Annotated in this window: 139 protein-coding genes, 1 other RNA gene and 11 pseudogenes (2 of these 151 cut by a window edge); 57 read left to right on the forward strand and 94 right to left on the reverse strand. The window is 38.0% G+C overall.

Going from position 1 to position 111200, the window contains the following annotated elements; genetic code table 11:
- Positions 1-711: pseudogene (gene xerD, locus ACWYN3_RS09310) on the forward strand (site-specific tyrosine recombinase XerD) (it extends 191 nt beyond the left edge of the window).
- A 21-nt stretch (positions 712-732) separates the two neighbouring features.
- On the opposite strand, the gene prmC reads toward xerD, so the two are convergent.
- Positions 733-1575 carry a peptide chain release factor N(5)-glutamine methyltransferase gene (gene prmC / locus ACWYN3_RS09315; protein WP_456220901.1) on the reverse strand — a complete coding sequence of 281 codons (843 nt, stop codon included), beginning with the start codon at positions 1573-1575 and terminating at the stop codon, positions 733-735.
- An 83-nt stretch (positions 1576-1658) separates the two neighbouring features.
- On the opposite strand from prmC, the gene ribD reads away from it, so the two are divergent.
- The 7 genes from ribD to ACWYN3_RS09350 all read left to right on the forward strand — a co-directional run bounded on the left by ribD (position 1659) and on the right by ACWYN3_RS09350 (position 6712).
- Positions 1659-2261, forward strand: a complete 603-nt coding sequence (gene ribD, locus ACWYN3_RS09320; protein ID WP_456220902.1) for a bifunctional diaminohydroxyphosphoribosylaminopyrimidine deaminase/5-amino-6-(5-phosphoribosylamino)uracil reductase RibD — start codon at positions 1659-1661, stop codon at positions 2259-2261.
- The gene (locus ACWYN3_RS09325; protein WP_456222943.1) at positions 2207-2680 is read left to right on the forward strand and encodes a RibD family protein; all 474 of its coding nucleotides are present in this window, start codon (positions 2207-2209) and stop codon (positions 2678-2680) included. Before ribD ends, ACWYN3_RS09325 begins: the two co-directional genes overlap by 55 nt.
- Before the next feature lie 17 nt (positions 2681-2697).
- Positions 2698-3582, forward strand: a complete 885-nt coding sequence (locus ACWYN3_RS09330) for an EamA/RhaT family transporter (RefSeq protein WP_456220903.1) — start codon at positions 2698-2700, stop codon at positions 3580-3582.
- Positions 3572-4201: an IMPACT family protein gene (locus ACWYN3_RS09335; RefSeq protein WP_456220904.1), complete on the forward strand. Its 630-nt coding sequence runs from the start codon at positions 3572-3574 to the stop codon at positions 4199-4201. Before ACWYN3_RS09330 ends, ACWYN3_RS09335 begins: the two co-directional genes overlap by 11 nt.
- A 21-nt stretch (positions 4202-4222) precedes the next feature.
- The gene (locus tag ACWYN3_RS09340; RefSeq protein ID WP_456220905.1) at positions 4223-5098 is read left to right on the forward strand and encodes a nucleoside phosphorylase; all 876 of its coding nucleotides are present in this window, start codon (positions 4223-4225) and stop codon (positions 5096-5098) included.
- A gap of 86 nt (positions 5099-5184) precedes the next feature.
- Positions 5185-6339: a multidrug effflux MFS transporter gene (locus ACWYN3_RS09345; protein ID WP_456220906.1), complete on the forward strand. Its 1155-nt coding sequence runs from the start codon at positions 5185-5187 to the stop codon at positions 6337-6339.
- A 52-nt stretch (positions 6340-6391) separates the two neighbouring features.
- Positions 6392-6712 carry a hypothetical protein gene (locus tag ACWYN3_RS09350; RefSeq protein ID WP_456220907.1) on the forward strand — a complete coding sequence of 107 codons (321 nt, stop codon included), beginning with the start codon at positions 6392-6394 and terminating at the stop codon, positions 6710-6712.
- A gap of 66 nt (positions 6713-6778) precedes the next feature.
- On the opposite strand, the gene ACWYN3_RS09355 is transcribed toward ACWYN3_RS09350, so the two are convergent.
- Entirely contained in the window at positions 6779-7045 is a 267-nt protein-coding gene (locus ACWYN3_RS09355; protein WP_456220908.1) for a hypothetical protein, read from the reverse strand.
- Between the two features lie 139 nt (positions 7046-7184).
- On the reverse strand, positions 7185-8042 hold the full coding sequence (locus ACWYN3_RS09360; protein WP_456220909.1) for a sigma-70 family RNA polymerase sigma factor: 858 nt from the start codon (positions 8040-8042) through the stop codon (positions 7185-7187).
- Positions 8043-8264: 222 nt separating this feature from the next.
- On the opposite strand from ACWYN3_RS09360, the gene ACWYN3_RS09365 reads away from it, so the two are divergent.
- Positions 8265-8726 (forward strand): Lrp/AsnC family transcriptional regulator, encoded by a 462-nt coding sequence (locus ACWYN3_RS09365; protein WP_456220910.1) that lies wholly within the window; start codon positions 8265-8267, stop codon positions 8724-8726.
- Between the two features lie 170 nt (positions 8727-8896).
- Positions 8897-9772: pseudogene (locus tag ACWYN3_RS09370) on the forward strand (lysophospholipid acyltransferase family protein).
- On the opposite strand, the pseudogene ACWYN3_RS09375 reads toward ACWYN3_RS09370, so the two are convergent.
- The 8 genes and pseudogenes from ACWYN3_RS09375 to ACWYN3_RS09410 form a co-directional block, all read right to left on the reverse strand.
- A pseudogene (locus ACWYN3_RS09375) lies at positions 9762-10648 on the reverse strand (malate:quinone oxidoreductase). The pseudogenes ACWYN3_RS09370 and ACWYN3_RS09375 overlap by 11 nt on opposite strands.
- 13 nt (positions 10649-10661) lie before the next feature.
- Positions 10662-11267 (reverse strand): malate:quinone oxidoreductase, encoded by a 606-nt coding sequence (locus ACWYN3_RS09380; protein ID WP_456220911.1) that lies wholly within the window; start codon positions 11265-11267, stop codon positions 10662-10664.
- 301 nt (positions 11268-11568) lie between these two features.
- Positions 11569-12648, reverse strand: a complete 1080-nt coding sequence (locus ACWYN3_RS09385; RefSeq protein ID WP_456220912.1) for a glutamate-5-semialdehyde dehydrogenase — start codon at positions 12646-12648, stop codon at positions 11569-11571.
- 112 nt (positions 12649-12760) lie between these two features.
- Positions 12761-13837 (reverse strand): glutamate 5-kinase, encoded by a 1077-nt coding sequence (gene proB, locus ACWYN3_RS09390; RefSeq protein WP_456220913.1) that lies wholly within the window; start codon positions 13835-13837, stop codon positions 12761-12763.
- Positions 13838-13903: 66 nt separating this feature from the next.
- Positions 13904-14695 carry an MGH1-like glycoside hydrolase domain-containing protein gene (locus ACWYN3_RS09395; RefSeq protein ID WP_456220914.1) on the reverse strand — a complete coding sequence of 264 codons (792 nt, stop codon included), beginning with the start codon at positions 14693-14695 and terminating at the stop codon, positions 13904-13906.
- Complete coding sequence (locus ACWYN3_RS09400) at positions 14667-15593, reverse strand: MGH1-like glycoside hydrolase domain-containing protein (RefSeq protein ID WP_456220915.1); 927 nt, start codon at positions 15591-15593, stop codon at positions 14667-14669. The genes ACWYN3_RS09395 and ACWYN3_RS09400 overlap by 29 nt, the downstream gene beginning before the upstream one ends.
- A 67-nt stretch (positions 15594-15660) precedes the next feature.
- Positions 15661-16536, reverse strand: a complete 876-nt coding sequence (locus ACWYN3_RS09405; protein ID WP_456220916.1) for a hypothetical protein — start codon at positions 16534-16536, stop codon at positions 15661-15663.
- Positions 16537-16588: 52 nt separating this feature from the next.
- Positions 16589-16936, reverse strand: coding sequence for a hypothetical protein (locus ACWYN3_RS09410; protein WP_456220917.1), 348 nt, complete (start codon positions 16934-16936; stop codon positions 16589-16591).
- Positions 16937-17229: 293 nt separating this feature from the next.
- On the opposite strand from ACWYN3_RS09410, the gene ACWYN3_RS09415 reads away from it, so the two are divergent.
- Both ACWYN3_RS09415 and ACWYN3_RS09420 read left to right on the forward strand, forming a co-directional pair.
- A complete protein-coding gene (locus ACWYN3_RS09415; protein ID WP_456220918.1) occupies positions 17230-17538 on the forward strand; it encodes a DoxX family protein in 309 nt (102 codons plus the stop codon).
- Positions 17539-17760: 222 nt separating this feature from the next.
- A complete protein-coding gene (locus ACWYN3_RS09420; RefSeq protein ID WP_456220919.1) occupies positions 17761-18174 on the forward strand; it encodes a YtxH domain-containing protein in 414 nt (137 codons plus the stop codon).
- Here ACWYN3_RS09420 and ACWYN3_RS09425 read toward each other — a convergent pair.
- From ACWYN3_RS09425 to ACWYN3_RS09455, 7 genes are all read right to left on the reverse strand, one after another.
- A complete protein-coding gene (locus ACWYN3_RS09425) occupies positions 18128-18547 on the reverse strand; it encodes a hypothetical protein (RefSeq protein ID WP_456220920.1) in 420 nt (139 codons plus the stop codon). The two genes, ACWYN3_RS09420 and ACWYN3_RS09425, sit on opposite strands and share 47 nt — an antisense overlap.
- Positions 18547-19263, reverse strand: a complete 717-nt coding sequence (locus ACWYN3_RS09430; protein ID WP_456220921.1) for a pirin family protein — start codon at positions 19261-19263, stop codon at positions 18547-18549. Before ACWYN3_RS09430 ends, ACWYN3_RS09425 begins: the two co-directional genes overlap by 1 nt.
- Positions 19264-19348: 85 nt before the next feature.
- Complete coding sequence (locus tag ACWYN3_RS09435) at positions 19349-19651, reverse strand: hypothetical protein (protein ID WP_456220922.1); 303 nt, start codon at positions 19649-19651, stop codon at positions 19349-19351.
- A complete protein-coding gene (locus ACWYN3_RS09440; protein WP_456220923.1) occupies positions 19648-21225 on the reverse strand; it encodes a TonB-dependent receptor plug domain-containing protein in 1578 nt (525 codons plus the stop codon). The genes ACWYN3_RS09435 and ACWYN3_RS09440 overlap by 4 nt, the downstream gene beginning before the upstream one ends.
- Positions 21226-21291: 66 nt before the next feature.
- Positions 21292-21921, reverse strand: a complete 630-nt coding sequence (locus ACWYN3_RS09445) for a phosphatase PAP2 family protein (protein WP_456220924.1) — start codon at positions 21919-21921, stop codon at positions 21292-21294.
- 3 nt (positions 21922-21924) lie between these two features.
- Positions 21925-22572: a DsbA family oxidoreductase gene (locus ACWYN3_RS09450; RefSeq protein WP_456220925.1), complete on the reverse strand. Its 648-nt coding sequence runs from the start codon at positions 22570-22572 to the stop codon at positions 21925-21927.
- A 348-nt stretch (positions 22573-22920) separates the two neighbouring features.
- The gene (locus tag ACWYN3_RS09455; RefSeq protein ID WP_456220926.1) at positions 22921-23940 is read right to left on the reverse strand and encodes an aldose epimerase family protein; all 1020 of its coding nucleotides are present in this window, start codon (positions 23938-23940) and stop codon (positions 22921-22923) included.
- Between the two features lie 149 nt (positions 23941-24089).
- Between ACWYN3_RS09455 and ACWYN3_RS09460 the strand changes: the two genes are divergently transcribed.
- The 3 genes and pseudogenes from ACWYN3_RS09460 (at position 24090) to ACWYN3_RS09470 (ending at position 25788) form a co-directional block, all read left to right on the forward strand.
- Complete coding sequence (locus tag ACWYN3_RS09460) at positions 24090-24704, forward strand: galactokinase (RefSeq protein WP_456220927.1); 615 nt, start codon at positions 24090-24092, stop codon at positions 24702-24704.
- Positions 24705-24808: 104 nt separating this feature from the next.
- Complete coding sequence (locus tag ACWYN3_RS09465; protein ID WP_456220928.1) at positions 24809-25243, forward strand: hypothetical protein; 435 nt, start codon at positions 24809-24811, stop codon at positions 25241-25243.
- Between the two features lie 15 nt (positions 25244-25258).
- Positions 25259-25788: pseudogene (locus ACWYN3_RS09470) on the forward strand (RNA methyltransferase).
- Positions 25789-25810: 22 nt separating this feature from the next.
- On the opposite strand, the gene ACWYN3_RS09475 reads toward ACWYN3_RS09470, so the two are convergent.
- The 8 genes and pseudogenes from ACWYN3_RS09475 to ACWYN3_RS09510 all read right to left on the reverse strand — a co-directional run.
- Positions 25811-26335 carry a hypothetical protein gene (locus tag ACWYN3_RS09475; RefSeq protein ID WP_456220929.1) on the reverse strand — a complete coding sequence of 175 codons (525 nt, stop codon included), beginning with the start codon at positions 26333-26335 and terminating at the stop codon, positions 25811-25813.
- 161 nt (positions 26336-26496) lie between these two features.
- Positions 26497-27962 (reverse strand): annotated as a pseudogene (locus ACWYN3_RS09480) (glutamate synthase subunit beta).
- Between the two features lie 2 nt (positions 27963-27964).
- Positions 27965-28660 carry a GltB/FmdC/FwdC-like GXGXG domain-containing protein gene (locus tag ACWYN3_RS09485; protein ID WP_456220930.1) on the reverse strand — a complete coding sequence of 232 codons (696 nt, stop codon included), beginning with the start codon at positions 28658-28660 and terminating at the stop codon, positions 27965-27967.
- A gap of 25 nt (positions 28661-28685) precedes the next feature.
- A complete protein-coding gene (locus ACWYN3_RS09490) occupies positions 28686-29207 on the reverse strand; it encodes a glutamate synthase-related protein (RefSeq protein ID WP_456220931.1) in 522 nt (173 codons plus the stop codon).
- Complete coding sequence (locus ACWYN3_RS09495; protein ID WP_456220932.1) at positions 29191-29652, reverse strand: glutamate synthase-related protein; 462 nt, start codon at positions 29650-29652, stop codon at positions 29191-29193. Before ACWYN3_RS09495 ends, ACWYN3_RS09490 begins: the two co-directional genes overlap by 17 nt.
- The gene (locus ACWYN3_RS09500) at positions 29649-31073 is read right to left on the reverse strand and encodes a glutamate synthase central domain-containing protein (protein ID WP_456220933.1); all 1425 of its coding nucleotides are present in this window, start codon (positions 31071-31073) and stop codon (positions 29649-29651) included. Before ACWYN3_RS09500 ends, ACWYN3_RS09495 begins: the two co-directional genes overlap by 4 nt.
- Before the next feature lie 104 nt (positions 31074-31177).
- Complete coding sequence (locus tag ACWYN3_RS09505; protein WP_456220934.1) at positions 31178-31717, reverse strand: hypothetical protein; 540 nt, start codon at positions 31715-31717, stop codon at positions 31178-31180.
- 34 nt (positions 31718-31751) lie between these two features.
- Positions 31752-32477 (reverse strand): annotated as a pseudogene (locus tag ACWYN3_RS09510) (glutamate synthase subunit alpha); the annotation flags it as partial.
- Positions 32478-32921: 444 nt separating this feature from the next.
- Between ACWYN3_RS09510 and ffs the strand changes: the two are divergent.
- An RNA gene (gene ffs, locus ACWYN3_RS09515) (signal recognition particle sRNA small type) lies at positions 32922-33021 on the forward strand.
- A 101-nt stretch (positions 33022-33122) separates the two neighbouring features.
- Positions 33123-33790, forward strand: a pseudogene (gene fsa / locus ACWYN3_RS09520) (fructose-6-phosphate aldolase).
- Between the two features lie 90 nt (positions 33791-33880).
- On the opposite strand, the gene ACWYN3_RS09525 reads toward fsa, so the two are convergent.
- Complete coding sequence (locus ACWYN3_RS09525) at positions 33881-34762, reverse strand: AraC family transcriptional regulator (RefSeq protein WP_456220935.1); 882 nt, start codon at positions 34760-34762, stop codon at positions 33881-33883.
- An 87-nt stretch (positions 34763-34849) separates the two neighbouring features.
- On the opposite strand from ACWYN3_RS09525, the gene ACWYN3_RS09530 reads away from it, so the two are divergent.
- Complete coding sequence (locus tag ACWYN3_RS09530) at positions 34850-35731, forward strand: oxidoreductase (RefSeq protein ID WP_456220936.1); 882 nt, start codon at positions 34850-34852, stop codon at positions 35729-35731.
- Entirely contained in the window at positions 35731-35937 is a 207-nt protein-coding gene (locus tag ACWYN3_RS09535) for an oxidoreductase (RefSeq protein WP_456222944.1), read from the forward strand. The genes ACWYN3_RS09530 and ACWYN3_RS09535 overlap by 1 nt, the downstream gene beginning before the upstream one ends.
- A gap of 72 nt (positions 35938-36009) precedes the next feature.
- Here the strand turns inward: ACWYN3_RS09535 and ACWYN3_RS09540 are convergent, their stop codons facing one another.
- Together ACWYN3_RS09540 and ACWYN3_RS09545 are read right to left on the reverse strand one after the other, a co-directional pair.
- Positions 36010-36204, reverse strand: coding sequence for an HAD hydrolase-like protein (locus ACWYN3_RS09540; protein WP_456220937.1), 195 nt, complete (start codon positions 36202-36204; stop codon positions 36010-36012).
- Positions 36132-36512, reverse strand: a complete 381-nt coding sequence (locus tag ACWYN3_RS09545) for an HAD-IIIA family hydrolase (RefSeq protein ID WP_456220938.1) — start codon at positions 36510-36512, stop codon at positions 36132-36134. Before ACWYN3_RS09545 ends, ACWYN3_RS09540 begins: the two co-directional genes overlap by 73 nt.
- A gap of 731 nt (positions 36513-37243) precedes the next feature.
- Here ACWYN3_RS09545 and ACWYN3_RS09550 point away from each other — a divergent pair.
- Together ACWYN3_RS09550 and ACWYN3_RS09555 are read left to right on the forward strand one after the other, a co-directional pair.
- Positions 37244-38560, forward strand: a complete 1317-nt coding sequence (locus tag ACWYN3_RS09550) for an MATE family efflux transporter (RefSeq protein WP_456220939.1) — start codon at positions 37244-37246, stop codon at positions 38558-38560.
- Positions 38561-38767: 207 nt separating this feature from the next.
- Positions 38768-39148, forward strand: coding sequence for a hypothetical protein (locus tag ACWYN3_RS09555; RefSeq protein WP_456220940.1), 381 nt, complete (start codon positions 38768-38770; stop codon positions 39146-39148).
- A gap of 173 nt (positions 39149-39321) precedes the next feature.
- Here ACWYN3_RS09555 and ACWYN3_RS09560 read toward each other — a convergent pair whose 3' ends face one another.
- From ACWYN3_RS09560 to ACWYN3_RS09570, 3 genes are read right to left on the reverse strand one after another with little or no spacing between them, the layout of a single operon-like run.
- Positions 39322-39705: a hypothetical protein gene (locus ACWYN3_RS09560; RefSeq protein ID WP_456220941.1), complete on the reverse strand. Its 384-nt coding sequence runs from the start codon at positions 39703-39705 to the stop codon at positions 39322-39324.
- The gene (locus ACWYN3_RS09565) at positions 39665-40039 is read right to left on the reverse strand and encodes a hypothetical protein (RefSeq protein WP_456220942.1); all 375 of its coding nucleotides are present in this window, start codon (positions 40037-40039) and stop codon (positions 39665-39667) included. The genes ACWYN3_RS09560 and ACWYN3_RS09565 overlap by 41 nt, the downstream gene beginning before the upstream one ends.
- Positions 40026-40892, reverse strand: coding sequence for a hypothetical protein (locus ACWYN3_RS09570; protein WP_456220943.1), 867 nt, complete (start codon positions 40890-40892; stop codon positions 40026-40028). Before ACWYN3_RS09570 ends, ACWYN3_RS09565 begins: the two co-directional genes overlap by 14 nt.
- 326 nt (positions 40893-41218) lie before the next feature.
- Between ACWYN3_RS09570 and ACWYN3_RS09575 the strand changes: the two genes are divergently transcribed.
- From ACWYN3_RS09575 to ACWYN3_RS09600, 6 genes and pseudogenes are all read left to right on the forward strand, one after another.
- The gene (locus ACWYN3_RS09575) at positions 41219-41521 is read left to right on the forward strand and encodes an anthrone oxygenase family protein (RefSeq protein WP_456220944.1); all 303 of its coding nucleotides are present in this window, start codon (positions 41219-41221) and stop codon (positions 41519-41521) included.
- Between the two features lie 415 nt (positions 41522-41936).
- Entirely contained in the window at positions 41937-42233 is a 297-nt protein-coding gene (locus ACWYN3_RS09580) for a WGR domain-containing protein (RefSeq protein ID WP_456220945.1), read from the forward strand.
- Positions 42234-42258: 25 nt separating this feature from the next.
- Positions 42259-42717 (forward strand): annotated as a pseudogene (locus tag ACWYN3_RS09585) (DUF4240 domain-containing protein); the annotation flags it as partial.
- A gap of 273 nt (positions 42718-42990) precedes the next feature.
- Positions 42991-43209 carry a hypothetical protein gene (locus ACWYN3_RS09590; RefSeq protein ID WP_456220946.1) on the forward strand — a complete coding sequence of 73 codons (219 nt, stop codon included), beginning with the start codon at positions 42991-42993 and terminating at the stop codon, positions 43207-43209.
- Between the two features lie 55 nt (positions 43210-43264).
- A complete protein-coding gene (locus tag ACWYN3_RS09595) occupies positions 43265-43726 on the forward strand; it encodes a hypothetical protein (protein WP_456220947.1) in 462 nt (153 codons plus the stop codon).
- A 558-nt stretch (positions 43727-44284) separates the two neighbouring features.
- Positions 44285-44614, forward strand: coding sequence for a hypothetical protein (locus ACWYN3_RS09600; protein WP_456220948.1), 330 nt, complete (start codon positions 44285-44287; stop codon positions 44612-44614).
- Here the strand turns inward: ACWYN3_RS09600 and ACWYN3_RS09605 are convergent, their stop codons facing one another.
- Positions 44615-45904 (reverse strand): hypothetical protein, encoded by a 1290-nt coding sequence (locus ACWYN3_RS09605; protein WP_456220949.1) that lies wholly within the window; start codon positions 45902-45904, stop codon positions 44615-44617.
- A gap of 246 nt (positions 45905-46150) precedes the next feature.
- On the opposite strand from ACWYN3_RS09605, the gene ACWYN3_RS09610 reads away from it, so the two are divergent.
- Positions 46151-47350: a metallophosphoesterase gene (locus ACWYN3_RS09610; protein ID WP_456220950.1), complete on the forward strand. Its 1200-nt coding sequence runs from the start codon at positions 46151-46153 to the stop codon at positions 47348-47350.
- Positions 47351-47415: 65 nt separating this feature from the next.
- Here the strand turns inward: ACWYN3_RS09610 and ACWYN3_RS09615 are convergent, their stop codons facing one another.
- The 4 genes from ACWYN3_RS09615 to ACWYN3_RS09630 all read right to left on the reverse strand — a co-directional run bounded on the left by ACWYN3_RS09615 (position 47416) and on the right by ACWYN3_RS09630 (position 51225).
- The gene (locus ACWYN3_RS09615) at positions 47416-47760 is read right to left on the reverse strand and encodes a hypothetical protein (RefSeq protein ID WP_456220951.1); all 345 of its coding nucleotides are present in this window, start codon (positions 47758-47760) and stop codon (positions 47416-47418) included.
- A 61-nt stretch (positions 47761-47821) separates the two neighbouring features.
- Complete coding sequence (locus ACWYN3_RS09620; protein ID WP_456220952.1) at positions 47822-48220, reverse strand: hypothetical protein; 399 nt, start codon at positions 48218-48220, stop codon at positions 47822-47824.
- The gene (locus tag ACWYN3_RS09625) at positions 48213-50243 is read right to left on the reverse strand and encodes a glycosyltransferase (RefSeq protein ID WP_456220953.1); all 2031 of its coding nucleotides are present in this window, start codon (positions 50241-50243) and stop codon (positions 48213-48215) included. The genes ACWYN3_RS09620 and ACWYN3_RS09625 overlap by 8 nt, the downstream gene beginning before the upstream one ends.
- Entirely contained in the window at positions 50215-51225 is a 1011-nt protein-coding gene (locus ACWYN3_RS09630) for a glycosyl hydrolase family 18 protein (protein WP_456220954.1), read from the reverse strand. Before ACWYN3_RS09630 ends, ACWYN3_RS09625 begins: the two co-directional genes overlap by 29 nt.
- Positions 51226-51448: 223 nt before the next feature.
- Here ACWYN3_RS09630 and dinB point away from each other — a divergent pair.
- Positions 51449-52499 (forward strand): annotated as a pseudogene (gene dinB / locus ACWYN3_RS09635) (DNA polymerase IV).
- A gap of 14 nt (positions 52500-52513) precedes the next feature.
- On the forward strand, positions 52514-53092 hold the full coding sequence (locus ACWYN3_RS09640) for a pentapeptide repeat-containing protein (protein ID WP_456220955.1): 579 nt from the start codon (positions 52514-52516) through the stop codon (positions 53090-53092).
- Between the two features lie 104 nt (positions 53093-53196).
- Here ACWYN3_RS09640 and ACWYN3_RS09645 read toward each other — a convergent pair whose 3' ends face one another.
- The 17 genes and pseudogenes from ACWYN3_RS09645 to ACWYN3_RS09725 form a co-directional block, all read right to left on the reverse strand.
- Positions 53197-54189, reverse strand: a complete 993-nt coding sequence (locus ACWYN3_RS09645; RefSeq protein WP_456220956.1) for an esterase-like activity of phytase family protein — start codon at positions 54187-54189, stop codon at positions 53197-53199.
- A gap of 258 nt (positions 54190-54447) precedes the next feature.
- Positions 54448-55239 (reverse strand): M12 family metallopeptidase, encoded by a 792-nt coding sequence (locus ACWYN3_RS09650; RefSeq protein ID WP_456220957.1) that lies wholly within the window; start codon positions 55237-55239, stop codon positions 54448-54450.
- Between the two features lie 385 nt (positions 55240-55624).
- A complete protein-coding gene (locus tag ACWYN3_RS09655; RefSeq protein ID WP_456220958.1) occupies positions 55625-57091 on the reverse strand; it encodes an IS1182 family transposase in 1467 nt (488 codons plus the stop codon).
- Between the two features lie 149 nt (positions 57092-57240).
- A pseudogene (locus ACWYN3_RS09660) lies at positions 57241-57744 on the reverse strand (M12 family metallopeptidase); the annotation flags it as partial.
- An 18-nt stretch (positions 57745-57762) separates the two neighbouring features.
- Positions 57763-58038, reverse strand: coding sequence for a hypothetical protein (locus ACWYN3_RS09665; RefSeq protein ID WP_456220959.1), 276 nt, complete (start codon positions 58036-58038; stop codon positions 57763-57765).
- A gap of 66 nt (positions 58039-58104) precedes the next feature.
- On the reverse strand, positions 58105-59253 hold the full coding sequence (locus ACWYN3_RS09670; RefSeq protein ID WP_456220960.1) for a cytochrome-c peroxidase: 1149 nt from the start codon (positions 59251-59253) through the stop codon (positions 58105-58107).
- Positions 59247-59756 carry a hypothetical protein gene (locus tag ACWYN3_RS09675; RefSeq protein ID WP_456220961.1) on the reverse strand — a complete coding sequence of 170 codons (510 nt, stop codon included), beginning with the start codon at positions 59754-59756 and terminating at the stop codon, positions 59247-59249. Before ACWYN3_RS09675 ends, ACWYN3_RS09670 begins: the two co-directional genes overlap by 7 nt.
- Positions 59756-59971: a hypothetical protein gene (locus ACWYN3_RS09680; protein WP_456220962.1), complete on the reverse strand. Its 216-nt coding sequence runs from the start codon at positions 59969-59971 to the stop codon at positions 59756-59758. Before ACWYN3_RS09680 ends, ACWYN3_RS09675 begins: the two co-directional genes overlap by 1 nt.
- On the reverse strand, positions 59958-60140 hold the full coding sequence (locus ACWYN3_RS09685; RefSeq protein ID WP_456220963.1) for a hypothetical protein: 183 nt from the start codon (positions 60138-60140) through the stop codon (positions 59958-59960). Before ACWYN3_RS09685 ends, ACWYN3_RS09680 begins: the two co-directional genes overlap by 14 nt.
- 111 nt (positions 60141-60251) lie before the next feature.
- On the reverse strand, positions 60252-61310 hold the full coding sequence (locus ACWYN3_RS09690; RefSeq protein WP_456220964.1) for a purple acid phosphatase family protein: 1059 nt from the start codon (positions 61308-61310) through the stop codon (positions 60252-60254).
- A gap of 42 nt (positions 61311-61352) precedes the next feature.
- Positions 61353-61730 carry a phytase gene (locus ACWYN3_RS09695; protein ID WP_456220965.1) on the reverse strand — a complete coding sequence of 126 codons (378 nt, stop codon included), beginning with the start codon at positions 61728-61730 and terminating at the stop codon, positions 61353-61355.
- Between the two features lie 10 nt (positions 61731-61740).
- On the reverse strand, positions 61741-62358 hold the full coding sequence (locus ACWYN3_RS09700; RefSeq protein WP_456220966.1) for a phytase: 618 nt from the start codon (positions 62356-62358) through the stop codon (positions 61741-61743).
- 118 nt (positions 62359-62476) lie between these two features.
- Positions 62477-63739: a right-handed parallel beta-helix repeat-containing protein gene (locus tag ACWYN3_RS09705; RefSeq protein ID WP_456220967.1), complete on the reverse strand. Its 1263-nt coding sequence runs from the start codon at positions 63737-63739 to the stop codon at positions 62477-62479.
- A 26-nt stretch (positions 63740-63765) separates the two neighbouring features.
- Positions 63766-64059 (reverse strand): hypothetical protein, encoded by a 294-nt coding sequence (locus ACWYN3_RS09710; protein WP_456220968.1) that lies wholly within the window; start codon positions 64057-64059, stop codon positions 63766-63768.
- 209 nt (positions 64060-64268) lie between these two features.
- Positions 64269-66530 carry a TonB-dependent receptor domain-containing protein gene (locus tag ACWYN3_RS09715; RefSeq protein ID WP_456220969.1) on the reverse strand — a complete coding sequence of 754 codons (2262 nt, stop codon included), beginning with the start codon at positions 66528-66530 and terminating at the stop codon, positions 64269-64271.
- A gap of 265 nt (positions 66531-66795) precedes the next feature.
- Positions 66796-67695, reverse strand: a complete 900-nt coding sequence (locus ACWYN3_RS09720; RefSeq protein ID WP_456220970.1) for a helix-turn-helix transcriptional regulator — start codon at positions 67693-67695, stop codon at positions 66796-66798.
- A 23-nt stretch (positions 67696-67718) separates the two neighbouring features.
- Positions 67719-68222, reverse strand: coding sequence for a tetratricopeptide repeat protein (locus tag ACWYN3_RS09725; protein ID WP_456220971.1), 504 nt, complete (start codon positions 68220-68222; stop codon positions 67719-67721).
- Between the two features lie 390 nt (positions 68223-68612).
- On the opposite strand from ACWYN3_RS09725, the gene ACWYN3_RS09730 reads away from it, so the two are divergent.
- Positions 68613-68816: a DUF3606 domain-containing protein gene (locus tag ACWYN3_RS09730; protein ID WP_456220972.1), complete on the forward strand. Its 204-nt coding sequence runs from the start codon at positions 68613-68615 to the stop codon at positions 68814-68816.
- A gap of 15 nt (positions 68817-68831) precedes the next feature.
- Here the strand turns inward: ACWYN3_RS09730 and cls are convergent, their stop codons facing one another.
- The 3 genes from cls to ACWYN3_RS09745 are packed head-to-tail and all read right to left on the reverse strand — an operon-like array spanning position 68832 to position 71063.
- Positions 68832-69794, reverse strand: coding sequence for a cardiolipin synthase (gene cls, locus ACWYN3_RS09735; protein ID WP_456220973.1), 963 nt, complete (start codon positions 69792-69794; stop codon positions 68832-68834).
- On the reverse strand, positions 69794-70297 hold the full coding sequence (locus ACWYN3_RS09740) for a PLDc N-terminal domain-containing protein (protein ID WP_456220974.1): 504 nt from the start codon (positions 70295-70297) through the stop codon (positions 69794-69796). Before ACWYN3_RS09740 ends, cls begins: the two co-directional genes overlap by 1 nt.
- Before the next feature lies 1 nt (position 70298).
- Positions 70299-71063: a sulfite exporter TauE/SafE family protein gene (locus tag ACWYN3_RS09745; protein ID WP_456222945.1), complete on the reverse strand. Its 765-nt coding sequence runs from the start codon at positions 71061-71063 to the stop codon at positions 70299-70301.
- A gap of 117 nt (positions 71064-71180) precedes the next feature.
- On the opposite strand from ACWYN3_RS09745, the gene ACWYN3_RS09750 reads away from it, so the two are divergent.
- Together ACWYN3_RS09750 and ACWYN3_RS09755 are read left to right on the forward strand one after the other, a co-directional pair.
- The gene (locus ACWYN3_RS09750) at positions 71181-71402 is read left to right on the forward strand and encodes a hypothetical protein (protein WP_456220975.1); all 222 of its coding nucleotides are present in this window, start codon (positions 71181-71183) and stop codon (positions 71400-71402) included.
- Positions 71403-71432: 30 nt separating this feature from the next.
- Positions 71433-71621: a hypothetical protein gene (locus ACWYN3_RS09755; RefSeq protein ID WP_456220976.1), complete on the forward strand. Its 189-nt coding sequence runs from the start codon at positions 71433-71435 to the stop codon at positions 71619-71621.
- A 26-nt stretch (positions 71622-71647) separates the two neighbouring features.
- Here the strand turns inward: ACWYN3_RS09755 and ACWYN3_RS09760 are convergent, their stop codons facing one another.
- Genes ACWYN3_RS09760 through ACWYN3_RS09785 form a run of 6 tightly spaced genes read right to left on the reverse strand, consistent with a single transcriptional unit; the run spans position 71648 to position 74862 of the window.
- Positions 71648-72280, reverse strand: coding sequence for an aspartate aminotransferase family protein (locus ACWYN3_RS09760; RefSeq protein ID WP_456220977.1), 633 nt, complete (start codon positions 72278-72280; stop codon positions 71648-71650).
- 2 nt (positions 72281-72282) lie between these two features.
- Positions 72283-72882, reverse strand: a complete 600-nt coding sequence (locus ACWYN3_RS09765) for an aminotransferase class III-fold pyridoxal phosphate-dependent enzyme (protein ID WP_456220978.1) — start codon at positions 72880-72882, stop codon at positions 72283-72285.
- Between the two features lie 49 nt (positions 72883-72931).
- On the reverse strand, positions 72932-73285 hold the full coding sequence (locus ACWYN3_RS09770) for an ATP-binding protein (RefSeq protein WP_456220979.1): 354 nt from the start codon (positions 73283-73285) through the stop codon (positions 72932-72934).
- Complete coding sequence (locus tag ACWYN3_RS09775; RefSeq protein WP_456220980.1) at positions 73272-73763, reverse strand: histidine kinase dimerization/phospho-acceptor domain-containing protein; 492 nt, start codon at positions 73761-73763, stop codon at positions 73272-73274. Before ACWYN3_RS09775 ends, ACWYN3_RS09770 begins: the two co-directional genes overlap by 14 nt.
- 20 nt (positions 73764-73783) lie before the next feature.
- Complete coding sequence (locus ACWYN3_RS09780) at positions 73784-74188, reverse strand: hypothetical protein (protein WP_456220981.1); 405 nt, start codon at positions 74186-74188, stop codon at positions 73784-73786.
- The gene (locus ACWYN3_RS09785) at positions 74188-74862 is read right to left on the reverse strand and encodes a response regulator transcription factor (protein WP_456220982.1); all 675 of its coding nucleotides are present in this window, start codon (positions 74860-74862) and stop codon (positions 74188-74190) included. The genes ACWYN3_RS09780 and ACWYN3_RS09785 overlap by 1 nt, the downstream gene beginning before the upstream one ends.
- Positions 74863-75070: 208 nt before the next feature.
- Here ACWYN3_RS09785 and ACWYN3_RS09790 point away from each other — a divergent pair, with 208 nt between their 5' ends.
- The gene (locus tag ACWYN3_RS09790) at positions 75071-75382 is read left to right on the forward strand and encodes a hypothetical protein (protein WP_456220983.1); all 312 of its coding nucleotides are present in this window, start codon (positions 75071-75073) and stop codon (positions 75380-75382) included.
- A 57-nt stretch (positions 75383-75439) separates the two neighbouring features.
- Here the strand turns inward: ACWYN3_RS09790 and ACWYN3_RS09795 are convergent, their stop codons facing one another.
- The 3 genes from ACWYN3_RS09795 to ACWYN3_RS09805 form a co-directional block, all read right to left on the reverse strand.
- Entirely contained in the window at positions 75440-76735 is a 1296-nt protein-coding gene (locus ACWYN3_RS09795) for an NAD(P)/FAD-dependent oxidoreductase (protein ID WP_456220984.1), read from the reverse strand.
- A gap of 113 nt (positions 76736-76848) precedes the next feature.
- Positions 76849-77814, reverse strand: coding sequence for a hypothetical protein (locus tag ACWYN3_RS09800; RefSeq protein ID WP_456220985.1), 966 nt, complete (start codon positions 77812-77814; stop codon positions 76849-76851).
- A complete protein-coding gene (locus ACWYN3_RS09805; RefSeq protein WP_456220986.1) occupies positions 77789-78289 on the reverse strand; it encodes a hypothetical protein in 501 nt (166 codons plus the stop codon). Before ACWYN3_RS09805 ends, ACWYN3_RS09800 begins: the two co-directional genes overlap by 26 nt.
- A gap of 228 nt (positions 78290-78517) precedes the next feature.
- Between ACWYN3_RS09805 and ACWYN3_RS09810 the strand changes: the two genes are divergently transcribed.
- Positions 78518-79324, forward strand: a complete 807-nt coding sequence (locus ACWYN3_RS09810; RefSeq protein ID WP_456220987.1) for a hypothetical protein — start codon at positions 78518-78520, stop codon at positions 79322-79324.
- Positions 79287-79547, forward strand: a complete 261-nt coding sequence (locus tag ACWYN3_RS09815; protein WP_456220988.1) for a hypothetical protein — start codon at positions 79287-79289, stop codon at positions 79545-79547. The genes ACWYN3_RS09810 and ACWYN3_RS09815 overlap by 38 nt, the downstream gene beginning before the upstream one ends.
- Positions 79548-79560: 13 nt before the next feature.
- On the opposite strand, the gene ACWYN3_RS09820 is transcribed toward ACWYN3_RS09815, so the two are convergent.
- The 9 genes from ACWYN3_RS09820 to modA all read right to left on the reverse strand — a co-directional run bounded on the left by ACWYN3_RS09820 (position 79561) and on the right by modA (position 87848).
- Complete coding sequence (locus ACWYN3_RS09820; RefSeq protein ID WP_456220989.1) at positions 79561-80757, reverse strand: anhydro-N-acetylmuramic acid kinase; 1197 nt, start codon at positions 80755-80757, stop codon at positions 79561-79563.
- Between the two features lie 36 nt (positions 80758-80793).
- Positions 80794-81804: an AcvB/VirJ family lysyl-phosphatidylglycerol hydrolase gene (locus tag ACWYN3_RS09825; RefSeq protein WP_456220990.1), complete on the reverse strand. Its 1011-nt coding sequence runs from the start codon at positions 81802-81804 to the stop codon at positions 80794-80796.
- Between the two features lie 11 nt (positions 81805-81815).
- Positions 81816-82211, reverse strand: coding sequence for an AcvB/VirJ family lysyl-phosphatidylglycerol hydrolase (locus ACWYN3_RS09830; RefSeq protein ID WP_456220991.1), 396 nt, complete (start codon positions 82209-82211; stop codon positions 81816-81818).
- Between the two features lie 20 nt (positions 82212-82231).
- Positions 82232-84817, reverse strand: coding sequence for a phosphatidylglycerol lysyltransferase domain-containing protein (locus ACWYN3_RS09835; protein ID WP_456220992.1), 2586 nt, complete (start codon positions 84815-84817; stop codon positions 82232-82234).
- Positions 84818-84911: 94 nt separating this feature from the next.
- Positions 84912-85679 carry a type I methionyl aminopeptidase gene (gene map, locus ACWYN3_RS09840; protein ID WP_456220993.1) on the reverse strand — a complete coding sequence of 256 codons (768 nt, stop codon included), beginning with the start codon at positions 85677-85679 and terminating at the stop codon, positions 84912-84914.
- A gap of 45 nt (positions 85680-85724) precedes the next feature.
- A complete protein-coding gene (locus tag ACWYN3_RS09845; protein ID WP_456222946.1) occupies positions 85725-86294 on the reverse strand; it encodes an ATP-binding cassette domain-containing protein in 570 nt (189 codons plus the stop codon).
- 52 nt (positions 86295-86346) lie between these two features.
- On the reverse strand, positions 86347-86715 hold the full coding sequence (locus ACWYN3_RS09850) for a molybdate ABC transporter permease subunit (protein ID WP_456220994.1): 369 nt from the start codon (positions 86713-86715) through the stop codon (positions 86347-86349).
- Between the two features lie 59 nt (positions 86716-86774).
- Complete coding sequence (locus tag ACWYN3_RS09855; protein WP_456220995.1) at positions 86775-87017, reverse strand: hypothetical protein; 243 nt, start codon at positions 87015-87017, stop codon at positions 86775-86777.
- Positions 87018-87032: 15 nt separating this feature from the next.
- Positions 87033-87848, reverse strand: coding sequence for a molybdate ABC transporter substrate-binding protein (modA, locus tag ACWYN3_RS09860; protein WP_456220996.1), 816 nt, complete (start codon positions 87846-87848; stop codon positions 87033-87035).
- Positions 87849-88009: 161 nt separating this feature from the next.
- On the opposite strand from modA, the gene ACWYN3_RS09865 reads away from it, so the two are divergent.
- The 9 genes and pseudogenes from ACWYN3_RS09865 (at position 88010) to ACWYN3_RS09905 (ending at position 93216) form a co-directional block, all read left to right on the forward strand.
- Positions 88010-88468 (forward strand): GNAT family N-acetyltransferase, encoded by a 459-nt coding sequence (locus ACWYN3_RS09865; protein ID WP_456220997.1) that lies wholly within the window; start codon positions 88010-88012, stop codon positions 88466-88468.
- Between the two features lie 148 nt (positions 88469-88616).
- Positions 88617-89318 (forward strand): aquaporin Z, encoded by a 702-nt coding sequence (aqpZ, locus tag ACWYN3_RS09870; RefSeq protein WP_456220998.1) that lies wholly within the window; start codon positions 88617-88619, stop codon positions 89316-89318.
- A gap of 77 nt (positions 89319-89395) precedes the next feature.
- Positions 89396-90238, forward strand: a complete 843-nt coding sequence (locus ACWYN3_RS09875; protein WP_456220999.1) for a helix-turn-helix domain-containing protein — start codon at positions 89396-89398, stop codon at positions 90236-90238.
- Between the two features lie 59 nt (positions 90239-90297).
- Positions 90298-90837, forward strand: a complete 540-nt coding sequence (locus tag ACWYN3_RS09880) for an ankyrin repeat domain-containing protein (protein WP_456221000.1) — start codon at positions 90298-90300, stop codon at positions 90835-90837.
- On the forward strand, positions 90837-91001 hold the full coding sequence (locus ACWYN3_RS09885) for a hypothetical protein (RefSeq protein WP_456221001.1): 165 nt from the start codon (positions 90837-90839) through the stop codon (positions 90999-91001). Before ACWYN3_RS09880 ends, ACWYN3_RS09885 begins: the two co-directional genes overlap by 1 nt.
- Positions 91002-91042: 41 nt before the next feature.
- Positions 91043-91333, forward strand: coding sequence for a hypothetical protein (locus ACWYN3_RS09890; RefSeq protein WP_456221002.1), 291 nt, complete (start codon positions 91043-91045; stop codon positions 91331-91333).
- The gene (locus tag ACWYN3_RS09895; protein ID WP_456221003.1) at positions 91306-91842 is read left to right on the forward strand and encodes a hypothetical protein; all 537 of its coding nucleotides are present in this window, start codon (positions 91306-91308) and stop codon (positions 91840-91842) included. Before ACWYN3_RS09890 ends, ACWYN3_RS09895 begins: the two co-directional genes overlap by 28 nt.
- Before the next feature lie 44 nt (positions 91843-91886).
- Complete coding sequence (locus tag ACWYN3_RS09900) at positions 91887-92456, forward strand: amidohydrolase family protein (RefSeq protein ID WP_456221004.1); 570 nt, start codon at positions 91887-91889, stop codon at positions 92454-92456.
- Positions 92457-92837: 381 nt separating this feature from the next.
- A pseudogene (locus ACWYN3_RS09905) lies at positions 92838-93216 on the forward strand (GrpB family protein).
- 4 nt (positions 93217-93220) lie between these two features.
- Here the strand turns inward: ACWYN3_RS09905 and ACWYN3_RS09910 are convergent.
- The 8 genes from ACWYN3_RS09910 to ACWYN3_RS09945 all read right to left on the reverse strand — a co-directional run bounded on the left by ACWYN3_RS09910 (position 93221) and on the right by ACWYN3_RS09945 (position 97725).
- Complete coding sequence (locus ACWYN3_RS09910; RefSeq protein WP_456221005.1) at positions 93221-93817, reverse strand: class I SAM-dependent methyltransferase; 597 nt, start codon at positions 93815-93817, stop codon at positions 93221-93223.
- Positions 93784-94056, reverse strand: coding sequence for a hypothetical protein (locus ACWYN3_RS09915; protein WP_456221006.1), 273 nt, complete (start codon positions 94054-94056; stop codon positions 93784-93786). Before ACWYN3_RS09915 ends, ACWYN3_RS09910 begins: the two co-directional genes overlap by 34 nt.
- Before the next feature lie 425 nt (positions 94057-94481).
- Complete coding sequence (locus ACWYN3_RS09920; RefSeq protein WP_456221007.1) at positions 94482-94802, reverse strand: hypothetical protein; 321 nt, start codon at positions 94800-94802, stop codon at positions 94482-94484.
- A gap of 38 nt (positions 94803-94840) precedes the next feature.
- Positions 94841-95680: an MFS transporter gene (locus tag ACWYN3_RS09925; protein ID WP_456221008.1), complete on the reverse strand. Its 840-nt coding sequence runs from the start codon at positions 95678-95680 to the stop codon at positions 94841-94843.
- Between the two features lie 128 nt (positions 95681-95808).
- On the reverse strand, positions 95809-96297 hold the full coding sequence (locus tag ACWYN3_RS09930) for a helix-turn-helix domain-containing protein (RefSeq protein WP_456221009.1): 489 nt from the start codon (positions 96295-96297) through the stop codon (positions 95809-95811).
- Positions 96298-96313: 16 nt separating this feature from the next.
- Positions 96314-96715, reverse strand: a complete 402-nt coding sequence (locus ACWYN3_RS09935; protein WP_456221010.1) for a hypothetical protein — start codon at positions 96713-96715, stop codon at positions 96314-96316.
- Between the two features lie 42 nt (positions 96716-96757).
- Positions 96758-97327, reverse strand: coding sequence for an NAD(P)-dependent oxidoreductase (locus ACWYN3_RS09940; RefSeq protein ID WP_456222947.1), 570 nt, complete (start codon positions 97325-97327; stop codon positions 96758-96760).
- Positions 97255-97725, reverse strand: coding sequence for a hypothetical protein (locus ACWYN3_RS09945; RefSeq protein WP_456221011.1), 471 nt, complete (start codon positions 97723-97725; stop codon positions 97255-97257). The genes ACWYN3_RS09940 and ACWYN3_RS09945 overlap by 73 nt, the downstream gene beginning before the upstream one ends.
- 337 nt (positions 97726-98062) lie before the next feature.
- On the opposite strand from ACWYN3_RS09945, the gene ACWYN3_RS09950 reads away from it, so the two are divergent.
- The 4 genes from ACWYN3_RS09950 (at position 98063) to ACWYN3_RS09965 (ending at position 99357) form a co-directional block, all read left to right on the forward strand.
- Positions 98063-98359 (forward strand): carboxylesterase family protein, encoded by a 297-nt coding sequence (locus tag ACWYN3_RS09950; protein ID WP_456221012.1) that lies wholly within the window; start codon positions 98063-98065, stop codon positions 98357-98359.
- Positions 98320-98502 (forward strand): prolyl oligopeptidase family serine peptidase, encoded by a 183-nt coding sequence (locus ACWYN3_RS09955; protein ID WP_456221013.1) that lies wholly within the window; start codon positions 98320-98322, stop codon positions 98500-98502. Before ACWYN3_RS09950 ends, ACWYN3_RS09955 begins: the two co-directional genes overlap by 40 nt.
- Positions 98503-98553: 51 nt before the next feature.
- A complete protein-coding gene (locus tag ACWYN3_RS09960) occupies positions 98554-98853 on the forward strand; it encodes a GNAT family N-acetyltransferase (RefSeq protein ID WP_456221014.1) in 300 nt (99 codons plus the stop codon).
- Positions 98854-99030: 177 nt separating this feature from the next.
- Entirely contained in the window at positions 99031-99357 is a 327-nt protein-coding gene (locus ACWYN3_RS09965) for a DUF2784 domain-containing protein (protein ID WP_456221015.1), read from the forward strand.
- A 161-nt stretch (positions 99358-99518) separates the two neighbouring features.
- Here the strand turns inward: ACWYN3_RS09965 and ACWYN3_RS09970 are convergent, their stop codons facing one another.
- On the reverse strand, positions 99519-99965 hold the full coding sequence (locus ACWYN3_RS09970; protein WP_456221016.1) for a DUF1569 domain-containing protein: 447 nt from the start codon (positions 99963-99965) through the stop codon (positions 99519-99521).
- Between the two features lie 202 nt (positions 99966-100167).
- Between ACWYN3_RS09970 and ACWYN3_RS09975 the strand changes: the two genes are divergently transcribed.
- Positions 100168-100704 carry a hypothetical protein gene (locus tag ACWYN3_RS09975; protein ID WP_456221017.1) on the forward strand — a complete coding sequence of 179 codons (537 nt, stop codon included), beginning with the start codon at positions 100168-100170 and terminating at the stop codon, positions 100702-100704.
- Here ACWYN3_RS09975 and ACWYN3_RS09980 read toward each other — a convergent pair.
- The 5 genes from ACWYN3_RS09980 to ACWYN3_RS10000 all read right to left on the reverse strand — a co-directional run bounded on the left by ACWYN3_RS09980 (position 100701) and on the right by ACWYN3_RS10000 (position 102923).
- A complete protein-coding gene (locus tag ACWYN3_RS09980) occupies positions 100701-101201 on the reverse strand; it encodes a tetratricopeptide repeat protein (RefSeq protein WP_456221018.1) in 501 nt (166 codons plus the stop codon). The two genes, ACWYN3_RS09975 and ACWYN3_RS09980, sit on opposite strands and share 4 nt — an antisense overlap.
- A 101-nt stretch (positions 101202-101302) precedes the next feature.
- Entirely contained in the window at positions 101303-101884 is a 582-nt protein-coding gene (locus tag ACWYN3_RS09985; RefSeq protein WP_456222948.1) for a serine hydrolase domain-containing protein, read from the reverse strand.
- Complete coding sequence (locus tag ACWYN3_RS09990) at positions 101832-102182, reverse strand: serine hydrolase (RefSeq protein WP_456221019.1); 351 nt, start codon at positions 102180-102182, stop codon at positions 101832-101834. The genes ACWYN3_RS09985 and ACWYN3_RS09990 overlap by 53 nt, the downstream gene beginning before the upstream one ends.
- A gap of 10 nt (positions 102183-102192) precedes the next feature.
- On the reverse strand, positions 102193-102552 hold the full coding sequence (locus ACWYN3_RS09995) for a hypothetical protein (RefSeq protein WP_456221020.1): 360 nt from the start codon (positions 102550-102552) through the stop codon (positions 102193-102195).
- Positions 102553-102578: 26 nt separating this feature from the next.
- On the reverse strand, positions 102579-102923 hold the full coding sequence (locus tag ACWYN3_RS10000) for a hypothetical protein (protein ID WP_456221021.1): 345 nt from the start codon (positions 102921-102923) through the stop codon (positions 102579-102581).
- 316 nt (positions 102924-103239) lie between these two features.
- Between ACWYN3_RS10000 and ACWYN3_RS10005 the strand changes: the two genes are divergently transcribed.
- Genes ACWYN3_RS10005 through ACWYN3_RS10030 form a run of 6 tightly spaced genes read left to right on the forward strand, consistent with a single transcriptional unit; the run spans position 103240 to position 107885 of the window.
- Entirely contained in the window at positions 103240-103917 is a 678-nt protein-coding gene (locus ACWYN3_RS10005) for a carboxypeptidase-like regulatory domain-containing protein (protein ID WP_456221022.1), read from the forward strand.
- Positions 103877-105358, forward strand: coding sequence for a TonB-dependent receptor plug domain-containing protein (locus ACWYN3_RS10010; RefSeq protein WP_456221023.1), 1482 nt, complete (start codon positions 103877-103879; stop codon positions 105356-105358). Before ACWYN3_RS10005 ends, ACWYN3_RS10010 begins: the two co-directional genes overlap by 41 nt.
- Before the next feature lie 31 nt (positions 105359-105389).
- Positions 105390-106385 (forward strand): hypothetical protein, encoded by a 996-nt coding sequence (locus ACWYN3_RS10015; RefSeq protein WP_456221024.1) that lies wholly within the window; start codon positions 105390-105392, stop codon positions 106383-106385.
- Between the two features lie 35 nt (positions 106386-106420).
- Positions 106421-106912 carry a hypothetical protein gene (locus ACWYN3_RS10020; RefSeq protein WP_456221025.1) on the forward strand — a complete coding sequence of 164 codons (492 nt, stop codon included), beginning with the start codon at positions 106421-106423 and terminating at the stop codon, positions 106910-106912.
- Positions 106891-107376 carry a hypothetical protein gene (locus tag ACWYN3_RS10025; RefSeq protein ID WP_456221026.1) on the forward strand — a complete coding sequence of 162 codons (486 nt, stop codon included), beginning with the start codon at positions 106891-106893 and terminating at the stop codon, positions 107374-107376. The genes ACWYN3_RS10020 and ACWYN3_RS10025 overlap by 22 nt, the downstream gene beginning before the upstream one ends.
- Complete coding sequence (locus ACWYN3_RS10030; protein ID WP_456221027.1) at positions 107373-107885, forward strand: RagB/SusD family nutrient uptake outer membrane protein; 513 nt, start codon at positions 107373-107375, stop codon at positions 107883-107885. Before ACWYN3_RS10025 ends, ACWYN3_RS10030 begins: the two co-directional genes overlap by 4 nt.
- A 101-nt stretch (positions 107886-107986) precedes the next feature.
- Here ACWYN3_RS10030 and ACWYN3_RS10035 read toward each other — a convergent pair whose 3' ends face one another.
- The 5 genes from ACWYN3_RS10035 to ACWYN3_RS10055 all read right to left on the reverse strand — a co-directional run bounded on the left by ACWYN3_RS10035 (position 107987) and on the right by ACWYN3_RS10055 (position 110745).
- Positions 107987-108574: a YdeI/OmpD-associated family protein gene (locus ACWYN3_RS10035; protein ID WP_456221028.1), complete on the reverse strand. Its 588-nt coding sequence runs from the start codon at positions 108572-108574 to the stop codon at positions 107987-107989.
- A gap of 1 nt (position 108575) precedes the next feature.
- Positions 108576-108857 (reverse strand): DoxX family protein, encoded by a 282-nt coding sequence (locus ACWYN3_RS10040; protein ID WP_456221029.1) that lies wholly within the window; start codon positions 108855-108857, stop codon positions 108576-108578.
- Positions 108858-108978: 121 nt separating this feature from the next.
- Positions 108979-109440, reverse strand: a complete 462-nt coding sequence (locus ACWYN3_RS10045; RefSeq protein ID WP_456221030.1) for an SRPBCC family protein — start codon at positions 109438-109440, stop codon at positions 108979-108981.
- 7 nt (positions 109441-109447) lie between these two features.
- Positions 109448-109777 carry an ArsR/SmtB family transcription factor gene (locus ACWYN3_RS10050; protein WP_456221031.1) on the reverse strand — a complete coding sequence of 110 codons (330 nt, stop codon included), beginning with the start codon at positions 109775-109777 and terminating at the stop codon, positions 109448-109450.
- Positions 109778-109854: 77 nt separating this feature from the next.
- On the reverse strand, positions 109855-110745 hold the full coding sequence (locus ACWYN3_RS10055; RefSeq protein WP_456221032.1) for a DMT family transporter: 891 nt from the start codon (positions 110743-110745) through the stop codon (positions 109855-109857).
- Positions 110746-110845: 100 nt separating this feature from the next.
- Here ACWYN3_RS10055 and ACWYN3_RS10060 point away from each other — a divergent pair, with 100 nt between their 5' ends.
- Positions 110846-111200: the start of an aminotransferase-like domain-containing protein gene (locus ACWYN3_RS10060; RefSeq protein WP_456221033.1), read on the forward strand. 1073 nt of this gene lie beyond the right edge of the window; 355 of the gene's 1428 nt are visible here — the first part of the coding sequence; its start codon is at positions 110846-110848; its stop codon lies off the right edge, out of view.

The following is a 111200-nucleotide window of genomic DNA, read 5'->3' on the forward strand; positions in this document are numbered from 1 at the left end:
TGAATTAGGGATGCTAGCCAATACACAGGCAAGAGTGATCTCAGGATTAAAGTCTTTCTTTAATTACCTGATGATCGAAGAACTGATCAGCATAGACCCTTCTCAGCAGCTTGACTCCCCTAAACTAAGCAGAAAACTACCTGATGTACTTAATATTATAGAGATTAATGCATTGATTGATGCTATAGATGCCTCTAAGCCGGAAGGCATGAGAAACAAAGCAATTTTAGAAGTATTATATGGCTGTGGTTTGAGGGTAACAGAATTAATTACGCTCCGTATTTCAGATTTGAATCCTGCACAAGAGTATATTAAGGTGACAGGTAAAGGGAATAAGGAAAGAATTGTACCTATTGGAGAAACTGCTTTAAAATTTATTGATATTTATCTTAGCCAGATCAGGGTACATTTATCCATAAAAAAGGGAAATGAGGATTATATTTTCCTGAATAGACTAGGTAGTCGTTTATCAAGAATATCGGTATTTACTATGATTAAAGCGCTTGCTACGGCTATTGGCTTGCAAAAAAGTATCAGTCCGCATACGTTCAGACATTCTTTTGCAACTCACTTAATTGAAGGTGGTGCTGATCTGCGTGCAGTACAGGAAATGCTAGGACACTCGAGCATTACGACCACAGAAGTTTACACACATCTCTGGACAGGGATTATTTAAGAGGTGTAATCACTCAGTTTCACCCCAGAACATAATCATTCTTGCACATAATTTGATTACAAGCGGCAGGAAATCATTCTATCTTTCCCTTGCATATCAACTTTCAAAGTTATACCTAAGAAGCCTTTAGCTAATAACATATCTACTGTTTCTTTACCTAGATATTCATTAATTTCAAAGAACAGCTTACCCTTCGGCTTTAAATTTAACAGTGCAAAATCTGCGATACTTTTATAAAACACTAAAGGATTTTCATTACTTACAAATAAAGCCAGATGTGGCTCATAAGCTAACACATTCTGATGCATCACGTCTTTTTCATTTTGAGTGATATAAGGTGGATTACTTACGATCAGATCGTATTTCAAAGGGCTGCTATAGGTTAATATATCAGAATGGATAAAATTTACAGCAGCAGAATTTATAGCAGCATTTTTTTTTGCAATGTTTAACGCATCAGCAGATACATCCAGTGCACTTACATCTACCTGTTCAAGGTTCTTTTTTAGTGTTATAGCAATACATCCGCTACCGGTACCAATATCCAGTACACTGGAAACCGGCTGGGTTTTTACAGTATCCAGAATCCATTCTATCAACTCTTCAGTTTCAGGTCTGGGAATTAGAACAGCTTCACTGACTTTAAATTTAAGTCCGTAAAACCATGCTTCAGCAATAATATGCTGAATAGGTCTTCCCTTTTTCAATTCCAGTAATATATATTCGTACGCTAAAGACTGTTCAGTGTTTAATGACGCTGTTGTATGTATCAGTAACTGAGCACGGTTCCATCCCGAAACATCTTCGGCAGCCAGGTAAAACAATTGTTTCGCTTCTTCCCCGTCGTACAATGCGGATAGTTCCTTTATAAAGTGTTGCTCTAATTGCTTAATATTCATTAAATGCAAAAGTATTAATAAATGTTACATCTCTGTGGTAGAAATATTTCAATAGCTCATAAATTGAAGCTATTTTTGCCCATATGAGCGATGAATTGTACATGAAACGCTGTCTGGAGCTGGCAGAAATGGGGAATGGTCAGGTAAGCCCAAATCCATTGGTAGGCTGTGTAATCGTAAGCGGAGGAAAGATTATTGGTGAAGGTTTTCATCAAAAATACGGTCAGGCCCACGCTGAGGTTAATGCTATTCGTTCTGTTACAGACAAATATGGAGGAAAAGCTGCAGAATTATTGAAAAATGCCACTGCTTATGTAAGTCTTGAACCTTGTGCTCACTTCGGAAAAACGCCCCCATGTGCTGACTTACTCATACGCCATCAGCTAAAAAAAGTCGTGGTTGGTAACCGTGACCCTTTTGCCGATGTGGATGGTAAAGGAATTGAAAAGTTGAAAAATGCGGGAATAGAAGTTGTTTCTGGCGTTTTAGAAAAAGAATGTTCTTTTGTAAACCGAAGGTTTTTCACCAGGATTACTCAACAACGTCCGTACATCATATTGAAATGGGCCAGAACTGCTAATGTTTTTTTTTCGCTCCTAAAAACTCCGTACAACAATGGATCAGCGGCCCGCTGGCCAAGAAGCTCGTACACAAATGGAGAACAGAAGAAGATGCAATCCTGGTAGGTAAACAAACTGCAATAGCTGATAACCCTGCATTGAGTGCAAGAGAGTGGCCTGGTAAAAACCCAATCAGAATAGCGATTGACCGGAAGCTGGAAATTCCAACTATTCATCAATTGTATAATACGGATGCTAAAACCATCATATTCAATGAGCAGAAAACCACTGTAGAAGGTAATATCCATTTCATTGAAATGGAGGACATGCAATACTACCTTCCTCAAAAAATCGCTTATCAGTTATATTTGATGGATGTTCAGTCTATTATCATTGAAGGTGGTGCAAATATCCTGAATCAGTTTATTGCCTCAGGACTATGGGATGAAGCAAGAGTCTTCAATTCAGCTGCAAGCTGGGACACAGGCATACACTCTCCACAGATCAACGGAAAGATCACATCGGTCACACACACAAATAGATAAGGATCAACTAACTATATATGAAAACTACAATAACCAATGATATATATATATTACTCAGCATTAGCTGTAGCGTAACGGTCGCAGTTCTTCTAAAACTAGCGAAACGTTATCAAATTCATGTGCTGCAAGCGGTGATGTGGAATTATATGACGGCCATCATACTGAGCTATATTTTCTTCAGGCCAGAACTGAAAGAAATTATTGCGGTGCCTTCTACACTCTCTATTTCTATAGGTGTATTATTACCGGTGTTATTTCTGATCCTGGCAGCTTCTGTCAGAAACATCGGAATAGTCAAGTCAGATATCGCTCAGCGTTTATCTCTTTTTATTCCCATTCTGGCTTCCTTATATCTTTTTGAAGAAAACTTTGGCGGATTAAAAGTTGCCGGCTTAATAGTTGGCTTTATCGCTATCATTCTAACCCTTTCCCGTAAATCAACAGTTAAAGCTGGTACAAGTTCTTATATATACCCTATTTTGGTATTTATAGGATTTGGTCTGATCGACGTTATGTTTAAAAAACTGGCTCTGGACAAATCCATTCCTTATACCAGCGCTTTAATGGTGATCTTTTGTATTTCATTTGTAGTCGCAGCAATGATTTTGGGATATATCGTTCTGATAAAAAAGAAGAAAGTTGAATTGATCAACTTCTTTTGCGGTGTGGTCCTGGGTTGCTTCAATTTTGGTAATATCCTTTTTTACATGAAAGCACACCGGGCTATGGCTTCGAATCCTTCGACAGTATTTGCGGCAATGAATATGGGGGTAATCATTTTAGGAAGCATTATTGGTATCACCCTGTTTAAAGAAAAAGTAAGTAAATTGAATTATATGGGTATTGCAATGGCATTAATAGCCATTCTCCTGATTACATTATCACAAAAATATGCTGTTTGATGACACCTACAAAACGATAGATCATCCTGCAGAGGGAACCTTTAAAGATAAAGGGAGTAAATTTATCGCTTTTGCCTATCCGCTCCTTTCAGAGCACGAAGTTAAAGCTCATCTGGTTAAACTAAAGGCTGAACATACAAAAGCAAATCATTTCTGCTATGCTTACCGGCTAACACCTGATAAAAGTGTTTATCGTGTAAATGATGATGGAGAACCTTCAGGAACAGCAGGCCGACCAATTTTAAATGCCTTGTTATCAGCCGGACTGACTAATATACTGATTGTAGTCGTCCGCTATTTTGGTGGAACCTTATTAGGTGTACCAGGTTTAATTAACGCCTATAAAGCAGCTGCTGTTGAAGCAATTAACACCGTTGTCGTCGTAGACAAAACAGTTAATGACATTTATGAAATCAAGTTTGATTACCTGGTCATGAACGACGTGATGCGTATGGTTAAAGAAGAGCAGCTTACTGTACTGGATCAGCAGTTTGACAACGAGTGTAAAATCAGGTTTGAAGTTAGAAAATCCCAATTGAATAAAGTTTTACAAAGAGTCGAAAAACAGTCAGGAGTTGAAATAAAAAATACCTTGGCACTGTTTAAAACCTTAATTTAGAATATCATTAACCCAATTACCATGCAAAAATTATCAGAAGCAGACTTAGTCATCAATCCGGATGGCAGTATCTACCATTTAAACTTACTCCCTGAAGATGTCGCAAACACAGTAATCACTGTTGGCGATCCTGACAGGATTTCAGAAATAACAAAACACTTTGATCGTATTGAGCTTAAAAAAGGAAAAAGAGAATTTTTAACTCATACGGGTTATATAGGTACCAAACGTATTACTGTAATTTCTACAGGAATTGGTACTGACAATATAGATATCGTTTTCAATGAGCTGGATGCACTTGTAAACGTAGATTTCAAAACACGCGAGGTAAAAGAACAATTGACCTCGTTGGATATCATCAGAGTAGGAACTTCCGGCGCTGTACAGCCTGACTTACCAATGGGTACGATCCTGGCTTCCACTTTCGGACTTGGTCTTGACGCTTTAATGCATTATTACGTACATGGAGTACCTGATGAAGAACAAGGTCTTTTTGATCATATTAAATTTCACTTCAAGGATTTACATGCTGTAAACCCTTATTTGACTTCAGCAGATCCGGTATTGTTAAACACTATAGGAAAAGGAATGGAACAGGGAATTACTGTAACGGCTCCAGGTTTTTACGCACCACAGGGCCGTCAGGTAAGAGCTAAAAACGCTGTACCCAATTTCATTCAGAAACTGAATACTTTCAGCTATGAGAACTATAGAATTACTAATCTTGAGATGGAAACTGCTGGTATCTATGCATTGGCTAAAGTTCTGGGACACAAAGCACTTTCTGTAAATGCAATTTTAGCAAGCAGAGTAAACTATCAGTTCAGCAGCGATCCGAATGCAGTTGTAGATAAGGCAATTAAACTTGTTTTAGAAAGAATTACAGCATCTAATTAGGCGCAAACAGATGACTAAAAGAAAACACTTCTTCCTTATTCTCCTCTTAGGTTCATTGACTGCATTAGGGTCCATTTTCTATAGATATGTATTTGCCGGGTTTTCCTGCAATCGCAAAAGATCTGAATACTTCAATTGCGAGTGTTTCACTTTCATTATCTGGTTTTTTTATAGGTATTTCTCTTGGGCAATTGCTCTACGGGCCATTATTAGATCGATTTGGACGGAAAAAGCCATTATATATTGGACTGGCTATTTATATTCTTGCCTCTTTAGGCTGTGCTTATGCAAAAAGTATAGATGCCTTAATTGTACTCAGATGTATACAGGCTTTAGGTAGCTGTGCAGCTGCTGTAGCTTCAATTGCTATGGTAAGAGACTTATTTCCAGTTAATGAAAATGCCAAAGTATTTGCCTTATTATGGCTGGTAGTTGGTGTCTCACCAATGATTGCACCAACCATTGGGGGTTATGTCACTTCAACATATGGCTGGCACGCAGTATTTTTGGTATTAATGCTTCTTGGCTTATTAAATCTGCTGGCAGGCATTTTTGCTTTACCCGGATCATACAAGCCGGATATTACGATTTCATTAAAGCCAAAACCTATCATAATGGGCTTTATAACAGTTATGCGTGAGCCACAATTTTATACTTATGCTTTTACCGGGGCAGTAGCATTTGGTGGTCTCTTTGCGTACATTTCGGGCTCTCCCCTGCTATTTATGAAGATTTTTGCTGTAAGTGAAAAAACTTATGGCTGGATATTCGCCTTTTTATCAATAGGATTAATTGGCGCTGGCCAGGTTAACACACTAATGCTTAAGAAATACAGCAGTGAGCAATTGATCTTTGGTGCTTTGATTTGTCAGGCGATCACTGGCGTCGTATTTCTTATTGGCAGTATGAATGGCTGGTTTGGTTTAACAGAGACTATTCTTTTACTATTTATCTTCCTGAGCTGTCTTGGTTTTGCCAGTCCAAATGCTTCTGCACTTACGTTAGCACCATTTACTAAAAACGCAGGCAGTGCATCTGCGCTAATGGGTGCAATTCAAATGGGTTTAGGCACAATCGCGTCTGTTGGCGTTAGTATGTTTGACACACGTTCTTCGGTACCGATGGTTTCAATTATGGCATCGACCTCAATTCTTGCCCTGGCAATTCTTTATTTTGGAAGAAAGAATATTAAACATAAAGTAGAACTGGACAAAGATAATCCTGGAATTTCTTTTCATTAATAAAACAAAAAGGTGGCACAGATGTTGATTTCATAGAAATAAAGAGAAACACATGTTAAACAAAATCACTCATAATCTAACTATTTTAGCCGCTAAGAAGATTTTGAATACCAATAATGCAGAAAACCTGAGTACCGCTAAACGGTTGGTGTCAATTATAGCTGGCGCTTACATCTTTCAAAGAGGCATTAAATGCTTTTATAAACATCCAATAATCGGCATACAAGAAGCCTTTTTAGGAGGCTTCTTAATGTACGATGCTGTAAAGAGTATTAAAGATACTTATCCTATGAAACCAACTGACCCGTCAGAAGTAAGAAGAAATCAGATTCAAGGTAATGACCCGAATTCTCCGGTTCCTGCTTTTGTCTAATGATGCAATTCCTTAAGGATATAATTTATCCAGAATATAAACGGGTAAATCATGCTAAGAACTGATTTACCTGTTTTCAAATCCAACTCTCATTTTACCAAGTTTTTCATAAAATACAGCCAGATTTCCCAATTCTACATGTAATATTGTGCAGTGTTTATACATATAGGCTTCTCTTTCTGATAGATATAGCTTATCTCTAAGGTATTTCAGTATATCTATGACCCTGATCTGTAAACCATAAACCAGGCACAGATGGAAATTCAGATACTGATCAGCATGGACACCAAAAATCAGAATGTCCCTGCATGCTGAAATCCTGATCCGCTGCAATTCAGTCTTGAGGTAACTTTCACTGTTAAATTCTTTTAATGGTCGTTCAATATTTTCTATTTTGTTGACTAGTTGAGTTAGTAAATCAAGTTCATTATAGCTTTCAGCTAAATATAAATATGGGCATATGGTCTCTTTTTTATATATTTTTATCTTTTTTTTCTCTGCGCAATTTTAATCTCAGTTTCTTTATTCCACCATCTTTCAACTGTCTGATTCGCTCCCTGCTTAGTTTGAATACCAAAGCAATATCATCCAGTGATAGCGGCTGCATTCCTCTCAGGCCAAAAAATAAACTCAACACCTTTTCCTCTCTCTTAGAAAGTATTTTCAATAACTGACAAGCCTCTATCCTATCAGAATCCACAATTAACACATGATCAGCTGAAGGCTGATGACCAGGCGTCATCTCCAGTAGTGTATTACCAAAATCAGGTTTAATGACCTCATCGAGGGACATGCACTTGCGCACCTTATCCAGATAGCTGGTGACTTTTTGAGGTTCAATATCCATCTCTCCGGCAATTTCGTCCATGGTTGGCCGTCGTTCCAGTCGCTGTTCCAAACAAGATATCGTTACGTTTATTTTAGAAATAGAGTTGATCAGGTTGAGTGGTAAACGAATAACACGTGTTTGCTGGGAAATTGCAAGCATCATAGCCTGTCTGATCCACCATACCGCAAAAGAGATAAACCTAAAACCCTTTGTATCATCGAAGCGTGAGGCAGCCTTAATCAGGCCCAGATTACCTTCATTGATCAGATCTCCCAGGCTCAGACCACGATGCTGATATTTTTTAGCGACAGAAATTACAAATCTAAGATTTGTCCGGACTAAACGATCCAGAGCAAGCTGGTCTCCATTTCTGACTTTTATTGTTAACTGAGTTTCTTCTTCAATCGTTAATAGCGGTATTTTACCTATTTCGTGAAGATATATATTAAGAGATTCTATGTCTCTGCCAGTGATAGCATAATCAATCTTTAATTCTCGCATATGTTTAGGTTATTAAACAAATTTGAGCATAAGATTCAAATAAAGAAAGTAAACCATATTTATCCGATAAATTAACGAATTAAAGCGGCATAATCCGGATATAATTCAGTTCTGATGTTTTTATAAACGACAAACCGAACAATAATAAGTTTATTATAAATTAAAATATTTAATTAATTAAACACAAATACTTCTATATTCACAAATTATAAAAAAATAATTATGGAGAAGAAGCTTGACAGATTAGACATTTCTATTCTTAAACTTTTACAGGAGGATAATTCACGTCCGCACAAGCAAGTAGCTGGAATTTTAAATATATCACCTACAACTATTTGTGATCGTATCAAGAGATTAAAAACAGGAGGTTATATAGTAACATCAGTAGCTGTATTAAACCGCAGAAAGCTAAAACAGGAAGTTCTGGCTTTTATTCACCTAAAACTAAGCCATTGTTCTGATGAAATTATCAATACTTTCAAGGATGAGGTTTCCAGAATAAAAGAAGTTTGTGAATGTTGTACAATTACCGGCCAATATAATATCAAACTTAAGGTCATCACAACTGACAACACCTCCTTTTCCGGAATACAGAGAAACATAGCAAATATAAAAAATGTGCAGGCACTGGAAAGCTACGTTGTACTTGACAACATCATTATTGACACAGGATTTAATTTTTAAGAACGGTTTTAACAATTAACGTATTCCAATTAAAGAAAAGGGCTCTCAGTAAAAAACAGAGCCCATTCTTTTAACTATACACCCTCTTTATTTAAAGAAACGACGAATTATCTTAGGAAACTAACCTATTAAGGCTTAAAAAATTTAAATTTGCACCCTAATCTTAATGAATGTTAAATAAGGCCTTCTCCTATATCGGAATATTCTTTATATATCTGATCTCTTTAGTACCCTTACCAGTACTTTATGCATTTTCCATGCTGATCTATGGAATTCTATATTATGTGGTTGGATACCGCAGGGATGTAGTCAGAATTAATCTGAAAAATTCCTTTCCTGAAAAAAGCGAAGAAGAGATCAAAAGGATAGAAAAGAATTATTATAAATATCTTTCGGGATTAATCTTTGAAATCATTAAAATGTCAACCATTTCAGAGAAACAAATATAAAAATACTTCATATTCAAAAACATAGAATTAATCAATTCGTATTTTGAACGAGGAGAAAGTATCCTTGCCTGTTCTGGTCATTATGGAAACTGGGAATGGGGAGCAATATCAATGGGTCTGGTCCTGAATTGCGATTGTTATTCTATTTATAAACCCTTGTCAAATAAAGTATTTGATAATTGGTTTCAACGGATCAGAACAAGATTTGGTAATAAGGTAGTACCGATGAGACAAACCTTAAGAGCTATCACAGCACATAAAGATACACCGACAGCATTTTTATTCGGCAATGATCAGGCCCCGCCAAAAAGTGAATCTCATTTTTGGATGACTTTTTTAAACCAGCAGACTTCAGTACAACAAGGAATGGAGAAGATCGCTATAAAAACCAACAGACCAATATTTTATGTTAAACTGACTAGTTTGAAAAAAGGATATTATCAAGTTGAATGTATCCCGATTTGTCTTAATCCAGCCGAAACCCCTATTAATGAAATAACCCAGAAGCATACCCGTTTATTAGAAAAACTAATACAAGAAGAGCCTGCTTACTGGTTATGGAGTCATAGACGATGGAAACATCAGCCTACTCAGTAATTTGTAGGTTAAGTGCATGTGTAGTTTGCGCACGAATATTTTTGCAAAGCTGAGCATCAGCACTCAGGCTATTACCATAAGAAGGGATCATCTGCTTTAATTTAGCTTTCCATTCATCACTAGCCATCTCATCTTTGAAACAACGCTTCATTAAGCTGATCATAATAGACACTGCAGTTGAAGCACCAGGTGATGCACCTAATAAAGCCGCAATTGAACCATCTCCGGCAGAAACTACTTCTGTACCGAACTCAAGTATTCCACCATGTTTTTCATCTTTTTTGATAACCTGTACACGCTGACCAGCAGTCTCAAGCTCCCAGTCTTTCATTTCAGCTGCCGGAAGATATTCTCTCAGCGCCTCCATACGGTCTTCGGGTGACTGTCTGACCTGACAATTAAGTATTTGGTTAAAGGAAGGTTATCCAGACCAGCTGCAATCATTGGACGGATATTATTTGCTTTAATAGACAAAGGAAGGTCAAGTAACGATCCGTTTTTCAGAAAACGTGTAGAAAATCCCGCATATGGGCCAAAAAGCAATGCTTTTTTACCATCTATCATCCTGGTATCCAGGTGAGGGACTGACATTGGAGGCGCCCCGACTGACGCTTTACCATATACTTTAGCATGATGATGTTCAATCACAGCCGGATTGATACATTTTAACCATTGTCCGCTAACAGGGAAACCACCAAAACCTTTACCTTCAGGGATATCAGATTTCTCCAATAATGGAAGAGATCCGCCACCAGCACCAATAAAAACAAATTTTGCTTTCACTGTTTTTCTTTTGCCGGTTTCTTCATCCTTCACTTTCACTTCCCAGAAACCATCCTTCTGTTTCAGTTTACGTACTTCCTGATTGAAGTCCATGGCTACATTAGGCTTACTTGAAGCGCGTATTCAGCATCATCCTGGTTAATGCACCAAAATTCACATCAGTACCAAGCAGCATCCTGGTTGCAGCAACTTTTTCATCAGCGTTCCTTCCTTCCATCACTAAAGGCATCCATTCAGCCAGCTGTTTAGGATCTTCAGAATAGGTCATCTCTTTAAACAATTCACATTGCTGTAAATTATTAAAACGTTTTTTTAAAAAGTCAACATTATCTGCGCCCCATACGAAACTCATATGCGGAATACTTTTAATGAATGTTTCAGGAGAATTAACTAATTTATTTTGTACCAGGAATGACCAAAATTGTTTCGATACTTCAAAAGATTCTGCTATAGCAACAGCTTTTTCAGTTTCTACCGTACCGTCTTCTAACTGAGGCGTATAATTCAATTCGCAAAAAGCTGAATGCCCGGTCCCGGCATTATTCCATGCGTCTGAACTTTCAGCGGCCGCTACATCAAGCCGTTCAAAAATTTGTATCGTTAAATCCGGGGAGAGTTCTTTGAGTAGTACACCAAGCGTTGCGCTCATAATACCGGCGCCAATTAACACAACATCAACTGCTTTATCTGAATTAGGACTTTTACTGGTCATGAAAGGATAGATAATTTATTCTCTTTATATCGGTCGCAAAATTAATATAATGACCGGGAAATGAGTCCTAAATTTCAATTTATTAAGTAATATTTTTACCAATATCTGATAAAACCTGAAAACCGCATTCATCCAGTCCGGATTTTACAATGAATTGTCAGAATCAGGTCTTTTTTATAAAATAAATTATGCTATTAATCAACGAATCTGTCCGTTACCTCTGACTACCCATTTATAACTTGTCAATTCTTTGAGTCCCATGGGCCCTCTTGCATGAAGTTTTTGTGTACTGATTCCAATTTCAGCACCGAGTCCAAATTGGCCCCCATCTGTAAATGCCGTTGAAGCATTTGCATAAACCGCAGCAGCATCTACTGCATTCAGGAAATGAAGCAAGCAATTTGGTTTTTTCGTCTTCAGCTATGATAGCTTCACTATGTTTAGAACTATAAACAGCGATATGCGCCAAAGCATCTTCCAGATCTTCAACTGTTTTAATAGCCATCTTATAATCCAGAAATTCGGTCCCAAAGTCTTCAGGACTGGAATGGTGGAGTAAATGATCAGGATACACTCCTTTCACCGCGGCAAAAGCATCAGCATCAGCGAAAATATGGACAGATTTAGTGGCAAGCTGTTCAATAAGTGTATAAAGATCGTTTAACCGCTCAGCATGAATCAATAAGCAGTCCAGTGCATTACAAACACTTACTCTTCTGGTTTTCGCATTAAAAACAATTGCTTTTCCCTTTTCTTTATCCCCTGACAAGTCAAAATAAGTATGAACAATCCCTGCCCCTGTTTCAATTACCGGGACATTGCTATGCTCGCGGACATAATTAATCAAAGCCTGGCTTCCTCTTGGAATTAATACGTCTACAAACCCTGTTGCATTTAAAAGTGCAGCAGTAGCTTCACGTTCTGAAGGTAATAAAACAGCCGAATGAATATCTACACCATGTTTAAGCAATACCTGGTGAATGACTTTAATCAAAGCCTGGTTAGAAAACTCAGCATCGCTCCCTCCTTTTAACACGGCTACATTTCCTGTTTTAAAGCATAGAGAAAAAACATCGAGTGTCACATTTGGTCTTGCCTCATAGATCACGCCTATAACGCCCAAAGGAACCCTGATTTTTGATAACTGCAACCCATTTGGAAGTGTATTAGCTTCTATGACTTCGGCAAGCGGGCTTTCCAGTTTTGCAACATTCAATATTTCCTGCGCGATATCACCAAGTCTTTCCCTGGTCAGCTTTAACCGGTCATATTTAGGATCTTCGGCAGACATCCGCTTCAAATCCAAATCATTAGCAAACAATATATCTTCAGCAAATAACTTCACATGAGCAGCCAGATCTCTCAAAATTTCATTGACCACTAACTGATCCAGGCGGCATAAAGTACGCTTGCTTTTAAGGCATTTTCAAAATATAACTGATATCCCATTTTTTTCAATTTAGAACCCGCTTATCCAGCAGGTATTCAGCATATTAGCTGACTGCATAAAAATAATTATAATGAACCAAAGATTTATGTCCCTTTTGTCCTATTCTTTCTTTCGCTTTATCTGATCCATAGTCCGCTATTCCTAAACCAATCAGTTTCTCATTTTCATCCAGCAACCGGATAATATCACCTTTTTGAAACGGAGATAATACTCCTGTTATTCCAACAGGTAATAAACTGCGTGCCTGGCCGGAAACCAAAGCATCAGCAGCACCTTTGTTAAGCTGGACGCTTCCTGTAGCTGAATGCTCAGAATGCGCAATCCATTTTTTCTTTCCCGAAGTATTCTTTTCAGGCACAAAATAAGTATGATCTACCTTTTGCGCTATTAAATCAGTTAAAATATTGTTTCGCGTTCCGTTCGCTATGTGAACCGGGATACCCAGCTTAGCCACTTTTTGGGCCATCCCCAGTTTAGTGACCATCCCGCCTCTGCCTAAACCAGATTTAGCAGTATTAATAAAAGAACCAATCTGATCATCCCTTTTAATTTGCTGTATAATACTAGAGTCCGGAGATTTTGGATCTCCATTATAAATACCATTTACGTTAGAAAGGATAATCAATGCATCGGCTTCAAGCATAGAGGCAACCAGACCAGCTAATTCATCGTTGTCAGTAAACATCAGTTCAGTAACAGATACGACATCATTTTCATTGATAATCGGAATCACTTTGTGTTTCAATAAGATTGACAGACAGTTTTTGATATTTAAATAATGCTTCCGGTCACGAAAATCTTCTTTAGTTACCAGTACCTGGGAACACAGCATTTGCTGTTTTTCAAATAATGACAGGTAAGTATTAATCAGTTTGATCTGACCGATAGACGCTAAAAGCTGCCTGGCCGCTACAGCGTCCTGTTTCTCGGATAACGTAATCATGCTTCGGCCGGCAGCAACTGCGCCAGAAGAAATAAGGACTACCGTGATACCAGCATTTTTAAGTGCAGCGATTTGAGAAACCAGATGTTCAATTCTTGCCTGATCAGGCAGACCATCTGGCCTGGTAAGTACATTCGAACCGATTTTAACAACGATTTTTTTATAGGCAACAGCCATAATTATTTAAGAATAAAAGCGATTAAGAAATAAAGAATTAAAAAGCTGTTTGAAACAGCTTCCAGATTAAAGAAGTGCAATTAAACCTGTCCAGCCAGTTTGATGACTGGCTCCAAGCCCTTTGCCATTATCTCCATTAAAATATTCATGGAATAATATATAGTCTTTAAAATGCGGGTCATGGTTAAACTTAGGGTTCCCACCCGATACGGGTCGTTCACCAGCTTCATTCTTCATAAAGATACATTTCAATCTTTTACTCAATAAAGCAGCAATTTCTTTAAGACTTAAAAACTGGCCGGAGCCCGTAGGGCATTCCACTTTAAAATCATCAGTATAATATTCCTCCTGGAAATTCTTAAGTGATTCAATAATCAAATAATTCACAGGCATCCACATCGGACCACGCCAGTTACTATTTCCGCCAAACATCCCGGAATCACTCTCGGCCGGAATATATTTGACCGTATAATCCATGCCATCCAACTGATAATTAAAAGGATAGGCACAATATGCTTTAGATACAGAACGAATACCAAAATCAGAAAGGAACTCATTTGGATCCAGCATACGTTTCAGCAATAACTTCATGCGGTGTCCGCGCAGCAAAGAAAGTAAATGCTGATCGCTGCCTTTGGTATCAGTCCAATGACTAACCAACTGTACTAAATCAGGTCTTTGCAGCATAAACCACTCCAAACGCTCTTTCAGTTTTGGCAATTTACCCCATTTACCTTCATCAAATACTACCTGAGCAAACATTGGGATAAGACCTACCAGGCTTCTTAAACGAAGACGATCCGCTGTTCCGTCAGGTCTTCTCAGCATATCATAATAAAATCCATCCATCCTCTTCATCCCATAAACCACAAGAATCTTCTCCCATATTGGAAATTGAACCCGCGATATATAAAAAGTGTTCAGAGAATTTGATAGCCATACTTTCAAATACATCAAAATGCAAAGAAAGTTCCATACTGATTTGCATCATATTCAACGCATACATGGCCATCCAGCTTGTACCATCTGCCTGTTCCAGAAAACCACCACCAGGTACCGGCTGACTTCGGTTAAATACGCCTATATTATCAAGACCAAGAAACCCTCCTTCAAAAATATTATTTCCTTCACTATCTTTCTGATTTACCCACCAGGTAAAATTGAGTAAAAGCTTATTAAAAATTTCCACTAGAAAATTAATATCCCCTTTTCCTTTCACAGCTTTATCTGCTAGATATACATGCCAGGTAGCCATTGCATGAACAGGAGGATTTACATCTCCAAAGTCCCATTCATAAGCCGGCAATTGTCCACTGGGATGCATATAATTAGCACTTACCATTAAACGGAGCTGATCTTTCGCAAAATCAGGGTCTAAAGGTGCAAAGCTGATACAGTGAAAAGCCAGATCCCATGCCGCAAACCATGGATATTCCCATTTATCGGGCATTGACAGAATATCATTGGCAACAAAGTGTTTCCAATGTGAGTTTCTTCCAGTTTTTCTTTGCTTTGGTGGTACAGGTTGCCCCGTATCTCCAATCAACCACCTGTTTACATCATAACTGTAGAACTGTTTATTCCAAAACATTCCGGCCCATGCCTGGCGCTGCATATTTTTTTCATCCGCATCATCAGTATTCAGCTGTTTTCCAGCATAAAAAGTATCAGTTTCCTGAATCCGCAAAGCGAATATATCATCAAAATCACGGAATGGCATAGTTACTTTATCTTTACTAAGCCTGATTCTGATCACACTGCTCTCCCCGGCAGGAATAGATAAATGATGCCATATCCCTACTTTTGTACCTATATTATCAGCATTAACAGTCTCCTGATTTCATTGACGATATATATTCATTAATCCCGTCTTTTACATAATGACTAAGATTTTCAGCTAGATATAAACGTTGATTATTGCTTTCATTATCAGTAAATAAAAACTTCGGATTACCATCTGTATAACAATGATAATCACCGATTTTATCTGATCGTAAAAGTAAAGTCTGATTACCCTGGTTTAAGATTTCTGGTTTTACACCATGCTGCCCGTCAAACCAGGTGTTACGGTACCAAAGCTGAGGAATTACATCTAATGTAATTGCAGTGCCACTCCTGTTAAATACAGTATACTTAATCAGTAGATCCTCTTCTTTGTTCTTGGCATATTCAATAAAAACATCTCCATATTCATCGTGATCAAACAATCCTGTATCAATCAGCTCAAATTCCGGCTGCGTTTTATCACGTCTGGCATTTTCGCTGATCAATGACTCATAAGGAAATGCAGAAAAAGGATATTTATACAGCATTTTCATATAGCTGTGTGTAGGACTGCTATCTAAATGATAATACAGCTCTTTTACATCCTCTCCGTGGTTTCCCTGCCCGTTGGTCAGACCAAATAACCGTTCCTTAAGAATTGCATCTTTACCATTCCACAGTGCAAGTCCCGCACATAAAATTTGCTGATCGTCACTAAAACCGCCTATTCCTTCCTCTCCCCATCGATAGGCTTTACTTCTGGCCATATCATGTGTGGTATAATCCCATACCTCTCCATTATAGCTATAATCCTCACGCACGGTTCCCCATTGACGATCAGAGACATAAGGGCCCCACTTAAGCCAGTTGGTTTCTTTGTTATAATGACTGGTGAGGCGCTGCTGTTCCGGATTTAGCTGATCTTTGGAGTTCATATTTCAATAATAACGATTGTTAAGCGAATTAAAGAAAGGATAATCGAATCGCTTAACTTTTTACAATGTCAGTATCCTGAAGGTCAACCATCATAGATGATATCTCAATTGTAAACCATTCCTGGAAAACTTTATAAGTACGTTTCTGAGGCCAGTCATTTTCGTCCGTATGGAAGTCATTCAGCTCATTTTTAAACAATTGGTCAAAGTTCTTTTTTAACCAGCTTTCGATTTTGGCTTTTGTTTTCTGCTCTTTAATCAGGTAGACAGTACCTTCATCATTGTCAACTACCGGAAATTCAGGGTCTACATAGTTGATCCAGTCATAAAATGGTTTCTTCGCTTTGATCAGGATTGCATTCCTGTTGATGGTTTCGTAATATAATGTTGGCTCTATCATTTGATCTGGAAATTTATAAGAATGCAAATTTATTAATTTAATCTGGTATCAGATATAATAATACCGCGTTGAAATTCCCGCCAATTATCTTCTTTATCCTTGATATACAACAGATTATTTCTTATATTCATATAACCAAATTATAACAACATGATGAACCTAATATCAAAAATTCAGGATTGGGGTGATCACCACCATCCGAAATGGCTGGACTATCTGAGAATAGCTTTAGGCATTACACTGATTGGAAAGGAGTAGCATTTGCGCTCAATCTGCATGCTTTCACAGTCCTCATGGAAAACTCAGGATTAGGTACAGCTGTAACTATTAGTTTGTTAGCGCATTTGATTATAGCACTTCATATCATAGGCGGTTTGTTAATCGCTTTAGGGACACACACCCGTCTTTTCTGCCTGCTAATTATTCCAATATTAATAGTAGCAGTTTTCTACGTGAACTTACCACAACAGCAGATATTCAGGCCTTATTCAGAATTCTGGCTTTCATGCCTGGTTTTGGTTGGGTTAATTTGCTTCCTGATTGAAGGAGACGGTGTGTTATCCATTGAAACGGTTAGAAAATCTACGGTCTCACAGAATTAATATTTTACATAAAAAAGCGGCCTTCTGATTAAACAGAGGGTCGCTTCTTTTTATAATATTTTCATCAAAACATCGCTTATATCAATTATTTTTTTTCAAATATTCAAAATGGACTGGTTTTTGAACAGTAATCCCCGTAAGCATAATAACAAAATATATTGCTTATTGCTTATTGCTTACCGACTTGAATTCAACAACGTTAATCATAAAAAACTAATTACCATGGATTACAAAAAATTAATTAATGACCACCTGGGCAAGCAAACTGATAAAACTCCTGTTGTTGTAGCTTTATTAGCTGGATTAGCAGTTGGAGCTGCCTTAGGTATATTATTTGCACCAGGCAGCGGATCAGAGACCAGGAATTTATTGTCAGATAAAACAAAAGATCTAGCAGATAATGCGAAAGATAAACTACTGACTTACAAAGAGAAATTAAAGAACAGTGCGGATCAATTAGCCGACACTGCAAAAAACCAATATCAAACTTACGGTGAAAAGCTGCAAAACGGAGCTGATGAACTGGCTGATTTAAAAGACAGAGCTGTAGAAACAGTAAAATCTAGATTCAGTGATGCTAAAGAAGATATCAAAAACAAAGCACATGACATAAAAGATGAAATTGAAAACGCTTAATTTCAATTAACAGGTTAGAATAAGAAATAAAAAAAACCGGCTCTACAGCCGGTTTTTTTTTATCATCTGTTCCCAGAGCCATATAGATTTCTGCATAAAGCAATCCACTTCCACCGCCATAATGCGGAATGATGTGTATTGCCGGATGTATCAGCCTGACCTCGGTTTTAAGTCTTGCTTCTTCCTGATCCGTCAACCCGCCACCAAGCAATAGTACCTGGTAAAAATGCGATTTACACTTGGCAATTGCCTCTTCACATTCCGAAACACCTTCTGCATGCCATGAGGTTTGTGTATTTAATAACCGGAGTACAGTTTGTAAAATATCCTTATGCTTACCTACTACCAATATCTCCGTCAGATCATTTCTCATTAGAATTCCATTGGAACATCCATAATTAAGAACCCGGCGGCTGAAGATGCTTTGATAGAAAAGCTATCAGTATCCCAAATTCCAAAACCATCTCTTGTGGTCAAAACCTGGCCATTAACTTCGATATCTCCCTCTAAAACAAAAATGTATGCACCATTGCCTTTTTTCTGAAAAGTATAGTCTACCTGACTTCCTTTTTCCAGTTTACCTAAGTTAAACCATGCGTCCTGGTGAATCCATACACCTGCATCATCAGGATTCGGTGACAGAATCTGTACCAATGTATTTGGTTTTTCAGGTGTACTGATTTTTACCTGATCATATCTTGGTTCTACATTTCTTTTGTTTGGAAAAACCCAGATTTGCAAAAACTTAACCGTCTCATCTTTATTCTTATTGTATTCAGTATGGTATATTCCAGTTCCGGCACTCATTACCTGAATTTCTCCAGGCTCGATCGTACCAATATTACCCATACTATCTTTATGTTCTAATGCTCCGGATAAAGGGATAGAAATGATTTCCATATTATCATGCGGATGCTCACCAAAACCTCTTCCTCCTGCTACCGAATCATCATTTAAAACTCTTAATGCACCAAAATTGACTCTTTCAGGATTATAGTAGCTTGCAAAGCTAAAAGTGTGATAACTTTTTAACCATCCATGATCTGCTCCGCCTCTTGAGGCTGCAGAATGTAAAACTGTTTGTGCCATATTCTTATTCCTTTTGTTTGTTATACAAATTTACCACCTATAATCTTGCTGCATCTTACCATAGATTAAGAAATGAATAAAAATATTATAACGCTATTTTATAACCCAGAGTTGCCCACACACCCGGCATAGGAACCGCTCCTGCCTGAATAAAGTTAACATCAAATATATTTGATGCATCGGCATAAATACTGCTCCGTTTTAATTTATAGCTCAGTCTTGCATCCATTACTGTGTAATCCTTATAGCTGATCCGTTCACAATACCTGGCTGTCACAGTTAAAGCCATCACTTTCAGAAACTCAGCATTTACAGTTGCAGTAAATTGGTTCTTCAAAGATTCTACAGCATAGCGGGAAATATTAGCTTCAGCTAATGTTGTTTTCACTTTAGGATCAAGATAAGTATATATGCCAGACCAAATCTCAGGCTATTGAGAACAACAGCATTTTCTAAAATACCAGTGTTATAATCAGCACTAAGCGTATAACCCATTGTATTGAGTTCGCTGAAATTCTTCGGCTGCCAGGGATCAGTAGTCTTATCCTTTACCCAGTCAATAAAATTAGTAATTCTGCGTTTAAACAAACTCGCATTTAACACAAAGTGTGCCGAGTTATATTTAATCCCTCCCTCAGCATAACGTGATTTTTCTGGTTGTAACTGATCATTACCGATATTTGTTGGCCCTTTATAGTAAAGATCCGTAAAAGTTGGTAAACGTTGTCCTGTTCCAACATTCACAAAAATCTTCCAGTTACCGTAAAATGTGTACCCTGCATCAATACCAGGAAAAGCCTGCCATCCATAGTCAGAGTTATAATTCACATAACTGCCAACGTTTACAAGTAAGTTTTTAACCAGATCAAACTTATACTCTCCGTAAATACCAGCATTATCTCTGTTCCTTTTTCCAAGGTTAGTACTATTATTTTTCTCTTTTCTGGCTTCAAGACCTAAACCGAACTCACCAATTTCTGTCTGAAAACTATTGTTCAGTTCAGCACTTAAGACCTGCGTAACATGATGGTTGTGGAATTTATCAGGACTTTGTTTGATATAAAGATAGTCATCGACATTGTTTCTGTAACTCAATCTTGGCATTAAAGTCCAGAAAGAAGTCAGCTGTGTTTTATAGGCAATAGCCGCAAGAGCGGTTTTCACTGTTTCTTCGGCCTCTTTATCTCCCGGAGAAGAATAATAACCATTAGCCCCAAACTTATTATGAATATACCCACCTGTGATGTCCAGCTGATCACTTTTCCCTACATTAACCTTTCCTTCATAAAAGAACTTCTGGTTATTGAAAGCCGTATTGTAACGGTATCCGCTCCCGGCTTCCTGTCCGGCAGAGAAAAGATGACTTGATTCTTTAAGCGCCAGTGTCCCGGTAGCGCGGATTCCGTAATTTGCATAAGTATCACCACTTACTTCATCTTTCTTAAAACTGCTTCCCGTAAAAACATTTGCAGAAACACCAGTTCTGGTCACAGCTTTAGTTACAATATTAATTGCCCCTGTTAAAGCATTTGTGCCATAAATACGGGATGCTGATCCTCTCAATACTTCGATATGATCAATATCATCCATAGAGATTGGCAAATTCATCATATTATGACCCGTTTGAGGATCTGAAACCTTAACCCCATTGATCAATACCAGGGTCTGGTCAAAAGTTCCGCCATCTATGCTGATATCAGCCTGCACCCCACCAGGTCCGCGCTGGCGAACATCAACACCAGTTACATAACTCAGCAATTCACTAATTGACCTTGAAGGCAAATTCTTGATTTGCTGATTATCAATGATCCATATATTACGGTTTTGTTTAGAGAATGGAAGTTTCAGGCGATTCTCTCTGACCATCACTTCATTTAGATTTTTTGTGGTATCATTTTGCGCTTCTGCATAACCAGCAGATAAGCAGCATAATGCGACCAGAACGGGTATCATTTTCTTCATATTCGATTAAAATTGGTGCGAATATAGGAAATCCCTGATCAGATTGTTTAGAATCCTTCTATTTAACTAATTAGAAGGCCTCAAAAACTTCATAGAAAGTGCTGAACCTGTACCAATTAACGCACCGGCAGCCACATCCGAAGGATAATGAACCCCCAGATACATTCTCGAATAGCCAACAGAACCAGCCCATAAATATGCAGGGGCAATGATATACCACTTATGATAGACTTGCGATAAGGCAGTAGCGGTTGTGAAAGAAGAAGAAGTATGTCCCGAAGGAAAGGAAGTCTGGCCCGGATAATAAACTGCACTAATTTTGACCTGTCCTAGAAATGGCCTTGGCCGTTTTACGATTTTCTTAATCACCATGGTCAGCAGCAAATTCACAGCCGAACTACTGGCAATATAAAGCGCATTCTGACGAGCCCCTTTATCATTATCGATTACACCAGCAGCGAATATACCTGCTGCGGGAACCGCCACATTAACAAGGTTATTATATTTTGATAAGAACATGAAAAAATCCGTTTTCTGCTCAGTTCTGTGTTCAGAAAGATCAATCATTATCCTGTTATCAATCTTCTGTATCGGATTATCAGGAGATAAACCACCTTGTGCAACTGATTTAATTGGTATTGCAACACAGAAACCCAGCTGCAATACCAATGTATATTTTTTAAAAAGTCTATTCATTATTTAGACTTCTGTTTGACTTGTAGTCCATGCCTGCTCCAATGCGCCTAAAAAAGTCTCAGGAGGTTGTGCACCTGAAACCGCTAATTTCTGGTTAATAATAAAGAACGGAACTCCACTAATGCCAATTTGCTGTGCAATTTGTTCATCAGCGCGCACTTCATTAGTAAAAGTATCTCCTGTCAGCAAAGTTTCAATTTCAGCCTGCGCTAATCCGGCAGTCTTACCTGTTTCTATTAAAACTGCATGATCATCAATATTTTTACCCTCCGTAAAGTGCGCAATAAATAACTGTTCCTCAATCTCATTATCAAGACCTTTAGACTTAGCTAACTGAATCAACCTATGTGCATTAAAGGAATTAGCAATTACAACCCGATCAAAATCAAACTTTAAACCAACCTCAGCTGCTGCACCAATTACCTGTTCATGCATTTGCACCGACCATTCTCTGGTTTGTCCTTTTTTCTCAGCCAGATAATCATAAGCATTTAACCCTGGTCTGGTTTCCGCATTTGGGTCCAGCTCAAAGCTATGCCATTCTACCTCTACCTGATCTTTATATTCAAACTGTTCTAACGCCAGTTCAAACTTTCTTTTACCTATATAACAAAACGGACAGTTCACATCCGACCAAATATCTACCTTCATTGTATTCTAATTTATACGTCTGCCTTGATTAATTTCAACCCCTTCGTCCATCGTACTAATTCTTTTAGCATTGCCAATGCAGCTCTTTCAGAACGTTCATGTGGAACGAAAACATCGTCTCATTGATCAATTCTGTGAAGTGCATAGCAGGATGATTGATTTCATCCATTAAAGGCAAACTCAATATACCTAAGTCTATTAATTCGACTTCAAAAGTGCCGGATTTCTTTGCTATTTAAGCAATCCAGTCCGCTACAAGAGGCCCTTTTCTACCCGGTCTTACTGTAGCACTGATAATTTTCAACTTATCCATGATCGCTTATTTTTGTTCTGATTAATACTTTTGATTTAATGACTTACTTTAAAAATTGTAGTCTGCAAATAAGTCTCTCCCGGTCTCAAAATCGTTGTAGGAAATGAAGGAACATTAACGCTGTTCGGATAATGCTGGGTCTCTACACAGAAAGCTTCAAACGGGCCATAAGACTTTCCACCTTTACCAATAACAGTATTTAAGTATTTAGCTGTATAAAAATGCGCTACAGGTTCTGTAGTATATACTTCCAGCTTTAATCCCGAAGTTGCTTCGGTAGTTTCGCAGGCCAATCCTAATTCTCCATATGGCTTATCCAGTACAAAACTCTGATCATACCCCTCTCCCGGATCCCAATCCTGTCCGATCGCTTTACCACCCAAAAAGTCATGACTTGTCCCAGCTACAGGAGTTAACCTGCCTGTTACCACATAATCAGCATCCTGCTCCAGGTAATTGCTGGCAGGCATTCTAAGCTGATGACCCCCTATATTTCCGCCATTCTTATTCAAATTAAAATAAGTGTGATGTGTAAGGTTAATAGCCGTAGGCGCATCCGTAAATGCTTTATAGTCCAGAATCAGTTCATCAGTATCAGACAGCTTAAAAGTCAGCTGTAAAGTTAGATTACCAGGAAAACTCTCTTCACCATCCGGGCTTATATATTGCAGCGTCAAACTTGGATCCACTGTAGGCAAGATGTCCCATACCTTTTTGTCGAAACCAGATATCCCGCCATGCAGGCCTTTTTCCATTTGATAAGCTACCCCATCAATACTATATTTCCCATCTTTAATCCTGTTAGAATAACGACCAACAACAACTCCCAGATAAGGGTAATCAGCAAGATAATCCTCATTCAGATAACCATCGATATCATCAAAGCCTAAGATTACATCCTGTTTTTCGCCCTTTGCATTGGTTATAATAAACTCACTGACAATAGCACCATAATTATATATTTTAACCTTGCTGCCAAGGCTGTTGGTAAGCTCTACCGCGAAGATTTCTTTTCCATCAATAAATCGCCCGGTGCTAATTTGATTTTCTTTCATAAAACGTATATTAGTCGATATTTACTTAACAATACTACAAATAATACCAGCAAATTTTAAACTGATTACAACATTTAATCAGTATTAAATTGTTTTTTGAACTTAATGTCATTTCATTGATCAACCAAACCACAAAACAGTACATACTAATGAAATCTGAACTATCCAGTAAATTCTTTGATACCTACGGCCAGCAACCAGCGGCAACTTATTTCACTCCCGGTCGTGTAAATCTGATCGGTGAACACATTGATTATAACGGAGGTTTAGTTTTACCTTGTGCAATTACCCTGGGTACATGGCTTTGCCTCGCTCCTAATACTGATCAGGTGATCCGCTTCAAGAGCCTGAATTTCCCGGAAGAAGCCGTTATTCCTTTACAACCAAGCTATAAAAAAGAAGGTACAACCTGGTATAACTACCCATTAGGGGTCTTTAATGAAATCCTGAAGAACTTTCAGGTCCCGGTGGGCTTTGACCTTTTATATGCTGGAAATATCCCGGTTGGATCAGGCTTATCATCATCTGCCTCTATAGAAGTCGTAACGGCTTATGCGCTGACTGCTTATCTTGGTCTGGATTACGATCGTCTGGCACTGGTCAAATTAGCTCAAAAAGTAGAAAATGAGTTTATAGGTGTTAACAGTGGCATTATGGATCAGTTTGCTGTTGCTTTCGGAGAAAAGGATAAAGCAATTGTATTGAACTGTGATACGCTGAAATATAAAATTGTAGACTGCAACAACCTTGTGATCACGTCCTGACAATCATTAATACCAATAAACCAAGGGAACTTGCTGAATCAAAATACAATGAAAGAGTAGCTGAATGTCAGGCTGCATTAAAGGCTCTGAACGAGGAAATCACATTGAATAACCTGTGTGAATTGAGTGCTGATAAATTTGTCCTGCACAGTCATCTGATTAAGGATGAAACCATATTGAAACGTGCAACTCACGTCATTAAAGAGAATGACAGAGTAAATCTTGCTGCAAAAGCACTAAACAGTGGTGATCTGGAAGAGTTTGGCCGTTTAATGTATGCATCGCACCAATCACTGAAAGATTTATATGAAGTGACAGGCAAAGAACTGGATACAGTCGTAGATTTTTGCGCAACCTATCCTGATGTTACAGGCGCAAGAATGACAGGTGCCGGGTTTGGCGGCTGTGCAATAGCTCTTCTTAAAAAAGATGCAGAAGCAGATTTCAGAGAAAAACTCACCACATATTACACTGAACACATTGGTTATGCGCCAGATGTATATATCAGTAAAATTGGAAATGGAGCTACCACAATTTAATTCTATTTTTGCGCCATGCAGAAATTAAAGACAACTGAATTAAACCGTGTAGGTATAGAGGAATTTAAAGAACAGGATAAACTACCGGTAGTTGTAATACTGGATAATGTGCGCAGCATGAACAATGTGGGCTCTGCTTTCAGGACAGCGGATGGTTTTGCTATAGAAAAAATCATCCTTTGCGGGATTACAGCTCAGCCACCGCACCGTGAAATTGAGAAAACAGCTATTGGAGCAACACAATCCGTTGCCTGGACACATTTTGACGAAACGCTGGATGCAATCAGAGCATTAAGAAAAGACGGCTACGAAATTATAGCTATTGAACAGGCAGTAGACAGCATTATGTTAAACACTTTTATACCAGATCAGGCTAAAAAATATGCATTGATCTTTGGAAACGAGGTTAACGGAGTAAGTGATGAAGTAATGGCAGAAATTGATAAAGTATTGAAATACCTCAGTTTGGCACTAAACATTCCTTTAACATTGTGATCTCCGCAGGAATCGTTTTATGGGATTTCTATGCCAAACTAAGGTTGTAACTATTTATTGACAATAGAGGGATTATATTTTTTCAATAAATTCTATTGTAATCCCTCTAAAACAATCATCCATACAATTCTTGCTAATATATCCACAAGAAGAGATCATCCCATTGTTATTTGTTTCAAAATAAGTATCAGCATCTTTTCTTTTCAGTAACCATTCAGTTTTTGCTTTTTGGTATACCTCATCCAAAGTAATAGCTACATAACCTCCCTGATGCGTGTTGATGTTACTTTGGTCTTCAATCCACTCTTCACGGACAACAATCTCCCCTGGCTTATTAGTGGTCGTCCTGGACAAAAAAGAACGCCCGGTCACTTTACCCTCTTTTACCGAAATAACACTTTCACTACTGCCTCCTGTCCAGGAAGAACCACTTACTTTGTAGCGATAAGAATTGTTAGATGATGCTTTGAAACTTGTCCAGGATTTTTGACTCCTGTCAAAATCATTTTCATAAGCAATGTCGCTTTTCTTGCAGGAACTAAGCATAATTACCGTTATGAACATCAACAATAAAGATAATAGATAATTTTTTTTCATTTGAAATCGTTAAAAAGTGTCTTTAAAATAATAAATACAACTCTAAATTAAACAAAACTATTAACTATTTAAACAAAAATTAATTGCAAATAAAAAAGCCGCCCATAATAAAATATGCGACGGCTTCATTTATGGTTAGATAAATTGTTTGTTATTGTTCCCTATGCATATGGGATACCATCTTTAGTAGCGAGTTTACTCGATCCCATCAGATATTCATCTACTTTTCTCGCAGCTTCTCTCCCCTCAGATATCGCCCAAACGACTAAAGACTGCCCTCTTCTCATATCACCAGCTACAAAGATCTTGGCTATATTAGTTTGATACTTGCCCTCTTCGGCTTTTACATTCCCCTGCTATCCAGTTCAACTCCCAATTTCTCAATTAGACCTTCTTTCTGCGGATATAAAAATCCCATGGCTAATAAAACCAGCTGACAAGGCAGATCGCGGGTTGTACCTTCAATCTCTTTGAAATTTACTGGACGGCCGGCCGCATCAATTTCCCACTCCACATCCACCACTTTTAAAGCTTTAAGCACACCATTTTCATCTGCAATAAACTCTTTGGTATTCACACCCCAGGCTCTGTCACACCCTTCCTCATGTGAGCTTGTCACCTTAAGCAGCATTGGATAAGATGGCCAAGGCATATTTTCTGTACGCTGCTGAGCAGGCATAGGCATGATTTCAAATTGTGTAACAGATTTTGCTCCCTGGCGATTTGAAGTACCAATACAGTCCGATCCGGTATCTCCACCACCGATTACAATGACATCTTTTCCAGTAGCCAAAATCTGTTCCTGATCAATACTGAAATTACGAACCCTTTTATTCTGCTGCTTTAAGAAATCCATTGCATAATGAACCCCTTTGGCAGCCCTGCCAGTAACATTTAAATCACGTGGTATCGTAGAACCACCAGCCAAAACAATGGACTGATATTCTCTCAATAAAGTATTCAGTTCAACATTGACTCCTACATTTGAATTACACTTAAATTCTATCCCCTCTTTTTCCATCAGGCTAATCCTTCTGGTTACGACATCTTTCTGTAATTTAAAATCAGGAATACCATAATTCAATAAGCCTCCCGGCGTATCATCACGCTCATAAACAACCACCTCATGACCAGCTTTATTTAACTGAGCTGCTGCTGCCAGTCCTGCCGGGCCAGAGCCAATTACGGCTACTTTTTTACCACTGCGGATCAAAGGTGGTTCAGCTTTAATATATCCTTTAGAAAAAGCAATTTCAATAATATGCTTCTCTATATCTTCAATTGACACAGGCGATTTGTTAATACCCAATACACAGGCAGACTCACATGGAGCAGGGCAAATCCTCCCTGTAAATTCAGGAAAGTTATTGGTACTCAATAATATATTAGCAGCTATCTCCCATTCTGCTTTATATACAGCTTCATTGAATTCAGGGATTACATTTCCCAGCGGACAGCCCGACTGGCAAAATGGAACGCCGCAATCCATACAGCGTGCAGCCTCTTGTTTGACCTGATCCTGCTCAAATGCGACAACAAATTCATTATAATGTTCTAAACGCGTTTTCGCATCTTGTTTTACAGGAGCAGTTCTTTCATACTCTAAAAATCCGGTTACTTTTCCCATAATTATGATGTCTTAACTTTATTACTTCTTTTTAATAAAACCGCTTTGTATTCTTTAGGGAATACTTTAATAAAATGAGCAGACTGTGTTGCCCAATCACTTAATATAAACTCAGCTAATTTACTTCCTGTCAATTGAATATGTTTTTTCAATAAGTTATTAATCCGCAACTCATCATCCTCATTCAAAGGATCAAGATCGACCATTTCCTTATTACATTTATTAGGGAAATCACCGTTTACGTCGTAAATCCAGGCTACCCCTCCGCTCATACCAGCAGCAAAGTTGCTGCCCGTATTTCCCAGAACAAGCACCTCTCCGCCAGTCATATATTCACAACCATGATCACCCAAACCTTCCACTACAGCTGTAGCACCAGAATTTCTTACTGCAAAACGCTCACCAGCCAAACCCCTTGCGAATAACTCGCCCGAAGTAGCGCCATACAAAGCCACATTACCAATAATGATATTCTGTTCCGGTACATAAGTTACTTCACGGAAAGGATAGACAGACAAACGCGCTCCTGAAAGCCCTTTACCAACATAATCATTACCTTCTCCTTCTAATTCAAGCGAAATCCCTCTTGCTGCAAAAGCACCAAAACTCTGTCCCGCTGAACCATGGAATTTAAAATTGATCGTATCAGGAGGTAGTCCCGTTCCCTTATAAATTTTAGACACTTCGTTTGATAGCATTGTACCAATCGCACGGTCCGTATTTTTAACTTTCAAACTCTTTAAAAACTGGCTCTTTATTTAATAAAGCAGGCTGAGAAGCAGCAATCAATTGATGATCAAGTACCTCACTGATACCATGATCCTGTTGCTCTGTATTATATAAACTCAATCCATTATCCGGTGCTTTATATAAAATAGCAGAAAGGTCAAGGTTCTTCAATTTCCAGTCCGCCTCATCAATCGCACGTAAACTCAATGCATCTGCCTGACCAACCATTTCTTCAACCGTTCTGAAACCTAATTCAGCCATCGTTTCACGAAGCTCTTCTGCAAGGAAATGGAAAAGGTTAACCACATGATCCGGATCACCGGTAAACAGCTTTCTCAAATCCGGATCTTGCGTAGCTACCCCTACCGGACAAGTATTCAAATGACACTTTCTCATCATAATACAACCCGAAGTAACTAATGCAGCAGTTGCCACACCCCATTCTTCAGCACCTAATAAAGCTGCAATAGCAATATCCCTTCCCGTTTTCAACTGACCATCAGTTTTGTAAAACAACCCTGCTTCGCAGACGGTTTTTAACCAAAGTCTGATGCGCTTCAGCTAACCCAAGTTCCCATGGCAAACCAGCATGCTGAATAGAAGTCAATGGTGAAGCACCTGTACCTCCATCAAAACCAGATACTAAGATTACATCAGCATGTGCTTTCGCCACACCAGCTGCAATTGTACCTACGCCAGCTTTAGAAACCAGTTTCACATTGATTCTGGCAGCTCTGTTTGCATTCTTCAGATCAAAAATCAGCTGTGCTAAATCTTCAATAGAATAAATATCATGATGCGGAGGCGGAGAAATCAAGCCTACACCAGGTGTGGCGTGACGTACTTTTGCAATCCAGTCATCAACTTTATGTCCGGGTAACTGTCCACCTTCACCAGGTTTTGCTCCCTGAGCCATTTTTATCTGTAACTCATCTGCATTAGTCAGGTAATTACTTGTCACCCCAAAACGTGCAGAAGCAATCTGCTTAATAGACGAGCCATAGAATCGCCATTAGGCAGGAGTTCATATCTCAACTCATCCTCACCACCTTCACCAGTATTACTTTTTCCGCCTATACGGTTCATTGCAATTGCTAAGGTTGAATGCGCTTCATGCGAAATAGACCCGAAAGACATCGCCCCGGTAGCAAAACGTTTTAAGATAGCCTCAACAGGTTCAACCTCAGTTAATGAAACGGGTGCACGGTTATAGTTGAATTCAAATAAACCGCGTATCGTATATGCCTGTTTAGTCTGCTCATTAACCAGTTTACTATATTGTTTGTAAACGTTATAATCATTTTTACGTGTTGCATTCTGTAATAAATGGATCGTTTGAGGATTAAACAAATGCTGCTCTCCTTTTCTTCTCCATTTATAATTACCACCGGTAGGCAGTAACATATCAGGACGTGTAGATTTACCAAATACACGACTATGTTTAATTAAAGCTTCTCTGGCAATTTCATCCAGACCTAAACCGCCAATTCTTGAAACTGCACCGCTGAAATAACTATCCACTACACTTTTATGGATACCTAATATTTCAAATATCTGTGCGCCATGATAAGATTGTAAAGTTGAAATACCCATTTTAGAGAATATTTTCAATAAACCGCTATTCACAGCATATATATAGTTCTGAATAAGTTTTTCTGCTTTCAAACCACTTTCTGCCTCAAAACCTGAAATAGTCTCCAATGCCAGGTAAGGATTTACAGCAGTTGCACCAAAGCCAATTAAACAAGCGAAATGATGAACTTCCCATACATCTCCAGCTTCAACTACAATCCCTACAGCACCACGATGACCTTTACGGATCAAATGGTGATGCACAGCAGATACCGCCATTAAAGAAGGAATTGCAGCATGTTCAGAATCTAATGCACGGTCAGATAAAACGATCACCTGGAAACCATCCTCTACCGCATCAACCGCATAACGGCATAAACGCTCTAAACCTTTAGCAAGCGAACCCGGTTTACCATCTGCTCTGAAATAAGTCTGCAGAGTTTTAGACTGGAAAACCCCGGTATCAATACTTCTTACTTTCTCTAATTCAGGATTTGTTAATATCGGATGTTTAATACCAACACAATGGCACTGCATGGCATGTTCTTCTAAAAGATTTCCATTATTACCCATAAATCCGGCAAGACTCATTACTACCTTTTCCCTGATCGGATCAATTGGCGGATTAGTCACCTGCGCAAACAACTGTTTAAAATAAGAAGAAAGATGCTGCGGTTTCTGAGATAAAACTGCTAATGGAATATCAGTACCCATTGACCCTATCGGCTCTTTTGCCTCTATAGCCATTGGTTTTAAGATCAAATCAATATCTTCTCTGCTATAGCCAAATACCTGCTGATATTTAAACATAGACTCTTGCGAAAGTCCAGTAAATACAACTCTTGGATCAGATAACTCTTCCAGACGGATCTGGTATTGATTTAACCAATCTGCATATGGACGACGGCTGCAAACTACCGTTTTGATTCCTCATCATCGCTGATAATTCTACCCTGTTCCATATCCACCACGAACATTTTCCCTGGTGTTAATCTTCCTTTTTCAATGATCTGGCTTTGATCTAAAGCTAATACACCTGATTCGGAAGCCATAATTACACGGTCATCTTTAGTGATCGCATATCTTGATGGTCTTAATCCGTTTCTGTCTAAAGTTGCACCAATCAGATTACCATCTGTAAATGCGATAGCCGCAGGCCCATCCCAGGGCTCCATTAAAGTCGCATGGAATTTATAGAAAGCCTGTTTAAGCTCGTCCATATCGTCATTTCCATCCCAGGCCTCTGGTATCAGCATCATTAATACATGTGGCAAAGAACGGCCCGCATGCAGTAATAACTCTATAATATTATCCAGACAACCAGAATCAGACTGTGTTTCGTCGATTACTGGCAACAGAATATTTAATTCTTCGGCAGTAAAGTAGCTCGATGCAAAAGATTTTACACTTGCACGGAACCAGTTTAAAACCTTGTAAGGTGTTAATCTCGCCATTGTGGGCGATATAACGGAAAGGTTGTGCTAATCTCCAGGAAGGAAATGTATTGGTTGCAAACCTGGAATGGATTAATCCAAAAGCCGAGACAACTCTTTTATCGCTGAGTTCTGTGAAATAAGTACGGAGCTGCATGGAGGTCAGCTGACCTTTATATACTATAGTACGAGAAGAAAAAGAAGCGATATAAAAATCAGCTTTAATTCCATTAACTGTATTCAGAATAGTTTTAGTAAGGTAATTTTTGAATACATATAGTTTACGTTCGAAGTCAGCACCGGCAGCGATCTGGTCAGGTCTCGCTACAAATACTTGCTCCATTTCTGGCTCTACTGATAGCGCCATATCTCCAATACCTTCAGTATTGGTATTTACTTTTCTAAACCCTAATATTTCAAGGTCCAGTTTTTCAGCAGCACGATAAATTACTTCCCGGCATTCTTCGCGCGCTCTCACATCTTTTGGCAGGAATAACATTCCTACACCATAGTCGCCAGACTGATTTAAGCTGAATCCGATTTTGAGGCACTCGTCATATAAAAATTCATGTGGAACCTGTATCATAATCCCGGCACCATCACCAGTGTTAATCTCGGCGCCGCAAGCTCCCCGATGGTCAAGATTCTCTAATATCGTAATAGCATCAGAAATTATTTGCTGTGACTTACGTCCTTTTACGTGGGCAACAAAACCAATACCGCAAGCATCGTGCTCAAAGCTTGAATTGTATAAGCCCTGATTTTCTTCTATTTGTTCCATATCTTAATGTATTCGAAACACTAAGATAATAATTTCCCCGTTTATTTGCCATATTGACATTTTTTTTTTTGCGAAAAATAAATAACAGTGTAATTTGAGACCCTTTACATTATGAATTTAACAAAAAATACAACTTATTTTTGCCAATTACACAATCACATTATTTAGAATAATTTTGCATTAGCGCATTAATTGTTCTCCTGAATAAGAAGATTTGAACTAAAAAACCTCTTATTTCTTCCGTTTTTAAGCTTGCAAAAGAATGAAAAAAAACGGCTTTTGAGCTCAAATTCGAAGGTTATTTCACTAAATATCGAATTAAAATGAATTTTTATTCAACTACAATCCGCTAAAATTCAATCTATTATAAAATTTTCAATAAAAAACCTCAATTATTTCTTGATTTCGTTTTTGTAGACTGAACTCTTTTGCTACATTTGCAGTGGGCAAGTCCTTTACGATCAGCTCCCTTTGAACTCCCCCAGGGCGGGAACGAAGCAAGGGTAGAAGGTTGTAGCGGTGCGATAAAGGTTGCTTGCCCATTTTTTATTTTTTACAGATTGACTATGCTTTCATTGCACAATCTTCCGTCCAAAGCATACGCTAAATTTATCCATAGTTTATTTTTCCTAAAATCATATAATCATGAAATTTTTCATTGACACAGCTAATCTTGAGCAAATCAAAGAAGCACAAGATCTTGGTGTATTAGATGGTGTAACAACAACCAATCCGAGCCTTATGGCTAAAGAAGGTATTTCAGGCGAACAAAAAGTTATCGATCATTACAAAGCAATTTGTGCTATCGTTGACGGAGATGTAAGTGCTGAAGTTATCTCTACAGATTTTGAAAATATTATTAAAGAAGGTGAAGCATTAGCCAAACTTGATCCAAAGATCGTAGTTAAAGTTCCAATGATTAAAGACGGTGTTAAAGCCATCAAATATTTCTCTTCAAAAGGAATCAGAACGAACTGTACATTGATCTTTTCATCAGGGCAAGCTTTATTAGCTGCTAAAGCAGGTGCTACTTACGTATCTCCTTTCCTTGGTCGTTTAGACGATATAGGTACTGACGGTTTACAATTAATCGAAGATATTCGTTTAATATTTGATAACTACGGTTATGAAACTGAAATTCTTGCAGCTTCTATCCGTGGACCATTACACATCATCAACTGTGCTAAATTAGGTGCTGATGTGATGACCGGCCCATTATCGCTATTTTAGGTTTATTAAAACACCCATTAACAGATAGTGGATTAGCTACATTCCTTGCTGATCATAAAAAAGCAGCTGAAGCAAAAGCTTAAGTTTAGCTTTTCAAAAATATAAAAGGTTAGAAAGCAGAAATGCCGGTTCAAGATAATTGAACCGGCATTTCTGCTTATAGCATTATTCCTTTAATATCCTGGCTTCACTTTTTTCCTAAACTCAGCAGGACCTACCCCATTATACTTTTTAAACTGCCTGCTCAAATGGCTCTCATCAGTAAAGCCCAACTCATTAGCGATCTGGCTAATGGTAAATGTACTGAAAGTAAGACGCTGCTGTACCAGGCGAATCTTGTAATTCGTAATATAATTCCGAAGACTTTCTCCTGTAAATTTTCTGAAATACTCACTCACATAATTTGCAGAAAGATTAAAATGGGCAGCAAGATATTCAACCCTTAATTTTTCAGGAGCACTAATATGCTGACCAATATGCAGCAGCATCCTGTTGATTAATGGCTCTGATTCTAAACCTGTAGTCGTCATTGCAAAATTGTCTGCCGGATTATTATCCGACACATTACGTGCAATAATATTCAAAATAAGCGTCACAAAATGCTGAAGATTCTCTTCATAATAAGGTTGCTTAAATTCATATTCTGTTATCATATTATCCATAAGCGAAGTGATCAACTTGCAATCCCCGGATTGTTTAATCAATACTTCCTGAAATCTGTTATGATGCGAAAAGATATGCTCAAGCTGCTTAAGCCAACGGGTGATCCTATCCTTATCCTGTACAGTTTTAAACTGCCCGAGAAAAACTTCAGAAAAACGGATAGAACAAAATCGAGTGGTAGTTTTGATGTCAAATCCCCTGCAATCCAGTGGTGTGAAGAGAAATATGCTTCCTTTTTTGTAAGCAAAATCATTGCTGTTTGTAGTCCGCATGCCAGTTCCCTCTAAGATTTGCACAATCTCAAAGAAATGATAAACGAGCGGACGCTCATCCCAGCATTCCATATCTGAAACATATAGTTCAAAAGGCTGATATAATTGCTTGTGGTTCATGACCAGTAAAATTACAAAAGAAACCTTGCTTTGTTACTGTTCTGCGCTGACTACTGTCTGTAATTTTGACTGTAGAAAAAACAATTTATGATGAGTTTAAAAGAAAAATTACTAGCACCATTAGTCAGCTCTGCAATTACACTAAAAAATAGGGTTGTGATGGCGCCCATGAGCAGAAGAAGATCTGAAAATGGCATTCCAGGTCACTCTGCGCCTATATATTACGCACAAAGGGCTGGTGCCGGTTTGATTATAGCTGAAAATAGTGCAGTCGCGTCCAATGGCATCGGATATTTGAATGCCCCCGGTATTTATAATATCAAACAGAAAGCTGCCTGGAAAAAGGTAGTTGACGAAGTACATGCAAAGGATGGAAAAATCTTTATTCAACTGGTTCATTCAGGTCGTATCGGACATCCACTGAACCATGAGGGACGGGCTATGCTTGTAGCCCCATCTACGCTGAGAGCAAACGAAACTATACGTATACCTCTAAATCCAGGTGTACCTATGCCAGCACCCCTGGAACTAACCACGGCAGGCGCACAAAACCTTATTGATGCGCATATACAAGCAGCTATCAGTGCAATTGAAATCGGTTTTGATGGTGTAGAAATACATGGAGCTCACGGGTTTTTACCCGAACAATTCCTTCATCCTCATACAAACCACAGAACAGATCGTTATGGAGGCAGCATTGCTAATCGCAGCCGCTTTCTGCTGGAAATAATGGAAGGGGTTACATCAGCTATAGGCAAGGAACGTGCAGGAATAAGGCTTTCACCTTTTGCTACCCTGAATGATCTTCCAGCATATGCTGAAGAAACTGCCACTCACCAGTATATAACCGATGCATTACAGCAAATGGGCATACTGTACATCCATCTTTCCGATCAGTCTGCGGGAGGAAACCCACCCATACCAATCGAATATATCAGGACGTACGTAAACGCTTCCATAACCTGTTAATATTAGCCGGGGGATTTACTGCCGAATCTGGCGAAGCCATATTGCAGACCGGAATGGCCGATCTTATTGCTTTTGGCAGACCTTTTATTGCGAATCCGGATTTGGTGGAAAGATTCCGGTATAATACACCATTAGCCATTGGAGATGAGCGTACCTATTATACAGGGGGTGACTGCGGTTATATTGATTACCCGGCTATCCATTAAAAACAACGAGCTATTTAAACAAAAAACAGTGTGAAAATCTACTTTACACACTGTTTTTTCATTATTTGATGACTAGTTTCCTTCCAGAACTGCCTTTACTTTATCATAATCTATTTGTTCATCAGGTGCAATTAAAATACCCTTTACCCCTGCTCCGTTAGCGGCTTCTACATCTCTTGGTTTATCACCTATCATTACTGATAAAGATGGATCGATATCGTATTCAGCAATTGCTTCAAGCAACATACCAGATTTAGGTTGCGGCATTCACATTCACATTCACCATTTACAGTCGGATGATGCGGACAATAATAAGCATGAATAATTTCAGCACCCTGCTCTTCAAATTTATTGAACAGGATCTCGTGCATATCCGCCAGTGTATCTTCAGTGTAACGATTCAATGCAATTCCACCCTGATTGGTAATAATTACCAAAAGATATCCTTCATCAAATAATCTTTTTAAAGGAGGAATCTGATATTCCAGTACTTCAAAATCTTCTACTCTGCAGATGTAATCATTCATCTCATGGTTAAGGACTCCATCACGGTCTAAAAAAATAGCTTTATTCATTATTTTTGATTTGCTGCCAAAGATCAAAATATAAATGAAAAACCAATGATGATTTTAACCTATTTTCAAATTATAGTGTATTTACAACAGGTATTTCTCCATATTTTTTAAGATAGCGGAACCCGGTTCTTGCAGAATCACAAAGATCATCCACTTTAGTATCTGGATTCTCGGTTACTAATTTCTCGCAGAAATGCGATGTATTTATTAATCACAGTACGCGATTCACTGTCTAGTACAGCGTTGTTGGCTACTAACCCGCTGCTAAATACCAAGTCGTATTTTTCTCTGTTAAATATATCCATACTCAAATGTAATTAACGAATTACGAGAAAACAAATTAAATTTATGTTATTTTTGTTCATCTTAAAGTTAACAATTGTAAACACAATGCTATTCAAAGGCCTGTTGCTCATTGAAATACCAATCTTGCCGAGATTATGTCTTTGATAAAGAACAAATCATTGAATAACGCTGTAATTTATTTTTAGAAGTAATTAAACCTTTTGAAAATACTACAGTCATATATGTAGATATGAGATCATCCGAAGATCTTTTTATCGCTAACCAGAATGCAACAACACACCCAATAGTAAAAGTCCGGCAGAATATCTGCCGGGCTTTTCGTTTTTAACCAATCCTCCGTTCAGCATCCATTTTTGCCGGTTCAGTCAATTCTTCAAAATCTTATAATCTTATTGAAGACATTCGCCAGAATCAATACAATACAAATGGAAACCCAGAAAACAATAAAACTGGCCATACCACTTATTATCGGTGAACTTTCACAAATAGTATTACACATTATAGATATGGCCATGGTTGGGGAGCTTAGTTACAAGCACCTTGCAGCCGCATCTTTAGTCATGAACGTTATTAACATCCCATTCATTATAGGTATTGGCATAGCGATGTCAATTGCGCAGACCGTATCCAATGCGAATGGAAGTCACGATGGTGCGAAAATATCCCATTATTTATTCAATGGTTTTATGCTATGCCTGTTCACAAGCATAGTTATATGTGCCGGATTAGAATTGAGCAGTGGTATTTTGCCGCACCTGGGTCAGGATAAAGATGTTGTTACTTTAGCAATCCCATTTATGCGTGTAATGTGCTATTCCACTATTCCAATGTTGCTGTTTATTGGTCTTCAACAATTTACTGACGGATTAGAAAAAACACGTACTGCTGCTATGATCATATCATTGATGGCTTTGCCCTTAAATGTATTTTTCAATTGGCTCTTAATACTTGGAAACCTGGGTTTCCCCCGTCTGGAATTAATGGGAGCTGCATGGGGTACTTTTATGACACGCATTATTGTTTTTCTGGCAATGGGCTTAGTCATCTGTTACAATCCTTTCTATAGACGCTATATAGCCATTAGAAAGAAACAATGGGTGGTTAAATGGAGCACCATCAAAGAGCTGCTGACCATAGGTATCCCCTGTGGTCTTCAGATAGGAATGGAATTCGGTGCTTTCGCTGTTTCTGCAATTTTGATTGGAACTATGGGCGCAATGCAACTGGCAGCACATCAAATAGCCATAAGCTGTGTTTCTTTTACATTTATATTTTTCACAGGATTGGCAGAAGCCGGATCTATCAGGATCAGCAATGCCTATGGAGGGCTAAACTGGAAAAAGGGTTTTACCATTGGAAAAGGGACATTATTGACTGCATTAGCGTTCGGGACCTTCTGTGCGGCGGTTCTTTTGCTAGTCAGACAATTTATTCCCTTGTTATTTACGGAGGATAAACAGGTCCTGTCACTAGCAGGCTTGTTAATTTTATATGCGGCAATATTTCAAATTCCAGATGCCATACAAACCATAACAGCAGGCTTATTAAGAGGGATAAAGGATGTCAATATCCCTACCGGCTTAATTGCAATAGCTTATTGGGTTATTGGTTTGCCAGTTGGCTACTTTCTTGGTTTTAAACTGGGTCTCGGCCCTACCGGGATTTGGATCGGATTTTTGATTGGTCTGAGTATTTCATCTGTTCTTTTGCTATTGCGGTTAAAAAAGAAGTTGATCAGTTAATCAATATTGTTTTTCCGCTTAAACCTTGAATGTCAGCCATAAATCAGCATATGAAAGATTAGTTTGAATCAACAAACCGTAACTGAAATTATGGATATATTAGAGCTATGAAACCGACATGATTAAAATGATTATTAAGCACGCAGGGCAATAATTATTTTAATCATCAAAGGCTCCATCTTACAAAAACATAAAATAGATAAATAGATGAAACAGCTAAGTATTAAACATATCACGAATTTACATAGCGACTCCTTAAGGGGCCTTGACTTTTACGCTCAGGAGCTTGTAATTCTACAGGAACGTTTGGAAGAAATCCTTGCCGACAACACCAATAAAGAAGTGGCTGAGCAGGTTGAACATTTTCAGGATGAATTTATCATACACAAAAATGCTATTGATGAGTTGAAGAGCAGTATTCACGAGAATAACAACAATATCAAAGATCAGATAAGCGAATTTGATGGTTCAGTAGAGAAAATCACTATATCTGATAATCACAACTTACATGAAGACTATCTCACAGAAGAAAGACTGTTCAATGAGCTGAGACATGAATTTTATCGTTTCGCCTCTAAATGGATGTAAACTAGTATAGATAAATAACGCTAAATTACAGCGTTATTTATCTATTTCCTCCCGAACTAATCCTCATCCATGTTAAGGCACCTTGGCACTAAAAGAACTTACGCCAGATTGTTTCCTGGATGGGTAAAAACCAACGATTTTCTTATCTGATAACATTGGCCAACCACATAAGGTTACTGAAAATAGGTATAGCTGAAACGGGTAATTTCTGGCTTCGCTTCCGGAATCCCTTTCATTTCTCTGCCTATCCATCTTGTAGTCATACTTACAGGAAGACCATTTTTCATTTTAAAAACGCGATTCGTAGTAAAACCATTTTCAGTTATATTCATAACCAGGTTTCCGGCTTTATCATAAAAGGATCCGGCTCTCTCCACATTCCCTGTATCAACTTTGCCTTTATTCCTATTCATTTCGGTTTGTGTACTGCTGTAAATGATGGTTTCATACGGATATGATTTTTTATCCAGGAACATATTTCCAACAAGGGCATATTGCCAGGTCCTGGTCTCAGCTTTAACTACTGCCGTGTCTCCGGAATAATAAAAATCGAGCATCCTGCCATGCCATGTTATTATTAGTAAAACCAGCCGGCATATCATTCTTATATTTCACTGATAAGTTATCTCCTTTAGTCCCCAGACCAGTCCATTGTCCCTTATGATTAAACTCTAAAACAAAGTCATTGTCAGGATCTTTAACATTACTTGCCAGGATTTTTTTCACTTTATTGAGCTTAAAGAATTGAATTGGAAATACAAAACGTTCTTTAGTGGCAATGTCAAAAGCAAGATACATCGCTGCACTTCCCTTTGACTTAGTATTCTTTACCTGTGCAATAACGCCACAGTTTATAAATAACATGAATGCTATTCCTTTAAAAATATTCATAACTAATTTTAACGATTTCAGTACCTGAATTAGATTTTCTTACGGATACTCCATCCTCAGACAAAAACTGCCTGGTATTAGAGATATTTACTGGTCTGCCGTCTTTCATTTTATAAACCAATTGAACTTTGTCTTCTTGATTAAGAGTTTTATCCAGAATCAGATCTCCCCTGCTGTCATTGTAATACACATCCTTAATTTTATAGGTATTTTGAGTATCAATAATACTATATTCCCTGGTAAATGGTAAAGTCCAGTGTGAAGAGCTTGCAGTGTAACGCGGTTCATTATTCTGATCAGAAACAAGCTTTATACTATCACCGGATAGTTTAACTAATCTTGCACTGTTTAAAATCTGATTTTCAATTTTCTGGTTATTTTCTGAAAGCGCAGAAGTTTTTGTGTTCAGCAAAAAATCCCCTGTTAAAGTATATACTGCTAATATCTTATTGTCGGTTAAAATGACCGTATCCCCGGAATAATGAAATTCAAGAGACTGCGATTTATTGACGAATTTAAAAGGCACGTTGTTTTTGTATGTTATGATTAAAGAGTCTCTCCTGCCAGCAACATTAGCTAATTGTCCTTTACTATTAAACTCAATAACAAAGTCTTTAAACAATTCATTTTCGTTACTTGTTATTTTCATCTTTTTCACCCCTTTAAGATCAAATAATTGCAGTGGGAAATAACCGGCAGCATCAGGATTCATTAACTCAAACCCCAGGTACACCGCTTGTTTTGCAGCATTCTCTGAAGGTTTATTTTGAATAGAAATCTGCTGCAGATCTGTTTTTTGCGCATAGGTATTGTAAGTAATAAAAACGGCAATTATCAATAGTGCTTTCTTCATTTTATAAATCCGGATCAGTTCAACAAAGGGCAAACATAGGTAAATAGAAAGTGTTCGTTTGTCGGTTTTGTACAATACTCACAATAAAATTTCTTTTAACTTTATATAACCAAATTAAAACCAGGACATTATGTCTATTAACGCTTTAACTCAAATTGTGGCTATTCTGCTTACAGGATTAGTTGCTGGATTATTTTACGGTTATGATTGCTCAGTAATCAGAGGTTTGGGAGCTTTGCCCGACAAAAGCTTTCTCAGTGCATTTCAATCCATCAACCGGGAAATTCTAAATCCTTATTTCTTTATAAGTTTTATGGGGGAGTCTGTTGCTGTTACCCCTTGCAACATGGTTGAATTACAATTCAGGTTTATCAAACTCTTTCTATTTCTTACTTGCTGCAACACTGATCTATGCAATTGCAGTTTTTGGAGTTACTGTTTTTGGCAACGTACCGTTGAATAATATTTTAAATCAATTTGATATAGAGAAAGCGTCACCAGCGGAATTGTTGTCATTGAGACAGAAATTTGAAGTGAAGTGGAATACGCTGCATCATATTCGTACTTATGCTGCTATACTGGCTTTTCTTTCAGCATTACTTTCATTAGTAGGAATCCCCTCCAGATAGGTTTACCGTCACCCATACTGTCAACTGATTTTTTTGTAGATTCACAGAAATTTCCATTTATACCCAGTATCGTTCAAAATGTGCAAGAAGATATATTTCATCAGCGGTTATGGAGAAATACAGAAAGACTATTGAACCTGACTCATATTCACGGCACAGCAGATAATATACTGCCAATTAAATATACCATTAAGCCTGCCTGATATATATAATCAATGGAGGCGGACACTTTATGGTGTATGCCAATGCTGAAAAGATTATAAAAATTATTCTTTCCATAATATAATATTGCATTTTCTTTCCAGCAAAGGCATGAATAGAAATATGTTAATTTTTATATATTAGCAATATCATAAAAGGCAAATATAATTATAGAAAAAATATTTTTTTTGACGAAGAACCTATTTAATAAGTTATGACCAGAAGATTTATAAATCAAGACAATGCCTCCAATAAATTTTGGAATATAACCGCAGAAAATAAAACTCAAACTATAACCTTTGGAAAGGTGGGAACCAAAGGCCGTGAACTCATTAAAGAGTTTGACTCAGAAACTGAATGTAAAACTGAAACACAAAAGCTAATTGGGCAAAAAACTAAATCAGGTTATGTTGAATTGAGTGAAGACGATGATATTCCAGATAAAACAGAACTTTCAGAAGACGAAATTTCTGAGCTATTCTTTTGGGAGTCAATAAAAAAAGTCAAATAAGTATAGAACTACAAACTGGCAGGAATATGATACTGATGAACATATAGAAAATCTAACAGAATTACTCTCAAAGAGCGGAAAGCAAAGACTTATTTTATTTGAAAAATGCTTACAGGAAAAGTTGCACGAACTCTATACCGCAGAAATTGCTGAGCTCGGTGTTATTCTAGAGAATGATTTTAAAAACGAAAATGGTGTTATTTCCTTTGACAGTTCCATCTCTGGTGATGGATTTATTTATTTCAGATGCTGGTTGCTATTAAAAGGGAAAGAATTTTTCGAAGGATTAAAAACAGACATCAATACATTCTTATCAACTGATATTGATTTTTATATTGGTGATTGCTGGGCAGAAGGCTTACTTTATGCAGCAGATGAAGCCTATAGTATAAATCATGAAAATGATGATGCTGATATCATCCGTGACGCTGTTTCTGAATTATTCCCAAATGTGATACACTACGACGATGCAGAAGAAAAATGAACCGGGGACATTGAACAAGGAGCCGGATTTCAAAAACGTTATCCCAAACTGGTCGAAGAAATAGTCGCTATCCGGTCAAAAGCCTGATTTTCTTTATTAAACTGACATAATATGCCGAAACCCATTTTTCTTACAATTTTATCCTTCATATTTCTCAGTGCGTGTAATCCTAAACCATCAGAGAAAATTATTACTATACACCCAATTCTGTCTCCGGGAGATACCGAAATTGATACATGTTATCATTTGCTTAAAAAATACGAGGCTATTGTCATGGAAGACGACGATTCTGATAGTACTGATTACCGTAAAGCTATTGCCCTTGAAAAAAGTCTTACAGAAAAAATAGACAGTCTTGAATCATCTTCAAAGATAACCATGACCGATCAAATCGAAAGAGTCAATCATATCTCATCAAAATTCGATTTACTCTATAGTATCGCCACAGAAAGACGCGTACGAATGAAACAATCGAAACTTAAAAAGAAATAAAGACTCAATACCAAACTTTTAAAAAATCAGATTCTGGGTAACCGGCAAGACGAAAATGAATAACTTCCATTTTACAACATTCAAAGAACTTTTAGCTATTGAGAGTTTTAACAAATCCTGGGAAGCCATATTCCCAAATCAGCATGAAGAATTTGAAGACGAATCAGTTTTCCTGGTCTGTAATGGCGATGCCGGTTTTAAAACCCATTTAAGACTTGACATTGATCTGGGCTGGTCCGGCAATGATAAAAAATGGATCAAACAATTTCCCGGCTTGCAGCTTCAGAATTCAGATGAACGTATAGAAGGTTTAGTGATTTTGGGGAACCTCTCTGTAAAGGGGTGTATCATTAACGAAGAGGGAGATTACGGTGCGTTTCTATATGTATCAGGTCAAATTACCTGTCAGAGCTTAGTAGCTGGCGGATCTGTTATTTATGTTAAAGGAGATATCAATACCGAAGAAGTGTTCATTAGTCATTATAACCATGGATATTTTAAGTGTGATGGACTGTAACCTCTCCGATACTGATAATCAATGATCATTATACGGAGGTTAATCAATATAAGTCCGGCTTATTTTATTACAATGATAAAACTGGTGAATGTCCTCCTGAAAACGCATGTTACACAGATGAAGAAACTGGCGAAGACTGGCAATGTGCTGTTAAGCTGACCAAACTTTTAGACAACCCCACTCCTACGTTTGAAGATCTGATCTTCGACCTGAATGATGGCGAGTATGTATTATCCACAGCAACACAATTGCCTCATAAAGATGAAGCCTACTGGTTACAAAAAAAATATATAATTACTGGAATAATTTAAATCGTATTCCAGAAGAATTTATAACACAACACTTCTTTGAAAAAGCTTATGAGAAATATGGCGCTTATTGCTTCTCTTATTTTCCCGAAAGTTTCATAAGCCCTGTTTTGTGTGAACAGGTCATACAAAAATCTGGTACAAACCTCAAACATATTCCAGAACATTTGATTACTAAGGATCTTTTTGTTTGCTGGCCGCCAGACATCAAACCAATATATCATCCATACCTTCCGCCTATCTGGACAAAATGCTGATCAAAGAAATCATTCATTATAACGAGTCTGAAATGTCAGATGTCCCACCTCAATTTATGACAGAAGAGCTTTTAATAGACTATGTAAAATTAGGCCGTGGATTATGGTTAGATAAATATTGTGAAATTGCTAACGTATCAAAAATCACAGTACTTCTTAAAGCACTGGACTCAGGGATTGAATATATAGAAGAAATCTGGGGCTTTCATTTTCGGGAAGAGGTATATCTTTATGCCAAAAAACTATACGACAACCAGGAAAATGAAACCATATGGAATAAATATGCAGAAAAATTTCAGAGGAAAATTGACCGTCTTTCCTGATCAGGAAATAATAAAAAATTCCGGAAAAAAGTTCATCAATTCTGCAATTCCCCATATCAGCAAAGCCATGCCTAAAATTCCAGGAATTTTCCTATGCTCCCAATTCCAGCCCAGTAAAGATGGAATCTCCCAATATTTAATTAGTACATAAAGAAATAGCCCGCCCAAACCAGACCAGCTAATCAGATTAATCCCTAGTTTACTACCTGCAAGTACACAGGCGCACAGATATACAATTGTAATCAGCTGCACCCATATATAATTTTTAACGCCACTATTACCTGAGAAAAAGTCATCAACTGAAAAGCAAAGCAATAAAAATATCAGCAACAGAGTAATTGTCACTAAAGGCGGTACCGGTATCACAGGTATAAATAACAGAGCAGCCCACAATAATATTGTCAGAACAATATAAGAAGCTAATACGACATTTTTGTTCTGGTACTTAGTAGGGAAAGGTATGAATAATCTACCCAACCGGGGTAAAAGCCAGTTTATTGGAGGAAATGAATATAATGTAATTAATGCCAGTACCGTTATTTCAAAAGGGTACCATGAATCTTCACATTGATAGATTAACCATCCCATTGCCAATACAGTAGTCAATGAGGCATAGTTAGTTACCTTCAGCAAAATCTCTTTCGTACTGAAGTCCCTGAAATTATTACTAAAAGCACTCCAGTATAATTTATGAAAGCTTCTACTTGTAGTCATCGCTGTTAACTGTGTCCAGAGTAAAACAAGGCCAAGCTGTAAAGTTATTGTACGGAACATCAGATCCTTTACTCCTATTCCCCAGATAAGTGCAATTAATGCAATTAACAACAACAGAACCCTAAGGATCTTAGGTGAAAAGAGCACCCGGAATACCGGGGTCAGATACTTAACTGCCAGATCGTATATTCTATACCAGAAACGCTTTAAAAGAGCTAGTAATGCCCCTACTGCAATTAAAGCCGCTGCTCCCATTAAAAGACGGGATGCCGTAAATATTCCCATTAATGCTTGCAGACGCGAAGGTTGTTTAATATCGTAAACCAATTCCGTATTAGCTAATAAATCAGCAGACAAGATATTTGCCTGTTCTTTAGTCAGCTTATTTAATTCCGTATGATGTTTAGTCCAATAACTATTTGCTGTTGCAGTATCACTATAGGTATGTAAAGTGCCATATTGATACAAAACGGTCTTCTGTCTGGCCGATAGCCCTGTCATTATTTTCGCCAGATCATAATCAGTTGCAGGCGCTGCACGCAGAATCAATAAAAGGAAAACTAGTATCTTAAACATTCAAACAGGTTATAATTCGTCTAAGATATCAATTCTCCAAAAAGAATCCAGTTAACCAACCATATCATTTCTGGCTATGCATAGTTTTGAATAAGGTTTAACATGTGTAAGGCATTTATGTTGGAAGGGGGTTGGAAGGGCGAATCGCCCTTCCAACCCCCTTCCAACATAAATGGCAACCAGACCACAACCAGACTCGTTAATGACATTCGGTTGATTAATAATTATTTATATTTATCGCACATTATGAAAAGAAAAATCAATCTCCTTCCCATTATACTTTTTGCAGTCGTTATATTCCTGTTAAACTGGTACGTTCTTTCAGGATTATTATTAATTTTAAGCGCTTCAAGTTTCACTACCCCTTTATTCTGCTTGTTTATCCTGGCTGCTATCGGATCACTTTTTTTAGCGATCAGAAGAATGAACAAACATGGGATGGACTGGTTTTTTAAGATTTCAAGCCACCTCCTGCTTACACTTTTTGCCGCTGAAGTTGTCCTGTCAATTTTCTTGCTTATAGGCGATGTTCCAAGAATATTTACAGGAACGGGAAGAAATGTTTACTGGGTAGAAGTCTCTTTTTTGATGTTTCTGTTAACTATTTTCCTTTTTGTTTATGGAATGATTTTCGGAAAGTACAACTACAAAGTAATTAACCATACACTTTATTTCGATGACCTGCCAGACAAATTTGACGGATTTAAACTGGCACAGATTTCCGATGTCCATGCTGGCAGTTTCAATAATCCATCGGCGGTACAAAGAGGCATCACATTAATCAATCAGCAAAAGGCCGATTTATTTGTATTTACAGGTGACCTGGTCAATAATAAAGCCGAAGAAATTAAACCCTGGATCAGTTACTTTTCACAAATTAAAGCCCCATATGGACAGTTTTCCATTTTAGGCAACCACGATTATGGTGATTATATCAAATGGGAAAATGATAGTGAGAAAGTAAAAAACCTTGAACAGTTAAAAGCTTACCATAAAGATTTAGGCTTTAAATTACTTTTAGATACACATGTTGAGATTAAAAAAGATGATCAAAAGATCATCCTTGCTGGTGTAGAGAACTGGGGGCTTGGTTTTGGCGAAAGAGGCGATTTAAAAAGATCTTTAAGCGGCACAGTCAGTTCTGACTTTAAGATCTTATTATCACACGATCCAAGCCACTGGGAAGAACAAGTTAAGGTCTTCGGCAATAAAGTACAACTTACCCTTTCAGGTCATACCCACGGCATGCAGTTCGGTCTGGAAGCATTTGGAATTAAATGGAGCCCGGTTAAATACCGTTACGCACATTGGGCAGGTATAAAAGAAAACGAAAACGAAAGAATCCTGAATATTAACAGAGGTTTTGGCTTCCTTGGCTTTTCAGGAAGAATAGGGATCTGGCCGGAAATCACAGTGATAGAACTCAAGAAAACCTCTGGCAGGTAATCAAGCAGCTATCAAAAAAACGGCGGCCCGGTAATCTCTTACCGGGCCGCCGTTTTTATAAAATATTATTTAGCTTCAACAGCGTAAATATAAATTTTGCTATTTCTAACAGGCTGACCTTTAATGGCCAGGTATTCACCTCTGTTATCTCTTAATGCTTTGATCTCAAACGGGTCATTTTCCTTAGCTCCAAGATCAAAAGCAATTTTCAATCTATCAATATGTGTATCAGCATTAACTTTCCATTTTTTCTCCTGGTAAAGGAAATAAGCGAAAATTACACGAGTATCTCCTTTAGTTTTTCCATCTAATCTTACAAAGATTGGGTTGGCTTTTTTTAAAGGCTCAACAGCTTTTAAATAGAATTCATTAAAATCTGCAAATATTTGTTTTGCGTTATTGTTAGTCATATTATTATTCTTTCGTATTGTGTATATTAATGTATTATATTTTATTAGACTATATCAGTTGTTAAGGCTGTTCCTTTACGTTTCCGGTACGTTTTAAAACACCCCAGCCTTCTAATTCACCCTTTAATGCCTTACGCACTGATCTGAACAACACCAGGTACATCAGCTGTCTCCAGTAAAAACGTTGAGGAATGATATAAATCAGTTTCTTATAAGGCTCCTTCTCCATTCTGAACGCTATTCCCGCAAAGAATAAATCTATCAGGATAAATATGCAATAGAAGAAGAATACCTGTCCAAATCCATTATCCAAACTTAACAGACTACCCATTCCCTCTAGTGTAAGTGAATTTACGGAAGATAAAGAGAACAGACCTGTAATAATAGAAAGTACCATAAAGAAATCCGCCAGCGGCGAAAACAATGGAAGGATAATCTGGTAGATCAGGATATTAGGCATCCCCACCATTCCAAATAACCATACATTTTTTTTTATTTAAGATTGTTTTCCTGTTTTTCCAGAAACTCTGCATGACACCAAAACTCCATCTCAGACGTTGTTTCAACAACATATTTACCGTTTCAGGGGCCTCAGTATAAGCAATCGCAGTATCACAGTTTCTTACCGTGTAACCAGCTCTCAAAATACGCATAGTCAAATCACAGTCTTCGGCCAGTGTATCCGTAGTAAAACCACCTACTTCCTGTATCACCTGTTTCCTGAAAGCACCAATCGCACCCGGTACCACAGTAATCGTATTCAGGATATCAAATGCCCTTCTGTCCATATTCTGAGCTGTAATATACTCAATAGACTGCCAGTTTGTAATCAGGTTAATCTTATTACCAACCTTTACTGTACCGGCTACCGCTGCTATATCATCCTCATAGAAATAACGCATCAGTTCTGTTATTGCATCAGTTTTCAATTGTGTATCCGCATCAATACAGATGACGAAATCGGTCTCAGAAAGTGCAATACCAAAGTTTAACGCAGAAGCTTTCCCCCCGTTTGGCTTAGTATATATTTTGATATTTGGCATATGGCTGAAATGCGCATTGACCAGTTCAACTGTACGATCCGAAGAACCATCATCCACAAAAATGAACTCTGTATTCTTGTAAGTAGTTTTCAGCAAACTGTTTAAAGTTTGTACAACCGTTACCTCCTCATTATAAGCAGGAATGATAATACTCACTTTCATATCAGGATCTTTTAACAAGAGTAAAGCATCTTTTTTACCTGCCATTTTCTGCTTAACAGCGAGGATAGCAATAAAAATGCTTCTTAGCATGGCCAGGATAATAGCCATGATAAACACATAGTTCAGAATTAAGGTCCCATAAGAGAACACATTCAGGAAAAGCGTATTTCCAGAAGTAATAAAGCTATTGCCACCTTTACTTACCGGAGGCATCAATTCATCTTTTTTCTTTCCGATCAGGTTTCCTATAGTTACAAACTCATACCCTTTAGCTTTGAAATACTTGATAATTCTTGGCAAAGCTTCCACAGTTGCTGAACGATTACCACCAGCATCATGCAGTAAGAGTACATTTCCATTATCCTGATATTTAACAACTGCATTAAAAATCTCATCCGCAGTAATTCCCGGCTGCCAGTCCTGAGGGTCAATAGATTCTCCTATATTAATATAGTTCTGGTCTCTGCTTTGCGCAACCGGTAAAATCTCCGCCGAAGTAGAAGGTTCAGCATCAGCATTAAACGGAGGCCTGAATAAAATTGTGCTATGCCCGGTAACAGCTTCAATCAGTTTTCTAGTCGCATTTAGTTCAAAATTCACACGTTCAGGCCCAACTTTTGACATATCAGGGTGGAAAAACGTATGGTTTCCAATCTCATAACCTAGTTTAAACTCTCTTAGCAGCAGTTCCATATTCTGCTCAGCCATAATTCCTACAACAAAAAAACTGCCAGGAACTTTTTCTTTCTGTAAAACATCAATGATCTGAGGCGTATAAATCGGATCAGGTCCATCATCAAAAGTCAATACTATTTTTTTCTCAGCATGTCCATATCTGCGGATACTGTATTTTGTTGGCAAATCGACATAGGTCTGATTGGCAATCACAAAATTCACTGTATCCAGGTGAACATCGATTTTACCTTGCTTAGGTACTGAAACTAAATCCAGTACTTCACCTTCTCCAGAGTAATCTATTCTATCATTTAAACCAATATGAGTCAGTTTTTTCAGGTCTACACCGCTTTTTCTTACTGAGTCAATACTCAAATCTTTAGAAATGAACGTCCATAATCTTGGATCTTCAGCCCCCATACGCCAGATGGCTATACCAGCAACATCCCAGTCATCTGCTTTTCTGATCAGGTTAAAATTGGTTGCAGCATCAGTAAAAAACACCTGGTGATGCAAGCCCGATTCATCTGTATAATTATAGTTCAGGTTTGCTGAAACCGGGTCGTATTTAATCTTACCACCATACCTGTTTGCGTTTTGCAATAGCCTGCTGGTACGTTACATTTTTACCGACATCCTTATCAGGCCAGTCATATCCATAACAAGCTAATGCAAGAATCACTTTTTCAGAAGAGATCTTTGCACATATTTTATCCAGCTGTTCTTCTACCCATTGCTGGTGAGAAACATCACCTGCATTACTATTTTCACTATGCTGATCATAAGCCATAACAAAAACGTAATCATTATATTTTTCCAGTAAGGGAAGATTATAATCGTCATTTTCCGGAGAAATGTCCTGTGTGACAATCAGGTTCTGAGCATGTAACTTATCATATAGATTTTTCTGAAATGCAGCCAGTGGTGCATCAGACTTCTCTTTAATCTCTTCAAAATCAATATTTACTCCATGAAAGCCGTATTTTTTCAGAGACTTAATCAGGTTATTAATAAACCTGTTTTGTAAGGGTTTATTTTGAAGTAACTTATGGATTGCATTCCCATCAAAACGATCTACACTAAAATTAGAGACCATCGCTATGGCCACTTTTTTATGTTTATTGATCACTTTCATGGCCTCTGCATTGACCTGGTCAATCAAAGTATCTGCACCATTTTTGATAAAGAAAGACTCCGTAACCACCATATCAAGGTGTTTAATATTATCTCTTAAATCAGTTAGCGACTGCGGGTCCCAGTTCACATAAAAACCAGCGTTGATCCTGGCTTTATTATTAGGGTGTTTAAGCCGGTTCAGTTTTTGATGCTCTTGTATGTGCAGCAATCTCTTTTTAGAGATTTTAAAATCTGAATATGTTTGCGATTTCTTAATTTCCTCAATCTGTTTCTTGCTTAAAGTAGCCGTACTATTGATGATAGGCAAATTAGGATAATGATTAGAAAGCAGCGTATAAGCTACGCATGCAGAAGCAATAATGAATACTATAAGGAGCATTCTGGTAACCCATTGAAAAGTAATCCATCTGCTTTTCTTTGTGGTTTGAAAAATCTGTTTTTCGGGCATTTGTGGAATAAATAATTATTATTCAAGATTAAACTATAGCCTTTTCCCTCTTGAGGCAAGAAGAAATATTGAAAGAGCAATAATTATAAAAATCCTAATATTGTTCAAATATAAGGAGAATTTGACAAAAAAACCGGAGATAATGGGGAGATTTACAGAACCAAAAATCAGGATGTCAGTTACAGTAGAGAAAACTATTCAGCGAAAAATTATTCACATTGATATGGATGCATTTTATGCGACTGTAGAACAGCGTGATTTTCCTGAATACAAAGGCAAACCAGTGGTGGTTGGCGGCTCTCCTGATGGCCGTGGCGTAGTCGCTACAGCAAGCTATGAAGCACGTGAATTTGGTATTCACTCTGCAATGTCTTCCCGTAAAGCTATACAACTCTGCCCCCATGCTATATTTGTATGGCCAAGATTTGATGCCTACAAAAGCGTTTCCGTGAGTATCAGAGAAATATTCAGCCGTTATACCGATCTGATCGAACCACTTTCTTTAGATGAAGCTTTTTAGACGTAACTACTGATAAACTCAATATTGGTTCTGCACTGGAAATCGCAAAACAAATTAAAGATGCGATTAAAAATGAGCTGAACCTTTCCGCCTCAGCTGGGGTGTCCAGCAATAAATTTGTGGCTAAGATCGCTTCAGACATGAATAAGCCAGATGGACTAACTTTTATCGGCCCCTCTAAAATTAACGCTTTTATGGAGAAGCTACCCGTGGAAAAGTTTTTCGGTGTAGGTAAGGTAACAGCAGACAAAATGAAAAAAATGGGGCTGTATAATGGAGCTGACCTCAAAAAACTATCGGAACAGGAATTGGTTCGTAAATTCGGTAAAACAGGGAAATTCTATTATAAAATTGTCAGGGGAATCGATGATCGTCCTGTGCAGCCACACCGTTTAACCAAGTCCCTGAGTGTAGAAGATACCTTTGGCAAAGACCTGGTTACGATGGAAGAGCTAGTCGCTGAGCTGGAACAGATTGCAGAGAAAGTCGCAGAAGACTGGAAAAAAGCAGGTTAAAAGGAAAAACGATAACGCTTAAGCTCAGGTATGATGATTTTAAACAACTGACCAGGAACCAGTCCTTTGTTAATCCTGTAGCAGATTATGCTTCAATTATTACCGCTGCCAAAGAGTTACTGTTAAAAGTAGAAACAGAAGACAGAAAAATCCGTTTGCTCGGAATTACCTTAAGCAATTTTGGAACACAGATTTCTACCGGAAAATTTGTAGATCCTGATCAGATGGAGTTATTTTAATAAAAATCAATAATATGGCACAAGTATTTATAGAAGAAGAAACATTTGACAAGATAGATTTTACACAAAACCCATTAGAAAAGGGCGAATATGAGTATTGCACCTTCAAAAATTGCGATTTTTCCAATGCAGACCTTTCCGGGTTTGTATTTCTGGAATGCGAATTTTCAGATTGTAACCTCAGTTTAGCCAAACTAACAAAAACAGCATTTAGAGAAGTTAAGTTCAAGAACAGCAAAATGCTGCTGGGGCTATCTTTTGAGAACTGCAATGAGTTTGGTTTAGCAGTTTCATTTAACAATTGTACGCTTGATCATTGCTCTTTTTACCAGGCCAAGTTGAAAAAGACATCTTTTAAAGACTCCAAAATTCATCAGGCAGATTTCACAGAAGCAGATTTAAGCAGTTCAGTTTTTGATAACTGCGATCTGACAAGAGCTACTTTCGAAAATACAATTCTTGAAAAAACTGACTTTATAACTGCCTATAACTACTCCATTGATCCGGAATTAAACAGGATCAAAAAAGCAAAATTCTCAATGGCTGGAATAGCTGGTCTTTTAGACAAATATGATATTGAAATCAAACCATAAAGCTTTTCCGGAACAATAAGTTCATTGATTTTCCGAAACAACGAACTTACTAAGGAATAACCTCAAACAGCATAAACTGGCTTTGTTCTTTCTTATAGAAGTTATTATCCGCTACAAATATCACGGTTTGATGTCCGTTTGGCAAAATGGGGCCCTAAAGTGGCCCCTTCAATATTATCAATATAAATGCCCAGATCATCCATATTCAGCAGCAATTTCTTTTTCACAGGATGACCCGCAGGGTTATCCTTTAAAGATTTTGTGGTCATAATATTAGTAGCATCCTGCAAATCAGCCAGAAATACTTTAACATTAGTACCATCCCGCCCTGCCGAATAAGAACGCTCTGTGATCAGCATACGATTATTACCTAACCAGAGTATGTCCGGAATTCCATTATTATACTCACCACCTTCTTTATCAGGCGATAAAGCAACCGGCTCTAACTCATAAGCATATTGGGCAGTATTCAATTTAGTTTTTAAATCAAATTGATAAATCCTGATAAAAGCCTTATTTCTGACAAATTCAGCACGCGGCCCATCCTGATATAATGGTTCTTCAAGATTGACATACAGAGTTTTAAAATCGTCGGCAAAAGTAAGGCCCTCTAAAACTCCATTTCTTCTGGGGCCGCTTTCTATACCATGCATCCTAAGATTATCTGGTAACGGAATAGTATCCGCATACTTCCCATTGGTAGAAATTATATTGATCGTTGGATCAATCAGCGTAGTATCCCCGTTTTTAATCAGCCGCTCCCCTTCACTTGTCCAGATCAGTTGTTTGGTTAAACCATTATAGCGCATGGCTTCCGGATCTGTAGTCCGTGTTGCATGAACACTCAATTTAGGATAAGCTGAACCATCTTTCTGATACAGGGTTTTCACCCCCGTTATGGTTACTTTACTAATTCCCGAAGCTGACAATGTAATTTTAGCAGTATAAAACCTTGCCGGATTTATAGTTGACCGGTCATCACAAATCATATAATAGCCGTTGTTTTCCGGATCAAAGTCTATAGCAGACAACCCTCCTACCGTCGTTCCTTTAAATTGCTGATTATGAGGCAAAACATAGGTGTTAATATATTTCAATCCACTAACTGAAGATAAAACCTGTTGTTTAGCGGGTATATTTCTGGTAACGAACAGCCTCCAAGAATTAAGGTTATTAAAAAAGCGAAGATTATTTTAGAACGTGCAGCGTAACTTAACATATAATCGGATTTAAACAGGAATTGAAATCAGCTCCTGAAAAACACCGCTAATATACGACTGAAACAAAAAAAGGGTGCAAATTGCACCCTTTTTTTTTAAAAATAACAAAGTTCAGAAATTAACTCATTTTTCTGATTAACTTCTACCTGGGTAGTAAGTTTTCATGTATAAAACATCTTTCGCAGAAATTGTTGTGTTATTAGCTGCGATAGTTTTATTATTTGTAGTAAAACGGGCTTCAACCGGATAATGCATAATAGATGAAGAATCATAAGCAGTATAGTTTAAGCCTGTTCTTGATTCTACAGCAAGTACATTGAAATCAACGTCTTCTTTAGACCAGTTGTTAGGTGGGCCCATATAGTAATCATACACCGCCTGAGTATTCCATGGAATATTAGCATCAGGGTGAGACTGCTCATGGTTAAGTCCTAAAGCGTGGCCAAATTCATGCGTAACTGTTCTTCTGAACTCTGTATCGCTGGTGTTGTCATTAAACCAGCCATAGTTCATTGAAGGGGAGTAATTTTTAGATTCCTTACCCACATAAGACCAGGAACCATCATTTGCGAATGCGATTTTAATATCAGCCGCTGCATTGTCTGCAACGAATGAAAAAGTAACATTTGCAGAAGTTTCCCAGGTTTTAGCATACTGCTTTACTTTACTGCGGACATAGGCTGAACCTCCCGAAAAGCGGACTTTAATTGTACTTCCATTTGTCCAGAGTTGATTTGCGGGGCCGTTCGCCTCGGTCGCAGGGCCATTATGCGCAGGCACCTTCATTTGGCAGGTAAAATCTGTGTGCAATCCAGTTTCCTGCACTTTTTGATTGTTGTCAACCGGCGCTGAATTTTCAGCATTTTTTTTACAGCTGGTCAGGCAGAAAAGCGCTGCTGCGCTAATCCAAAGAAATTTGTTTTTCATTTTAATAGATTTAGTTGTATAGGTATCAGCAATTTAGGAATATTATTTCTATTACAAAATGTTTTTTGAATAATCTATCAATTTCTTGTAAAAAAAAATGAATAATTATATATTGAAAAGAAAAATAATGCGCCTTACTTACATTAATAAGCTGTATTACAGTCATATGATACAAAAACAAAAAAGGGTGCCTAATTAATTAGAGGGCACTGAAAAAGTTCCTCTTTAATGGGTAACATTCTAAAGCGATTAAGTAAAACATGATTTTTACTTAATCTTTTTTTTTTTATTGGCTATGGAATCGTGAGTAATACCTGCGGATGAACTGGCGCTAAAAAAGGGCGATAACTGGTCTGATAGCCCGTTTCCTTTCGGTTTTACAGACTTAGGTGGTTAATTTGATGATTCTCTTTAAATTAACAGTGAATATGGCGATTGCTCCCTGCATCTGCATATTTGTAATGCCATAGGATGTCGCCCGTCCATAACCATGTACATTTTTTAACTCACTTTTTTTCGCTTCGATTTTATATCGATGTTTGGCCTTTTCTTTAAAGTAATCTGTTTGCTGGAAAGCTTGTTGCTCCTGATGTATGGTTGATTTTATAGTTACTGCATAAGTTTTTGCCTTAGCTCCAGGTTTATAACACCCCTGTTTTAATGGACAGGTCTTACATTTTTCAACGTCAAAATAGTAAGTGTACGATTGATTTTGACCAATATTCTTCTTCCCCTGCCGCGCTTTTCGGATGGCCATGTGTCCGGCGGGACATACAAACATATCAGCATCTTTATTATAATCGAACTTGTCTTCTTCCTTTCTAAACCCCTGGGTTATTGAAGGGTTCAGCTTTGCTACTATCTTTATGTTCTGATCGTCGTTGTCTTTCAGTATAAGGTTTTCCTTACCGGAATAAGCTGAATCACCGATTATCGTATCTACCTCGATTCCATTATCCTGACTTATTTCCAATAGCATTGGCAGTTCAGGGCCATCACCTTTTTCACCAGAGGTGACCACTGCAGCTGTAATGATGCGTTCCTCTGTCATGGCCAGGTGGGTCTTGTAGCCAAAGAATTTGCTGTCAGCTGATTTATGACCGGTTCTGGCATCCGTATCTTTAGAGAGCGTATAGTTTTCCTGTGTATCTTCCACAGTCTCTTTCAATAGATTTAACTTCTCTTTGATCGCTGGAATTGAACTTAATGTATGATCTGATTCAATAAGCTTTTCAAGCTCCTTACAGTAAGCCAATTCCTTTTCCAGCTCAGCCGAATCGTTCTTTTTCGGCATGCGCTCTTTCATCTCTTCATCTATACTGTAAACCGCTTTTCGCAACAACTTTGAGCGTTCTCTCAGCACCTCAACTACGGAATATGGATTTGATCTGGACAGAGAATGGGTAGCATCAACAATAATAGATCTGGACTTAATAATACCCTTTTCAAGGGCTATAGCGACCGTTTTTCCGATCAGCAGGTTCAATAAATCTGTATCCTTCAAACGGAGCTTTCGGAACTTTCGGAACTTAGTCAATGAACTGGAATTGATAACTTCATCCTCAGGAGCCATGTCAAGGAAATATTTGAAGGACATATCGTAGCGCGAGCGCTCAACCACATCAACGTCCGAAACAGTATAGATTGTTTTCAACAACAGGTATTTGAACATGCGCACGGGACTTTCCGACATACGCCCATTATTTGAACAGTATTTGTCCAGCAGTTCTTCGTAGATAAAGGTGAAATCTATCAGTTCGCTGATCTTGCGAAGCAGATTGTCCTTGGGAATGATCAGGTCATATAACCTCGAAAAGGAACTGAACTGAAGTTCTTGTTGTTGAGCTAACATCTAAAAGCATTTCTAAATCGAACTTTAAGATAAAAAAAAGCGAGCAGTAAACCTTAGTTTTTCTGCTCGCTTTTTAACCTTTAAATCTAAAGGACTTTTTCAGTGCCCTCATTAATTAAGCACCCCCTTCTTGTTAATTTTATTAATGATTAGCTTCTTCCCGGATAATAAGTTTTCATGTATAAAACATCCTTAGCCGAGATAGTGGTGTTATTCGCTGCTATAGTTGTATTATTCGTAGTAAAACGAGCCTGCACAGCGTAATGCATAATAGACGAGGAATCATAGGCCGTGTAATTTAATCCAGTCCTTGATTCAACACGAAGTACATTAAAATCAATTTGAGATTTAGACCAGTTGTTAGGCGGGCCCATATAGTAATCATATACAGCCTGAGTATTCCATGGAATATTGGCATCAGGGTGAGACTGCTCATGGTTAAGCCCTAAAGCATGACCAAATTCATGTGTAATAGTTCTTCTGAATTCTGTATCGCTTGTATTATCAGTAAACCAGCCATAATTCATTGATGGAGAATACTGTTTAGACGTAGTCCCAATATAAGACCATGACCCAGCCCCACTTGTAAAGCCTACTTTAATATCGGCGGCAGCATTATCGGCAACAAAAGAGAAAGTCACATTTGCAGAAGCTTCCCAGCTTTTAGCATACTACTGTTTCACTTTCTCACGAACCAATGCAGACCCACCAATAAAACGTACTTTGATCGTACTTCCATTTGTCCAAAGCTTGTTGGATGGACCATTGGATTCAGTTGTAGGGCCACCTGGTTCAGGCTGCTTCATTTCACAGACAAACTCTGTGTGTAAACCTGATTCCTGTACTTTCTTGTCATTGTCTACGGGTACAGAATTGTCTGCATTTTTCTTACAGCTGGTCAGGCAGAACAGTACGGCAGTACTGAGTAATAGAAATTTGTTTTTCATAAAAATAGATTTTTTGTATAGATGTAAAGCAAGCTAAAAAAAATTATTTTTTATTGTTATATATAATTATAGATTATCTGTTAATGATTTCATAAAATCAACAATATCCTTCATTTCTTTTTCTGATAAGTTTAAAGGCTTGGCTGATAGTGTTTGCCCGGGAAGATCAAGCCCCAAACCAGCTCCGCCGCCTTTATTATAAAAGTCAACCACCTGGTATAAATCTTTAAATCCTCCATTATGCATATAAGGGGCTGTCATTTCTACATTGCGGACTGTGGGGGTTTTAAATGCAGCTTCATAATAGTTGATAGGAAAAAAAAAATCATGCCTGCCCCTGTCCATATCTTTTTTCACCTGCTTGAAATCAGCATTAGCTGGAGTACCCAATACCTCATATTCCGTTAATTTATAATAAGGAGGAATCAAACCATTAAAAAGAGGTGCAAAATGACAACTTCCACAAGCTGCTTTCCCCATAAATAAATTAAAACCCTTAATAGCAGAGGTCTTCATCGCTTTTGAATCACCATTCATATACCTGTCAAAAGCAGAATTCCTGGGATTAAGCTCACCGACATAGGCAGCCAACGCATCAGCTATAGTTTCTATATTGATTGTCAAACCTGGAAATACTCGACGAAAATCATTCCGGTAATCTTCTGATTTACTGAGCTCAGTGGCGATCACCTGATGTTTTCCATTCATTTCGACAGGATTAGAAATTACTGCTTTAATTTGTTCCTGCAAGCTTTTCGCACGTCCATCCCAGAACTGGCTATATTGAAAACCACTATATAATAAAGTTGGTGCATTTCTGGAAACAAAACTCTGTTCGTCAAAAGCCGCACTGGTTTTTAATTGTTCACTAAAATATTGATCAGGATGATGACAGCTTGCACAACTTCTTTTTAAATTCCCTGACAATGATCTTTCAGCAAAAAGCTTTTTTCCTAAAGCGGCCATTTCAGCAGTTCTGTTTGCAGCGCCGGGAAACACATTTGAGGGGATAGCATCAGGGCTAAAAATATGTTTAGCCCCATAATTTAGTATACTCCTCTCCTGAAAATCTGATTTTGAAGATCTTATAAAATCTCTGAGCTGTTCCTGTAATGGCAGCGCATAACTTTTTAAAAAAACCATCCGGTCAAAACTATCAAAGTCAGGATGTTTATATAAGTAATTGACTGTGGAATTCAACTGCTGATTCAGCACAGCCGATTCTGATTATCTTTTCTCAAAAACGGCGATAATACCTTTTGAATAGCTAATATACTTTCATAAGATTCTTCTATCCCGCTCTTCAGTTCCGGCGCATCATATCCCGTAATACTTAAGGTAATGACTTTAACCAGCTCTAAACGTACACTTTCAAATATCTGTCCATCGTTCGCTTCAAAGCTATAAAGTAAAGAAGGTAAGTCTGCAGCCGACGAGGAAAGCAATTCTGCTTGTTCGGCTAAATCTTTTTGATGCAGCAAAGGTTTAGTATCAAACAACATGGCTTCCATCACCTGAAACCCTGAAGGTTCCTGGTATTCCATATAAGGTTCTTCAACCTCTATTTTTGCTGGTCTGTTATAAATCAAGGAAGAGCTATGGAAAAAATAATCCATAAAAAACTCTATTCTTTTATAAGCCATCCGGCTGTTCTTCAATGCTTTTTTAGCGTCGTTAATCCGCTTAGTAACATCACTAATATGTGCTGTATAGTTCATTACTTAGCACTGCTTTGCGGATCTTTCTTAAGCAGCGCAACGGCCTTTTGCAACTCACGCGTACTTTGCTCAAACTGGATGAAACTGACTTTCATTTCATCTATCAAAGGTATTAAACCTACACTGTCTGTTGATTCCTTTAAACCCAAAACAACAGACAGACAGGTTATCAATAATAAAAACTGGATTATAATTTTCAGTTTATTTCGGTACATGAGCTTTCGCAGCTGGTTTCACAATCGTAAACTGATCCCGGATTTCTCCATCAGCGCATACCCATTTTAAGTCCAGACGGTTACCTTCTACCTCTAAAAATACTCGCTCCTCCATGCTCAGCATCAGAGAAATACATCGCCTTGTGCGGATATGTTTCCTGTTTTCCACCTAATTTACCTGCGGAACCACTGACTACATATACAGTTCCCTGGTTATTTAAAGGGTTTTTCTGATAAGGAGCAGAGTCTTTACTCCCATCATTTCTTCCGGAAGAAGTACTCAGGTTATTATTTTAGCATCAAAAGTATTAGCCGGGCCATAATGTCCTTTCATCATTCTGCTCCGCTCATAATCGTGACTATGGCCATTCAAGACAAGGTCAACCCCTTCACGCTCAATAATCCTGATAAAGTTTTCCCTGATTTTAACCAGTTCTTCTTCCTGATCTGAATTATGTGATCCCATAGTATAAGGCGGATGATGCCAGAAAGCAATGACCCAGCCCTTATTCCTGTTTTCGGCCAGATCTTTCTTAATCCAGTTCACCTGCGGGCCCAAAGTATCATATAAGCGGTACGTTTGTTCTTCTTTCCCATAAGAATCCAGTGACAGGAAATGTATATTTCCAATATCAAAAGAATAAAAAGCCTGTGTATGAGAAGGTGTACCACCTGATTCACCATTTACCGGCATAGAGAAATTCTGGTAATAAGCAGTTTCATGGGTTTCCTGTGCATGTTTTGCAGAAAGATCCGTATCATGGTAATCATGATTTCCGGGAGCCGGAAATAAAGGATACTTTTTTAACAGGTCATCCTTATAGATATTGAAAAATTTACTCTGAAATTCTGAATCTGTTCCATCAGAATAAGCATTATCACCTAACAAAATCCATGCGGTCAGGTCATTTTCACCCACATATTTGATAACCTGTTCTTTTACCCGGCGCTGATTGATTGAATTGTCTCCACAATCACCAAGAGCCGCAATCCGGTAATGCCCTGTTTTCCCAGATTCCGGTAAGGTCACAAAGTAATTGTCCTGGTTTCCCTGCAAGGTATCTTTTAAACCTCCTATTGCATAATAGTATTTTGTTGCAGGTAAAAGACCTTTTAACTGTATCTGATGCTCAGTTAGTAAAACACGATCTTCAGTTGACTGATCCAGTTTGCCCGGGGTTGTGCCATACCAGACTTTGCTCCTTGCAGATACATCAGTTCTCCAGCGGATCAATATCCCTGTACTGCTTGCGACTTGTAAATAAGGTCCGCGAATGAGCTTCACAGGCTCAGTCGCAGCCCCTTTTTGTTTCTCCTGCGCAAATAACATCATAGTCATTGCGCAGGAAAAAAAAATAACAATATTGATTTTTTGATCATCTTATTTTTTAAGCTTAAGGTCTTTACCAGCTATATCTTCCCAGCGGTAATAATGAAAAGTCTTATCATCACTCATCACCACAAAAAGGCCATGTTTAAAGTTATCATTTAAAGGTACATTCACAACATCCGATCCATCGCTATGCCCGGCACTTACCTTTACAATTTTCAATAACTCATGTTCAAAAGGATTTTTCGCCGTACCTGCTCTGCTAAAAATCTGGAAACGGTTAGCACCCTGATCTGAAACCAGTATATAACCCTCAGTTGCAGTAGTTTTGTAAATAGAAATGCCTTCATGGTCTTCCTTAAAACCAGTCGTACCAAACAAAGCCAGTTCTTCATTTCCCTTATCAGGATCTGCATAATACTGACGCACCCCGAATTGCTCATCTGAATAATAGATATAACCAGTTCAGTTCATTATCAACCGCAATCGCTTCAATTTCCTTTTTACCGCTGTAGTTTCCAAATTTACGTACTAATTCTGCTTTGACATGTCCCGTTCCATCGTCAGTCAATAAATACTGCCATAAATAAGAACCGTCTTTAGGGCCCGTTTTACGGCCTGCAATCGCATACATTTTACCTGTTTTGCTGGTATAAATTGAAATGCCCATCAGGTCTCTGAATTCAGGTGCAGTTTCGCCTTCGAACATCGGTAAACCGCCTTGATCAACAGGTTTCATATCAGGTAAAGAAAAGATCCTCAGCTTATGGGTGATGCGCTCTGTGGTTACCGCAACATCAGTTGCTTTTCCATTAAGCATCAAACCATAAGCGACATCTACGTTATTTGGTCTTTTAAGATCTTTTACAACAAGATCATGCTGAATCTTACCTTGTAAGTCAAAAACATATAATGCACCGTTAGCAGACTTGTCTGTACCTATAACGAGACTTTTCGATGCATCTGCCGGATTAATCCAGATTGCGGGATCATCAGAATCGAATTGTACTTTTTCGGATATAATTACTGGTTTAATAGTTATTGAATCGGCTTTCACCGCTAATGAGCCTCGATGAGTCAGTTTTTCACTGCAACCTGCAAACAAAAAAGGTAAAGCTATAAAGAGAAATTTTGAATAGTATCTTAACATAAATATTTAGAATGATGTCTGTTGATTATTTTAATCCAAATGCCCCAATATTGACAGATGGTGCAGGCGAAGCATATAAAATCCCATTTACGGTTAATCCGTCTGGAAAATTACGGACAAAAGCCGTTGTACCTTTGTTTAAAGCTGGTGAACCTGGTAGTAAATGAAAATCCCAGCTTTCGTTCAATGTAGAATTATCAGTTGCCGTAGCAACCGGATAATTCACAAATTTAGGGTCATTCTCTCCTGCAAGTTTACCGATCACATCATTAGTTCCGGTAATAATATCAGTCTTAGGCTGAAACTGATCCACAGTAGCCTGACTATATCCGTAATATAAAGAGTTTTTAAATACAGAACGCTTATCCTCAGGAAGTTTCAGATCTCTTTTAATCCCAAAACGGGTATTTGCAAAAAGATTATTATATAATTCTGCATAGATTGATGATTCCAGCCATACAGAACCTCCTTTTGCCGTAGGTCTTCTCCATCCTGTATTGAGCATTGTATTGTTATAAGCGACTACATGCGCCTGTGGTGTACGGTCACCAACATTAGAAAGCTTAAGTGCATTCGTATTGGTTGCATAAAACAAATTATAACTTACATCTGCCAGACATCCTGATTTGATATTAATTCCTTCACCACCTACTAAACCAGTACTATAAAACCTGTTATTGGAAAAGATAATCTTTCCACCTTCAATATAGGTACAATCATCTCTGAAATATCTGAAAGTGCTATTAGTCACAACCAGTTTACCTTTTACATTCGAAAACCACAGCCCAGGTGTATTCTCTCCACTTTTAGCTTTATACAAACCCATTTTCACTGATGTTGATGCTTCCGTAGTTGCACCGCCTCCGTATTCAACTATCGTATTGTCCAGTAACAATTCTGAACAGCTCGTTGCTGCCAGTATCCCTCCCCAAAGTCTACCGAACTTGTTAGCCGCAGTTCTGTAATTTTCCTCTACGGTGATTTTAACAGGGCTTGCTGCTGTACCCATGGAATATAAATTTCCCAAAACAATGAATTCTGGTTTTGATACGGTATCCATAATCACAGTTACCCCCTCTTCAATAACCAGTGATTTTGCTGATGGAATGATAATATCACCTGTTACCCTGACAACACTACCTTTAGTCCAGATTCCAAATACTTCGCCCGAAATACCATTTCCATTTTGCACGACCGGAGACGTATCTACATCTTTATTAGCCTTTTTACAGCTCGTAAACAGTGCAGTCATTAAGACTGCTGCTATCAATAATCTATTTATATTCATCTTATTCTATATGGTTAAATTATAATTTATACGCAACGCAAGCCTATCAGGTAAGTCTGCTCATAAAAATCCTTGCGGATAAGCGTTTCACTGCCACCTTCTTTCTGTTGTGGCAAGCCTATATTTAAGTCATTTTTACCCTTGATAAACAATTCATTAGGTGTGTTCAGTAGATTTCCAGCTTTAACAAAAATGCTGATGTTATTCTTAAATTTCTTTTCTACAGATGCATCCATTTGTATAAAGCCTTTTTGCCATAGATCATTGTCCACAAACTGAGAAATTGTATTGATACGTTCTCCTGTATAAGATCCCGCCAATTGTGCATCCCATCCATGTTTACTGTCTTTGTAAAGCAGAGATATATTTCCGGTATGTGCTGACTGACCAAATAACGGCCTGCTTTGCTCTACATTAATTAACTGAAGATCACCAGTCTCAGTTCTGATCCTGCTGCTCTTATCAGTCGTAATCCTTGAATGGGTATAGGTATAATTTGCTTTGATCCCTATTTTATTGAAGAATTTGATTAATCCACTTCTAAACCATAATTTTTTGCTGTCCCGAAATTCCCTGGTGTATAATATTGATCCTGCCCCCTTGTAGCATCAGCCTGAATGGTATACTCAATCGGATCTTTAATCTTCTTATAAAATGCGCCTACCAACAACTGATCAGTACTGTTAGGGAATAATTCGTACCGTAAATCAAAATTATCTGCAATTGCACGTTTCAAATCAGGATTACCCCGCTCCTGGTACTCTTCATTTACAGTTTTTGAAGGTACTATTTCATAAAAACCAGGACGGTTTACAGACCGGAAATAAGTTGCCCTTAGATTTTCATTTTTACTCAAGCCATATTTCAAATTCAGACTTGGAAGCAGATCTGTATATACCTGGCTACCGGCAGGTTTTGACTCGCCGGCAGGAAATAAAAGATTATATCCCTGGTTGGTATGTTCTATTCTTGCCCCGCCTATTACTTCCAGTTTAGCAATCTTGAAATTGAACATTCCATATCCGGCAGTAGTTTTTTCAGAGGCGTCATAAGTTAATGGATTCGCTACCGCACCTTTTGGATTCTGAACTTCCCAGACAATGTCTGTATAACTCATAAAATCCTTACCGTATAATCCAGCCCTGTTTAATGGATAAAGTACATAATTGTTATAGAAACTACTTCTTTGTTTGTCTCTGTATAGTCCTCCGCCAGTAAAATCAACCTTTGTCCCTGCAATGTCTGCCGTATAAGTGATATCCAGATAACCGGCTTTATCTTCATCTGTGTTTCTTGACCACCTGTGATCACTTTCTTTAGCTGTTGTACGATTGTTTATGAAATCTCTGCGTGTTCCGTTTAAAGTGATTGTCGTTTCATCAGGCACATCATTTTTTGCCGTAGAATAAACCGCTGACCACTGTATTTTTAATTTTTCCGGAATCAGTGTATGTTCTCCATGCAATGTGCTGTTATAGATTTGCTGTTCTGTAAATCTTGAACGCGTAGCATAAGAAATCTCCGCACTCCCTGCTGCAGCATTGTATTCTGAAGTCGCGAAATTTGTTGTAATCTGATCACGTGTCTGAATACTGGTTAGGTTCACATAGGAATTAACCAGTGAAAGCTTGTTCCTGTCATTAAAAGTATAATCAATTTTACCATGCAAACCATATCTCTTCTGTTGTTCACTAAACTGTCTGTCGGCCATTGAAGTAATCCGTGAATACTTGTCTGTTTCAGCAACGGCTGAATTGAAAAAAGTACTGTTTGTACCACGATAAGTATTCTGATAACTACCTGCGATTAACACGCCCAGTTTATTATTCAGAAAGCGCTGACCAATAGAAATCCCGCCTACTAAATTCGGATCTGCCTGTTTTGATTTATAATCGGTTGTACCTTTTGAGAAATCAGCCGCTTTAGCATCATAACTTCTGCCATTGACTTCATAAGGTGATTTAAAATTAACAGCCCCCGCATCAAAAGCAAGAAATTTACGGTCAAAAAGCATCTGACTATAACCTGTAGCTAAATTCGCATTGATCTGCAATTTTGATGGCGCATCTTTCATCACCATATTTACTACACCACCAACCGCATCACCTTCCATATTAGGCGTCAATGATTTGTAAACTTCTAAACGTTCCAGTAATTCGGAAGGAAAGATATCCAGTGGCACATATCTGAATTTGTTATCGGGACTTGGTATTTTGATCCCATTGACCAAAGTATAATTATAACGTTTGTCCATCCCTCTTAAAATAGCATACTGGCCATCTCCATTATTACTTCTCTCTATCGTCACACCAGAAATCCTTTGTATTGCATTAGCAACGGTTAAATCAGGTGATACCTCCATTGCTCTGCCGGAAACAACATTCATGACCTGCATAGATTTTTGCTCGATTTTTCTGGCAGTACGTTCTGTAGAACCTTCTTGTTTGGCTGCAATGACAATTTCACTCAGATCATTGCTATTGTCTTCACTGAGGTATACATTAAGTGAAGGATTATGTTCCTTTTCTTTCTCAGCAGCAATCTGTTTGGTAAATGTCTTATAGCTGATATAAGAAACCTTAATAGTAAAAGTTCCGGCTTTAACATGTTTAAACTCGAAGGAACCATCCAAACCAGTCATTGTGGTTTGTGTGGTGTTTTCCAACCGAACCGAAGCACCAATCAGGGCCTCACCTGTTCGGTGATCATATACGTGTCCTTTAATGTTACCGGCTTTTGCCACCGCAATGCTTAAGAATAAGCAAAGAATCGTTTGTAAAATTAATTTCATTGTTCAAATTGTTTGTTTGTTTGTGAGCGTGATTTTTAATCGCTGCGTCAAATGTGTAGGAACATTTCTGAATTGGCTAGCAGTTGCCGTGTACAAAATGTAAACACCGTGAACAAGACTGTATACAAAGCGCATACAGCGTATACACCAATATCTCAATAAGCTGATAATCAAGATAATAAAAAGAACAAAAACCGCCATTATCATTCAGTTAGCGTAACATTAAGAAATTGTTAATGAGCAGATTCTTTGCTTTTTTAAGAGATTATATGGTTTGAATGAAGTTACTCAGATTATCTCCCTGACTAATATTTAGCTTTTTGCGTAACCTATATCTGGCTACCCGCAGACTATCCTGGGAAATACCAAAGATCACAGCCATATCTTTAGAGCTCATATTCATTTTAAGCAAGGCAATCAACCGGATATCATTTACAGTAAGGTCTTCACAATGCGCTTTAAGACTATCGAAAAATGATTGGTGCAGTTGTTCAAATACCTGTGTAAAATCTTTCCATTGCTGGTCATGGTTAATATTCTGATTAATCTGTCTGACCAGTTGTAATAATTGTCGCTTCTGATCCCGCTTATCTTCCTTAATCATCTCATCAAGCTTATTCCTCATATTATCGAGGAAATTATTATGCTGAATAACCTGCAGGGTATGCGTAGTCAGTTCCCGGCTTTTATGTTCCAGCTGCTCCTGCTGTGCACGGCTCAACTGTTCATTCTTTTCAGCAATTGCAATATTCTCTCTCAGCTTCAAACGCTGTCTGGAAATAGTCAGCAGTCCCATAACAATTAATAAAACAATGACGACCACAACCGCTATGCTGATAATCAGATTTACCTTCCTGCTATTTTCCAAAGCAGCGATCTCATCATTTTTCTTATCAATGTTATAAATAACCTGCAAAAAGGACATCTGCTTATTATTTTCATCAGAATACAGATGAAGCAAATGTTTACGGCTCAGCTCCATATAATAATAAGCACTGTCATTTTGACTAAGCAGATTGTGTGATTTTGCAATATCCCGGTAAGCAGAAGCTTGCTGATATTCATTTTTAGTAGCTATAGATAAACTCAATGCTTTTCGTGTAAACTTTAATCCTTGTTTATAGTCACCTGTTTTACGCAGAATGTCACCCAGATTATTAATCACCTCAATACTGGAAACCTCATTATTTACTGCTTTATATAAAAGCAGCGATTCATTAAAATAGTACCTGGCGGAGTCATACGTACCAGATCTTCATGAATACTCCCCAGGTTTTCATAGATTTTGGCTACCCCCTGCTTATATCCGGCTTTTTGATATTCATTTAAAGCGTGCCGCTGATAATAAAAAGCACTGTCATAACGCTGTTGTTTTTCATAAAGATGACCTATATGACCGTAGGTCTCTCCTAAACCAATCTTGTTACCAGTGGTTTTATAAAGCAACAGTGCCTGGTCATATTGTTTCCTGGAAGACATTTTATTGAAGTTCTGATAATATACAACCCCCATATCATTAAAATTATCAGCCAGCAAGTTCTTTTCTTCCAGCTGTCTGAACAGCTTATCTGCCTGCTGATGATATTCCAGCGATTGTGCATAATGACCTTGTGCGTAACAAATTTTCCCCATTTGCTGCAAACACACCCCTATAGTTTTTCTATCATTGTCTATCAAGGCTTTGCGATACATTTTCTTAAGCAGTACAAATGCCGAATCGGGAAAACGATTACTTAACTCTAAGTGCGTTTCAGTTCTTGTTCAGGAGCCTCCTTTGCTTCCATTTTGACAAAATGGAATAAACAGATTAAAAGTAAAAACCCTGTTTTGAGGTCAAATTTGTGGTTGAAAGCTATCATTTGAGAACAATTAAACAGCCTGCTGATTTGGATATCCGGCCTTAGCAAAGGAAGACTTTTAGTATTAACACAATGTTAAGCCAGAGGTAACGAATGCTGAAACCCTAAATTTTGTTTAATAAGATGATAACATTAATTGTACAAAATAAGAAATAAAAAATCTAAATTTAGGCATAGGTATTGATATACATTCTATACTGAAACTATTTAACAACCTAATTATATGCTCAGACATACCTATTACGATCAAAACGAGACAAAAATGCCGGAAAACAAGTTAATCGACTTACAAGAGTATTATGAGGTTGAATACTGGTCTAAAAGATTTGGTGTTACACCAGAACTATTAAAACGTGCAGTAAAAGAATCAGACAGTGCCGTAGCTGATGAAGTAGAAAAATATATAAAATCTAAATTCGCTCTATAAGAAACAGTATACAAATTACATTAAAGGCGAGAACAGACGACTTAATTTTTCAGGAAACTGTTTATAAAGCGGTCTTTTTTCCCATTCTTCGGGATTAATCTTTAGGGCATCTTCCAGGTCCTGATAGAAAATTTTTGTCATCTCCTGAGCGGTATGACTGTCATAAATAACACTGTTCACTTCAAAGTTCAGTTCGAAACTCCTATTATCCATATTTGCCGTACCGATCACAGATAATTGCTGATCAGAGACCATTGTTTTTGCGTGGATAAAACCCTTCTGGTATTCATAGATCTCCACTCCTGCACTCATCAGATCTCCATAATAAGACCTTCCTGCCGCAGAAACCATTCTTGAATCTGATTTCCCCGGCACAAGCAAAACCACCTTTACACCACTCAATGCCGCGACAACAAGTGCATCCAGTAAACTTTCTCCCGGAATAAAATAGGGAGTAGTGATCATCAGAATTTCTTTCTCTGCCATCCCTATGGCCTGGATTAACGAGAATAAAATAGTTGGATTATCAGAATCAGGGCCACTCGCTGCAATCTGCATGACTGCATTCCCGCCATTTTCCTGATCAGCCAGGAAAAAATCACGTTGTGGAATAAGCTCTTCATCTGCACAAAAGTTCCAGTCACAGATAAACAAGTACTGGAGATAATAGATTCCAGGTCCCGTTATTTTGACATGCATATCCCTCCAATAAAGCTGATCCGGACGTTTTGTAGTGTTGATGTACCGGTCACTCACATTGATACCACCTGTAAATGCTACATTGCCATCAATCACAATAATTTTACGGTGATTTCTATAATTAATCCGGTTAGCCAATGCAATAAACAGGATCTTATAAAAAGGATAAGTCTGCACACCAGCATCAATTAATTCGGGCACTACTTTTTTCCGGATACTGCTGCTGCCAAAGTCATCATAGATTAAACGCACCTGAACTCCCGATCTCTCTTTTTCCATCAAAAAATATCTTTGATTTCATTTCCTATTTCATCATCCTCATAAATATAATATTCGATATGAATATGATGCTTAGCTAATCTCAATGCCACCAGTACCGCAGGAAATTTCTCCTCTCCGTTTTTCAGGATATCAATCTTATTGTGTCCGCTAAGATTACTCATCCCGTCATTCAACAGGAGTTTTACTAGTTTTTGATATTTCAGCAGCTCCGCAGGCACAGTATCCCACGTTTTCGCCGACTCTCTGAAAATCTGTTTTTTAATATGGCGCTGCATCAATTCATTATTGACGATCTTTTTACTGTACAATTTCCGTTTGCGGTAATTTGTGCCAACACAGAAATAAATAATAATTCCTAATATGGGAAAGAAAACAGTCAGCATTAAGTAAGCAAGTGTCTTACTCGTTGAATTGGTGTCGTAGATAATACGTAGACAGGTGGCAATGACAACCAGTGCATAGACTATCTCTAATAAAAGTATCCAACTAATTTCCTGCATATTATTTTAAAAATATATCATAAGCAAAACGTAAAATCGCAAAGACCACGACCATCAGAAAAAATGCCCTTATGAACTTATTACCTTTCAATATAGCGAGTTTTGTACCTAGAAAAGCACCTCCCACATTAAAAACTGCCATCGGTAATGCATATTCATATAAAATATGGCCTGTACTGCTAAAATAACAGATGGCAGCCAGGTTTGTTGCAATATTAATCAATTTGGCGCTTGCACTCGCTTTCAGAAAATCATACCCCATTAAAGAGATAAAGGCAAGGATAAAAAATGTACCAGTACCGGGGCCAATCAAACCATCATAAAAGCCTATAGAGAATCCAAAAAGGAAACCTGTGATCAATTGTTGTAACCGGGTCATCTCTTTTGGCGTCCCCACACCAAAAGTCTTGTTGAAATAAGTATACAAAGCAATGCTGATCAATATCACCAGTATAACCGGCTTCAATAAGTTCCCATCGATCATGGTTACATAATGTGCACCTAAAACGGCCCCTATAAAGGCAATAATTGCTACATAGATTAAAAATTTCCAGTCCAGTTTAATATTCATCGAATATTTCCATGCAGCAAAGGCTGTCCCTGAAAGAGATGGTATTTTAGTGGTTCCAAATAAAGTAGCTACCGGATATTGCGGCAGAACAATTAAAATAGCGGGTGTTTGTAAAAGTCCTCCTCCTCCAACAACAGCATCAATAAAACCAGCTGCAAAAGAGACTACACAAAGGATAAGCAGGTCGTAAAGCATATTCCCCAAATGTAACCAAAGATTTAATTTTGCCTTATCTAAATCTATTTTTTTAAGGCCAAAAAAAAAAAATAAATACTAGTCGATTCAGTATCAACAAATTGATTATTTAACCTTTTGGGTAAAAACCCTGAAATACTGGCACAAAATTGGCGGTTTAATTTTCAATTAACGAAACTCAAAACCAATGAACAAGAAAATTTTTTTTTATTTGATGATGATCAGGAAGTCCTGACCGCTATGGAGTCTTTACTTGATTTTGCAGACTGGGATTTACTGACCTTTTCAACCGGCCGGGATGCACTGCTTCAAAAGAAAAAAGAGAGAAACCTGACCTGATACTTATGGATGTAGAATTAGATGGATTTGATGGCAGGGAGATTTGCAAATCAATCAAAGAAAAACGCTGCATTACAACACATTCCTATCATTCTTATTTCCGGACAACTACGTGCAGAAATGATCGTAGGTACAGAATTCGGCCCCGATGATTTCATACCTAAACCATTTAATATAGGCGATCTGATTGATAAGGTGTATTTTCAGCTGGCGTCATAATAAAAAAAAAAACCTTACCCTTCTTATTATAATCCGTCTAATGCTTTTAAGATTATGGAACAGGCTTTTCTGATTTCTTCTTCTGTGATAATTAATGGAGGAGCAACCCGTAAGGCTGTTTCACAATGTAAAAACCAATCGATAATTATTCCTTCTGCCGCACAAAGCTGGCTTACTTTTTCTACCTGCTCAAAACTGTCCAGTTGTATACTCATCATTAAGCCTACTCCTCTAACCTCACGGATCAATGGATGTACCAATAATGTCCTGAATAGCTTCCCTTTATCAGCAACTCCTGCTACCAGGTTCTCATCCAGGATAACTTCTAAACTTGCCAGTCCGGCGACGCTGGAAACCGGGTGACCGCCAAAAGTAGTGATATGGCCAAGGATAGGATTTTCTTTCAAAACGCCCATCACATCTCTGTTTGCGATAAATGCACCAATCGGCATTCCACCTCCTAATGCTTTTGCCAATAACAAAATATCAGGTACTATATCGTAATGTTCGAAAGCAAACAATTTGCCTGTACGGCCAAATGCAGCCTGTATTTCATCCAGAATCAATAAGGTACCCATTGCAGTACACCGCTCTCTGAGTTGCTGCATGTATTTTTTTGAAGGCACCCTGATTCCAGCTTCACCTTGCACGGTCTCCATAATCACACAAGTGTTTGAGCAGTAATCAGTTCAAGATCTTCTTCCCTGCCGAAAGTTATAAAACGGACATCGGGTAGCAAGGGACGGTATTTCTGCTTAAAATGTTCATTTCCCATCACACTCAGCGCACCATGAGTACTTCCATGATAAGCATGATGACAAGAAATAATACCAGATCTCCCGGTAAACCGCTTTGCTAATTTAAGAGCCCCTTCTGTAGCCTCCGTTCCTGAATTCACGAAGTAAACATTATTCAGCTGTGAAGGAAGTACACTGATTAGTTTCTCTGCAAATAAAACCATAGGTGATTGTACAAATTCGCCATAAACAGTCAAATGAAGATATTTATCTAATTGCGCTCTGATTGCATCCAGTACTTTCGGATTTCTGTGGCCAATATTACTTACTGCGAAGCCAGAAACCAGATCCATATAACTTTTACCGCTTTTATCATACAAATACATCCCTTCTGCATGATCTACTTCAAGCATATTCGGACTGGTAGAAGTTTGTGCGTTATTACGTAAAAAAAGTTCTTTGTGACTGATCATCGGATTTCCTGAATTTGCTGCAAAACTAAGCAAAAAAAAGATCTTTAGCATGTCAAAATGCTTAATTGTGTCGGAACAACAGTACAAATCCCCCCTTTTTCTAGAACTTTATGCTAAAGATATGCCTCTCTGCTTCATAACTATACCTCAGCTTATAACCATAGAGCTGACAGATCTGACTGGTTATCGCTAAACCAAGCCCTGTTCCTTCTGAGGATGAATCTTTGTAAAAACGTTCAAACGCTCTTTGGCTGTCCAAAGCCTTTGCAGATCCTGTATTCGATACACTTAGTGTACCTCCAAGCAAGTTAACGCTAATTTCTCCACCCTTGGTATTATGTCTTATTGCATTATTAATTAAATTATTCAGCATAATATCAGCAAGATATTTACTCATGTGCAAACGCTGAGTTTCAAGCTGCTTTTCTACTTTAATCTCGTTAGCGATAAACAACTCGTTGAATTGTCTGTCTTTTTTTTTGACCAACCAGGATATCCAATACGATGTCTTCTTCATCTTTGATCAGGTTATTCTCAATCTTAGCCAATAACAGCAGAGACTGATTTAACCTGGATAACTTGTTTACGGCCAGATAGACATCTTCAATCAATTCACCTTGCCGGTCTGATAGCGCTTCTGTTTGAATTAGCGTATCCAGCTTGGAATTGATTACGGCCAGCGGGGTCATCATTTCGTGGGAAGCATTATCTGTGAAACTTTTGAGTTCTATATAGTCCCGCCTCACCCTGGTGGACATCGAAATTACGGACTGGTTCAATTCCTGAAATTCGTCAATCTGCGTATTTTGTACTAAAAATTCGTTTTTGTCTGCAAGATTAAAGGCCTTAAGCTGCTTAAGTATTTCATAAAATGGTCTCCATAAACTATTCAAAATAAACCTGTTGACAACAGTCAAACTGATTAAAAGCAAAACAATAACCCCCAATGTAATCAGGAAAATAACCTGACCAGATCTTCTGCTTCAAGGCTCGATTTAGTAATCGTAACTATATAATCCTGCTCCCCAACTTTAATATTGGTGATCAGACTTCGCCCAGGCTCTGTTTCTTTTTCATCCGGATTATAATAAGAAGTATTGATGAAATTCCTTTCTGCAGACTCTCCCTTTTTTAACTCCTGATAAGTGACCTTTTGATCTTTAAAGTCACTGGGTAATGGAAGCCTGTGATATTCATGGACACTGGCCAGAATTTCTTCCTCCTCTATTTTAAGGTCATTATCCAGCTTGTTAGTCAGTATATAATGGATGGCAAAATAATAAATAGCCCCACTCAGCACCAGTATAATTAAAGACGTGTAAAGGTTTACTCTATTATACTTCTGTGCTAGTTTCATCAGCTGCTAAATTTATATCCCACACCATACATAGACTTAATATAGTCATTACAGCCAGCTTCTACTAACTTCTTTCTTAAATTCTTAATATGTGTGTAGATAAAATCAAAGTGATCAGAAAGATCTATTTCATCTCCCCACAGGTGTTCTGCCAAAGCACTTTTAGTAATAACCTTGCTCTGATTAGCTATAAAATAAACCAGCAAATCATATTCTTTTTTAGTGAGGATAACACTATTTTGCCCAACCATTGTTTTCATGGCAAGTGTATCTATATTGATTTCATTAAAGATAATCAGGTTGTTCCCATCAAAACTTTTTCTTCTTACTATAGCTGAAACTCTTGCTTTTAATTCAGATAAATGAAAGGGTTTAACGAGATAATCATCAGCACCCAGATTAAGGCCGGACAGTTTATCGTCCAGTGAATGTCTTGCCGAAATAATGAGTACACCGTCATTTTTATGCAGGCTTTTCAATTTGCGCAAAATCTCCATCCCATCCCCATCGGGTAAAGTCAGATCAAGAACAATACAGTCATAGTTGTATATATTTATTTTCGTTAATGCACTCGCATAATCATCAGCAGTTTCGCATATATTCCCCTCTTCCGTAAAATAAGTGATAATGCCATCCCTTAAACCCTCTTCATCTTCTATTAGTAATATCTTCATCAGGAGTTAATTGTTTTTAATAACTATCTGACTTAGAGTCAGTCTAAATTGTTCTACCATATAGAATTAATTAATTTATACTCATTTTAATTTGTTAAAATGAGTTAATTAGTTTGTGAAAAATAAAAATATTAAGAAATTTACATTATTAAATTCATCTGGTTACCATTTTCTATTGGTAATTATTATTAATCTAAAAAATATAATCATGAAGATCCGATTTTTTCATTTATTTACCCCTGTCCTGTTCGTCTCAGTTTTAATCTCAAGTTGCAAGAAAGAAGAAAACCTTGATGATCCAAACGTTTATTCATGGAAACGTGAGCTTTATATGAGGGATTTCACAAATCCTTTTTCCATGAGCCCCGGTACTTCTTTATCAGCAAGTTACTCAAGTCCCCGCAATATGCTGATCCAAACAGAATACGTATACCTTACTAATGCCCAGGTTAAAACTGAAAAACAGAAAAAAAAGAAGATGAGGCCCCCCGCATTTATTTTTATACGTACACGAAAGTAAACAGATAATCATCAATAACCTGATTATTCACCTGTAGCAAAAGACTGAGCTCTTTGGCTACGGGTTTTCAACAGGTACTTTTGGTTCTTCATGTGTGTCTACCGGCCTGATGATCATCCTTAAGGACTGGTCTTTTGAAAAATAGGCCACTGTCCAGTTATAAAAAGTCCTGAACCTGTTACGGTAAGAAATCAACGACATCAAGTGGATAAACAGCCATGCAAGCCAAGCTATAAAGCCATTCAGATGAATCTTTGGCTTAGGTAAATCCACTACAGCTTTATTGCTTCCAATAATTGCCATACTCCCACGGTCTTTGTAGACAAAGCTTTTCGGAGCCTTGCGTTCTGCAATCCGTGTAAAGTTACCAGCAAGGTTTACTCCTTGCTGAATAGCAACCTGTGCTACCTGTGGATGGCCCTCAGGATAACCGGGATCTCCAGATTGTATTGCAGTATCCCCAATAGCATAAATATCTTCAAAGCCTGCCAGCTTGTGAAAGCCATCTACCGTCATTCTTTTACCGCGCCCGTAACTCGTCACTGGAATCCCATCAAAACTCATCGCGCTAACCCCTGCTGCCCAGATCAGATTTTTAGTAGCAATTTCTGTCCCGTCAGAGAGAATAACTTTATCGTCTACAAAATCATTCACATGGCTGTTCAGCAGAATTTTCACGCCTAACTTAGTTAATGATTCATAGGTATTGACCTGTGATTTAACACTCATAGGCTTCAATAAAGCTGCGCCTCCATCGACCAGGTAAATCTGTCCACCAGTATTTTTCAATTCAGGATAATCTTTGTGCATGATATTATGACGCATCTCGGCGAACATACCGGAGATCTCTACCCCTGTTGGCCCGCCTCCTGCAATAACAATAGTCAGGCTTTTGGCAATTTCAGCTTTGTCCGTCGCAATAGTCGCTTCCTCAAAATGCGTCAGTAGTTTATTACGCATCTGTATCGCATCACTCAGCGTTTTCATCGGTATGGCATTTTTCTTTACGTTTTCCATCCCGAAATAGTTGGTTTCTGCACCTGTAGCAAATACGAGTTCATCATATTCAATAGTACCATTGCTTAAAACCAGCTGATGAGACTCAGGGATGACCTTTAGTAATTCACCCAATCTGAAATGCAGATTGCTCTTACTTCTGAAAAGTTTACGTATTGGATAACTGATACTGGATGGTTCCAGAAAAGCCGTCGCCACCTGGTAAATCAGTGGCGGAAAGAAATTATAATTGTTTTTATCTACCAGTGTAATCTGGTAATGTTTCTTTTTTCCGAGTTCAAGGGCTAAATTGATGCCCGCAAAACCTCCTCCTATGATGACTATTCGTTTCTGCATTGTAATGGTTCCTGACTAATGACAGATAAAAGTAAATAATGTTTTAAAACCTGAATGTAATATTTAATGATCAGGATCATTATTTATTACATTCAGGTTTTAAAAAGTCAGAATTAGAAATTATGAATATAAGATAACAGTAATCCTGCTGAAAAATATTTTGCAGGCACAGTCAATGACTCTCCTATCAATTGATTCTTATCACTTGCAGTATCAAAATTTACCGGTTGGGTATAATTTTTTAGTTTCCCATAACTTAACAGCAGACCTGCCCGCAGGTTAAATTTACGGCGTTTAAAATTTCCTCCAAGCTGGGCATGATAAATGTCCCATAAAGCAAAATGCCCCTGTCCATCGGACTTATCATTGAGGTAATTATAATCTGTACGGAGGGAGGACATCAATGTAAAAACGTCATTGATTTCACGACTGTATCCTATTCCAAAATTCAGTATCCTCTTTCTACCATCATGTATGCTTAATGCACCGTCCAGTGGTAATGACGCTCCATTTCCCGTTCTGATAAATGAACTTTCATCGGGTTTTAAAATGGTATAAGAATCTATTGAAGCGAAATATTCAGCAGAAACATAAACCTGGCCTTGTCCGTAGTCGTAAGCATATCCACCAGCCAGGCTTATTGGCATCTTCCAGTTAGCCCTAAGATTAGTTTGCCTTGTACTGGCCAGTAAGTTCGTCGTTTCCCCGGTCTCAGCGTCATGTAGGTTACTTGAATTAATGTCCCCAATAAAGGTGGCACGGCTATATAATTTTGCTAACGGGCTGCTTAAAACTAATCCCCAATGATGATTCCCGGAATCATAGGCTACTCCAAACTTTAATCTGATCCCGGCATAAGTGTAATCAGATTTGGTAATAATTTGGTTTCCAGCTATAGGCGGGAGAATAACGTCAGGGTCATCCGGTGTATTAAATAATGCCCTTGAAGTAATATTCTGGCTAACACTCGCATCTCTCAGCGTTCCTTCCAGCGTTATGCCCGCTGCAAGTTTAGGACTTATTCTCTTCCCCACACTAATTTGCGCATAGGTTTCAGTCAGTAACCTGGGATTCCCCATCCAGCTGCCCTACATAAACCTCATTTCCAGGACTATAGCTATCATCCAGTACATTGGCTTTTTTATCTAATCTTTGCGAGGTATTAAAATCCTGAAGCGGGTTTTGAACCAGCGCAAACCCAATCGTTAATGGATCTTCTTTATTCAATTTGAAAGTCTTGGAGATTAATTGAGGAACAATCCGGGTACTATTTGACACCAGATCTTTCCCGGCAGCAACCCCATTCTTTATTCTGAAGTGGTCATAACGGTAAACATTGGATGATATGGAAGTCGCTGTTTTATCTGACCATGCCATAACTGCCGGGTTCAGATAAACTATACCACTATCTCTTGTATTCGCTACAGCAGCACCAGGAGTTAAAAAACCTGCTGGCGAAAAGTTGGATGTCCAGTAATGGGAATCCTGGGCTCTGAGCAATGCTGGTATAAAACAAAGTAAAACACATACAAAGATGACAGTCTGCTTTTTCATTACATTATGTAGATTATTCTTAAAAGGCATGAAAATACAAATACTATCAAGAATCCTTATCTTTATTTCGAATTATATTATACAAACCAGTACGACAAATAAATGATGCACACTGCAAAGTCTCTCTTTTACAAAAAAAACTATAAAAACATTCTCTGCTGTTCAATTTTAAGCCTGATCACCTGCTTTAATTTACTACACGCCCAAACTGCTCAAAAGAACAATAAAATGGGCACAAATACTGATATGTCGCACTGGATGGGCGATTTATTTGGCAACCTGAAAGAACATTATACCCTTAAAGATATTGTTATTCCTGGTTCACATGATGCGGGAATGTCCGTACTAACAGCTACTGGCGGAAGTCAGAAAGGCACTATCAATGAATGCAATACATTGACCCAGTCTTTAAATATAGAAACGCAAATGGTTACCGGCATCAGAATGTTTGACCTGCGTGCCGGTGTTTTAAAAGATACGCTTTACCTGAAACACAGCTCTTCTGATTGTATGGATGATGCTGTAGGTGGCGGTTATGGCGAAAGACTGGAACCAGCACTGCTTGCTGCAAAAAAATTCCTGGAAAAGAACAAATCTGAGTTTCTGATTTTCACTTTCAGCCATTTTTGTCCTAAAGAAATTCCTGTTCCTAAATTAGCTGAGAAAATCGTTAGTATTCTTGGAAAAGATCATGTGTTGATCACCGGTGATAAAAAACTGGGTGATATTAAAATAGCTGATCTCAAAGGAAAAATTCTGCTGGCTTTTGAAACAGCGAAATTTGATAACCCGGCTATCATGTTTAATACGATGATTGGTGCTTCAGAGGAAAGGCTCAACTTCCGTCGTGAATACGCAGCAACCAATAACCTGAAAAAGTTAATCCTCGCAGAGTCTGTGTTTTTTAACACTTTAAAAACACAGGTGGCCGCAAATGACTTAATCCGTTTAGACTGGCAACTGACGCAAAGTGCTAAAGAAGCTGCAATGGTTTGTAATGCTTTTGAATCTGACCCAGAACAGTCCTGTTTTTGATGGTGCAGTCTTTTTAGCTAATGTATTATCCCGTCATAAAAGTATAATTACCCATGCCAGAGATGCGAACAAAATTCTGAAAACACAGGTCAATAAATGGATAGATGATCAAACAATCAACAATCAGAATAAGCCTAATATTTTATATGTTGATGATGCAGGAAGCTGGATTACTCAATATTGTATTGAACTTAATCAAAGTCCGTTATACAATCTTAAATAATCGTCATAACCAACTAATCAGGCAAGCTGATTTTACCCATTGTCACGCTTGGTGTCCCACGTCGCTGACCAAAATCAGTCTGTCCGCCGGCAACACATTCATTTGCCAGTAACGCAAAAAGAACAGCCTCTTTTGCATCCGGATCTATCCCTAGTTCATTGGTGTTTCGGAGCGGAAAACCTATTCCTTCACTGATTTTTTGTACAAGAAGTGGATTATGCATTCCTCCTCCGCTTAAATAAACCTGAAAAGATTGCACACTAATGGATTGTTTAATTGCTGTGACGATACTGTAAGCAGTAAATTCACATAAAGAAGCCAATATATCTTCTTTCGAAAGCGATTGCTGACCAGAGACCGCCAGCGCTTCGTTTAAATAAGCAAGATTAAACAATTCAGGCCCGGTGGTTCTTGGGAATGACCGCGTAAAAAAAGGATGATCCAATAAAGCTTTGATCAGTGCCGGATTCGGATTTCCAGCTTTCGCAAGCTCCGCATCTTTATCGTAATATTTCCCAGGATAATTAAGCTGTACAAATTGATCCATTAATGTATTTCCCGGGCCAATATCTGTTGAAAATACCTGATCCGGATGCCTTCCTTCCGGCAGATAAGTAAAATTTGAGATTCCCCCAATATTAAGCAGGATACGACTTTCATCAGGATTTGAAAACAGCAAATAATCTCCATAAACCGCTAAAGGTGCACCTTCGCCCCAGGCAGCTATATGTTTTTGTCTAAAGTCGCTAAGCGTGATCATCACTCCTGCGTGTACAGCAATATGATCACCATCACCAATTTGCAAGGTAGCATTCGGAAACGCTTCCAACTGATGTAAAGAAACCGGTGCATGAAAAATAGTCTGTCCATGACTCGCAATCAGATCCACAGATCCGATTGGATACTCCCATTCTTTTAACGCTTTTACGATAAGTTCTGCTGAATAAGTCCCTATCACCGCATTTAATAATGTTACTTTTTGCAGCGATACCTGGGTCTTAAAGGAGATAGATTTCAACTCTTCTTTGAAGCTTTCGGTATAGGGCATCGTCACAAAGTGAAGTACCTTAACCTGAGTATCCAGCCCCGCTCCTGTGAATTCGCATAATGCAATATCCAAACCGTCTAATGAGGTTCCGGACATTAACCCAACAATAATTCTGGATGGAGCGGCAGCTATTCTGGCTAAGTTGGAGATCTGTACATTCATTTTTGAAATGGTTATTGCGGAATACTTTTTAAAAGATCAAGGGAGGGACAACCCTTCGAAGTTATCTCCAAAATGATGATCTCCTGGGATGATCTCTGTTTTCAAACCCGCTCTGATAAACTTTGCAGCGATATCACCACCTTCCTGATTTCCAAAGAAACTGATTACAGGAACATTCTTTATTTTTTTCATTTCAGCCTGAACATTATAAGTCTCTGTCGTATTGCCAAAACTTAACATATCCATTACGTGAATTTCAAAATCAGCAGTTACATCAGGAGATAAAGAAAGTACAGCAGAAAGGTGCGATTTCAAAGAAGGCTCTAATCTGTCAGCTACAAACGGAACAACCGATGCACCAAAAGAATAACCTGCCAGTACAAATTTATCCTTGTTTAACTGAGTCCTGTAATGGAGTATAGCCCTGCTCAAATCTGAGGTTGTTTTTTCAGGTGTTCTGGCCTCCCAGAAATATTTCTGTGCATCAAGGCCTACTACTGACAAACCTCTTTGGGCCAGAGATTCTGCAAGAGACTGATCAAAGCTCGTCCAGCCGCCGCCATCTCCTGAGATCATAAACACCAAAGGGAGATTGTTTTTTTGAGTCGCAGGAATGATTGTTAAAGGAAGATTTTCACCATAAAGTCTGATAGCCTGTGTCTTCAGCTCTTTGTTCTCGCCCTGCTTGCGCTCAGCAAAGGAAGGTGCGTTGATGACTTTCTGAAAAGCAGCAATAAATTGTGGTGACCAATCAGCAGAGACAGCGAAACCATGTCCTACTTTTGGCAAATCAATCAGCTCTGCCATCGGCATATTTTTCAAAAAGGTAGCCGTCGCATCGTAAGGACAGGCTTCATCCTTAAACCCGTTCAAGACAATAAAGGGAGCAGTCAAATGTTCATTTCTTTCCAGCCAGAAGGAAAAACCAGGTTTCAAAACATGCTGGGTCAACCCGTTTCCTTTACAGAGTGGCTTTTTCGATTCAATATCCGGACAAAAGCCCAGTGCAACAGCTCCTTTAAAAGTATTGGCAGGAGCCTGTGCCAAAATTCCGTAGATCAGTGTGTTGCGCCATAAGAATAACCAACCAAAACCGGTTTGGTATAATTACTGAATTTATATTTCTTCTGAATCATTAAACTCAGCTGCTCAAAATCTGCTGCCGGGTAATAACAATCTGTTTTTCTTTTTGCTAAAGCTTTCTTGTAGTTTCTCGCATCGATCCCCAGGACTAATGCACCTTGTTCTGCAAGACGCTGAGCCATATTGATTACTCCATCTTTCCATCCCCCGTCACCAGAAACAAAAAGCACGACTGAAGTAGGTTTTTTAACAGGCTGATAAATCGTAATTTTACCGAAAGGGCCATAACGAAAAGATTCTTCTGCATTAATCGCAAAAGATGGTCTGCCGAAACAAAATAACATTGCGACAACGAGAATCAGTCTTTTCATTGGCCTGCTTTAGGGTTTAATTACTTTAGATAATACTGTAGGAACCTGGATAAGGTCATAATCCTGACCATAAACCAGGTATTTATTATGCCATACCGGAGAGAATTTATATCTTTCGCGTCTCTCAGTCCTTTATAATGAGAAAACGATTTAATCTTCTCGTATGCAAATTTCAGCGAGCGTTCAGGAAGGTTCTTTGGATCATTTAAACCCGATAACGGTGCAAAACCGATATTAACGGAGGTATATCCTTTTTCTTTCAGATGTTTGAATAACTCAACAAGGATAAAGTCAATTACCCCGTTTGGTGCGTCACAAGTCTTTCTGATCAAATCATAAGTCCCTTCACCTTTGGCATAATCAGGAATGACATTTAAAAAGGCAACGATCTTTTCTTCTGAATTTTCAACAGTAATAATCGTCTGGTTTTTTAATTCTTCCCAGTCAAACATCCCCTGAGAGAAAACAATTTCTTCACGTTCTGTTTCTTCCAGCCACTCGTCAGAAACAGATTTTATTTTTTGCAATAAGCCATCCTTAACTGGTGCTTCATATATTTTGCTATGGAATCCCTTCTCACCTACTTTTTTCAGGGCATTACGGATCGATTTTCTATTTCCTCCGTCCAGCGTAAAAGTAGTCAGGTTAACTACCCCTTCTTGTCCTAAGAACAGTCTTTTTTTACCGCTTTTGATAAAAGGTTCCAGATTTTCTTCTGCTACACGGTAATAAAAACTCTTCATCCCACTTTCAAAGCAGTATTTATCAAATGATTTAATAAACGCTTTTAAGTTTTCAGGGGCCGTTACCGGTGATTCCAGTACTACGGCAAAGTTTCCGGCAATACGGTAAGAGATAAAACCATCCAGATCAGGAGAACGATAAATCAGCTTATCCTGGTAGGTCTTGAAATAGTCCATAGCAGAATTCCCGTATTTATCCAATTGTGTTCTTGCCCATTCAAACTCCTCCTCATCCGTAGTGTCCCTGATGATATAAGGGCGGATCAATGTATAGACAAGGAATGCTACGGATAAGAATCCGCTGATATTGATAGAATATAAAAAGCCTCTTGCAAAAGCATCCTGAGGGACAAGGTCTGTGCTATCAATCAGTACAAAATTCTCTAAAGTATATTTTACGGATTGCAGGATACCGAAATCAACGTTGAAGTGTTTGGCATCCAGAAAATAGAAACCAACTGTACCGTATAAAACTACAGCCGCCACACTCAGCAACGTAGTTTGTATCCCTATAAAGCGAAGACGCGAGTTATGTTTGACATAATATTCCTTTCTGGAAGCAACTAACCCGATAATTACAATGACCGAATAAAGTGCCTCTTCATAATCGAATGCTTTGGTCAGGTTTCCGAACAATGAAAACACACATAACGCCAAAGCAAAATACCAGGCCATTTTCAGTCCTCTCAGCATGAATGCCGCCGTAACCAGTAAAAATAAACCCGCTACCAGTACAAAATAGTTTGATGCTGCAATAGCCGAAATAGGCAGGAAATTTTTCAGAAATACCAGCCTTTCGTGAATTGCAGGTGTCAATACGGATACGATATTCACAATACCCAATGCGAGAATCATCAATGCAGGCACTATACGCATTAGTAATTTATTGATTTTGACAAGGAAACTCAATGCACCCAGTAACATAGGAATCCAGAATTCCATGAAACGATAAAGAAAAGTAACTGATACGGCCGCTGCTTCTGAATATCCTAAACGGATCAGCATGAAAGTCATGGATGCTTCCACGGCTCCCAGACCTCTCAAAAATGGAGAAATAATCAGGAATACAACCCCTACTACATAACTGATGGTAGCGATAATCAATGATGGCTCTATATTCAGCGCAACCATAGCAATATAGATATGCACTACACCAATCACTTCAATCAGCATACTATAAATGAAAGTCCAGATAAAACTTTTACGTTCAATTTGGTTATTTTTGAATTCAGAAAGGAAAACCTCTACCGATGGAATGTACTTAACTATCAACTGGTAAAACTTACCATTATTAGCAATAGACCTGTATACCAAATAAATACCGCCAATTAATGCGAAAATTGCTATTAGCCCTATCCACTCTCCGGCACCGATACTTCCTTTAAAGATTGCGTAAATGAACACGGGGATAGCCATGACGACTACCGACAAAATACCTACGAAACCATAAATAGAAGAAGCAAAATTAATCTGGGATTTAGCAACCCCTTTTCGTTCAATAGCTCCACTAAAAAAAGCAAGAGAAGATACACCACCGGCAGGTAAAAACACGCTGACAAAATTCCTCTTTAAATATAACATTGTGGAATCCATCAGGTTAACTGTACTACCCACCGCCTTAAAGGAGTATTTATACATCAATCCATGCATAAAGATGTAAACTACACTGAGTATAATACCCAGTGTGATCCAATCCCACTTTGAGGTCAGAACAAGATGTTTTACTTGTTGGAGTTCTGCTTTTTCATGCTGAATAAACCAGATCCCCAAACCTATAAAAAACAGCGTAAAAATATAACTGGCAATGATTTTATAATTATCCTTTAGAAAAGGAACCGGGTTATATTGTGCAGGTAATTTCATGTATATATAGACGCTTTTACTGTTTTTGAGAACGTAGCAAAAGTATGACATTTCTATTGATTAAAGAACCTTAAAGCCGAATTAGCTTAATCACTTAATAATAAGATGAATTAAGGTTAATGTTTGCTTTTTCAACGATTTCTATTAATGCATAGTTTGATAAAATCAACGCATGTCCCGGCTTGGTACATACATCATGCTCGAAATGTACGGATGGCTTTCCATCTGCTGTTTTAACCGTCCATCCATCTTTAGATACCTTGATATCTTTAGCACCTAGATTTACCATAGGTTCAATAGCCAGAACCAGGTTCTCTTTCATAAGTATCCCCTCATTCCTTCTTCCGAAATTTGGTACCTGAGGATGTTCGTGCATAGAACTGCCTAAACCATGTCCTACGTATTCCCGGACTACCCCATAACCATGACCTTCAGCATGTCTTTGAATTGCACTGGAAATATTAGTTAAATAACTGTCTGCTACCGCATGATTAATACCTTCGTAAAGACATTCTTTAGTTACTCTTACCAAATCTATGACTTCCCGCTTTGCTTCGCCCAGAATAAAAGTATAAGCATGATCTCCGTGGAATTCATTCTTGATTACTCCTATATCTACTGAAACAACATCTCCGTCACGCAGTGGTGTATCATTAGGCATACCATGAACAACTACATCATTTACAGAAGTACAAATATGATGCGGATAACCTTCATAATTAAGAAATGAAGGTATAGCGCCATAATCTGCAATATATTCGGCAGCAAGCTTATCCAGATCTAAAGTGGTCATCCCTGGTTTCAATACTTTAGCAATTTCGGCTAAGGTGGAGCTGATTAGCGTAGCACTGATACGGATCAATTCTACTTCTTCGTCTGTTTTTATATATAATCATCTGTTTGAGAGTTAATTTTCCTGTTCAATTTTTAAGGTATGGTCTGCAAAGCCTGCAGTTTCCTGTAAATGGTGACTAACTATGATAGTGGTTGTATTGAATTCTTTTAAAATAATTTTCAGCTCAATAATCAATGCTGAACGCAGGTCGTCATCGAGCGCAGAAAAGGCTTCATCTAATATTAATAATTCCGGTTTTAGCGCCAATGCCCGCAAAATAGCCAGCCTTTGTTGCTGTCCGCCTGATAAATGCTGTGGTTTATGCTGTTTAAAGGACCCCATCCTGCCCATCAGCAATAATCTTTCGATTAGCTGATGATCAGCAGTAGCATATTCCAAATGCTCTTGTACGGTCATATTCGGGAACAACGCATAATCCTGAAAGACAAATCCCACCCGACGCTGCTGAGGCTTCCAATTGATCTTTTTACTGGTATCCAGCCAGCAAATTCCTTTGACATGGATTTCTCCCTTTTCGGGTGTGATTAATCCAGCTAATATTTTTAAAAAAGTAGTTTTTCCTGAGCCTGAAGAACCATAAACCCTGGTTATTGAACCTGCCGGAAACTGAGCTTCAACCAGAAGCTGGCTATTCCCTTTATAGGTTTTATCTTTTTATGTATTATCGCTTCAATCATTCTAATGGCCCCCTCGCTGAATTTCTGTTAAATATGAAAACCAGGATCACAATCACAAAGGTGATTGCAAATAAAACCATGGAATACTGGTTAGCTTCTTTGTATTGATTATTATCCACAGCATCGTAAATTGCAATGGATGCGACTTTAGTCACCCCTGCTAATTTCCCCCCTATCATTAAAACGACTCCGAACTCCCCTAACGTATGTGCGAAAGTCAAAACTGTTGCAGTCCATAGCGAAGATTTTATATTAGGCATTAATACCCGGTAAAAAGTTTCCAGTTTAGATTTGCCCATAGTATAAGATGCTTCTGCAAGTGATACAGGCAAATGAGCAAGAGCTGATTTCACCGGACTGACCATAAAAGGCAGACTGTAAATTACTGAAGCTACGACTAGTCCTTCAAAGGAAAAGACCAGGCTTATATTGAAATATTGATGTAGCCAGCTACCGAGTACGCTGTTGGACTAAAAGTAAGCAACAGATAAAAGCCCAGCACAGATGGTGGTAAGACTAAAGGCATGGTTAAAATTGCTTCAATAATTACTTTTCCAAGTGAATGCCGCCTCGAAAGCCAGTAAGCCAATGGAATACCGATAATAAAAAGTATAAATGTAGTACAGGCAGCGAGTTTAAGGCTCAGCCATATCGGAGTCCATTCCATTAATTCTGCAAAATTTTATAGGGTTCTGTAGCCAAACTGACCGAAAATGGCTTTCGCACCAGCAGAGAAAAGATAATCATAAAATCTCTTATTTTTTGTAAAATTCTTATTATTCGAGTACTTTAATAACACAGCTCCCTGCTTAATTTGCGTATAAGCCCTGTTGTCTATTTTTTTCCATTTGAATTGATCGGACAGAGAAAGATCGTAAACTAAAGATTCTGTCGTAAATCCAATATTGACAACTCCTTTTAGCACATAAGTATTCACCTGGCTGATACTTTCGCCAAATACGAGGCGAGAAGAGATCTCGTTATAAAACCCGTAATAATTTAGTGCCTGTTCCGCGGCTTTACCATAAGGCGCTAAGCTGGGATTAGCAATCGCTATCTTTCCTGTTTTTTGATCACGGATTAGAGTTTTCCAATTTTCCAGATCCACTCCTGTCGTGGTGCAAACAATCAGGCTGCCTAAAGCATAAACTCTGGGTTTCGACAAAGCAAAACCGTCAGCATAAACACTTTGTGCAAAATCCATATCCGCAGACAAGAACAAATCATATGGTGCACCATTTTTTTTTATCTGTGCAGTCAGTTTCCCGGATGATCCGCTTATGATTTCTACTTCTATACCCGTTTTCTTCTTAAAATCGTCTGCCAGTTTCCTCAAAACAAACTGCGCATTTGCAGCAACAGCAACCCTGACAGGCTGAGCAATTGCTGGAATTACAGTCAGTACTGCTAAAATTAGTAAAACGTTTTTTTTGAAGAGGTACCTAGGTTTGAAGGAGAATAGGTTTCGGCTGATAACGGCTAATGTCTTGTAATTCAAGGTTTATTTTGTCTGTAATACCTTAAGCATTTATCTGTTAAGGCAGATAATCAAAATTAACATGTTTAAATCAGTAATCAAATAGAAATAAAAACTGTTATTTTAGAGCCTGTTTAAAATCTACCCGAATTTAAATGGGCTCTGACCTTTTAACAAATAACATGGAATATACTGAAATATGTAAGCCCTTTGAATCGCTTACAGTGAAAGAACTTTACGCAATATTAAGATTGAGAAGCGAAATATTTGTAGTAGAACAACAATGTGTTTTTCTGGATGCCGACAACAAAGATATGTCTTGTCAGCATTTGATGCTTTATCAAAACAAAGCGCTAATGGCTTATGCGAGGATAGTACCTGCCGGGTTATCATTCACAGAACCTTCTATAGGAAGAATAGTGACCAGCCCTGCTGCCAGAGGAAAAGGATTTGGCAAACAACTGGTTTCATTGGCTATCGCAAACTGCTTGCGTTTATATGGAAATAAGCCAATTAAAATTGGTGCTCAATTATACTTGAAATCATTTTATGAGTCATTTGGTTTTGCTGTAGTGAGCGAAGAATATTTAGAAGATGATATCCTCCATGCAGATATGATAAGGCCCATAAGTTCGCTTTAGTTAAGATAGAATTAATTTGTGATCTGCTACAAATAAATTGTCATTTATTTGTCTGGTAAAAAAAAAATATACTTAATATTATACATGTGTATTTCTTTAATACACTAAAATCATTCATCTATTAATAATATTTAAATTAAAATCTTACATGGAAACAACTACTTTTTCAAAATTCACTGCCGAGTTTTTCGGCACACTCGTCCTGGTCCTGATGGGCTGTGGAAGTGCAGTAATTGCTGGCGACAACGGCACTAGTGGGGTTGGTTTACTCGGTATATCTTTTGCATTTGGTTTATCTGTAGTGGCTATGGCTTATGCGATCGGTCATATTTCAGGTTGTCACATTAATCCCGCAATTTCTATCGGGATGGTAGTAGCCGGCCGTATGAAAGCTGGTGAAGCTGTAGTTTATATTATTGCCCAGGTATTAGGGGCCATTGCCGGTGCCGGTATTTTATACCTTATCGCATCAGGTAAAGAAGGCTATATATTTGGTGGTTTAGGCCAGAATGGTTACGAGGCTGCCTCACCAGGTCATTACAGTCTGATTTCTGGTTTCATCGCTGAAACAATATTTACATTTATTTTCCTGATGGTTATTTTCGGGTCTACTTCTACCAAAAACATCAATGGTGGTTTTGCTGGTTTAGCAATTGGCTTAAGTTTAGTGTTGATCCATATCGTTGGTATCAAAGTAACTGGCGTATCTGTAAATCCTGCAAGAAGTATTGGTCCTGCATTAATCGTAGGTGGTACAGCGATCAGTCAACTCTGGTTATTTATTCTTGCCCCTATTCTGGGTAGTATTTTAAGTGCTGTTGTATGGCGTTTCATGCTGGAGAAAAATTAATAAAAAATCATAAAAAAACCCTGCTATTTTTCGCTGGTACGCGATAAACAGCAGGGTTTTTATCATTATATCAATTGATGCTTTTACCAACCTTAGGCATAGAGAAAATTTTCAATCTGCCCTATACCAAAGAAGATTTTAAGATTGTACATCATTTACCAATCAGTATGCCTGTTATACCCCAGGCACATAAACATGACTTTTACATGGTACTGCTTATTACACATGGAACAGGTACTCATACCATAGATTTTTTCGAACATGAGGTCAGGGCGCGGACGGTATTCTTCCTTGCTCCGGGACAAGCACACCAATGGGATTTCTCAGCAGACACAACTTGCTTTCAGGTTATGTTTTCTCCAAATTTCCTTTTACAAATACAGCAAAAATTCCCTTTTTTCAATCCTTCCGGAAAAGCTTCTTTTCTACTCAGTGAGGATGATTCTCAGCAAGTAACTGCCGCCATAGAAAGCCTTGTTCACGAAGCAAATGCACAGCAGACATTCTATATGGAGATGCTTCAGCATAAACTCCAGATAACGCTGATATTACTCAAACGTGCATATAATGAAGCCTTCAAAATACAGGCACCGAATACTGACAACCGCTTGCTGAACAGTTTTCTATCCACACTCGAAAAGCATTACCATACGCATAGTGACGTAGCATATTATGCTAACATCCTGAATGTTACACCAAACTACCTAAATCAGATATGCCGTACTAAATCCGGAGTTACTGCTGGTGATCAGATCCGCGAACGTATCTTACTTGAAGCGAAAAGAATGCTAACCTTAACCTGTTTAGATGTCAAAGAAATCGCCTTTACTTTAGGCTTTAATGACACCTCTTATTTTTCCAGGTTCTTCAGGAAGTATACAAATTACAGTCCCGTAAATTTCCGCAAAAAGAATAATTAGTACCCGTGATGTACTAACCTGTCCTATATCCATATCCAAAGAACATTTATGTTTGCCTGATGACAAAACGCTGTTATCTGCAATTAATAGTTCTTAATAGTTCTGCTCTGTCTTTCGGGTATAATATTCAACTCATGTGCTCAGGAAAAGAATATGGAAAAAAAAAAACATCAATATTTAAAATTATTACCTCAAATGATACGCTGTCACTGAAACAGTGGATTGCTGAGGGAAATAATCTTGAAATTCGCAACAACAAGGGTGAAACTCCATTGATCTCTGCGACCTATGTAAATCATATAGAGATGGCTAAATTACTGATTGAGGCTGGGGCGGATGTAAATGCTCAGGACAAGATGCTGAATAGCTCTTTCTTGTATGCAGGAGCTTCTGGCTATCTTGATATCCTGAAATTATGCATCAAAGCAGGTGCTGATTACAAAGTATTTAACAGATATTACGGGACAGCACTTATACCTGCCTGCGAAAGAGGACATACCGCCGTAGTGGCAGAATTATTAAAAGATAAGTCCTTTCCTGCAGATCATATCAACAAACTGGGCTGGACCGCTTTATTGGAAGCTATCATCTCTGAATAATGAATAATGGCAACAGTAAACAAGCAGAGATTGTGGAAATGCTGATTAATGCTGGTTGTAATGTAAACCTGGCAGACAAAGAAGGTATAACTCCTTTAACACATGCGAAAAATAAAAACTTCCGGGCAATAGTATCACTCCTGGAAAAATCAGGGGCGCATTAGAAGCTGTTCAAATTTAAAGCAATCTTAATCAGGTATAAATTATGAAACCACTATTCATTATAACATTATTCTTATTGACGGGACATCTTTCTTTCGCTCAAAACAGCAGGGCAGACCTGATGATTACCGGGGGAAACATTATTGATATCAAAACTGGAAAGATAACATCCGGAAAGGCTATAATTATCCGCAATGATAGTATCATTATTATCATCGATTCAAAAAAAAAACTACTTCCTATGCAGCTAAACAAACCTATGATGCAGCAGGAAAATTCATTATTCCCGGACTTTGGGATATGCATATGCACTTTGGAGGAGGAGATTCTCTGATACAGGAAAACAAAAACCTGCTTCCTCTATTTCTTGCGCATGGGATTACAACAGTGCGTGATGCTTCTGCAGACTTAAGCAACAGCGTATTGCAATGGAGGGAAGAAATTGCAAAAGGCAGCTTACAAGGCCCAACGATCTTTACTTCAGGGCCTAAAATAGAAGGATATAAATCAATCTGGCTGGGTGATATAGAAGTCGGCACGATTGACGAAATTAAACTTGCTCTGGACTCTTTACAGAAACTGAAAGTTGATTTTGTTAAAATCACAGACAATACCTTAAAACCAGCCTTGTTTCTGGAAGCTATCAAAATGGCACGTGCAAGAGGGTTTAAAGTTTCGGCACATATCCCCTCTTCTCTGACTATGACCCAGGTGGCTGATGCCGGTTTAAGCGCAGTTGAACATATCGGATATGCACTAAAAGCAGGAACTAAAGATGAACAAAAAATATCTGATGAAATAGCTTCGGGAATGCTAAAAGGAACGGCAGTTAATCAAGGATAATCGCAGATTTTGACGAGGCGTCGGCACTTAAAGCTTATCGGAATATGGCTAAGCACGGAATGTCTTTAACCCCTACTTTATCTATCAGCCGAACAGTTGCCTATCTCGATCAGGATGATCATAAAAACGACCCTTATCTGCAATACATAGGCAAAGGGCTTCGTAAAACCTATACATGGAGAGTAGAAAGGGCAGCAAAAGACGGCCCCGCAGCTATAGCCTTCAGACATGAGGTCTTTGAAAAATCGGCTTCTGTTTTACCACTTTTACAAAAAGCAGGTGTAAAAATCCTGGCTGGTACAGATGCAGGGTATTTAAACTCATTTGATTATCCTGGAATTGGTTTACATCAGGAACTTGAATTATTTGTTAAATATGGCTTAACCCCATTGCAGGCATTGCAGGCTTCTATCATTAATTCTCCTGAATTTCTTAATCAAAAGAACTATGGAAGTATAACATCCGGAAAAAAAGCTGATATTCTTTTATTGGATGAGAACCCGTTAAATGATATCAGGGCTACTCAAAAGATCAATGCTGTAATAGTTAAAGGACAACTACTGGATCGTGGTACTCTGGATAAAATGCTTGAAGATATTAAGGCTGAAAATTAGCCCGAATACACTTCATATGGGAGCCATTTGTCAGCTCATTCATAGCCAGTTCGGCAATGGTGAGCAGCAGTTTTGCATCTTCCCCATCATTGATCTGGAACCTTGTTTTTCTTCGTCCACAGTTGGGATTTTAAATGAAAACCATTTCAATCTGGTATTAATTTCCAGATATGGGTATAATGAGCCAACAATCGATTCTCTTTGTCCTTCATATATCCAAAAATAATAAATATTGAGAGTATTCCATATTTTTGTAATTCAGTTTAAAGACCAGCATGAAAGATCAGGAAGTAAAAAAAGTGATTGTGGTACCTTATTCCACAAATTGGCCTATAGCTTTTGAAAAGCTAAAATCAGTATTTAACTATCATTTGAAAGATTATGATCATCAGCATTGAGCATGTTGGCAGTACTTCTATACCCGGCCTTTCTGCTAAACCCATTATTGATATAAATATCATTATAAGGAATAAAGATAGATTTGATAACATTATTAGCATACTGAAAAAGCTTGGTTATACTTATGCAGGAGAAATGGGTATTCCAGGAAGAGAAGCTTTTACGAGAACTTCTTTGTACTCATCAGGAAAAGGCGCCGGAATATGGCGAACTGAAAATGGAGCTTGCAAAAAAACATCCTTTAGATATTGATAGTTACATAGAGGCAAAAACAGCTTTCATTCTCTCTATTCTGGAAGAATCGGGCATTGATCAGGAAGAGCTATCCAAAATCAACTTACAAAATAAAGCAAATAAATAACTCTTTAAACTTTTGTACCTACAGTAATCCGTGAATTCCACTGAAAATAAAGTTTATCATCAATAAGATGAGTAACTGTTTTTCTTTTTACTTCTTCACGGATTTCATTTTTCATACCGGGTTCCAGACCTTTTAAAGCATTTACGACTGCCGCACTTACAGAGGTCACAAATTCCCAGTGTTTATCAACTGATCCAAATTCAACAATCCCAGTCAGCTCTTCTTCTTTAATACTTTGTAAATTAACGTTTTCAAACCAATCTGTCATAAACCCCGGCTGCATGCAATAAAACATACCCGGTATATGAGGATTATATGATTTGTGACGGGTTACTTCTGAGATTGTGTCTAAAACGATATTTGCCCAAAGGTTTTTCTCCAGCATTCCCCATGTTGAAACAGCAATCTTACCATCTACCTTTAGTATGCGGTACATCTCCTGTAAACCAGCCGCTATATCATTAAAGAACATAATCCCATTTCTACAAAGAATGGCTTCGAAAGAGTTATCTGCAAATGGCATCATTGATACATTACAGCAAACCGTTTCGAAATTTTCTATTCCTCTTAAAGAGGCATTTTTACGGGATATTTCAAGCATCTTTTCAGAGAGATATCAACACCAATAACTTTTCCTGCCGGTAATGCAGAAGCAACTGATAATCCAGGTTCTCCCATACCGGTTGCAACATCAAGTACAGTAGAAGAGAGATCGAGAGAAAGTCTATCAATCAGTAAGTTGCTTATGGGGTGCAGAAACTTATTAACAAAAGGTTCCCAACTTTTCCTGTCTACGGAAAGGTCGTCCCAATTTTTCTGAATGATGTTTTGTTTTTCCATTTCAACAGCCAAATCAACAAATTCTCAACTATTAATAAATTAGAGTGTTATTATTCAATTAAAGATAAATAAATGGATTTAAATTTATTGGAAGGCCAAAATTTAAGCATTAAGTTTTTCCAGGTAAAACTGCAACAAAAAAAAATGAACAGCCATAAAATGTGAGCTTTAAGCAAGAGTTGATTTAGATCAAATCATCCCGCTACAAGCCATTGCTATGGTAACATGGGCATCGGATGTGTCTGAGTATGAAGTATACTTGCTATGTAAATTTAATAATATTTTCATCATTCTGGTCATTTTTTCAAAAGTCATTTTTAATGAAGATTCCAGATTAAGCTATAACCGGATCAATAATAAGTTAATGCCATCCTTGTACCTGGTTTTAAATTTGAAAAGCCTCCCCGAGGCTTTTTTATTCATTTCTAAGCCGGTGAAGAAATCAGAACTTTTTTCCTGATCAATGCAAAAGTGAGGATAGACAGTAGTACCAAAACCATATAACTTAATCCAAGACTAGCCTGAGATTTTGCAGGTATCAATGAAACGATACCATAACTCAAAATAGAGGTGATTATATATAAAGCCCCTCCTGTTACCCCACTTGCAATACCAGCATTTTCAGGAAAAAGACTCAGACAAAAAGAAAAGTAGTTATTAAAAACAAAACCTGCTATAAAATGGATGCTGAAAGCAAACGTCATCATCGTAATTAAATTAGTATAAGCAGCAGGAATGCAGATCATTATAGTTGTAAGGACAAACTGAATCCCTACAGCTATAGTCAGTTTTTAACAAAAGGATAATTAATCAATGCCTTTCCCAAAAAACCACCTAACAATAAGGAAACTCCAAGAGCAAGGGAACAATAGCCTGTAGTGATTGCCGAATCATGGAAAGTGTGCTCTATTATAAACGGCCCGCTCATACCATACACCATAAACATAGCATTAGAAAGGCCAAGCATAATCAAACCGAGACTAAAACTGAGTGTCTTTAGCATATTTCCGTAAATCTGAACTATTGATTTAAAGTGAAATTTCTGATAGACTTTTAAGGATTCTCCTCCAAATATCAACTCTAAAACCAGCATAATCAATGCAAAATATCCGATCAGATAAAAATTAGACTCCCAGCCAAATGCAGTTTGGAGATATCCTCCGAAAAACGGAGCTATAATTGGGGCTGCTGACCACACAATGGAAAATAAACTGGTATAATGTTTCAGTTTTTCTCCTGAAAATATATCTACAAAATAAGCTCTCTTACCAACTACAATGGCTGCTACGGTTATACCATGAACAACCCGCATCAGATAGATGATGTAAACACTTTGAGCATTAGCGATTGTAAAACTTGCAATACTGAATAATATCAAGGCGGCAATAGTTATGCGATAACGTCCAAAACTATCCAGTAAACTTCCAATAAATAATTGTGATAATCCATAACTGATCAGAAAAAATACGATTGTTAATTGTACTTCTGCATTAGTAGCATGCAGTTGATCAGCCATGGCTGGCAGCGAAGGTAAATAGATGTCGGTAGCGAACCCCGAAAGTGGAATTAAAATAAACGCGAGTATAGTCCCGATGCCGTCATGATCTTTTTCAATAATTCTCATTTTGATACTGTATTCTATCTTTTTTTATAAAACAACTAGTTCTGGCAAAATAGAACACAAAGGTAAGTGCACAAACATAAAAACCGATTTCAGAATTCAAAGAAAAAATTACGTAAATCAAATAAAAGCTAAGAATTATATTTAAAGATTGAAGGTGTTACCCCAGTGTGTTTTTTGAAATAGTTATTAAAATGAGCCGGATAGTCAAACCCAAGACAATAACCAATTTCGGCTACATCCCAATCCGTATTCTTTAGAAGAGTTTTTGCTTCATCAACAATCCTGTTACTGATCATTTGTGTAGTGGTCTTACCAGTATGCGATTTCACAACATAATTGAGATGGTTGACGTGAATATTCAATTGACTTGCAAATTCAGAAGCACTCTTTATTTTCAATGGATTTCCTGGTGAATCAACAGGAAACTGACGCTCCAGCAATTCAATAAACATTGGTGTTATCCTATCTGAAGCCTCCTTTTGAGAGATCAGATTATGTTCAGATTGAATTTTTATCCCCTGATGGATGATTAATTTAAGTAAACTCCTGATGACTTCAAATTTATACTCATAGTCGCTTTTTAATTCGTCCATCATTTGCTGATAATATCCGCTCACTAATTCTGTCTGCTGTTCATTTAAGTAGCAAACAGGATTGAGTAGGGGGATTAAACAACGGGCAGGTCAGTTCAAGTCCTTTTTTTAATTCTGCTGAAATAAAAGAGTCATTAAACAGACACAAATAGCCTTCTTGTTTTTCGACAATAGATTCCCAGGAGTACGGTACAGAAGGATTTGAAAAGACAAGTGCAGTCTGTTCTATTTCGATAATTTTATCGGCAAAACGCAACCTGCCGGCTCCGATATTCAGGCACATTTTATAATGATCCCTCCTGTTATAAGGCGTTACCTTATTACAATAATTTCTGGGCTGAACGTTAAAGTGACTTGAATTTCCTTTAGGATTTAACAAATCTGATGGTACGATTTGATTTGTTCTTTTATAAAACTCACCAAGTGTTTCTATTGATGACATAAATATTGGATTGAATATTTCAAAGAACAAAGATAATTAAAATCACTGGTTTAATATTTCTGGATTTGCAATATTTATCGGATTTCCATTGACATAACTCATCACATTTTCAAATGCTTTATTGAAATACAATTCGAACCCGTTTCTCTCCACGTACCCTAAATGTGGTGTACACAACACATTAGACATCTTTAACAATTCATAATCCTGATTATAAATTGGTTCTTCTTCATATACGTCTATACCTGCAAATCCCGGTCTCCCCTTCTGCAACGACTTTAAAAGAGCCCCTTTTTCAATTAACTCTGCTCTTGCAGTATTAATAAGTACGGATGATGGTTTCATCAGACTTAAGTCTGTTTCTTTAACAATTGCTAAAGTCTTTTCGCTCAAACGAAGGTGCAGAGAGATGACATCAGCTTTACTAAAAAAAGATTCTTTTGTATCCGCTATTTCAAAACCATCATTCAGTGCCTTTTCTCTGGAACTTTCACTTCCCCAGACCAAAACTTTCGCCCCGAATACCTTTGCGTAATCAGCTATTTTTTTTCCAATTTTACCATATCCCCAAATTCCAATAGTCTTCCCATAGATACTTGAACCAATATTGATCTGCCATTTACCATTTTCATTCCTTCAATTGCATTAGGGATTTGTCTAACAGTATTCATAATCAACGCCCAGGTCAATTCGGCAGGTGCAATCGGTGAACCTATCCCTTCCGCTACAGCAACTTTATGTTTAGTGCATACCGGCAAATCCAGATGATTCGATATTTTGCCTGTCTGACTGATTAATTTCAAATCTGGCAGCCGCGAAAGTAAATCATCGTTTATAATTGTCCTTTCCCTGGTTAGTACAATGACTTCAATACCTTTTAACTTTTCGGAAAGTAATTCAGTATCTTTTTCTGTGTGATTCAGGATTAGAACTTCCTGTCCGTCTAATATTTTAAAGCATTCAAGATCTTTAATGATATTTTGATAATCATCTAAAATTGCTATTTTCATCTTTTATATTTTTTTTTATAATGAAGCTATCATCTATATTCCTCACAATTTAAGGTAAATATTTACATTGGAAATATGCACTTATCAAATATTGTAATAACCCGTTTTTTTTTTTCGCTTTATTGCTCATCAGCTTAAATTCCTTAGTTTGTGCTCAAAACAAGGTGAAGGCAAATTATAAGTACTTATTGTATTTACCAAAGGATTATTCATCAGCTAAAAAACAGTATCCTTTGATGATTTATCTTGGTGGCGTTCTCAAAGGGGAACAGACTTAAATAAATTAAAAACGTTCGGACCTCCCGCACTTATTTCAAAGGGCTATGAATTTGATTTTATGATTGTATCTCCCCAATGTCCGGATGATAAAACCTGGACAACAGAAAACTGGTACGATTCTTTATCCATGGCTATCATCCCCAAATACCGTGTGGATACCAATAGAATCTATGTTACGGGGATTAGTATCGGTGGATTTGGCGCCTGGCAGGTAGCTATGGACTATCCGGATAAATTTGCTGCAATCTTACCACTATGCGGAGGAGTAAATGATACAGATACATCAAAAATCTCAGGAATTAACCACTTACCCATTTGGACTTTTCATGGGAAAGCGATGACCAGATACCCATAGCAGAAACAGAACGTGTTTACAGGAAATTAAAAAAGAGTAATAGCCATGTCCTGTTTACAAGGTTAAAAAATAAAGGACATGGAATTCAGTATCTATATGAAGATCATGAAATCTATAAATGGCTGTTAAGACAACACAAATAAGCCATAGACCTGAAAATATTTTCATAAATTCATGTATTTAATTGTTGAAAAATGATCAAGCTATTAAGAACTGACTCAGAAAATCAAGATTTTATACTGCTGGTAAAGTATCTTGAAGAATACCTTGCCGAAAAAGACGGTGCTGATCATTCCTTTTATGATCAGTTCAATAAAATTGATAAAATTAAACATGTCGTTGTGGTTTATAAGGATGAAAAACCAATAGGCTGCGGTGCTATCAAAGAGTATATGGCCGGCACAATGGAAATTAAACGCATGTATACTTCACCTGATTACAGAGGAAAAGGTATTGCCAGCAATATTCTGACTGAGCTGAATATGGGCAACTGAACTTGCTTATAGAAATTGCATCTTAGAAACTGGTATAAGACAATTGGAAGCCATAAAGCTTTATAAAAAAAACGGTTACCTGCTTATTCCAAATTATGGACAATATGCAGCTATTGAAACTAGTGTTTGTTTCCAAAAAGACATGATACATTTATTCTAGTTTTCATATATTGGGAAATGATGTATCCATTATTTGACTGGCTTTTTACCCTGCTGCATATCGTTATTATAGGTTTTAATCTATTTGGCTGGATATGGCCATCAACGAGAAAGTTACACCTTATTGTCGTTACGCTTACTTTAGGCTGCTGGCTAATCCTGGGAATCTGGTACGGCATAGGTTATTGTCCGATTACAGACTGGCAATGGCAGATTAAAGAAAAATTAGGTGAGGTCAATCTCCCAAATTCTTTTGTAAAGTACTATGCCGATAAAATATCAGGACAGAATATTTCTGATGCATTGATTGATACTATTACAGGAATAGCTTTGCATTGGCAATAATTATCACCTTCTATGTGAATTTTATCAAAAGAAAATGGCATCTGAACAGTCTCTGAATCATACCTGAACAAGACTACTACACAAGCCTGGTAGTCAGACAGTTGAAAGACTCTTTTTCAACGCGTTTTCAGCACCTTTTTAAGGCGGAAAAAGAAGAAAAATTAGCGGCTAAATTGTCGCAAATGGTGGTCGGTATGCTTATAAACCAGCTGCCCAACCTGTTCTTTCGTTAAGTTCCCGAAAAAAGAGTGTACGATTTCAATATTAGAAAACTTTGCATGTTCCTCAAGCAGGCTGATCCATTTCTTTCTTTCGGCTATTACATCACCACTAGTTTCTTTTATTTTGAGCTGAGTTAATGTAGGTACATTCCGTTTTATAGGAGTATCATTCTGTGTAAATTCTTTCAAAGCCATTTTACCGAATAACCTACCCAGAAAAACACGTTGATATACATTTTTACCTAACATCATTTCTTCATACACTGTACAATGTTTCAGCATCTGATAAATATTCATTTTGCCCCACTGAGCCTTACTATTTTCATCAAGCAGATTAATTCTAGCAATCAGATTATCTCTTGTTTCTTTGTCAAATATTGTTTCCATTATGTCCTTTTTTTTTATAAAAAAACGCTAAATATTAAGCATAAGCTAATGTATCCTCAATAATTGAAATTTACAGGGTGTAGTACTGACATTCTAAGGCGGTGTTCAGGACAATCAATATTCCTTTTGTCTAAAAGGCAACGACAAAAAAATACTCAATTACCATTGATTTTATTAATCTAAGAACTAAATTTGAATTTATATGGTAGACATAAACAAGCGAAAAAGACTTGCTTTACATCTAAGGCATTTATCAGTTGGATTACTTTCAAACGATGATTTTGAGAATGATCTTATGAATGATGTAACCAATGGATGGTTACCTGAGCAATATCATAGGGCTAAAGAAGCTAAATCCGATGATCCGATCATACAACCAATACTTGAATTATGTTGGGGGTTATATAGTGATACAAGAAGCTATAAGCTGATTAACAAGGATAGATTATCTGAACAAAGTTTAAAGATCATTGCAAGATGTATCCTATTTCTTCAAACAGATAGAGAATATCAATGGCCGGGTTTTGAGAATACAAATCCTTTAATCAAATTTTCATTAGCTGAAATTGTACAGTGTATTTTATCTCTTGGAGGATATTATATAGTAAAAAGAAAAGAGCAGAAACTTGCATTTAGCGAATTCCAAAAGCTTGGAAACTTTGAAATCTGGCCATTTTTAAAACAAGAAGACTATGATGAACAGCTTAAGATTCAACCCTTTTTAATTGGAAAAAGCTAGCTTGTTAACTTCTTTAAATGTAACCTCGCATTGCTATTTGAAGGATTTATTTCAAGAACATGCTTGTAATTCTTAATTGCATCTTCTTTATTTCCCATAATTTCATAAGTCTCTGCAAGACTGTCATATACATTTTCACTTTCAGGGAACTGATTCACATTTAACTTGAATAACTCAAGTGCTTTCTCTTTATTACCTTTACGCAACAGCTGATAACCAAGTCTGTTTACATCATCTTCCTGTAATTTAAATGAAATATCTTTTTGGTTTAGCTCATTTACTACATCAATAGCATGCTCGAAACCACGCTTATTCAATGCTTCAAGCAGAACAATGGTAGGTTTAGAATACCCGAAGCCCTCAGAAGAACGTTCCGACTTCGTAAAGTAGATTTCGTTATAAATGGTTTCAGCCATATTTGAGGCAGCCTCTTCGGAGTTTCCATCTGCTTCATTAGCTAATACAATTACAGAAAATTTGCGTTCAGGGTAAAGCACTCCATAAGAGCAAAAACCAAAAGTCCCTCCCGAGGCCCAGATTTTCCTGTTGCCTTCGAAATTTTTTCTTAAGAACCAGCTTAAACCTATTCCAAAACTTTCTATTTTACCCCAGGTAAGCTGATGAGAGAGTATAACCGCCGATCAACTTCTTCAAGATGGCGCGTGACATATTTAACCATATCTGGAAGTGTGGATTTTAGCACACCGGCACTCCCTGCTCCTGCTGGAATTCCAGGCATTAAAACACCATTATTATTGTATCCAAGTGCAATATTTTCTTTTAATTGATTAGGGACAACGGCAAAAGTACTTTGCATATCCAGGGGTCCTGTTATGTATTGCTTTAGCAGCTCATTATAGCTTTTTTTATAAATATTTTCGAGTATAAATCCAAGTAACTGAGCGGCTGTGTTTGAATGTGCATTATTTAATCCGGGTTCTGCAGTCAATCTTACACCCTTAAGATCTTTTAAAAATTGTTCTCTGGTATAGGTGTCATAAAACTTTTTTATTTCGAACAACTGAGCATCTTTATCCTCTGTTTTAAATGAAGGTAATTTTTCAGGAAGATTATCAGGAAGTGCAGAGGTCAGGTTGGCGAGGTGAACCAGTTGGATTGGCTTACCTTTATATTCCCAGATCAGGATAACTGTCTTTGAGGTATTTCCTGATGTCGTCAGTTAAATTGACCTTTTTGTCGCTTACCGCTTGTGCAAGGAGTATACTGGTAAAGGTTTTGGTCATAGATCCTATTTCGTAAATGGTATTTGCATCTGGCACTTTTACTTTGTCTTTCTGTATACTGCCAAAATTGAACTGATAGGTCCGATTATCTTTAATAACCGCTATGGATACTCCGACCCGGGGTCCACTCATAAATGAAGTTGCAGCATGATTTACAATAGAGTCAATATTTTGTGCCACGGAGATTTTAACCATACAAGTTAAAATGGTAAATATTAAACAGGTCTGTTTCATTCTTATATTTTTAATCATTTTCTGACAAAAACCATTTCCCGGTCATTATTTCTTTAAGCTCTGCGAAGTGTTTTTTATTGACTTTGAAATAATCAATAGTGTACTCAAGCTCTTTTTTAATTTCTTTTGTACCATCAAGAGCTATAGAAAGAACATTTTCAATCGTATCCATTTTGGTTCTGAGCTGAACTTTATCCTGGACTGTTTCCCAATTCAGGATCTCCAGGTGTTTTGCTTTATTATCCAATAAAACTTTAGGAGCTCCGTATTTCTTTCTGAAGTAAGCAACTAACTTCAAGTAATTACTGTCTGATTTGGATTCGTTCATCGCTTTGAGTGAAATGAGTTCACCACTTTTGCTTTCTAACATATCAAGCTTCTGAAAATAAATTCCATTCAATACGGCCAGACTATCATTTTTGTTCCAGGAACCGGTATCATAAGTATATCCAAATACACCTGCATTGGCGTTTTTTTTCTTCGTATAAAACTTGATTTTGTATCTATAATCTGTCTTTTGTAAATCTCAGAATAGAAAAAACATAAAGTATCTTTCATAAACATACTTTCGTCAAGCTGTTTCAATAGTTCCTTTTTGTCTACTGTCTTTGGATCTGTTGTAATTATCTTATTGGTTCTGTCTAGTTTCTTCTGATGATTATGTTGAAACATTGAAACATCGAAATATTTATCAACTGTCTCCAGATCCAGATTTTTTTCACTTCTACCGCAGCTGAACATGAAAAAAACATTAATAATACAGCTAAATTAGCAGACTTGAGTATTCTCATTTCTCTGGGCTTATGCAATTTTGATTTATAATAGCTTAATGGCTTCCCTAATATATTCAGTTATTTTATTTTTCCATAGCTAAACGATAATAATTTAATTAACATTTCTTTAGCTTCTGGTTTTTGAATAAGCCAGGGCTGGTGAATATCGGCTACTACGACAAGATCACTTAATAATTAGCAAATCTGAGCTAGTAATGGTCATAGGCATTCCTATAACTTTATAACAATAGCACCTGCTACCTAACCAAATTAATCCTAAAAATATGACCAAGTTTTTCATCTTGAAGCCTATTGGCCTGGCTTTACGCCAAAAAAAAATCATTTGCCTTTCAGCGATTCTATGTATGGCAACAACAATGCAGCTCAGTGCAAAAGATCTAAAAGAAGTCCTTAATTATTCAACTAACCTTTCCATTGATATACGAGGTAAGGTTCTGGATGAGAAAGGCATTGGAATACCCGGAGTGAGCATTAAGATAAAAAATACCGAAAAGACAACCACCACCGATAACGATGGAAATTTTATCCTAAAGGGCCTGAATGATGATGCGATTTTGATTGTTTCTTATGTGGGCTATACAACTCAAGAGGCAAAAGTCACCTCAGGAAACATGTTGATTAAGCTGGCACCACAACTTCAAAATTTAGACGAAGTCGTGGTGGTAGGTTATGGAACAGCTAAAAAATCAGATTTAACCGGAGCTGTCGGTACGGTAAAAGCCGAAGCGTTGCAGGAACGTCCCGCATCTTCCTTAAATCAGAGTTTATCAGGTCGTGTATCCGGAGTGAATGTATCTTCAAATTCTGGCAGACCTGGTGGCAGGGCAAATATCCGTATCCGCGGAGTAAGTTCATTAAGTGTTTCCAATAACCCCTTATTATGTAATCGACGGGGTTATATTGAATGCTGTAGATTTGCGAAATGGCAGTACCCCTATTGATTACTTAAACCCAAATGATATTGCTTCAATCGAAGTATTGAAAGATGCTTCTTCAACGGCAATATATGGCGCACGTGGAGCCAATGGTGTAATTATGGTGACTACGAAACGTGGGACTTCAGGTGGCGGAAGCGTAACCTATGATGCAGATTTCAGTATAGGCGTACTCCCGAAAAAATTAGAAGTACTAAATTCAAAGGAGTTTTTGGCCGTGGAAGATCTGGCTTATGCAAACGCTAAAAAATATGATCCCATCGGATGGGCCACAGGCACAAAATATACTGACCCAAAAACAAAGCGTACTAATCCCAAATTATTCGATGCACAAGGAAACCCTTTATACGATACCGACTGGCAGAATGAATCATTTCAAAAAGCATTTACGCAAAACCACCAGCTGGGAATTACAGATGGTAATGAAAGAGGCAGTTACGGTGCTTTAAACTATCGTAACCAGGAAGGACTTGCAAAAGGCTCATGGCAAAAAAGATTCTCAGGCCGTTTTGTATTTGACAGTCAGATAAAAAGCTGGCTAAAAGTGGGCGGTACTATGGGTTATACCGATCAGAATGAAAAACAGGTTGATCAGCTTGATGGCAGCGGAATAACGATGATGCGCCAGGTTCTGGAAGCGTTACCTATTATCCCTGTAAAATATGCCGATGGATCATGGGCCAGTAACAGGGATTATCCAGGAATGGAGGGCGGCGATAGCCCTTTAAGGGTTGCTGCGGACAGACTATCTTATTTGCGTACCCAAACCTTATTAGGAAACATGTATGCTACCATTCATATAGCCCCCGGAATGGAATTCAAGTCAACAATCGGGACAAATATAATTAACCAGAGAGAGGATTATTTTGCTGCCAAAGGGATGCAATACATTTCAGACAACGGAGATGCCAGTATCAATAACACCAGGTTTAATTCATGGCAATTCGAAAATTATCTTACTTATAACAAGCAATTTGCAAAAATACATGCTATAAATGCTATGGCCGGTCTATCGTGGCAGCATATGGATCGCTTTGAAAGTCAGGCAAGTTCTCAGGGCTTCAGTGACCCCTACTTTAAGTACAATAATCTTGGAGCAGGATCAAGTCCTCAGGCCCCCTACTCTAATGGACAGGCATATGGGTTGAATTCATATTTCGCCCGTATCAACTATGGTTTAATGAACAAGTACCTGGTAACCTTTACAGGTCGTGCAGACGGTTCTTCAAAGTTTGGAAGTGAGAATCAATTCGCCTTCTTCCCATCCGCTGCACTGGCATGGAAGGTAATGGAAGAAGGTTTTATGAAGAATGTACCTGTTATTTCAAATTTGAAAGTCCGGGCTAGTTATGGAGCTACTGGTAATTCTGAAATTCCAGCTTACAGGGCTCTTGCAGGTATGGGCAATTACACCGTAATTTTCAATGGAGAACGTAAATTGGTATAGGTATTAGCCGTATGTCAAATTCTACTTTGCAATGGAAAAAAAAACGAAACAGCTGGATTTCGGTCTGGAGCTGGGTCTATTTGCCAACAGGCTAAATTTCGAACTTGATCTGTACCACAGAAAAGTAAATGGCATGTTACTGGATGCTCCTTTACCTTATAGCAGTGGATATGGCAGTATCTTTTCCAATGTGGGAAGCATGGAGAACAAGGGTGTTGAATTCAGCATCAATTCTACCAACATCAAAACAGACAATTTCAGCTGGAATACTACATTTAATATCTCTGTAAATAAGAACAAAGTGCTGGCCTTAGCCAGTGGGGATATATTTTCTGGCAATGGGGTAATCAGAGTAGGCGAACCTGTGGGTTCTTTCTTTGGAAGGGTAAACCTTGGAACATGGGGTAGCAATGAAGCTGCGGAAGCAAAGAAATATAACATGCAGCCAGGTGACATCAAGTATCAGGATTTAAATAACGACGGTAAAATAAATGATTTAGACAGGAGGACAATTATTGGAAAAGGAATACCTGATGGTTATGGTACACTGCTCAATACATTTCAATATAAGGCATGGTCACTGACAGTGGATCTACAGTATATGTATGGTAATGATGTACTAGACAGAAGTATCCATTCGGCGGAAGACAGACAAGGGATTGCCAACAGTTACAAAACGGTACTGAATGCCTGGACTGAAACTAATCAGAATACATCTATTGCACAGATTCGCCCTATTAATTCCTATTACACGACTAATAATGATAGTCATAAGGTAACGGACGGATCGTTTATCCGTGGACGCAATTTGTTACTGGCTTATACCTTTCCATCAAAAACTGTTTCCGCCCTAAAACTAAATCGTTTGAGGATATATGGATCTGTTCAGAATTTTTTCTTAATCACCAAATACAAAGGCTATGATCCTGAAGTTTCCAACTCTGGAGCACCATTCGACCAGGGGCTCGCATTGTACGACTACCCGAAACCAAGGGTATTCATGCTTGGAATTAATGTTGGATTATAAGACCCTAATTTATCACCGTTAAAATAAATAACCAGATGAAAACAATCATAAAAAAATATGGGCTCCTTACACTAGTCGCAGGTACATTATGTTTTACAGGCTGCAAAAAATTCCTGGATGAATCAGATCCAAGTAACTTTACCGTAGAAAATTATTTTACGAAACCCGAACATGCCAGAAGTTCTGTAAATTCTGTTTACGCAAGTCTGCGGGACCCTATGTCAAGTGGCTTTGGTGGCGGGGCCTGGACAATGACAGAATTTGCTACCGGACAGGCTGCTACTGACCTTGGACAAGCAGTCGATAGTTATTTTATAAAGGATCTGCAAAACACTGCTGATAATGGCTATGGGTTAAGTTACTGGCAAAACTATTATAAAGGCATTGGCAATGCGAATCTTTCCATCGCGAAGATCCCAACGATTGCTATGGATGCTGTGGAAGCCAAAAGGCTGCTGGGAGAAGCCCGTTTCTACGGGCCTGGTACTATTTCAACCTGGTTCAAATGTTCGGCAACATCCCTTTAATTACAGAACCTGTCGATCTGAAATCAGAACAGTTAAGACCAAAACAGGCAGCGCCAGAGGATGTTTACAAGTTGATTGTAGAAGATTTAAAAACAGCGGAAGAAGCAGGCTTACCATGGGTTGATCCTACTGGGAAAGCAAGCTTAGGAGCCGTAAAATCATTGCTTGCAAAAGTATATCTTACTATGGCTGGTTACCCGCTGCAAAAAGGCGCTGAATATTTTGGACTGGCAGCGAAGAAAGCAGAGGAAGTTATTGATTCAAAACAATTCAGACTGTTTGACAGTTATTCCGATCTGCATAATCCGGCAAAGAAAAATATGGATGAGAACATTTTCATGATCCAGTATAAAACACAGATCATCCCGGCTAACTGGCAGGAATTGATTATCCCATATAACAAAAATATCTCCGCATATTCTTCGGAAACCGGGGGTATTTATGCTACACAGCTGACTTTGTGAAATCATATGACCCGGCAGATTTACGTGCAAAAGAAGGTCAGTTCTTTTTTACCAAATTTACAAACCAGGACAACAGAAATCAGGAGGTTGAACTGGGAGGATATTTTCTTTATAAACTTTTTGATGTCGTTGCTCATACAACCACAGCAAACAGCGATCTGAATTGGTCTCTTATCCGCTATGCTGATGTATTACTAATCTATGCTGAGGCTTCAAACGAAGTTAGCGGGCCAGCCGCAAAGGCATATGACGCCGTTAACCTCATCAGAAAAAGAGCAAAATTACCAGATCTGACCGGTTTGTCTAATAGCCAGTTTCAAGAAGCTGTGTGGCGCGAGCGTTGGTATGAGTTATGTTTTGAGAACGTCACCTGGTTTGACATGGTGCGTTTGCATAAAGCATTTAATGTAAGTACTAAAGGATTTGACAATTATGTCGGCCATAAATTTTCTTACGGGCCGGTTTTGACAGAAAGAGAACTTTATTCCCGATTCCAAGCAGGGAGTTGAGAAACAATACGAATCTGATACCAACTAAAGGATATTAATTTTTTAAAGCCCCTGTAAACATGATTTTGCAGGGGTTCTTTTATTTTATCCTTGAATTCGGGTTATTCATCATCTAATCCCTTCCCATTGAGGATTTGCAACATACACTTTTCAACTCTTGACTCGCGGGTTTTGGATTGCTTAGGTGCTGAAAAATAGAGATCATATCCTCTTTGCCGTCCTAGTGTCAATGCTTCAAAAGCAGCCTTCAAAGCAGGAATCTGATCTAATTTACTTTGAAATTCTTCAGGAAATACGAGTTCTGTATTTTTTTTTTTTTTATAATCCACTTTCAATCCCAATTTTTCCACTTCGATGGCTTCATAAATATAAGACTCCAGGCTGGGCTGCATCTCAATTATTTCCCGGATATTGGTGAACCGGATCTGGCGCGCCGCCTGCACATTTTTCGTTTGCTGAACCAGAATACCTTTGGCATCATTTAATAAGGCCCCTTTGAAAAACAAAAGCGCACAATATTCTTTGAACTCATGTATTAAAACTATATTATTTTGCTGAAACGTGTAGCAGGGAACACCCCACTTCAATTCTTCGGTCAGCCCACAATCAAGAACGAGCATTCTCAATTGCTCCAGTTCCTGTTGCCACTTTTTAGTTTTACTAAAATAAAAATCAACCTTAGGATTCATACTAATATTTATTAAAATCAACTGAAATTATTCTCCTGTCAGCAGGCCTGAAATACCAGGACAACACGGTCAGTATTAGCAATAACAATGAAGGAAATATTTTGTTCATGGAATCACCTGTTGCAATGTGTGAATAGACTGCCCCCGTCATGGTAAAGAAAAAGCCTGCATAAGCCCATTCCTTTAGTAAAGGAAATTTGGGAATAAGTACGGCCACAACTCCTAAAACTTTCCAAACGCCTAGTAATGTTATAAAATAGATAGGATAGCCCAAATATGTCATAAAATCTACTTCCTTCCGTTTTCAATTGGAATAACTGCACCGCTCCGGTTGATAGCATTCCCAATGCAAGCCAGAGCGTAGAAATCCAATAGATAATTTTGATTCTCTTTGCCATAGTGTGTTATTTTAATTTGCTTACGATGTCTTGTAATCGGTTATGTGCCATATTTAAACCCGGAGCAAAACCTATTTTCAGCATTTGATCTCTGAGAGTGACAGATTTATACACGATATGTATATTGAGTTTGCTGGTCTGGTCAGTAAGCCGTTCAAATTCCAGGAACTCAAGTTGTACCTCAAAAGGTGCATTCTCCATTTCAAATGTTCGTGTGATTTTCTGGTCCGGAACAAACTCATGGATTACGCCATTGGCCTGAAACACAATTTTTCCCTGAGCATCTGATGTTTCAAACTTCCAGCCGCCATGCTTCTTACTTTCAAGCTTCAATACTTTCGTTCCCATCCATTGCTCAACAATTTCAGACTCCGTATAGGCCTTAAAAAGTAATTCTACCGGCAAATCAAATTCCCTTATTATTGTTAATTCCTGTTTGCCGTCTTCTGCATTGATTTTTGTTTTCATCTCCATATTATTCAATAGTTTTTGATTTGTATGTTTTCATGATGCTTTCCAGTTTATTAAACCTATCATCCCACATCTTGCGGAATGGTTCAATAAATTCTGCTATTTCTTTCATTTTTTCGGGATTTAGGTGATAGTACATTTCTCTGCCGTTTTGCTCTTGTTCAAGTAATTCACACTCAGTAAGTATTTGCAGATGTTTTGAAACCGTCGGTCTTGAGGTATCAAAATTTGAAGCTATCACTCCTGCTGTCATTGATTGCGAAGCAACTAACAACAGTATAGCCCTTCTTGTCGGGTCTGCTATGGCTTGAAATACGTCTCGTCTTAAATTCATTATGTAGCTATTTGACTACAAATATATACGTAGTTATTTAACTACGCAAATTATTTTGAAATTTTTAGTACTACTACTCAAATTTCTTTGAGCCGGCCGGCAACACAAAGGATTACCCCAATTGTGACTCCTAACATACCAATGCTCACCTTTTCGTGAAGTAAAGTAGCAGCTAAAGCTAATCCAAAAAAAGGCTGTAACAACTGCAATTGCCCAACTGCTGCAATCCCTCCCTGAGCTAACCCGCGATACCAGAATATAAATCCAATCAGCATACTGAATATCGAAATATAGGCAAGGCCGACCCAGGCAGCCGTACCAATTCCTGTAAATGACGAAGGAAGCAGGAAAAACATGATGGGAGCAATAAAGGGTAATGACAAAACTAATGCCCAGGAAATCACTTGCCACCCTCCCAGGGTTTTTGAAAGTTTTGCACCTTCGGCGTAGCCAAGCCCACACAAAATAACTGCCAGCAACATTAGTATGTCACCAATAGGTGATGCAGAAAGACCTTGAGCAACCGCAAAACCTATAACCAGCAAACTTCCTGAAATCGAGAATAACCAGAATACCGGACCTGGACGCTCTCCCCCACGCATTACACCGAATATTGCTGTTGTAAGTGGCAGCATGCCAAGGAATACAACGGAATGTGCTGAAGTCACATACTGCAGGGCGAGTGCCGAAAGTAGCGGAAACCCAATCACAACACCTATTGAAACAATGACTAATGAAAAGACCTGTCTCCGCGCCGGCCGCTTTTCTTTAAAGATCAGTAGAATACAAAGGGCAAGAAACCCCGCAATAGTTGCACGGGCAACCGTTACAAAAACCGGATTAAAATCCAGGACAGCCGCTCTTGTTGCTGGTAATGAGCCGCTGAATATCAGTACACCAATGAACCCGTTTTTCCAGCCGCTGCTACTATTTTCTCTTGATTTGTCAAGAATTGATTTACTACTCATGATATTAAGATTAATTTCTATGAGGCAAAAATAGATGAGGTGCACCAACAAACACAGACTCAGTTTTGCATATTACAATGGACACAGTTATATTTGTTATATGGATAAAGACTTCCTTTATAATGAAATAATAGCAAATGGAATTGCCAGCCAGATTACAGGCGGGGTTTTGAAATCCGGAGACAAATTGCCTTCCGTAAGAATGTTGTGTAAGGAACATCTGATCAGCATGAATACAGCAAAAAGAGTGTTTCTGGAATTGGAAGCACAATCACTAATCGATTCAAAACCACAATCAGGTTATTTTGTGAGCCGGCTATCACATCTTAAACTTCCACTCCCTGAAGTAAGCCAGCCATCATTGCTGGCTTACGATAACGAGCCTGATGAATTGATCAGTAAAGTGTATGCAGATATGGGAAATAATGACCTCACCCTTTTTTCCATTAGTGCTC

The sequence above is a fragment of the Pedobacter sp. NJ-S-72 genome, from assembly GCF_053890575.1.

What these genes read in the sequence shown, in the direction of transcription:
- prmC (WP_456220901.1), bottom strand. Translation starts at nt 1,575, where the DNA reads ATGAATATTAAGCAATTAGAGCAACACTTTATAAAGGAACTATCCGCA.
- ribD (WP_456220902.1), top strand. Translation starts at nt 1,659, where the DNA reads ATGAGCGATGAATTGTACATGAAACGCTGTCTGGAGCTGGCAGAAATG.
- ACWYN3_RS09330 (WP_456220903.1), top strand. Translation starts at nt 2,698, where the DNA reads ATGAAAACTACAATAACCAATGATATATATATATTACTCAGCATTAGC.
- ACWYN3_RS09335 (WP_456220904.1), top strand. Translation starts at nt 3,572, where the DNA reads ATGCTGTTTGATGACACCTACAAAACGATAGATCATCCTGCAGAGGGA.
- ACWYN3_RS09340 (WP_456220905.1), top strand. Translation starts at nt 4,223, where the DNA reads ATGCAAAAATTATCAGAAGCAGACTTAGTCATCAATCCGGATGGCAGT.
- ACWYN3_RS09345 (WP_456220906.1), top strand. Translation starts at nt 5,185, where the DNA reads ATGTATTTGCCGGGTTTTCCTGCAATCGCAAAAGATCTGAATACTTCA.
- ACWYN3_RS09350 (WP_456220907.1), top strand. Translation starts at nt 6,392, where the DNA reads ATGTTAAACAAAATCACTCATAATCTAACTATTTTAGCCGCTAAGAAG.
- ACWYN3_RS09360 (WP_456220909.1), bottom strand. Translation starts at nt 8,042, where the DNA reads ATGCGAGAATTAAAGATTGATTATGCTATCACTGGCAGAGACATAGAA.
- ACWYN3_RS09365 (WP_456220910.1), top strand. Translation starts at nt 8,265, where the DNA reads ATGGAGAAGAAGCTTGACAGATTAGACATTTCTATTCTTAAACTTTTA.
- ACWYN3_RS09380 (WP_456220911.1), bottom strand. Translation starts at nt 11,267, where the DNA reads ATGACCAGTAAAAGTCCTAATTCAGATAAAGCAGTTGATGTTGTGTTA.
- proB (WP_456220913.1), bottom strand. Translation starts at nt 13,837, where the DNA reads ATGGCTGTTGCCTATAAAAAAATCGTTGTTAAAATCGGTTCGAATGTA.
- ACWYN3_RS09395 (WP_456220914.1), bottom strand. Translation starts at nt 14,695, where the DNA reads ATGAAGAGGATGGATGGATTTTATTATGATATGCTGAGAAGACCTGAC.
- ACWYN3_RS09405 (WP_456220916.1), bottom strand. Translation starts at nt 16,536, where the DNA reads ATGAACTCCAAAGATCAGCTAAATCCGGAACAGCAGCGCCTCACCAGT.
- ACWYN3_RS09410 (WP_456220917.1), bottom strand. Translation starts at nt 16,936, where the DNA reads ATGATAGAGCCAACATTATATTACGAAACCATCAACAGGAATGCAATC.
- ACWYN3_RS09415 (WP_456220918.1), top strand. Translation starts at nt 17,230, where the DNA reads ATGGAAAACTCAGGATTAGGTACAGCTGTAACTATTAGTTTGTTAGCG.
- ACWYN3_RS09420 (WP_456220919.1), top strand. Translation starts at nt 17,761, where the DNA reads ATGGATTACAAAAAATTAATTAATGACCACCTGGGCAAGCAAACTGAT.
- ACWYN3_RS09425 (WP_456220920.1), bottom strand. Translation starts at nt 18,547, where the DNA reads ATGAGAAATGATCTGACGGAGATATTGGTAGTAGGTAAGCATAAGGAT.
- ACWYN3_RS09430 (WP_456220921.1), bottom strand. Translation starts at nt 19,263, where the DNA reads ATGGCACAAACAGTTTTACATTCTGCAGCCTCAAGAGGCGGAGCAGAT.
- ACWYN3_RS09440 (WP_456220923.1), bottom strand. Translation starts at nt 21,225, where the DNA reads ATGAAGAAAATGATACCCGTTCTGGTCGCATTATGCTGCTTATCTGCT.
- ACWYN3_RS09445 (WP_456220924.1), bottom strand. Translation starts at nt 21,921, where the DNA reads ATGAATAGACTTTTTAAAAAATATACATTGGTATTGCAGCTGGGTTTC.
- ACWYN3_RS09450 (WP_456220925.1), bottom strand. Translation starts at nt 22,572, where the DNA reads ATGAAGGTAGATATTTGGTCGGATGTGAACTGTCCGTTTTGTTATATA.
- ACWYN3_RS09455 (WP_456220926.1), bottom strand. Translation starts at nt 23,940, where the DNA reads ATGAAAGAAAATCAAATTAGCACCGGGCGATTTATTGATGGAAAAGAA.
- ACWYN3_RS09460 (WP_456220927.1), top strand. Translation starts at nt 24,090, where the DNA reads ATGAAATCTGAACTATCCAGTAAATTCTTTGATACCTACGGCCAGCAA.
- ACWYN3_RS09475 (WP_456220929.1), bottom strand. Translation starts at nt 26,335, where the DNA reads ATGAAAAAAAATTATCTATTATCTTTATTGTTGATGTTCATAACGGTA.
- ACWYN3_RS09485 (WP_456220930.1), bottom strand. Translation starts at nt 28,660, where the DNA reads ATGCTATCAAACGAAGTGTCTAAAATTTATAAGGGAACGGGACTACCT.
- ACWYN3_RS09500 (WP_456220933.1), bottom strand. Translation starts at nt 31,073, where the DNA reads ATGTTTAAATATCAGCAGGTATTTGGCTATAGCAGAGAAGATATTGAT.
- ACWYN3_RS09505 (WP_456220934.1), bottom strand. Translation starts at nt 31,717, where the DNA reads ATGGCGAGATTAACACCTTACAAGGTTTTAAACTGGTTCCGTGCAAGT.
- ACWYN3_RS09525 (WP_456220935.1), bottom strand. Translation starts at nt 34,762, where the DNA reads ATGAACCACAAGCAATTATATCAGCCTTTTGAACTATATGTTTCAGAT.
- ACWYN3_RS09530 (WP_456220936.1), top strand. Translation starts at nt 34,850, where the DNA reads ATGATGAGTTTAAAAGAAAAATTACTAGCACCATTAGTCAGCTCTGCA.
- ACWYN3_RS09540 (WP_456220937.1), bottom strand. Translation starts at nt 36,204, where the DNA reads ATGCCGCAACCTAAATCTGGTATGTTGCTTGAAGCAATTGCTGAATAC.
- ACWYN3_RS09545 (WP_456220938.1), bottom strand. Translation starts at nt 36,512, where the DNA reads ATGAATAAAGCTATTTTTTTAGACCGTGATGGAGTCCTTAACCATGAG.
- ACWYN3_RS09550 (WP_456220939.1), top strand. Translation starts at nt 37,244, where the DNA reads ATGGAAACCCAGAAAACAATAAAACTGGCCATACCACTTATTATCGGT.
- ACWYN3_RS09555 (WP_456220940.1), top strand. Translation starts at nt 38,768, where the DNA reads ATGAAACAGCTAAGTATTAAACATATCACGAATTTACATAGCGACTCC.
- ACWYN3_RS09560 (WP_456220941.1), bottom strand. Translation starts at nt 39,705, where the DNA reads ATGCTCGATTTTTATTATTCCGGAGACACGGCAGTAGTTAAAGCTGAG.
- ACWYN3_RS09565 (WP_456220942.1), bottom strand. Translation starts at nt 40,039, where the DNA reads ATGAATATTTTTAAAGGAATAGCATTCATGTTATTTATAAACTGTGGC.
- ACWYN3_RS09570 (WP_456220943.1), bottom strand. Translation starts at nt 40,892, where the DNA reads ATGAAGAAAGCACTATTGATAATTGCCGTTTTTATTACTTACAATACC.
- ACWYN3_RS09580 (WP_456220945.1), top strand. Translation starts at nt 41,937, where the DNA reads ATGACCAGAAGATTTATAAATCAAGACAATGCCTCCAATAAATTTTGG.
- ACWYN3_RS09590 (WP_456220946.1), top strand. Translation starts at nt 42,991, where the DNA reads ATGGAAGACGACGATTCTGATAGTACTGATTACCGTAAAGCTATTGCC.
- ACWYN3_RS09595 (WP_456220947.1), top strand. Translation starts at nt 43,265, where the DNA reads ATGAATAACTTCCATTTTACAACATTCAAAGAACTTTTAGCTATTGAG.
- ACWYN3_RS09600 (WP_456220948.1), top strand. Translation starts at nt 44,285, where the DNA reads ATGCTGATCAAAGAAATCATTCATTATAACGAGTCTGAAATGTCAGAT.
- ACWYN3_RS09605 (WP_456220949.1), bottom strand. Translation starts at nt 45,904, where the DNA reads ATGTTTAAGATACTAGTTTTCCTTTTATTGATTCTGCGTGCAGCGCCT.
- ACWYN3_RS09610 (WP_456220950.1), top strand. Translation starts at nt 46,151, where the DNA reads ATGAAAAGAAAAATCAATCTCCTTCCCATTATACTTTTTGCAGTCGTT.
- ACWYN3_RS09615 (WP_456220951.1), bottom strand. Translation starts at nt 47,760, where the DNA reads ATGACTAACAATAACGCAAAACAAATATTTGCAGATTTTAATGAATTC.
- ACWYN3_RS09620 (WP_456220952.1), bottom strand. Translation starts at nt 48,220, where the DNA reads ATGCCTAATATCCTGATCTACCAGATTATCCTTCCATTGTTTTCGCCG.
- ACWYN3_RS09630 (WP_456220954.1), bottom strand. Translation starts at nt 51,225, where the DNA reads ATGCCCGAAAAACAGATTTTTCAAACCACAAAGAAAAGCAGATGGATT.
- ACWYN3_RS09640 (WP_456220955.1), top strand. Translation starts at nt 52,514, where the DNA reads ATGGCACAAGTATTTATAGAAGAAGAAACATTTGACAAGATAGATTTT.
- ACWYN3_RS09650 (WP_456220957.1), bottom strand. Translation starts at nt 55,239, where the DNA reads ATGAAAAACAAATTTCTTTGGATTAGCGCAGCAGCGCTTTTCTGCCTG.
- ACWYN3_RS09655 (WP_456220958.1), bottom strand. Translation starts at nt 57,091, where the DNA reads ATGTTAGCTCAACAACAAGAACTTCAGTTCAGTTCCTTTTCGAGGTTA.
- ACWYN3_RS09665 (WP_456220959.1), bottom strand. Translation starts at nt 58,038, where the DNA reads ATGAAAAACAAATTTCTATTACTCAGTACTGCCGTACTGTTCTGCCTG.
- ACWYN3_RS09675 (WP_456220961.1), bottom strand. Translation starts at nt 59,756, where the DNA reads ATGAACTATACAGCACATATTAGTGATGTTACTAAGCGGATTAACGAC.
- ACWYN3_RS09680 (WP_456220962.1), bottom strand. Translation starts at nt 59,971, where the DNA reads ATGTACCGAAATAAACTGAAAATTATAATCCAGTTTTTATTATTGATA.
- ACWYN3_RS09690 (WP_456220964.1), bottom strand. Translation starts at nt 61,310, where the DNA reads ATGACTATGATGTTATTTGCGCAGGAGAAACAAAAAGGGGCTGCGACT.
- ACWYN3_RS09705 (WP_456220967.1), bottom strand. Translation starts at nt 63,739, where the DNA reads ATGAATATAAATAGATTATTGATAGCAGCAGTCTTAATGACTGCACTG.
- ACWYN3_RS09715 (WP_456220969.1), bottom strand. Translation starts at nt 66,530, where the DNA reads ATGAAATTAATTTTACAAACGATTCTTTGCTTATTCTTAAGCATTGCG.
- ACWYN3_RS09725 (WP_456220971.1), bottom strand. Translation starts at nt 68,222, where the DNA reads ATGTATCGCAAAGCCTTGATAGACAATGATAGAAAAACTATAGGGGTG.
- ACWYN3_RS09730 (WP_456220972.1), top strand. Translation starts at nt 68,613, where the DNA reads ATGCTCAGACATACCTATTACGATCAAAACGAGACAAAAATGCCGGAA.
- cls (WP_456220973.1), bottom strand. Translation starts at nt 69,794, where the DNA reads ATGGAAAAAGAGAGATCGGGAGTTCAGGTGCGTTTAATCTATGATGAC.
- ACWYN3_RS09740 (WP_456220974.1), bottom strand. Translation starts at nt 70,297, where the DNA reads ATGCAGGAAATTAGTTGGATACTTTTATTAGAGATAGTCTATGCACTG.
- ACWYN3_RS09745 (WP_456222945.1), bottom strand. Translation starts at nt 71,063, where the DNA reads ATGCTTTACGACCTGCTTATCCTTTGTGTAGTCTCTTTTGCAGCTGGT.
- ACWYN3_RS09755 (WP_456220976.1), top strand. Translation starts at nt 71,433, where the DNA reads ATGGCAGGGAGATTTGCAAATCAATCAAAGAAAAACGCTGCATTACAA.
- ACWYN3_RS09760 (WP_456220977.1), bottom strand. Translation starts at nt 72,280, where the DNA reads ATGGAGACCGTGCAAGGTGAAGCTGGAATCAGGGTGCCTTCAAAAAAA.
- ACWYN3_RS09765 (WP_456220978.1), bottom strand. Translation starts at nt 72,882, where the DNA reads ATGCTAAAGATCTTTTTTTTGCTTAGTTTTGCAGCAAATTCAGGAAAT.
- ACWYN3_RS09780 (WP_456220981.1), bottom strand. Translation starts at nt 74,188, where the DNA reads ATGAAACTAGCACAGAAGTATAATAGAGTAAACCTTTACACGTCTTTA.
- ACWYN3_RS09785 (WP_456220982.1), bottom strand. Translation starts at nt 74,862, where the DNA reads ATGAAGATATTACTAATAGAAGATGAAGAGGGTTTAAGGGATGGCATT.
- ACWYN3_RS09790 (WP_456220983.1), top strand. Translation starts at nt 75,071, where the DNA reads ATGAAGATCCGATTTTTTCATTTATTTACCCCTGTCCTGTTCGTCTCA.
- ACWYN3_RS09795 (WP_456220984.1), bottom strand. Translation starts at nt 76,735, where the DNA reads ATGCAGAAACGAATAGTCATCATAGGAGGAGGTTTTGCGGGCATCAAT.
- ACWYN3_RS09800 (WP_456220985.1), bottom strand. Translation starts at nt 77,814, where the DNA reads ATGGGGAATCCCAGGTTACTGACTGAAACCTATGCGCAAATTAGTGTG.
- ACWYN3_RS09805 (WP_456220986.1), bottom strand. Translation starts at nt 78,289, where the DNA reads ATGAAAAAGCAGACTGTCATCTTTGTATGTGTTTTACTTTGTTTTATA.
- ACWYN3_RS09810 (WP_456220987.1), top strand. Translation starts at nt 78,518, where the DNA reads ATGGGCACAAATACTGATATGTCGCACTGGATGGGCGATTTATTTGGC.
- ACWYN3_RS09815 (WP_456220988.1), top strand. Translation starts at nt 79,287, where the DNA reads ATGCTTTTGAATCTGACCCAGAACAGTCCTGTTTTTGATGGTGCAGTC.
- ACWYN3_RS09820 (WP_456220989.1), bottom strand. Translation starts at nt 80,757, where the DNA reads ATGAATGTACAGATCTCCAACTTAGCCAGAATAGCTGCCGCTCCATCC.
- ACWYN3_RS09830 (WP_456220991.1), bottom strand. Translation starts at nt 82,211, where the DNA reads ATGAAAAGACTGATTCTCGTTGTCGCAATGTTATTTTGTTTCGGCAGA.
- ACWYN3_RS09835 (WP_456220992.1), bottom strand. Translation starts at nt 84,817, where the DNA reads ATGAAATTACCTGCACAATATAACCCGGTTCCTTTTCTAAAGGATAAT.
- ACWYN3_RS09850 (WP_456220994.1), bottom strand. Translation starts at nt 86,715, where the DNA reads ATGGTCAGTCCGGTGAAATCAGCTCTTGCTCATTTGCCTGTATCACTT.
- ACWYN3_RS09855 (WP_456220995.1), bottom strand. Translation starts at nt 87,017, where the DNA reads ATGGAATGGACTCCGATATGGCTGAGCCTTAAACTCGCTGCCTGTACT.
- ACWYN3_RS09865 (WP_456220997.1), top strand. Translation starts at nt 88,010, where the DNA reads ATGGAATATACTGAAATATGTAAGCCCTTTGAATCGCTTACAGTGAAA.
- aqpZ (WP_456220998.1), top strand. Translation starts at nt 88,617, where the DNA reads ATGGAAACAACTACTTTTTCAAAATTCACTGCCGAGTTTTTCGGCACA.
- ACWYN3_RS09875 (WP_456220999.1), top strand. Translation starts at nt 89,396, where the DNA reads ATGCTTTTACCAACCTTAGGCATAGAGAAAATTTTCAATCTGCCCTAT.
- ACWYN3_RS09880 (WP_456221000.1), top strand. Translation starts at nt 90,298, where the DNA reads ATGACAAAACGCTGTTATCTGCAATTAATAGTTCTTAATAGTTCTGCT.
- ACWYN3_RS09885 (WP_456221001.1), top strand. Translation starts at nt 90,837, where the DNA reads ATGAATAATGGCAACAGTAAACAAGCAGAGATTGTGGAAATGCTGATT.
- ACWYN3_RS09890 (WP_456221002.1), top strand. Translation starts at nt 91,043, where the DNA reads ATGAAACCACTATTCATTATAACATTATTCTTATTGACGGGACATCTT.
- ACWYN3_RS09895 (WP_456221003.1), top strand. Translation starts at nt 91,306, where the DNA reads ATGCACTTTGGAGGAGGAGATTCTCTGATACAGGAAAACAAAAACCTG.
- ACWYN3_RS09900 (WP_456221004.1), top strand. Translation starts at nt 91,887, where the DNA reads ATGGCTAAGCACGGAATGTCTTTAACCCCTACTTTATCTATCAGCCGA.
- ACWYN3_RS09910 (WP_456221005.1), bottom strand. Translation starts at nt 93,817, where the DNA reads ATGCTTGAAATATCCCGTAAAAATGCCTCTTTAAGAGGAATAGAAAAT.
- ACWYN3_RS09915 (WP_456221006.1), bottom strand. Translation starts at nt 94,056, where the DNA reads ATGGAAAAACAAAACATCATTCAGAAAAATTGGGACGACCTTTCCGTA.
- ACWYN3_RS09920 (WP_456221007.1), bottom strand. Translation starts at nt 94,802, where the DNA reads ATGATCTGCATTCCTGCTGCTTATACTAATTTAATTACGATGATGACG.
- ACWYN3_RS09925 (WP_456221008.1), bottom strand. Translation starts at nt 95,680, where the DNA reads ATGAGAATTATTGAAAAAGATCATGACGGCATCGGGACTATACTCGCG.
- ACWYN3_RS09935 (WP_456221010.1), bottom strand. Translation starts at nt 96,715, where the DNA reads ATGTCATCAATAGAAACACTTGGTGAGTTTTATAAAAGAACAAATCAA.
- ACWYN3_RS09945 (WP_456221011.1), bottom strand. Translation starts at nt 97,725, where the DNA reads ATGAAAATAGCAATTTTAGATGATTATCAAAATATCATTAAAGATCTT.
- ACWYN3_RS09950 (WP_456221012.1), top strand. Translation starts at nt 98,063, where the DNA reads ATGATTGTATCTCCCCAATGTCCGGATGATAAAACCTGGACAACAGAA.
- ACWYN3_RS09960 (WP_456221014.1), top strand. Translation starts at nt 98,554, where the DNA reads ATGATCAAGCTATTAAGAACTGACTCAGAAAATCAAGATTTTATACTG.
- ACWYN3_RS09965 (WP_456221015.1), top strand. Translation starts at nt 99,031, where the DNA reads ATGATGTATCCATTATTTGACTGGCTTTTTACCCTGCTGCATATCGTT.
- ACWYN3_RS09970 (WP_456221016.1), bottom strand. Translation starts at nt 99,965, where the DNA reads ATGGAAACAATATTTGACAAAGAAACAAGAGATAATCTGATTGCTAGA.
- ACWYN3_RS09975 (WP_456221017.1), top strand. Translation starts at nt 100,168, where the DNA reads ATGGTAGACATAAACAAGCGAAAAAGACTTGCTTTACATCTAAGGCAT.
- ACWYN3_RS09990 (WP_456221019.1), bottom strand. Translation starts at nt 102,182, where the DNA reads ATGAAACAGACCTGTTTAATATTTACCATTTTAACTTGTATGGTTAAA.
- ACWYN3_RS09995 (WP_456221020.1), bottom strand. Translation starts at nt 102,552, where the DNA reads ATGTTAGAAAGCAAAAGTGGTGAACTCATTTCACTCAAAGCGATGAAC.
- ACWYN3_RS10000 (WP_456221021.1), bottom strand. Translation starts at nt 102,923, where the DNA reads ATGTTCAGCTGCGGTAGAAGTGAAAAAAATCTGGATCTGGAGACAGTT.
- ACWYN3_RS10005 (WP_456221022.1), top strand. Translation starts at nt 103,240, where the DNA reads ATGACCAAGTTTTTCATCTTGAAGCCTATTGGCCTGGCTTTACGCCAA.
- ACWYN3_RS10015 (WP_456221024.1), top strand. Translation starts at nt 105,390, where the DNA reads ATGGAAAAAAAAACGAAACAGCTGGATTTCGGTCTGGAGCTGGGTCTA.
- ACWYN3_RS10020 (WP_456221025.1), top strand. Translation starts at nt 106,421, where the DNA reads ATGAAAACAATCATAAAAAAATATGGGCTCCTTACACTAGTCGCAGGT.
- ACWYN3_RS10025 (WP_456221026.1), top strand. Translation starts at nt 106,891, where the DNA reads ATGTTCGGCAACATCCCTTTAATTACAGAACCTGTCGATCTGAAATCA.
- ACWYN3_RS10035 (WP_456221028.1), bottom strand. Translation starts at nt 108,574, where the DNA reads ATGAATCCTAAGGTTGATTTTTATTTTAGTAAAACTAAAAAGTGGCAA.
- ACWYN3_RS10040 (WP_456221029.1), bottom strand. Translation starts at nt 108,857, where the DNA reads ATGACATATTTGGGCTATCCTATCTATTTTATAACATTACTAGGCGTT.
- ACWYN3_RS10045 (WP_456221030.1), bottom strand. Translation starts at nt 109,440, where the DNA reads ATGAAAACAAAAATCAATGCAGAAGACGGCAAACAGGAATTAACAATA.
- ACWYN3_RS10050 (WP_456221031.1), bottom strand. Translation starts at nt 109,777, where the DNA reads ATGAATTTAAGACGAGACGTATTTCAAGCCATAGCAGACCCGACAAGA.
- ACWYN3_RS10055 (WP_456221032.1), bottom strand. Translation starts at nt 110,745, where the DNA reads ATGAGTAGTAAATCAATTCTTGACAAATCAAGAGAAAATAGTAGCAGC.